Below are 115,343 nucleotides of genomic sequence, written 5' to 3'. Positions count from 1 at the left end.
GGCTCTTTCAGCTTCATGGAGCTTTAACCCAATGGCAAGATGCTGATGCACAACGTTGGGCGAAGACGATAGAGCCATTAGCGAAGATTATGGAAGAACGTTATGCAGAATATCTGCCTAAACTATTATACCCAATACGCACAGGCACACATGACAATACTGCTTTTGGGCTATCACTATCACTAGACTATGCACGTCAGATGGGGAATAAAGCATTTGAGCAATTAATAGTAAGCAACGCTAAACGTCTGTATGGTGAGGATAATGGGTGTAATATTGCCTTCGAACCTAGTGGACATGACTTTTTATCGCCATGTCTAGAAGAAGCTCGCCTGATGAGTAAAGTAATGAATCAAGATGAGTATCGCACTTGGACTAAGACGTTCTTACCACAGCTATTTGATCAGAACTTTACCATAGAAGTAGCTAAAGTATCTGATCGATCAGACGGACATTTAGTGCATTTGGATGGATTGAACTTTAGTAGAGCTACTTGTTTTAAAGAAATAGGGAAGGCATTACCAGAGTTAGCACCTAATCTGAATGCTTTGTCAGTTCAACACTTTAATAATTCGTTCGGCAATATTACAGGAGACGATTATATGGGGAGCCACTGGTTAGGTACTTTTGCCTTGTATACATTAATACACCAGTAACCCTAAATCAGGTAAATAAGAAAACACAATAGAAGTAGTATGACATTAAGAGAAATGTTTAGCATCGAGGATAAGGATAGAGACCTATCCGTAGAGGCAGTAAGGAATATATTCAGCTTATCTATTGTACAGAGTTTATATTATAATAGATGGCTTTTATTAAGAGATGATGAGAATGTAGGAGATTTTTTAGAAGCTTTTGATGTACTAGGCAAGGATAAGGAAACGAGTAATCAGTTTGCTATATATTTTCAAGAAGACGAGTTTAATACTCGCATTGTTATCTCACGAGATTATATTAATAGGGAAGGAGAGAAGGATGCAGAGATGTATCACTACTTTATTCGTAGAGTAGGGATGGATGTAAGTGATGTACTTGTATTCTATCAAGAGCACAATGCTTATAATGATCAGTTATCATTGCTCACTCCTAAAAATGAGATGCATAAGAGTAGAGCAGTAGATTGGTTTAGTAGTGTATGTGATCTATTGTATTCTGTTAATCACTTTTTTGAGTTTGATGACAAGATTGCTAATATGGTAGAGCACGCACAGATGTTTAGCATAGAGGCTATTAATCAAGAGCCAGAGATAGAATCTATATTCTACAATGGGATTATGTATCGCGTAGTCAGTATACGCAATGGACTAGATCTACTTAAAGGGCTAAAAGGAGTACATGATCAGAACGAAGAGTTATTTACATTAGACAATTTAGTGTATGACTTAAGCGATGAGAGTTCTTTCTTCTTAGTAGTAGATAATGATGCAGAAATAGAGGAACTAGAAGTGCTTAACTTTATAGAAGATTATGAGATAGATATACAGGGATATATATTCTTAGGAGATCTAAAGGTAACGGATTCTTTGTTCTGTCAGGAGCTAGACTTTTCACCGATGTTGGTAGTGATGGGGGACTTAGTTGTGAAGAATGCCTATTTCTGTGGAAACACACATTATATAGGCGGGAGTGTCTATGGAGAGGTGGTGTATGCTAAGTATAACCATGGTGAACTGCACGTGAAGGGAACCTTAGATGTGAGATGTATTGTCTCTATGGATATGCCATGTTATATTAATAAGATTCGTATTACTAGCATTATTTCAGACAACTCAGTTCACGCTCTAGATCAAGTAAAGGGCGAAGACGGACTGCCTTTCTTTATGCTTAATGTATATCCGACTACGCACCGTACACGAGATGTGTTTATAGACGAGATAAAAGAAGAATATACCTGGGGAGAATACTTCCCGGATGACGATGATATCATAGAAGCGATGCGCATGGGAAAAACGTTACTAAAAGAGACTGTGTTCTCTGTCTATAAAGACTTCAGTGATACTGTGGCAGAGCGCTTTAATAGACTGTTTATAGAATTAATAGATAGTAATGGAATGGCTTCAAAGCGTATAGATGGAGGATATGTGAGTGATTACTTCTTTAATGTATATATGTATAATGATCAGAAGTATAGAGAACTCGGTAGAAAAGATAAGACGAGTAACTATCAAGCACGTATTCTACATAATATAGATACTGGTGAATATACGGCTATAGTTGATTTTTTTAAAGAAGATGGTAAGACACAGTATAGCGCTTTTAGATCTAAGCTGACGGATAACTTTACCTCTACTCACTCAGCTATGTATGCTTTTAATCTAGCAGAAGAAGCCTTTTTAAAGAAATTAGGTAAGATATAATGAAGTTAATATTTGACGGTTTACAGTTCACAGACTGTAAACCGTTATTTTTTATTGTTATATGATTGAGGGATGCAAAACATTGATATCTCTGAAAAACCGTCAACTGTCCATATTCAATATATGATATATCATAGGTAAATATTGTCAACTACTAACTGTTAACCATAAACTGTCAACTATTCATCATCGATATACTGTAGGTAAATACTGTAAATTGTAAACCGTTAACTAAATTATCCTATTCTTAAGCCATTTTTAGTCGGCTTATCCATTGTCATTAACGTAACTTCTTTTCCTTCTACAGCTCCCATTACTAGGCATTCACTCATTAGATTAGCTATCTGTTTCGGGGGGAAGTTTACTACAGCTACTACTTGTTTACCGATCAGCTCTTCAGGTGTATATAGTTTAGTAATCTGAGCAGAAGACTTTCTCTTTCCGATCTCTTCTCCGAAGTCCACTACTAACTTATAAGCAGGGTTTCTCACTTCAGCGAATACTTCCGCTTCAACGATAGTACCTACTCTCATTTCTACTTTAGAAAACTCATCCCAAGTCAATGTATTGTTGTTATTTTCCATGTTTTAGGTTTGTGATTAATTCCAAAAATAGGGAAAATAAAATAAAAACGATGAGCTCATTTGCTTTTAAAAGGAATAGCTTTAAAACAACGACAACTGTTCTGGCTCATTAGACGGCAAGCCTAAGAAAGGGAAGGTAGCGATGATATCGTATTGTCTTCTGTCAGGATTAAATTGGCGTAAGGCGATATGATTACACAGACAAGAGATAGCAGGCTTCTGAAAATAAACCAATGCACGCTCTAATCGCTCTGGGTCTAGCTTGCGCGCGATAGACATATGAGGTTCATTACTCTTATAGATTTCGGGCAAAACGACTTTGCGCATTACCTTTTTTGCATATTCTTGAAGAATAGGTTTAGAGAACTCATCTACTGCTAAGAAGAACGCTCCGTTAGGATATTGACCATAGTCGTTAAATAGTACTTGTACAGGAGTGAATGTACTACACTGTGCTCTGACTAATTCGGCTATTTTTTTGATACCATTCAGGTCAGTTTTAAACTTAGAGATAGTGATATGTGCTAAGGAATTCTTACTGTTATACCACCCTATCTCATCGGCTAGCTGTAGCTTCATTTGCTTTACTAGTTCAAGTGTAGCATCATCAGGTTGAAAACAAAGGGAGTATTTAGAAATCATAGCATAAGTTTAAAAGAGTAAAAATAAACAATATCAAGCGTATTTATCTCTTTTTATGTTATGAATGCTGTGTTATTTCATGGCTCATATTGCCTTATTCTGCCTCTATTTGGAGATATTGATCAGATATGCTTCTTTTGATTTAATATGGAGTGTCTTTTTTGTTGTAAATAATTGTTGTCTAGTTTATTGTGTTTTTTTGATTTGATTTTGTGCGGAAGTTATTCGGAAATAACCTGTGTTTACTAGGGATTAGAGGTTGTTTTGCGAACGATATTTAGACTGTATCCGAAGGATCTATAATCAAGTAGTGTATGGAGTAAGTAGGGGGCTTTTAATGCAATAAGGAGACCTACTCTTGATAAGTCTCCTTGCTTTATAGAAGTATAAATAACATTCTAATTATCGTATAACCACTCTTCCTCTAAATGGAACATCAGTAGCTATATCTATATTATGAGCTTTAGAGATAAATATCTTACAAGGCTTCACTTGATAGACAAACTCATCTATAATCTCAGATACCTGTACAATAGGGTTCTCTATTTGATGGTCTTTAAAGTCAACAACTAGTATGTCATTGTCAAAATCTAAGGCTGAAAATTCTTTTACGTATTTCATGATTGTGTTGTTTTTGAAATTATATATTAAGTTACGGATAATAAAGTAGATAGAAAAATAGAGTTGATAAAATATTTTATATCAGTGCTTTATTTCCCTTAACATGATCTTGTTTGATGGAGCTATGATATGGGCATTATTTGATGTTAAGGACAAACCGCTTTGGGTTAATACACTCTTAGTGTTTTTTAGTTTGGTACTGACATTAGCTATTTGGAGTTATCTAAAGAATATGGGGATGAATAGAAAGGGAATAAGAAGAGTAGATAACGCTAGGTTTGGGAGTACAACGAGAAGGGGGTAGTTTATTTAATATATATGGAGAAATTTAAGCTGTTTATACCTTTACTTGCTGCTGTTGTATTTTGTATTGTTATTGGCAGATTGGTTGTCAAGAGAATGCGTAAGGAAAAACGCTCTGAGATTGATAGTTCTGGAGCTAAGATCTTTATGACAATAGCTATGATGACTTTTATGATTTTTAATGGAGGTTATCGGTTGGTACAAGATATTACAAAATATGTTGTCACAATAAGCTATGGTGAGAGATTGCAGGCTGAGGTTGTTTCACTTAAAACTTATGGTTCAAGTAGGTTTGGTTCGAAGTATTTATCAGTAGTGAAATTTACTACTAAAGAGAATGTAGAATTAGAAAGAACAGTTAACTATTCATTAGAACGTATAGGTGGATATCTTTCTAAAATGGAAATATACTATCATCCTGATTATGAATATGTGACTAGGTCAGGAGTATGGACAATAGTGTATATAGTTATGCTGATTTTATTATTAATAGTATTAGTCTTTTTGTCATTAGCAATGATAAGTTATGCGTTAGGATATTCGATAACTATATATAAGCGGATTGGGCTGTTCTCTTTGGCAGTAATAGTTTTACCATTGTTGATGCTAGTTTTAGCAGGCCTAGTGCTATTGCTCATTTTTTATGGTGATAATGTGAATTTTGTTATGCAGTTCGTTCTAGGCCTATTTTTCTTATTCTTGAGTTATATTTTCTGTCTGTATATTAAATGGGTCATTAAGATAGGGATGTTTAAAAAAAATGCTTTGATTGAGATTAAGTAGTTTTAGTAGATATTTTTATTTAAAGTAAATCATATTTGTGTTTTGTAATAATCGATTAGGTGAGATGTTTGTTCAAGTTAGTTAGATTACAACACCTTTTCAAAACACAGGCTACTCTCTACACCTTTATACTGACCGTAGTTAGGGATAATGGTATAGTTATTCTTTCTATATAATATCTCTGCTTGTGTCTGTAGCTTACCCATCTCTAAGATACAGCGTGTATAACCTAGCTCTAGACTCCACTTTTCTAATTCAGCTAGTACAATAGAGGCGACACCCTTACCTCTAGCAATAGGAGCAGTGTACATACGCTTAACCTCCATAGTATGTGAGTCATATTCTTTGATAGCTCCACAGGCTATAGCACGACTATCTTCGTAGATAACCACAACGTGGTTGATATGATCTACTTTATTGTATTGGTCAAAGAAGTCATGTTCATCACCATCAGTTGTTTTGAGGTATTTGTCTAGTTCTGTGATGAGGTTTAAAAAGTCTTTATTGTTAGAATTGGTTCTTGTGATGATTGGCATAGCTTGATATTTAGGAGTTAAAAATACTGTTTTTTAAAGAGCTATTTATTTCATTGGAGAAAAACTATTCGTTAAAGTTTACGTATCTTTATAGAACGTGATTATTAAAAGTAAGTGTAGATATGGACTTAGATTATGAGAGTAGATTTTATATCGTATGGATACTATCGAGTATTGTGATAGGTGTCTTTGGCGCTATATTGTATAAGGTGATACAGGATATTAAAAAGAAAGAAGTAACTAAAGTGCAATATATCTTTGCTTTTATCAGTAGTTTTATCACCGCTTTAGCTTTTGAGTGGGTGTTGTTTTATCTTGCTTTATAGCTAATATCTGGTTTTAATGAATAGCTTATGAAGAAAGTCTTAATGGGTATAATCTATATACACGGAGTGCTATTATGGGGTATCTATATCCTGATCTATGCAGTGGCTAAGTTCTTTTTACACACCTGTAGATTGGGTAAAAAGAAGATTAGACAATGAATCTTAGGGCAATGATCAATATATAGTTGGTGAGTATAGTGTAGTAAAAAGGCCGTCTTCGTGAGACAGCCTTTATGATGTTATTCTTTAGTGACAATCTGCATTGTCTCTCTATTTACTTGTTTTAATAGTAAGGTCTTATCGCTGAGTATTTTTTGTGCAGAGTGATCGTCGAAGTGTCTTATGGTATATAGAGACACATTCTCATTATAGCTCACCTTAAACTTATCTGTAAGTAATAGTCTTACGTCTTCGAAGTGATTAAACTTATCTTCTACACATACAGAGAAGCTAATAGCAGAGTTCTGTATTACATTCACCTTAATATTATACTCTCCGAAGAGTTTAAAAATATCACTGATATTTTGTTCCATGATAAAAGAGAAATCCTTAGAAGAAAGTGATATTAATAATTGGTTCTTCTTCACAATAAAACAAGGAACATGAGGAGTCAATGGTGCTCCTTTAGATACATTCGTTCCTGGTAATAATGGATTTAAGAATGACTTTACATATAGTGGTATTTCTTTTTGACGCAACGGTTGTAAGGTCTTTGGGTGGATGACTGACGCACCGTAGAACGCTAGTTCTATTGCTTCTTGATAAGAAATATGTTGTAGTAGAGTAGTATCTTCAAAATAACGTGGATCAGCATTCAGTACCCCTGGTACGTCTTTCCATATAGTTACACTCTCTGCGTCTAAGGCATAAGCAAAGATAGCAGCAGAGTAGTCAGACCCCTCTCGTCCTAATGTGGTAGAGAAACCGTTATAGTCAGACCCAATAAATCCTTGTACAATGAATAATTGCTTAGTACAAATCTCTTTTTTGATATTCTCTATCGTGATATCCCAGTTCACATCAGCGTCTCTATAGACTGTATCTGTTTTGATTAAGTTTCTTGAGTCTAGCCAAGCGTTGTCTATACCTGACTCTAGTAGGTAATAGTGTAAGATAGTCGTAGAGATAATCTCTCCATAGCTTACGATTTGGTCATAAACGAAGTTGTAATTAGGAGATTTATTGTTCAGTAAGAAGTAAGTAATAGAATCAAATAGCTCTTTTAGCGCTGCATAGATATCGTGATCTTCATTAGGGAATAATTCTCTAACGATCGTGTAGTGATAATCTTTAACTACATCAACAGACTCTGCTAAGTCAAATCTATTCTGAAAATAGTTGTGTACGACTACCTCTAAGGCATTTGTTGTTTTACCCATTGCAGAAGCAATGATTAGGCTATCTTCATAACCTACTGTTTTTAATACGTTACAAACGTTTTTTACATTTTCTGCGTCTCTTACTGAGGCTCCTCCAAATTTGAATACTCTCATTTACTTAGATTGACTAAATTGTTCTATTCCGTTTTGATCCATTTGTACAGTATACCAATCTTCTAATACTGTCGCTCCGGATTTTTTATAAAAGTTAATAGCCGGTTCATTCCAGTTCAGAACTACCCATTCTACTCTTCGCACACCTTCTTTCTTTGCGATATTCATAACCTCTGCATACAGTGCATATCCTGCTCCTGTACCTCTAGCTGCTTCTGTGACGATAAGATCTTCTAAGTGAATCGTCTTACCTTTCCAGGTAGAATATCTATTGTAGAATAAAGCCATGCCGATGATTTTAGTGTCTAGCTCAGCAACAATAACATGAAATAAAGGATTTGCTCCAAAACCATCTCTGATTAGGTCTTCAGCAGTAACTACGACAGCATCAGGTTCTTTTTCGAAAGTTGCTAGTTCTTGTATTAATGCTAATACATCAGGCATGTCTTGAGGGGTTGCAGGTCTAATATTCATTTTAGTTATTGATTTAATGGTTAATGTCTTCGGTTAGACAACAAAATTAACGATATTTGCACTGTAAAATACACAACTTAAGAATCATTTTTGAAAATGACAACAGAAAGATCTCAAACTTTAGGAGAGTTTATCATTGAAAAACAAGAAGACTTTAAATACTCTTCTGGTGAGTTATCAAGATTAATTAACTCTCTTAGACTAGCTGCTAAAGTAGTAAGTCACCAAGTTAACCAAGCAGGTTTAGTTGACATCGTAGGTGCTTTTGGAAAACAAAATGTACAAGGTGAGCAACAGCAGAAACTTGATGTTTTTGCAAACGAAGTATTCATTAAAACACTTATCAATAGAGAAATCGTATGTGGTATCGCTTCTGAAGAAGAGGATGATTTTATTTCTATCCACGGTAGAGATAACAGCAACGAGAATAAGTATGTAGTGCTAATGGATCCACTAGACGGTTCGTCTAATATCGATGTGAATGTATCAGTAGGTACTATCTTTTCTATCTATAGACGTGTGACTCCTATCGGAACTCCTGTAACAAAAGAAGACTTCTTACAAAAAGGAGAGAATCAAGTAGCAGCAGGATATATTGTATATGGTTCTTCTACCATGTTAGTTTACACTACAGGTAATGGAGTACACGGGTTTACATTAAATCCAGCGATCGGTACATTCTTCTTGTCTCACCCGAATATGAAGATTAATGAGGATGGACATATCTACTCTATCAATGAGGGGAACTATGTACACTTCCCACAAGGGGTAAAAGATTACTTAAAGTACTGTCAAGCAGAAGAGAATGATAGACCATATACTTCTAGATACATCGGTAGTTTAGTATCTGATATTCACCGTAATATTCTAAAAGGTGGTATCTACATCTACCCTACTAGTACGAAAGCTCCGAAAGGAAAACTAAGATTGTTATATGAGTGTAATCCTATTGCATTCATCATTGAGCAAGCTGGAGGTAAAGCATCTGATGGATATACTCGTATCATGGAGATAGAGCCAACGGAGTTACACCAACGTGTTCCTTTCTTCTGTGGTAGTAAAAACATGGTAGAAAAGGCTGAAGAGTTTATGAAGAAATAAGAAGTATTTCTATAAAATAACAAGTGAGCTAATCTTTAGGATTAGCTCACTTTTTTTATTTTTTAAGGTTGTGAATTTCTTCTATGAAGGTATCTATATCAACATTTAAGACTAGCAACGATAGAGATTTATCTACTAGATAATCGATATTATTAGTGAAACCTAATGCAACAGCAAATTTCTTTAATATCTCTTTTTGTTTTGGTCCTAATACGTGATTTACATATACCATTCTTGCCAGATCATATAATCGTTCTATACGATTGGTCTCTAAATAGGGAGGGTTGACAGGATAGCTCTCAGGGTTTTTTAATATACTTGCATAGTCCTCATCACTGATTTCTAAGCGAACAGCTAGTTCATCTAAGAAAGCTTTCTCTTCTGTGCTATAATGTCCATTCGCTAACGCCACACGTACTATCGAAGCAAAGTGGCCTTTGTTTCTCTCTCTAAATCCTAAATCAAATAATTCTGAGTATGACATTTTTGTTTGTTTTTTGGTTAGTAAATAGGTTCAGTTTATTATCTCTAATATAATGATAAATTATGGAGTCCATAGTTTTTTTATGATATTTTTATGCTTATCATAATGATGTGTGTTTTTAGTAGTGGGTTTATAATAGATTATTCGTTTAGATAGTAAATTAGATAAACGAAATAAGTTCCTATTCTAAGATTGGTGAATTAACAAAAAGGTTTGTGTATTTTTGTTAGATCAAAGGGATAGAGAACTTTGTAAATATTTCTGATATGAATGAATCAAAAATAACTAAATATGATAAGGCTTATTTGCGCATGGCACGCGAATGGGGACAACTATCGTATTGTAAACGAAAAAAGGTAGGGGCTATTATTGTAAAAGATAGGATGATTATTTCTGACGGATATAATGGTACACCCACCGGTTTTGAGAACTGTTGTGAAGACGAAAACGACACTACGCATTGGTATGTGCTACATGCTGAGGCTAACGCTATCTTGAAGGTTGCTAGCTCTACACAGAGTTGTCAAGGGGCTACACTTTATATCACGATGTCTCCATGTAGAGACTGTAGTAAGCTTATCCATCAGGCAGGTATTACTAGAGTGGTGTACAGTGAAGGTTATCGTGACACAGAAGGAGTAGACTTCTTAGAAAAAGCAGGGGTGGATGTCGTATTTCTTCCTGACCTTGATTAATATCCACTGTAGATGAAAAAGTTTTTTTGGCCTCTGATTATATCGATTTCTTTATCCTTAGGTATCTTACTAGGGGGCTTTCTTGTATCTGCTTCTTATCGTGGGAAAACTGGGTTTTATACCAATCACAATAAGCTTAAATTAAATAGGCTAATTGATTTTATAGAGAAGGAGTATGTAGATAATGTAGATACTGACTCTATCGTAGATAGAACGGTGACTACTATTCTAGAACAACTAGACCCTCACTCTATCTATATCGGCAAGAGTGAGCTACAGTCTGTGACAGAGTCTATGCAAGGTAGTTTCGTAGGAATAGGAGTGAACTACTATTACTATAAAGATAGTGTCGCTGTAATCAAAGATATCGTAGATGGACCCGCTTTTAAAGCTGGAATACAGCCAGGTGACCGTATCATAAGTGCTGATGGACAACATCTGTATGGAAAGGAGATGACCTCTGATAGTATCGCTAAATACTTAAGAGGAGAAAAAGATACTGATGTAAAGTTAGAAGTCTATCGAAAGACTATAGGTAAGAAGCTAAACATCGTAGTCAATAGACAGCCTATTCCTATCAAGAGTGTAGATGCCGCATTTAAGTTGTCAGACGGGAGAGGATATATTAAGCTCAATAGATTCTCTAGTACGACTTATGAGGAGTTTAAAAAGGCGTTAGAGGATCTGATCACACAAGATATTTCTAGCCTAGTCATTGATTTGAGAGATAATGGGGGAGGGTATATGGATCAGGCAGTAAGTATGCTAAATGATTTATTAAAGAAAGATCAGGTAATTGTAAAAACTGTAAATAAGGGCGGTCAAGAGAGAGTCACGAAGTCTAAAGGAAGTGGTCTCTTTACAGATAAGCCTCTTTATGTGCTGATTAATGAGAATTCTGCTTCTGCTAGTGAAATTATAGCTGGAGCAATACAAGATAATGACAGAGGAACTATCGTAGGGCGTAGAAGCTTCGGTAAAGGACTTGTACAACGAGAATTGATGCTTGGTGATGGTTCTGCTATTAGATTGACTACAGCGCGTTATTTCACTCCGTCTGGACGATCTATACAGAAGCCTTATACGATGGGCGTAGAAGAGTATAATAACGATTTTAGAACGAGATACGCACACGGTGAGTTATATGCTGCTGATAGTATAAAAGTAGCCGATAGCCTACAGTATAAGACCTTAAAAGGGCGTGTAGTCTATGGAGGTGGTGGTATAGTACCAGATATCTTTGTCCCGATAGGGAATAAGCATGGAGATGACACTGTGGTACTTCTGATGAAATCGGGTATTGTGAGTTTCTTTGTATTCCAAGAGATCGATAAAGAAAGAGCGAAGTTTACTAATATGTCTAAAGAAGAGGTGATAGACTATGTGATGTCTTCTGATAAAGTATTTAAAGCTTATATTAAACATCTAGAAGGTAATAAGCTATTCTTTAAACTAGATAAGCGAAAGCAGATCGTGAAACGATTCTTAGTCGGAGAGTTTTTAAGTCAATTATACACTAGTGAGGATTACTATCTATGGATGTTAGAAGTAGATCCTATGATTAAGAAGATAGATGAGAAAACCTTATAGTTAAGAAGTGCTCAATATAATAATAATAAAGCATTGTGATTACCACAATGCTTTTTTTTGTGTGATATAGCATTTCTATCGCTTATGATAGAGTAGTGAAAGGATAATAATAGGATAGTGGTCGCATACTTTTAGCCCTTTTTTATGCGAGCAGTATCCGATAACTATGCGACCACTATGCGACCAGTCAATTTAGGGTTGATATGGTGAAGTGCTTTTTGTGTATTTATCATATTGAAAATGAGGTTTTTGTTTGTGTTTTATGTAGAATTGCTCTTATCGGATGTACAAAAAAATAAAGGAGCCTCATTGAGACTCCTTTATCGTTATTTATTGTGTTCTGATTACCAGATTTTAACTCTTTCTTCAGGTTTGATGTATAATTTATCACCTTCTTTAATATCAAATGCTTGGTAGAAAGCATCTACGTTTTGAAGAGGTACATACGCTCTGTAGTGTCCAGGAGCGTGAGGGTCAGTTTTCACTTGGTTTTTAATCGCCTCATCACGAGCTTTAGTTCTCCAGATAGTTCCCCAAGAGATAAAGAAACGTTGCTCAGGTGTGAATCCGTCGATTAGACCTGGATCACCGTTTTCTTTTAAATAGATTTGTAATCCGTCATAAGCAGCATTAACACCACCTAAGTCTCCGATATTCTCACCTAAAGTGAATTTACCGTCTACGAATACACCTGGTAGAGGCTCTAATGCGCTGTACTGAGCAGCTAAAGCATCACCTAATTTAGTGAAACTAGTTAAGTCAGCGTCAGTCCACCAGTTGTTTAAGTTTCCGTTTTTATCATAACGAGCTCCTGAATCATCAAAACTGTGAGAGATCTCGTGTCCGATTACAGCTCCGATACCACCATAGTTAATCGCTTCGTCAGCTTTATAATCATAGAATGGAGGTTGTAAGATAGCAGCAGGGAATACGATTTCGTTATAGATAGGGTTGAAGTATGCGTTCACTGTCTGTGGAGCCATTCCCCAACGAGATTTATCTACAGGTTTACCGAAGTCTTCCATGTTTTTAGCAAAATCCCATTTAGTAGCATTCTTCATGTTTTCGAAGTGATTACCACCATCTTTAGGAGCTTTAATATCCATAGCAGAGTAATCTTCCCATTTGTCAGGGTAACCGATCTTCACTGTTGTAGTTGCTAATTTTTCTAAAGCACCTTTTTTAGTTTCTTCAGCCATCCATGGTAATGCTTTGATACGATCACCGAAAGCTGTAAGTACGTTTTTAATCATCGCCTGAGCTTTTGCTTTCGCTTCAGCAGGGAATTTTTTAGCAACGTATAATTGTCCTAAAGCTTCTCCTACAGTACCGTTAACTACAGCTAATGCTCTTTCATCAACAGGTCTTTGTTCTTTAGCACCTTCTAATGTTTTAGAGTAGAACTCCCAGTTTGCTTTCTCCATTTCAGTAGATAAGTAACTAGCATTTTTGTTCACTAAAGTCCATTTCATATACGCTTTGATATCTTCGATATTTTTAGCAGAAAGGATTTCGTTAAGTGCTTTCATGTATTTCGGTTGAGATACAATTAGCTTTTCAACGTTCTTTAATCCTGTAGCAGCGATATAAGCATTCCAATCAACAGCAGGTGTTAATTTTTGAAGCTCAGCTACTGTCATAGGGTTATAAGTAAGACGGCTATCTCTACGCTCTACTCTAGTAAGGCGAGGTTCAGCCATTTTAGTTTCGATCGCTAATACACGTTTAGAATCTGTAGTAGCCTCTTCTTTAGGCTCACCAGCTAATTCTAACATACGTGCTACGTGTGCTACGTATTGGTCACGTTTTTCAGTGATGTCTTTATCTTTTAATACATAATAATCACGATCAGGTAAACCTAAAGAACCTAAACTGATGTATACTGTATTCTCTTGAGAGCTTTTTGCATCTGCATATACATAGATAGAATATAATCCTAATCCTCCTTCAGCTACTAATTCGTTGATTAGTTTAGTCGCATCTTCTGGAGTTTTGATTGCATTGATTTTATCTAAGTAAGGTTTAAGAGGAGCTACTCCTAATTCATTTCTCTTAGCTTCATCTAAGTAAGTTTGGAATACAGCTACAGCTTTAGCTTGATCAGATTTAGGATCAAGTTTAGAGTCTTCAGCAGCCTCTCTAAGGATAGCAAGGGCATCCTTATCAGTGTTTTGTCTTAATTCATCAAAACTTCCCCAACGTGTTCTGTCATTTGGAATTTCTGTTTTGTCATACCAAGCACCGTTTACATAACGGAAAAAGTCATCACCAGGCTTTACATTTTTATCCATGTATTCTAGGTTGATTCCATGAGCTACTTGATCTTCTTGCTCTGTTGTATTTTTAGCATCTTTACAAGCTACTAATGATACTACAGCGAAGGCAGAGGTTAATAAAACTCTTTTGTTCATAGTATATAATTAATTTTGTTCCTATTGATATTCTAACAAAAATAGAAAATATCTTTTATAATCGTATTTTTCTATACTTTAAATAAGACATCTTGTATTTATCATGTCTTTAACCTTCAGGTTAAAAGGGATTTTGTAAGTTTGTCGAAACTCTATTTAAAATGTTACACTTTTTCAAGAAATATAAATACTTTTTTATTTTCTTCTTCCTTTTATGTGCAGGAATCATGGTGATGTTCTACAATGCACTGAAGTATAGAAAATCACTACCAGTATATACACCAGCGATGGTGAATCCTGAGATGGTAGATAGTTTAATCCAACATGAGGCCAATAAACAGAAGCACAAGATAGCTGCTTTTAAGTTCTTAAACCAGAATGGTGATACAATAACGAATAAGGATTATGAAGGACATATTTATGTCGCTGATTTCTTCTTTACGACATGTACTACTATTTGTCCTATCATGAGTGATAATATGGTTTGGCTTCAAGATAAGATTAAGACTCTGCCAGGCGTTAAATTATTATCACACTCAGTGACTCCAGATATTGATAGCGTACCTGTGCTAAAAGAATATGCACTACGCAAAGGCGCTGATGATAAGATATGGAACTTAGTAACGGGGGATAAAAGAGATATCTATTATATCGCTCGTAACTCTTACTTAGCTGTGAAGACAGGGTCTCCAGAAGAGATGTACGATATGGTACACACCGAAAACTTTATTCTAGTAGATGGCAATGGCCGTATCCGTGGGTTCTATGATGGTACTAATCTAGATACTCCTGATAAAGAAGCTAAGAATATGCAACAGCTATGGGAAGACATCCAATGGCTGTATGAACATGAGAAGAATAAGACTGAATAGTCAAGTTATTACATAGTAAAATCCCTCTACATTTGTTAGATAATGTAGAGGGATTTTTGGTATTAGCGTATTTGTATATTATTGTGAATTCGTTAAATGGACTAGTAATGAAAAGGTTGTAGTAGTATTTATACTGATATTTATTAGGAATATAGTTCTATAATCTTTTTAATTGACTAAATTTGCAATATGAATTAAATCTAAATAAGGTGAGTACAACTTTAGACTTATTAAAAAGAAATGAAAAAGGAGTGATAGCAGATTTTGATATGCACAAGGTTCCTTTAAAACTATTAGAAATGGGATGTCTACCAGGTAATGCTGTAGAACTTTTAGAGGTAGCCCCTCTAGGTGACCCCATATATCTGTGTATTAATGATACACATTTATCTATTCGAAAAGAATTAGCTAAAGAGATACAAGTAGAATTAATTGGCTAATTAGATTAAGATATTACATATAGTTGATGAAAAAAGATATAAAAGTTGCCCTAATAGGTAATCCTAATGTAGGGAAAACCTCTGTATTCAATGCCCTGACAGGCCTTAACCATAAGATAGGAAATTATCCTGGTATTACTGTAGATAAAAAGTCTGGAGTAGCGAAGTTAGATGATAAAGTAAACGCTACTATTATCGACTTACCAGGAACATATAGTATTAATGCGAGTTCTGAAGATGAGCGCATTGTATTAGACTTATTATTTGATCCTACTAATGATGACTTTCCAGATGTTACTGTTGTAGTAGCTGATATAGAAAATCTAAAGCGTAACTTATTACTATTTACTCAAGTAAAAGAACTTGGTGTTCCTGCTATATTGGCTGTTAATATGGCTGATCATATGGAGGAGAAGGGGATTAGTCTTAAGATAGCCGAATTAGAAAAGAAATTAAATACAAAGATTGTTTTAATTAGTGCGAAGAAAAAACTTGGCATTCAAGAGTTAAAACAAGCAATATTAAATTATAGAACGTATTCTATAGAACCATGTGTGAATGCTACTGCAGTAGACACAGAGTTCTTTAGTAAACTTGCTTTGACGTTCCCTAACCTTTCTGTATTCAAATTGTGGATGATCTATTCACAAGACATCAAAATCGGGAATATAGGAAAGAAAGAGATAGAGGCGAAGGGAGTTCAGTTGTCAGAAAGTGAAATCAAAAAGCTTCAACATAAAAAGACAATCAAGAGATATCAGTTTATCAACGACGTTTTAAAAGAAACGTACTCACGTGATGTCAATAAAGCTACAGATCTTCGTTCTAAAGTAGATAGAATACTTACCCATAAAGTGTATGGATATCTAATCTTCTTTGCGATTATGATGTTGGTCTTCCAGGCTATCTTTGAGTGGTCAAGTATTCCGATGGATTGGATAGATGAGCAGTTTGCTAATCTTAGTTCTTGGGTACACGATACGATGGAACCAGGTAAGCTTACAGATTTGATAGCGGATGGTATCGTACCAGGTATCGGAGGGGTAATGCCTTTCATTCCTCAGATTGCTATTCTATTTATGTTTATTTCTATCTTAGAAGAGACAGGGTATATGAGTAGAGTGGTGTTCTTAATGGATAGGTTAATGCGTCCATTCGGATTAAGTGGTAAATCAGTAGTGCCACTTATCTCTGGTAATGCATGTGCTATTCCGGCGATTATGTCTGCTCGTAATATCGAGAACCCTAAAGAAAGATTGATTACAATACTTGTAACACCGTTTACTACGTGTTCTGCTCGTATTCCAGTATATATTATCATTATTGCTTTAGTAATTCCTGATACACGCATATTTGGATTCTTAAGTATACAAGGATTGACATTGACGTTATTCTATTTAGTAGGATTCTTAGCAGCTTTGTTATCCTCTTGGGCATTGAGTAAATACATCAAGAGCGAGCGCAAGTCATACTTCGTAATCGAGATGCCGAACTACCGTACTCCGATTATTAAGAACGTAGTGGTGAATATGTATGAGAAGACTAAAGCATTCGTAGTAGGTGCGGGTAAGATTATATTCGTATTATCGATTATCATTTGGTTCTTAGGTGCTCATGGACCTGGAGAACGCTTTGAGAACGCTGAGAAACATATTACAGAAGTATATCAAGATAAAGAAGTAAGTGAAGAAGAGTTAAGCGAGCATATCGCTAGTTATAAATTAGAGAATTCTTATATCGGTATTCTAGGTAAAACAATAGAACCTGTAATCAAACCTCTAGGGTATGACTGGAAAGTAGGTATTGCCGTATTGTCTTCTTTCGTAGGACGTGAAATCTTTGTCGGAGTACTTGGAACTATTTATAATGTAGGATCTGGGGATGAGAATGATGAAGATGGACGTATTAAACAAAAAATGGCAGCTGAGATATGGCCTGATACAGGACAACCAGTCTTCACGCTAGCCAGTGGGGTGTCACTAATGTTCTTTTATGCTTTTGCGATGCAGTGTACAGCTACAGTAGCAATCGTGAAAAGAGAGACTAAGTCTTGGAAATGGACTATCTACCAATTAGTGTTTATGACTGTTCTTGCGTATGTCGCAGCTTTAATAGCATATCAACTTTTAAAATAAAGTAATTATGGGTTACCAAGAAATAATTGCCTATGCAATTGTAATTATTGCATTGGGGTACATCATTAAAAAAGGCTTTTGGAAGAATAAAACGAATAAGAAAGGTTCTTGTGGCGGAGGTAGCTGCGGATGTTCTTAATCACCATTCTTTAAAATAACAAAATAGGCAACTCATGTGAGTTGCCTATTTTGTTTAGTATATATTGTCAAAAGTATTAGGGTTATACTTACCTAATGCTCTTGACGAAGTTAAGAATGCTATCCTCACTAATACCATGTTCATTAATATGCTTCATAAAGGCTGTACCTATAATCGCCCCTGAGCTATATTGATTCGTGAGGTCATAGGTGTGTTTATCTCTTACCCCAAAGCCGATAAGAGCAGGGTTTTTAAGTTTTAAATCTTGAATGTGTTTATAGTATGCTTGTTGTTCTTCTAAAGACTTATTAGAACCTGTTGTCCCATTAGAAGAAACTAAATAGATAAAACCATCTGTCTGCTCATCTATATGGCGCACACGTTCTGTCGAAGTATCATTACTTATCAACATGATATTACTGACGTTGTGTTGATCACAGTGTGTCTTGAAATGGGATACGTAGTAGTCCATAGGTAAGTCTGGTAGGATAATACCATCTACACCTACTTCTGCACATTTACTGATGAATGCCTCTACACCATATCTTAGTACTGGATTTAGATACCCCATTAAGACAACAGGTATAGTAATGTGCTGTCTCATTTCTTTTAATTGTTCGAATAGTTTAGAGACTGTGATACCGTTTAATAGTGCCTGTTCACTGCTGTGTTGTATAACTGGCCCGTCTGCTAGTGGATCTGAGAATGGCATGCCTATTTCTACTAAATCTACACCAGCGTTATCTAGATTTTTTAAGATGGTCATGGTGTCTTCTATAGCAGGATAGCCTGCTGTGAAGTAGATCGAAAGTATATTGGATTTCTTCTTTGTGAAGAGTGTGTTGATTCTGTTATTCATGGTTGAAGTATTTAGAGTAAGTAATCATGTCTTTATCGCCTCGTCCTGATAAGTTTACCACTACGATATCGCTTTCTTTTAGCTCCATTTTATTTAGGTAAGCTAAGGCGTGTGCTGACTCTAGAGCAGGTATAATCCCATCGATACGCGTTAATTCAAAAGCAGCTTTGATAGCCTCGTCATCGGTGATACTACCTACAGTGATCTTACCAGTATCACTTAGATAAGCGTGTGCAGGCCCTATACCTGGATAATCTAATCCGGCAGAGATAGAATAAGGCTCTATAATCTGTCCATCCTCCGTCTGTATAAGGTAAGTCTTGCTACCGTGGATAATACCTTGTTTTCCTAAGGCGATAGTAGCCGCAGTCTGTCCTGTTTCTACTCCTAGACCAGCCGCTTCTACTGCGATTAACTTTGTATGTCCATTATCTATAAAGTGGTAGAAAGCTCCCATAGCATTACTTCCCCCACCTACACAGGCTACTACATAGTCTGGATTAGGAGTATTCTCTTGCTCTATTAGCTGTGCTTTTATTTCTTTACTGATGATAGATTGAAACTTCGCTACCATATCAGGATAAGGATGAGGTCCTACTACAGAACCGATCACATAATAGGTCTCTTGTGGATTATTGATCCATTCACGTATGGCTTCATTTGTAGCGTCTTTTAAAGTCTTGCTCCCACTCTCAGCAGCTACTACTTTTGCCCCTAGCATACGCATGCGTTCTACGTTTGGCTTCTGACGTTCGATATCATGTGCCCCCATAAATACAGTACACTCTAGATTTAGTAGTGCGCAAGTAGTAGCAGTAGCTACCCCGTGCTGACCTGCACCTGTCTCAGCTATAATTCTCTTTTTGCCTAGGCGTTTGGCTAAGAGTACTTGTCCTATTGTATTGTTGATTTTATGGGCTCCTGTGTGATTTAGATCTTCTCTCTTTAGATAGATCTTTGCTTTATATTTAGCAGATAAGTTAGCAGAATAGAATAGAGGAGTAGGTCTCCCCACATAATCTTTAAGTAGCTTATTTAGTTCTTGTTGAAAATCTTCTGTCTGTATGATATCTAGGTAGCTCTCTTGTAAGTCTGATACATTCTTATACAGCATCTCAGGGATAAATGAACCCCCGTACTCTCCGTAATATCCTTGTTCGTTTGGGTTAAATTCTTTCATAGTCTCTTATTTCTTTTACTAGTTTTCTCACTAGTGTTATGTCTTTATGATGTTGGTTGTTTTCTAATTTACTGTTGAGGTCAAACCCCACTAATTTATTGTCTCGTAATAGCAAAGCGGACTGTATGTTGTGTAATCCTAATCCTCCACTTAGTAGATAAGGGGTACTACCTTGATAATGCTGTAATACATCCCAGTCAAATGATAATCCGCTACCTCCATACTCTGGAGTAGGGGTGTCGAATACAAATAAGTCACAGTATGCTTCGTATTGTTCTATTTGACTGAAATCCTCTTTTACTCCTATAGAGAAAGCCTTGATTACTTTTATTCCTTGCTCTTTATGGTAAGCACAATCTTCTGGGCTTTCGTTACCGTGAAGTTGTATATAGTCTAGCTTATACTGCTTTATGCGTTGAGTTATTTCTTCTCTTGTAGCATTGACGAATACACCTACTTTCTGAATATGATGAGGTAGGTTATCAATAGCCTTGTTAGTATCTCTACTTACATATCGCTTTGACTTCGGATAAAAGATAAATCCCATCATGTCAATCTGCTCTTGCCCAACAGAATTAATATTGTCTATATCAAACATCCCACAAATCTTTATCTTCTTCATCGCTGTTTACAGTTTAATCTCTTGTTGTAATAACCTTAGTTGTTCAGCAGGATTAGCGGTCTTCATAAAGTACTCTCCCATTAAGAAGCCTGAGAATCCATTGTCCGCTAATTCTAATAGCGTATTGGCATTCTGTATACCACTTTCTGCTATCTTTACGGCTTGCTTTGGCAATAGATTAGCTAAGGCGATACTGTGCTGAATATTGACTTCAAAGGTGTTTAGATCTCTATTGTTTATCCCGATGAGGTCAAATTCAGTATGTAAATGGTCTCGTATTTCTTGTTCAGTATGCGTTTCTAGTAATATTTGTAAGCCAAGTTGATGTGCATAATCTGTCAATACTTTGACACGCTCTATAGGAAGCATTTTAGCGATCAATAGAATGGCGTCTGCACCTAGCGCTTTAGCTTCTTCTATCTGGTACTCGTCTAGGATAAAGTCTTTCTGCAATAGAGGCAAGTCTACTGAAGTACGTGCGTTAGCAAAGTCAGAGGGTAGAGCACCGAAGAATTGACTGTCGTTTAGAATTGATAAAGCCGCTGCTCCATTTGCTTCATACCCTTTTACTATCTCAGTGATATTCGCGTTGGGATGAATGATTCCTTTAGAAGGAGACTGTCTCTTAAACTCTGCGATGATCGCTCTGTTGCTCTTAGCAAGTATAGCAGATTTAAAATCAATCGGTGTTCTGTTGTATAATGGAGTATTTCTTAGGTCAGTAATACTCTTTACAGTCTTGCGTTGTGCTATTTCTATTTGTTTATGTGCTTTTATTTGTTCTAATATCTTCATCTCAATTCTTTTAGTATTTCAAACTTCTCTTTTGCTTTTCCTCCTAGTAGAGATTCTTCTGCTCTTGCTTTTGCCTCTAAGATGCTTAGTTCAGGATAGTAGGTATTAATAGCTAATGCGCTATTGGCAAGGACTACATTATTCTGCGCAGAGGTACCTTTACCTTTAAGTATTTGCCAGAAGATATACGCCGACTCTTCTACTGTTTTACCTCCTTTTATTTCTTCTTCACGGATGACAGGACTATTAAAGTAAGAAGCGTCTATTAGCTTCTCTTCTTTGTTATTGACTAGCTTAGCCGATTTAGTCAAGCTACATTCATCATAGCCGTCTAAGGCGTGTATAATGCTGTACTGTGTATTCTCTGCCTGCAAGAAGTATTTATACATTCTCAATAGCTCAAGATTAAACAGACCTACTAGCTGTGTCTTAGGCTGAGCAGGATTAGTCAACGGGCCAAGCATATTAAAGAACGTCTTCACACCAAGTGCTTTTCTCACAGGAGCGATTCTCTTCATAGCAGGGTGAAATAAAGGTGCGTGTAGGAAACAGATATTCGCTTCTGTCAATTGTTCTTTTAGCTCTGCTTCTGTGCTTTTAAAATGTATACCCAAGTTCTCCATGACACTTGATGATCCTGAGATAGAAGACACTCCGTAGTTACCATGCTTAGCTACTGGGATACCTGCTCCTGCGGTCACAAAGGATGACAGTGTAGATATATTAAAAGTGTCTTTACCATCTCCTCCTGTACCGCATAAGTCCATAGGGTTATAGTCGGATAGATCTACCTTATTAGCTAGCTGTAACATTCCTTCTCTGAACCCTCTTAACTCCTCTAATGTGATGGGTCTCATGATGAATGTAGTCAATAGAGAAGCCATCTGTGCATCTGTATACTTGTCATTAGCCATGTTGATGACTATCTCTTTGGCTTGTTCTGTAGTAAGTGTCTTATGTTGTATTAAGTGATTTAATATCTCTTTCATAGCATTAGTTTTTAATCCAATTTTTAATAATCTCTTTTCCATACGTAGTCAATATCGACTCTGGGTGAAACTGTACTCCTCTGACATTAAGTGTTCGATGCTTCACAGCCATGATATTCTGTTGTTCGTCATAGGCTGTTACTGTTAGTTCACTGTCCTTGTCTTCTATTACCCATGAGTGATAATGTGCGATAGGGGAGTGATCTGGCATAGACTGGAACAGTTCATCAGGTGCAGCTAGCTGTATAGGTGATGATATGCCGTGTAAGGGTGTTTCTAATCTCTTTAACGAATGTCCATAGTACTCACCTATAGCCTGATGCCCTAAGCAGATACCTAATATGTCTTTATGGTCAGCGGCATAGGCTATCACTTCCATTAGACTGCCAGCTTCTGATGGTATACCCGGTCCTGGCGAAAGGATAATCTTATCGTACTGATCTATTTGCTCTAGTGCTATCTTATCATTCTTAATGATATCTATTGTTTCTATCCCTAGTTCTTTTAGGATGTGTATCACATTGTAGATAAAGGAATCATAGTTGTCGATTACTAATACTTTCATAACTTATATGTTTTGGGCTTCACGGATAGCTAGTGTGATAGCACTTAGTTTGTTTTCTATTTCTTTTAATTCTGACAAGTCATCTGACTTCGTCACGATACCACATCCCGCCTGATAGTGTAACTCGTTCTGATAGCTCAGAGCAGATCTGATAAAGATGGCATGGTTAATCTCTCCATCTAGGGTGATAAAGCCTATCGTACCTCCATAGAACCCTCTGCTCTCTGGTTCGTATTGATTGATTAGTTCCATCGCTCTGTGCTTAGGTGCTCCTGATAGTGTCCCTGCAGGGAAGGTATTGGCGAATACATTAAGGCTATCTTTTTGCATATCTATGGTAGCACTGACTTTAGACACTAGATGGATGACATGAGAGTATTGTTCTACCGTTTTATACTCTTCTACGGTGACCTCTGTTCCTGTAATACTTAAGTCATTTCTAGCAAGGTCTACTAGCATGATATGTTCTGCATTCTCTTTAGGGTCATTAAGTAACTGCTGTGTTAGTATCTCGTTCTGAGCCTTGTCCTCTGTTTTTCTAAATGTGCCTGCTATTGGATTGACATAGGCTTTATTTTCTTTTACGACTACTTGTGCCTCAGGAGAAGAACCGAATATCTTAAATGCTCCGTAGTCAAAATAGAATAGGTAAGGAGAAGGGTTAATAGAACGGAGTGCTCTATATACATTAAACTCATCTCCGGTAAACTGCTGCTTATACTTGCGTGAGAGTACTAGCTGGAATACATCTCCTCTATAGCAGTGCTCTTTTCCTTTTTTGATAATCTCTAGAAACTCTTCATCTGTGTAAGGTGTCTTCGGAGAGTCTACCGTTTTGAAAGGGTAGGAAGTAATGCTATTGGTGTTTAGATAGGCATGTATTTTATTCAATTGACTTTCTTCTCCTGTAAGTGCGTATTCTACTAAGTGCATTTCATTTTTATAGTGATCATATACAATGATGTACTTAAAGAAGTGGTACTGCATTAATGGAAGGCTGTTATCACTTGGTTTAAACTGTATATCGTGTACTAGTGGTATGCTGTCATAACTCGTATATCCATAGATACCTGCCTTTAAGTAATCATATTGATTGGCATTTTCTACGTTGATTTCTTTGATGAACAGTTGTAGTTGATCTAGAACATTGATATCAGCTGTAGGATATGTCGTGGTGTTCTCTAAGGTCTGGACTGTAGTCACATCTGCAGTAACGATATAAGACATCATTGGCTCAAAGCAGATGTAAGAACAACTGTTCTCTCTCGAGTGGTTACTAGAGTTTTCTAGTAAAAAACTATTAGAGAATTTATCTCTTAGTTTGAGGTAGATTTCGATAGGAGTGTATAGGTCTCCAAGTATTTTTTTGTGATTGATGTGAAGTTTCATTTCTTGTAAATATTTGAGTTTAAAGCAAAAAAAAGCCTGCTAGGGGTTCCTAGCAGGCTTCATCTATATAAAATGTGTATATAATTCTATCTATAACTAATCACAATTTAAATACATAGTACGACCAACCGAACCCTGATAGGATTTAGCTAGCCACCACCAATTAGTATTTAAAAATTGTGTATTCATTTTTTGTCTTTGTTATGAATGCTAAATTATACTTTTTTTTAATATCAAAGCAGTTTTTTTAAAAAAAGCTCTTTTTTTCTTATTTTTCAGGTGTTTTCGGTTCTTCTAAGATGTTTTTACTCGTAATTAATTCATCTTTGAAGATCGTTTCATAGTAAAAAATGTCAAAATCTTCTCTTTCGTACTCTGGATTAGCTCCTGTATGAGAGGTAACAAAGGCCCCTAATGAAGCAGCTGTTTTTATAATCTGAATAGGATCATGCCCGTTTAACTTAGCTGATAAGAAACCTGAAAGGTAAGAGTCTCCACTACCTACTGTATCTCTAATCACGATATCTACTGCAGGATAACTATAGAGCATCTCCTTATTTAAATAAAGTCCTCCCTTATCTCCTTTAGAAATGATAATCTCATCACAGTCAAAGTGTTTTTGTACAAACTTAATGGCATTTTCTTCTGATGTATAGGGCTCTTCTAGATACTCTAGGATCTCTTTTAGTTCGAATTTATTCATCTTAAGTAAATCTGCTTTATGCATCAGTTCTACTACGAATTCTAATTCGTAATGAGGCGGTCTAAGGTTGACGTCGTAGACTTTATACTTTGCAGCATCTAGCAGTTTATGTAGCGTCTCTCTAGTATGAGGCGTTCTACTCGCTAAGGTACCGAATACAAAGGCATCTGACTTAGCTACTAAATCAAAATCTTCTTGTTTGAAATCAATAAAATCCCAAGCACTATTCTTTAAGAATTCATAACTAGCTTCGTTGTGATCATCGAAAGTAGCGAATACCGTTCCTGTTTTTTTTGTAGAGTCTGTTTGGATGTAAGATGTGCATGCACCTACTTCTTTTAGTCTTGAAACAATCTTTTGACCAGCATCATCAGTACCAACTTTGGTAATAATGTGTGAGGCTATACCCATCTTGTGTAGGTGATAAGCGACATTTAATGGTGCTCCACCAATCTTCTTATACGTTGGGAATATGTCCCAAAGTACTTCACCAAAACATACTACTCTAGGAGATTGTGTATTATCAGACATAAAGGATAGTTCTTATATTAAATTTAACTTTACTAAGGTACAAAAATCTTTGTTGATGTTAAATAACGTTAGTTATATTCTATTTGGTATATGTTTGATGAGAATGTTTTTGAGTTGAGGTAAAAAATATTGTTTTTATACGTTTTAAGCGATGAGGTTTTGGGTAGTAGATGGTTCGGGTAGTGATAGGGTATGCTTTTGAAAAATAGCCTTTAACCCGTGTAGATATTGGTTGTTTCCGAATGGCTCCCGAATGATTTGTATTGTATGTGTTTTAATAGGTTGATAAATAGTTGTTTATGTTTTTTTAGATGATGCAGTCTTGGGCAAAAAGAGCAAAGAAGATCAATAAAGGCATACTGAGGCATTATGAGTCAAATAATGGCGTAAGGGATATAAAAAAACACCTCTAGATAATACTGAGGTGTTTTAAACGCTATTGATAATACATTTTTTTTACTTTATTTTTTATGGATTGCTTTTTATAAAACCTGTATTGAAACTTGATAGTCTCTAACCAAAGTTTTATAAACACATCACGTGAACTCTTACCAACAAGCTCAGCATAATGGGTAGCCATCTTCTCGATATCTTGAATGTTTGTAGTCAAGTGTGACAAGTTTTTCATTCGATGTGAGAAACTCATTTCTTGATCAAACTTCATTCTGTTGATATCTACTAGATAAAATTCATGCGAACCATCTTCTCTTACTTTTATCAAAGTGTTACCTGGTGAATGGTCTAAGAAATTAATACCATTCTCGTGTAATTTAAAAGAGAATTCAACGAACTCCTCAAGGACTCTCTCCCTGTTAGGACAATCTAGGTTCTGTGCTAGATCTCTATAAGTAATATCTGTATCAATAAATTCTGATATGTAGTATGAGTTTCTTAATGCGCCTTTAGAGATGTATTCAAAATAAGCAATCGAATGCGGTGCATTGATTCCTAAATTGTTTAATCTTTCAGCGTTTTCAAATGATCTCAGACCTTTAGACTTACGTATATTTCGGTATACGTATCTATTGATAAGATTGGGTTTCTTAAAGGATTTAATAGCAACCTTCTGCCCCGTAGATAAGACTACAAGTTTGATACTATTTCTAGTTCCTTTAGCGATATAAGTATCTATTTCGTCATAGGCTTCAATGATTTCCGTTAGTTCCTTTTTAAGGTTTTGATATTGAGTGTGTATTATCGCATTTACTTTCAACTTCTTCATATAAAAAGTAATTACAATTAAGCACTAAAGATAAAGAATGCTTAGGAAACGAAATTATTAAGCTAATGGATTTAATTGGTTGTAATACAGTTGTTTGTGTTGTGTTTATGTTTGTTTTATGAAGGATTTAGCATTTGTTTTTTTTATGCTTTTTAACTGATTTAATGCTTATAATTAGATATTGGCATAGATAAGTTTTATTAAGTCTAGATAATTGTCACAAGTGCTGATTTAGAATAAAATAAACGTGATGAAATGCGAGTTTTTTTAGTTTTTTGAAGTTATGTGGAATTAGATAGAAATGTCTTAAAAAGATGTGCTTTTTAAAATTAAATGTCTTTTAAATGAAAATTAAGCAAAAGAATAACCACCTGTATTTTTGTAGTTTTTGGTTGTACTATTCTGATGATGATATAGGTGATAAAAAAAGGTGACGTTTTATTAATAAAACGCCACCTTTAGTGTAATCTATCGAGTTGTTATTTATTTTGTTCTAATTGAATAGGTTTAAAAGAATCGATGGACATAGACCAATAACGATATTTATAACGATCGCTGTAACTCCTACAATCTTATATGTTAATGGTACTTGGATATGTTCTGTCTCTTCTTCAGTAGAAGCATACATTCCAATGATCACTTTTAGGTAGTAATAGATACTGATAAATGAGTTAATCACCCCGAAGATAACTAATGCTATAAATCCATTACTTATCGCCTGAGAGAATAAGAAGAACTTACCAAAGAATCCAGCGAAAATAGGTATACCTCCCATAGATAATAACGCTACAGAAAGGATAATAGCAAGAAGAGGGTTCTTCTTCGCTAATCCATTAAAGTTAGATATCTGTTCGTTTTCTTTATTCTTTGTTACGATGATTAATACAGTGAATGCTGCTATACCTGCTACAGCATACGCAGATGCGTAGTAGAATAGGTTAGCCGATGCTGTACCTAATGCTGTAAGTGCCATCATCATGAATCCTGCATGCGAGATACCTGAATAGGCTAATAGACGCTTCATATTATCTTGACGAATAGCCATGATATTACCTACCGTCATCGTTAGAATAGCGATCACTACGATTACGTTGATATATTGACTTGGCATATCTACTAATAAGTACATGCTTAGTCTGTACAGCGTAGCTACAGCAGCTACTTTAACTAATGTACTCATCAATGCTGTAGTAAGACTAGGTGCTCCTTGGTACACGTCTGGTGCCCAGAAGTGGAATGGAACAGCTGCTATCTTAAATAACATACCTATGATAATCATCGTAGTCCCTAGAGAATACCATATCGGTAATGCTCCTGCTAGTGCTACTTCTTTTATTCTAACTACGTCAAATGACCCTGTAGCTCCATAGATTAAAGCAATACCGAATAATACTACTCCTGAAGCAAATGATCCTAAAAGGAAATACTTCATCGCAGCTTCGTTACTCTTAATGTTCTTGCGATCTGTACCACATAGAATGTATAATGTGATAGAAAGGATCTCAAGTCCTAGGAAGAACATAGCCATATTACCAAAGCTTACCATACATATCGCTCCCATTAAAAGGAAAAGCTTTAATGAGATATAGTCTGATATCTTTGAGAATTCTGTTTTATAAAAATCTTTACTTAATGCTACTAAGAAAATAGTTAGGGCTATAAATAAAGATGAAAATGCGGTAGAAAATTTAGTGCTTACAAACATATTGTTATAATATGCTTGTACCACATCAATATTGCATACAGTATATCCCAGGATACCTAGTAATCCTAAAAGTGTCGCAGGAATGACTACTTTGCGCAAATTGATGATTTCTAGTACAAGTACTAAAACCGCTAATACTCCAATTGCTATTAATGTATTCATTTGTTTTATTTTGGAATTAAATTCATCAGTTATGTACTGACTCCTTACTATTTATTACTTAATATAAGACATTATTTCAACCAAACTAGGTGTGATCAAGTCAGATAATGGCTGTGGGAATATACCGAAGAATATAACAGCTACTGCTAATACACCTAAGATCACCACTTCTTTAGTATCTACATCTGCAAATACTTTAGTGTTAGTCTCTCCTAACATCGACTTTTGGAACATTCTAAGCATATAGAATGCACCTAAGATAATAGAGGTACCACCGATGATAGCATACCATATATTCACTTGTGATAATCCTAAAAGCAAGTTGAATTCTCCAATGAAACTGAATGTTCCTGGTAATCCTATTGAAGCAAACATTAAGATCATGAATAATGAAGCAAATTTAGGAGCTTGTTGTCTAATACCTCCCATTTCACCAATCATTCTAGTCTGGTAACGTTTGTAAATAATCTCTGCTACGTAGAATAAACCTACGATAACGAATCCGTGTGCTATCATTTGTAAAACAGCTCCTCTTAATCCGTCTAATGTCAATGAATATGCTCCTGCTGCAATAAGACCTACGTGAGCTAATGAAGAATATGCAAAGAATCTTTTGATATTCGACTGTTTTAGTGCTACGATAGAACCATATACTACACCAATGATACACAGTACTAAGATAGTAGGCATTACTTCTTTTGCTGCTATTGGAGAGATTGGTAATTGCCAACGGATGATAGAGTATAACCCCATCTTAAGCATGATACCAGCTAATAACATTGTTCCTACTGTAGGCGCTTTCTCATAAGTAGAAGCCTGCCATGTGTGGAATGGGAATACAGGAATCTTAATCGCATAAGCAATAAAGAATGCTAAGAAGATCCAGTACTGTTCTGTAGCCGATAGTTTAGCATTATACAGGTCAATTAGCATAAAGCTACCAGCACGTTGGTATAGATAGATAAATCCAACTAACATGAATAATGAACCTGCAAATGTGTAAATAAAGAACTTAAAGATTGCTTTCTTACGTGCTTCGAAACTGTCATTACCCCATAATAAAGCAATGAAGTAAATAGGTAGTAATGATAACTCCCAGAAGATGTAATATAAGAATCCATCAGATGCTAAGAATGTACCTGTCATAGCGAATGACATAAACATTACTAATGCATAGAATGCATTAGATTTCTCTATGTGATCTCCTAATGATGATAATATAATCACAGGAGTTAATGCTGTCGTTAATAGAACTAAAGCTAATCCTAAACCATCTGCTTTAAAGGCTAAATGAATATTAGGGTTAGTCATCCATTGCGTTACATATCCTGTGTCAACGCCAGAATTATGTGAACAGATTAGAACTAAAGTTTCTACAAAAGCAACTAGTCCGAATAACAAGGCTACTTTAGCAGCTGATTGTTTACCTACTAAGTAGGTCGCTATAGCTCCGACTAATAACGTTAATAATAATATAGTTACGTTCATCTCTCTAAGTTATCTTGCAATGAATAAATAATATAAAATCAAACAGATTCCGAATACGAAGGCAAATAAGTACAATCCGATATTACCGTTTTGAGCTTTTTTACCTTGTAGAGATAATCCGTCTGCTATCTTTCCTAAACCAAATATAGTTCCTGATAAAGCTACTTCTACTACATCTCTTAGGAATGTAGCTAGTGTGTAGATAGGATTTACAATTACTTTTTGATAGATTTCATCAATGTAGTATTTGTTGTAAAGTACTTTATGGAAACCAACGATTTGTTCGTCTTCTTGAGGTACTTCATTTTTACTAATGTACTTAGAGTAAGCAAGACCTAGTCCGATTAAGAAACCAATAGTAGCAACTCCCATTAAGATATATTCTAATGTACCTAATTCATGACTGTGTTTAGTCACTGTATTTACGATAACAGGTTTAAGATATTCGTTTAACCAAGAGTTTCCATTACCAGGTAAGCTGATAAGTCCTCCAACTACAGAAAGTATAGCTAATACTACTAATGGTGTAGTCATAGCAGCAGGGCTTTCGTGTAAGTGGTTCTTTTGTTCTTGAGTTCCTCTAAAGTTCTTTTTGAATGTCAAGAAGAATAGACGGAACATATAGAAAGCTGTCATAATAGACGCTAATGAACCAATAATGTATAATACAGTATTGTGTTTAAACGCTGTTAATAAGATCTCATCTTTAGAGAAGAAACCTGAGAAGAATGGGAATCCTGAGATAGCTAATGTAGCGATTAAGAACGTTAAGTAAGTTATTTTCATGAAAGGCTGTAGACCTCCCATTTTACGCATATCTTGTTCTCCGCCCATAGCGTGTATAACAGATCCTGATCCAAGGAATAAACAAGCTTTAAAGAAAGCGTGCGTAATCACGTGGAATACTGCAATCTCATAAGCTCCAAAACCAATAGCCATAAACATTAACCCTAACTGTGATACTGTAGAGTAAGCAAGTACTTTTTTGATATCGTTTTGTACAAGACCAATAGTTGCTGCGAATAAAGCAGTGAATGCTCCAACGATAGCGATTATGTTTTGAATATGAGGTACAAGATCAAATACAAAGTTTAATCTAGTGATTAAGAATATACCTGCAGTTACCATCGTAGCCGCGTGGATTAATGCTGATACAGGAGTTGGTCCTGCCATCGCATCTGGTAACCAAGTGTACAAAGGTATCTGTGCACTCTTACCAACTGCTCCAATGAAAAGAGCTAAAGCAGCATATCCAATCCAAGTATTTACTTGGTGGTTAGTTCCGCTTAGAATAGCTTCCTTAATCGTCATATAATCTAACGACTGGAATAAGAATGCTAAAATGAATACTCCTACTAGGAAACCTAAATCTCCTATACGGTTCATGATAAATGCTTTCTTAGCTGCGTCATTATATGATTGGTTCTTATGCCAGAATCCGATAAGTAAGTATGAACAAAGTCCTACACCTTCCCAACCAATAAATGTGATTAGTAAGTTGCTTCCTGTAACTAATAAAATCATGAAGAAGATAAATAAGTTAAGGTAAGCAAAGAACTTTCCATAGTTCTCATCACCTTTCATATAGCTAGTAGAGTACCAGTGTATCAGCGTACCAATACCTGTAACAAATAATAACCATAACAATGAAAGTTGATCTAATAAGAATCCGAAAGAGATATCAAATCTCGTTGTTGACATCCAATTAAATAAGTCAACTTGTATTGGTTCACCTGTACCGTTTACTTGTACAAATGCAATTACTGTAATAATGAATGAAATTAAAACTGCAAGGGTAGCAATCATTCCAGCACTATTACCTAATTTCTTTCCGAAGAAAATATTAACTAGTGACCCTAATAAAGGAGCCAGTAATAAAAGTAAAATTACGTTCGTATCCATGCGGAATTATCCTTTTAAGTTTTTTAATTTATCAATATCAATTGATCCAATATTTCTGTATATCGTTACTAATATCGCTAGTCCTACTGCAACTTCTGCTGCTGCTACCGCCATAGTAAAGAATACGAATACCTGTCCCTGTGCATCTTGATGATAAGTAGAGAACGCTACTAATAGCATATTAGCAGAGTTCAACATAATCTCGATACACATAAACATTACAATTGCGTTACGTCTATATAAAATACCAAATACTCCGATACAGAATAAAATGATCGATAAGTAAATGTATCTGTCAATACCAATTATTTCAATTACATTCTCCATAATTATGCTTCTTTATCGGTTTTGTCCTTTTTAGAGATTAGTACTGCACCTATCATAGATAATAATAATAGAACAGCTACCATTTCGAAAGGCATTACGTATTCATTTAATAATACTTTACCTAGTACTTGTACTGATTGGAAGTCTTGTCCATGAGTTGCATATTGCAATTCATAAGTTTGAGCTCCACGCATAGTAATAGAAAGCAATAATAAACCTACTAAACAGAAAGCTATTGTAGCAACAACTTTAGTGATAAAAGGTTTAGAGATTTCATGGCTTATATTTAAGTTCATTAACATGATTGTAAATAGCATTAAAATCATGATAGCACCAGAGTAAACCATAATGTGTACCATTCCTAAAAACTGTGAGTTTAATAGAATGTAGTGTCCAGCTATTGAAAAGAAACTCACCACTAACCACAGAGCACTATGAATAGGGTTTTTGCTCAATAGGGTAAGTACTGCACTTCCGAGAGTTATAGTCGAAAGAATATAAAATAATATTTCTACCATGATTAAGCTTGATTCTGTTGTTTAGTATTTTCAATTGCTACATCTAGGGGCATAACTAATTTGTCTTTTCCAAAGATGAAGTTTTCACGTGTAACATCTGCTTTAGCGATTTGTTTAGATGTAGTCAAGTAAATTGCTTGTTTTGGACAAGCCTCTTCACATAAACCACAAAATATACAACGAAGCATATTGATCTCGTATATCTCAGCGTATTTTTCCTCGCGATAAAGATGTGCTTCTTCAGGTTTGCGTTCTGCTGCTTTCATTGAAATTGCTTCTGCAGGACATGATAATGCACATAATCCACAAGCTGTACAACGCTCTCTACCTTCGTCATCACGCATTAGCATATGTCTTCCGCGATATACATCACTGAAAGGTCTTTGTTGTTCTGGATAAGCGATAGTCACTTTTTTCTTAAACATGTGTTTTAAGGTAACCATCATTCCTTTGAAGATAGCTACTAAGTAGATCTTCTCTGTCCAAGTCAGCTTCTTATTAGAAACTTCCTTTTTTCTTCCTGATAATGAATAAGTATTTGTCGACATGCTTAACTTTTTACTAGTAAGATTACAATAGCTGTAATTACTAAATTCAACAATGCTAATGGAATTAATGACTTCCATCCTAAGTTCATCAATTGGTCATAACGGAAACGTGGTAAAGTCCAACGAACCCACATATAAACAAATATGAAGAAACATATTTTAACGAATAGAGCGAAAATACCTATTACGTTTGCAATATTTACTCCCCAGTTTTCTACAGCCCATGACATACCTGGATAGTTATACGCTCCAAAGTATAGTACAGAGATGATAGCTGATGAGATAAATAAGTTTGCATATTCAGCAAAAAGGAAGAATCCCATTTTCATAGAAGAATATTCTGTGTGGAATCCTCCAATTAATTCTTGTTCACATTCTGCTAAGTCAAAAGGTGCACGATTAGTTTCAGCAAACGAACAAATCAAGAATATTAAAAAACCAACTGGTTGGTAGAATACGTTCCAGTTCATTCCTTGTTGTTGTAATGCTATTTCTCGCATGCTTAATGACTGAGTCATTAATAGTAATGATATTAGTGAAAGTCCCATTGCGATTTCATACGAAATCATTTGTGACGCAGCACGAATACCACTCATTAAAGAGTATTTATTATTTGATGCCCAAGCTCCAATCATGATACCATATACTCCTACAGAAAGTACTGCGATGATATATAGTAAGCCAACATTTAAGTCAGCAGCTTGTAATATAATATCTCTTCCAAATAAATGAAACTTATCTCCCCAAGGAATAACAGCACTAGTCATTAATGCTAATGTCATCGCAAGGAAAGGACCAAACTTAAATAAGAACTTATTTGGTGTGTTTGGTTGTGTTTCTTCTTTAGCGAATAGTTTTAAACCATCTGCTAGTGGTTGTAATATACCTCCTTTACCAGCACGGTTAGGACCTAGACGGTCTTGTATCCAGGCAGCAATTTTACGTTCTGCTAACGTGGCATACATCGCCATAAGCATCGTAACTGCAAACACAACTACAATGATAACTGCCTTATCTATAATAATAGTTTTATCCATACTTATGCCGATTTATTCTTTAGATTCATTATCTGTAAAAGGAATCTCCTTCATACTAATTTTAACGCGGTCTTGGTCACGTCCTTCTAAGATATGTTTTTCTGTTTTCATTACTACTTTATCTAATTTCTTAGTGTAGTTGTTTTGATTGATAACAGAGAATTTCTCAAACTTACGTGGTCCTTCAATAACCCAATCTTTTGTGTCTTTATGGTCAAAACGACAACTGTTACAGATAAACTCTTCTACTTCGTGGAATTCATCTTTACGAGCTGTTACTCTTTGGATTTCTTCACCGAACATCCATAATGTTACCTTACCAGAACACGTAGGGCAGTCTCTATGAGCGTTGTAAGGTTTGTTAAACCATACACGAGATTTAAAGCGGAATGTTTTATCTGTTAATGCTCCTACAGGACATACATCTATCATATTTCCAGAGAACTCATTATCAATTGCAGCTGATATATAAGTTGATATCTGTGCGTGATCACCACGTCCACATACACCGTGTACTCGTGCATCTGTTAGTTGTTCTGCTGTCTTAACACATCTATAGCAAAGGATACAACGATTCATATGAAGTTGAATATTGTCTCCGATATTCTCAGGAGCGAATGTTCTTTTCTCTTCTTTGAAACGTTTTTGTTCTTTACCGTGATTGAAAGCTAAGTTTTGTAAATCACACTCACCTGCTTGGTCACATACTGGACAGTCAAGAGGGTGGTTGATTAATAAGAATTCAGTAACTGCTTTACGTGCTTCTAGTACTCTTGGAGAAGAAATACTTTTTACCTCCATACCGTCCATAACTCCTGTTTTACAAGAAGCCATTAGCTTAGGCATAGGACGTGGATCTGCTTCACTACCTTTAGATACTTCTACTAAACATGCTCTACATTTTCCTCCTGTACCTTCAAGTTTTGAATAATAGCACATTGCAGGAGGAACTGATTCGCCTCCTATCATTCTTGCTGCTTGTAGAATGGATGTCCCTGGTTCTACTTCTATTTCATGTCCGTCTATAGTAACTTTCATAAACTGTGCTTTGTTTAAGCTGAATATTTAGTCAGCGTATATTATTTATTGATCAAGTGTTTTACTGCAGTAAAAGGTTCATTAACAAAGTGGTCTCTGTTTTTAATCTTTTCTGGGTATAAAACGTGATATTCAAACTCTTCTCTAAAATGTCTTAAGGCAGCAGCTACAGGCCATGCAGCAGCATCCCCTAAAGGACATATTGTATTTCCTTCAATATTGCTCTGGATGCTCCATAGTAAATCGATGTCATCCATCGTTCCATTACCTGTCTCTATACGGTGCAATACTTTTTCAAGCCATCCTGTACCTTCACGACATGGAGAACATTGTCCACAGCTTTCGTGAGCATAGAAACGAGCGAAGTTCCAAGTGTTTCTAACGATACATGCTGTATCATTATAAACGATGAATCCTCCAGAACCCAACATAGATCCTGTTTCGAATCCTCCATCAGATAATGATTCATACGTCATTAGACGATCTTCACCATTAGCTGTTTTATAAATTAAATGCGCTGGTAAGATGGGTACTGAAGACCCTCCAGGAACTAATGCCTTGATAGGACGATCATCTATCATACCACCACAGTATTCCTCTGAGTTAATAAATTCATGAACAGTGATACCCATTTCGATTTCGTATACTCCAGGTTTTTTGATATGCCCAGAAGCAGAAATAAGTTTTGTACCAGCAGATCTACCTAATCCTAATTTAGAATATGCCTCTCCAGAGTTGTTTACAATCCACGGAACGTTAGCGATAGACTCTACATTATTTACCACTGTAGGATTACCCCATAGTCCACTTACAGCAGGGAATGGTGGTTTGATACGAGGATTACCTCTTTTACCTTCTAGTGATTCAATAAGAGCAGTTTCTTCTCCACAGATATATGCTCCTGCACCACAGTGTACATGTAAATCTAGTGAATAGTCTGATCCTAAGATATTTTTACCAAGCCATCCAGCAGCATAAGCTTCTTTTATAGCTCTTTCTAGTATTTTAAAAACCCACATATATTCTCCGCGAATATAGATGTAAGATAGGTTAGCTCCTAAAGCGAAACTTGATGTAATCATTCCTTCTATTAACAAGTGAGGAATATGTTCCATTAAATAACGGTCTTTAAAAGTACCTGGTTCAGATTCATCAGCATTACAAACTAAGTGTCTTGGTTTGCCTGACTTTTTATCGATGAAACTCCATTTTAATCCTACTGGGAATCCAGCACCTCCACGTCCTCTTAAACCAGAAGCTTTTACTTCTTCCGTGATTTCATCAGGAGTCATAGATTTTATAGCTTTCTCTACAGAAGCATAACCACCATTTTCACGGTATACTTCATAAGACTTAATCCCTGGGATATTGATTTTATCTAATAATATTTTTGTTGCCATATTACTATTTGTCGTGAAGAATTACTTTACCAGCTTTACAATCTTCTATGATTTGATCTATTTTTTCTTTTGTCAAGTGCTCTTTATAGAAATCTCCTAATTGCATCATTGGAGCATATCCACAAGCACCTAAACATTGAACACCTGCTATAGAGAACATTCCATCAGGAGTTGTTTCTCCTGGTTTTATGCCTAGTTTTTCACAAGCGTATTCCATCATATCATCAGCACCTCTAATTCCACAACAAGATGTTAAGCAGAATTCGAACATATACTTACCTACAGGTTTTTGGTTGTACATTGTATAGAATGTAACTACCTCGTATACTTCGATAGAAGTTATGTTTAGCATTTCAGCTACCTTATCCATTAACTCTGCACTTAACCAGTTATCATGAGCATCTTGTACTTCGTGTAAGACTGGTAATAGTGCTGACTTTCTTTTATCAGCAGGGTAGTGGCTAATCAACTCATCAATGCGTTGTTGCAACTCTGGTGTGATATTTATGTTTTGTTTGTATTTTTTAACTTCCATAATCTTAAGCGTCTAATTCTCCTGCGATAATATTTAAACTTGACAGTGTAATAATAGCATCTGATAGCATACCACCTCTTACGATGTCATTATATGCTTGATAGATGATAAAACAAGGTCTTCTAAAGTGTAAACGATAAGGAGTTCTACTACCATCAGTGATTAAGTAGAAACCTAATTCTCCATTACCACCTTCTACAGGATTGTATAGTTCTGTAACTGGTACAGGTACTTCTCCCATTATTATTTTAAAGTGGTAGATAAGCGCTTCCATATTAGTATATACATCTTCTTTAGGAGGAAGGTAATAATCTGGAACATCAGCATGGTATGGACCTTCTGGCATTTTATCTAATGCCTGTCTGATGATTTTTAAACTCTCCCATATTTCAGCGTTACGTACACAGAATCTGTCATAACAGTCACCACTTGTACCTACTGGAATATCAAAATCAAAGTCTTCATAAGAACAGTAAGGTGAAGCGATACGCACATCATAGTCAACTCCTGCAGCTCTTAGATTAGGGCCTGTGAATCCGAAGTTTATAGCTTCTTCAGCAGAAATTCCTCCAACACCAATTGTTCTGTCCATAAAGATTCTGTTACGTGTAAGTAACCCTTCAAATTCAGACCAGATAGCTGGGAATTCTTTTAAGAACTCTTCGATTAGCTGGAATACTTTTGGAGACCATTCTCTTTCGAACCCTCCGATTCTTCCCATATTAGTAGTTAAACGTGCACCACTAATTTCTTCGAATATTTCGTATATTTTTTCTCTGTATTGGAATACATATAAGAACCCTGTAAGAGCCCCTGTATCTACACCCATTACTGAGCTACAGATAATGTGGTCAGCTATACGGGCTAACTCCATTACGATAACTCTTAAATATTGAACTCTTTTAGGGATTTCAATACCTAATGCTTTTTCTACAGTTAACCACCAAGCAGTATTGTTGATTGGTGAAGAACAATAGTTTAGACGATCTGTTAATACGTTGATTTGATAAAAAGGTCTGTTCTCAGCTATTTTCTCAAATGCTCTATGTATATATCCTACTGTTCCTTCTCCATCTAGTACTTTCTCTCCATCTAGTAAGATGATGTTTTGAAAGATACCGTGCGTAGCAGGGTGTGTAGGTCCTAAGTTTAATATCTGTAATTCTGTCCCGTCTTCTTGAAATTTTTCTTCAATAAGTTTAGCATATCGTTGCTCAGGAGGTAATAATAAATCTGACATAGTCTCGTTCCTTTAAGTATTAAGAATTATGAACCGTTCTACCAAAGAATCTATCATCTTTGTCTGTTCTACCAGCATCTTCCATTGGGAATTCTTTTCTTAATGGGAAGGATTCCATTTGGTCCATATTTAGTATTCTCTTCAATTGAGGATGATTTTTAAAGATAATTCCATAAAAATCATACGTTTCTCTTTCTTGCCAGTTTGCACTTTTAAACAAATCTGTAGCAGACTCCACAATTGGATTTTTGATATCTAAGAAAGTTTTAAAACGAACTCTGATATTATCTGTCCAATTGTGCATGTGGTATACCACTGCTAATTGACGTTCCGAAGGTAAGTCAGCATAATGAACTCCACAAATATCTGTAAGGAAGTTAAAGTTCATTTCACTATCTTCTTTTAAAAACTTAAGAACATCGTGTGAAGCATTAGTTGCAACTTCAAAAGACAACATTCCATGTTGTTCATGAAATTCACTAACTGACATACCGAATGTTTCAATTAGTCTTTTTTGTAATGTAGTATTATCTAATGCCATACTATTTGTTTATGTTGTAAGAATTTAATAATTCATCATATTCTTTCGTACCTCTGCGATTAACAGATTCAGATTTTACTATCTCTTGTAGTCTTAGTACCCCATCTAGAATTTGTTCTGGTCTTGGAGGGCACCCAGGTACATAGACATCTACTGGGATTACTTTATCTATTCCCTGTAGTACAGAGTAAGTATCAAAAATCCCGCCAGAACAAGCACAAGCTCCAACAGCAATAACCCATTTAGGTTCAGCCATCTGTTCATATACTTGTCTTAAGATAGGAGCCATTTTTTTAGAAATAGTTCCCATAACCATAAGCATATCTGCTTGTCTAGGAGAAAAACTCATACGCTCAGAACCAAAACGAGCTACGTCATACGTAGCTGCCATTGTTGCCATGAATTCAATTCCACAACAAGAAGTTGCAAAAGGTAGAGGCCACATCGAATTAGCACGTGCTAATCCAACTACTGAACTTAATTTAGTAGCGAAGAATCCTTCTCCTACATATCCTTCCGGAGCTTCTACTGTATTATATTTTTTATCGCTCATCTCTATCTATTTTATTAATCCCACTCTAGTCCTTTTTTCTTGAATTCATATAGCAATCCGATAATGATTAGGAATAAGAAAATTCCCATTTTCATTAAACCGTCCCAACCGAACTCTTGGAAGTTAACCGCCCAAGGGTATAAGAAGATTACTTCTACATCAAATAATACGAATAATATTGCTACAAGGAAGTACTTTACATTGAATGGAATACGTGCACTACCTAGTGATTCTAATCCACATTCCCATGTACTGTCTTTAATTTTAGAAGATTTTTTGGGACCTAATTTACTAGAGACCCAAATTGTCATAGACACAAAACCAGCAGCTAGTGCTATTTGCATTAAGATTGGGATGAAATCAAGTTGACTTGCCTGCATATCTAAAGTATTTATATTAATACAACATACAAATATACATTCGAGTTCTCGTTTTACAAAGCTTTGGTACTCTAGGTGTTGCCTAGTTTGTCTCTAATGGCTTAATATGTATTTAGATTAAGTATAAATAGAATATGAGGTAATAAAAAAAGCTATCCATTTTTGAAATGAATAGCTTCTTCGTAATTGAAAATTTATATTGTAAAAAATTAATTTCCTATCACTTCTACATCTACAGCGATTAAACCTTTTTTACCTTTTTCTTCAGTATAAGAAACGCGGTCACCTTGGTTAATGCTTTTAGTTTTTAAACCTGTGATGTGAACAAAAATGTCTTGTTTAGTAGCTTCATTTGTGATAAAGCCAAATCCTTTGTCTTCATTGAAGAACTTAATTACGCCTGTATGCATTGTATTGAAATAAATAAAATTATGTTCAAATATAATGTTTGTTTCGAACTAAGTTTAGTTTTTTTTGATTTTTTTTTAAAAATTAATGTTTATTTAATTGAAGAGGAGATTTTTATTTTCAATTCTATAATAGATTTCGAATAGTTTGTGTTACTTCCGGCTCTATTTGCTTTTTGTAGTAGTAGTGGGAGAGTGCTATTAAAAACAAAAAGGGCTATTCGATTAAGAATAGCCCTTTGAGATATCTGATATAGATTAATCCTCTAAAGGTTTCATTGTGAAACTTTCCATAAATGCTGTTGTATAGTTACCAGCGATATAGTTTGGATCATCCATTAATTGTCTATGGAATGGAATAGTCGTTTTGATTCCTTCGATGACGAATTCGTCTAATGCTCTTCTCATCTTGTTAATTGCCTCTTCTCTTGTTTGAGCAGTTGTGATTAACTTAGCGATCATAGAGTCATAGTTCGGAGGAATAGAGTATCCAGAATACACGTGAGTGTCTAGACGTACACCGTGTCCTCCAGGAGTGTGAAGAGTTGTAATCTTCCCTGGAGATGGGCGGAAGTCATTGAATGGATCTTCTGCATTGATACGACATTCTATTGAGTGCATTTTAGGTAAGTAGTTTTTACCAGAAATTGGTGTACCTGCTGCAACTAAAATTTGCTCTCTGATTAAGTCATAATCGATTACTTGTTCAGTGATAGGGTGTTCTACTTGGATACGAGTATTCATTTCCATGAAGTAGAAGTTTCTGTCTCTGTCTACTAAGAATTCGATAGTACCAGCACCTTCATATTTAATGAATTCAGCAGCTTTTACAGCGGCTTCACCCATTTTTTGTCTCAATTCATCTGTCATGAATGGAGAAGGTGTTTCTTCTGTTAACTTTTGGTGACGTCTTTGGATAGAACAGTCACGCTCAGAAAGGTGACATGCTTTACCATAAGAGTCTCCTACTACTTGAATCTCGATGTGACGTGGGTCAAGGATTAGTTTCTCCATGTACATACCATCGTTACCGAAAGCTGCAGAAGCTTCTTGACGTGCACTTTCCCATGCTCTGTCTAGCTCTTCTTCTTTGAAGATTTCTCGCATACCTTTACCACCACCACCAGCAGTAGCTTTCATCATTACTGGGTAACCGATAGCTTTAGCTGTTTTTTTAGCGTGTTCTAAAGATTCTAGTAATCCGTCAGAACCTGGAACAGTAGGTACTCCAGCTAATTTCATTGTTTCTTTAGCTGTAGCTTTATCTCCCATTTTTTCAATCATCTCTGGGCCAGCACCGATGAACTTCACACCGTGCTCTTGACAGATTTTAGAAAATTTAGCGTTTTCTGATAAGAAACCGTAACCAGGGTGTATAGCATCTGCGTTTGTAATCTCAGCAGCAGCTATTATGTTTGAAATCTTTAAATACGATAAGTTACTTGGAGCAGGTCCAATACAAACAGCTTCATCCGCAAAACGAACGTGTAAACTATCTGCATCCGCAGTAGAGTAAACTGCTACAGTTTTAATGCCCATTTCTTTACATGTTCTGATAACACGTAAGGCAATTTCACCTCTATTAGCGATTAATATTTTTTTAAACATCTCTTGAAACTTTAATTTAACTTTAGTGAGTTTACTTCGTTAGAAAGTAAAAATTGGTGTGTTATAAATTTCTTAAGATGGATCAACTAAGAATAATGGTTGATCAAATTCTACTGGAGAAGCATCGTCAACTAATACTTTAACGATTTTTCCTGAAATTTCAGATTCGATTTCGTTGAATAATTTCATTGCCTCAATTACACATACCACATCTCCTGCTTTTATAGTTTTTCCTACTTCAGCAAATGGTTCTTTGTCTGGAGCTGGTTTTCTGTAGAATGTACCGATGATTGGAGATTTTACAGTGATGTATTTAGAATCTTCGCTTGTTGCAGTTTCAGTTGCAGCAGCTGGTGCAGCTGGAGTTGCAGCTTGTTGAGCAACTGGCGTTTGAGATAAAGCAGAAGCTACTGGTACTTGTTGGATGTAAGTAGTTTCAGTATTACCTGTTTCAGTTGTTTTAATGGTGATTTTAAAATCATCCATTTCTAATTTTACTTCTGTAGCTCCTGATTTTGCTACGAATTTAATTAAGTTTTGAATCTCTTTAATGTCCATACCTAATGTATTGGTTAGTTGTTTTTATTTCGCTGTGTACGCCCACTTTAGATACATTGCACCCCACGTGAAACCGCCTCCAAAAGTAGCAAAAATTATATTATCACCCTTTTTAAGTTGTTTTTCATAATCGCAAAGTAGTAATGGTAAAGTGGCAGACGTTGTATTTCCGTATCTTTCGATATTCATTAATACCTTAGAATCATCTAAGCCCATTCTGTGAGCTGTAGCATCAATGATTCGTTTATTCGCTTGGTGTGCAGCTAACCAAGTCACATCTTCATGAGAAAGATTGTTGCGTTGCATAACTTTTTCACTCACATCAGCCATGTTCGATACAGCATATTTAAATACTGTTTTTCCATCTTGGAATACATAATGTTGTTTGTTTGCAACAGTTTCTGCACTTGCAGGTAATATAGATCCACCTGCTTCGATTTTTAAGAACTCACGGCCTACACCGTCACTTCTTAAGTATTCATCTTGTACTCCATAACCTTCTGTGTTAGGTTCGAATAATACTGCTCCAGCAGCATCTCCGAAGATAATACAAGTTGCACGATCTGTATAATCGATTATTGAAGACATCTTATCTGATCCGATCAACAATACTTTTTTATATCTACCTGATTCTATATATGCAGAAGCTACTGACATACCATATAAAAAGCTAGAACAAGCTGCTTGTAAATCAAATGAAAATGCATTCGTTGCTCCAATTTTTGTTGCAACATAAACTCCTGTAGAAGCTACAGGCATATCAGGTGTAGCTGTTGATAAGATTATACAATCAATATCTTTAGGATCTGTACCTGATTTGCTTAATAGATCTTCTGCGGCTTTGATAGCCATGTAAGAAGCTCCTTCACCAGGTTCTTTAAGAATTCTTCTTTCTTTAATTCCTGTACGGCTAGTTATCCATTCGTCGTTTGTGTCTACCATTGTTTCTAAGTCCGTATTGGTTAACTTAGTCTCTGGTAGGTAGCATCCGATTGCTGTAATGGCTGCGTGTATTTTTGTCATATGGTGTTGCTTTACTTTATAAAAACATTCCAAAAAGAAGCGAAAATTACAAAAAAAAAACGAATTAACGGTTCTTTGGAGGCGTAAAGTACATCTTTTGGGTTATATACCAAAAAAAAACTCTCACACATTGTGAGAGTTGATTTGTACTTTGTCTAAAGTTATGCCTCTACTTCAGCTGTTTTGTCGATTACAACTTGCCCTCTGTAGTACATTTTTCCTTCATGCCAGTAAGCTCTGTGATATAAGTGAGCTTCTCCTGTTACAGGACATGTAGCGATTGTTGGAGCTACAGCTTTGTAATGAGTTCTTCTCTTATCTCTTCTTGTTTTCGAGGTTTTTCTCTTAGGATGTGCCATTTTACTATATTATTTATCCGTTAATAGTTTCTTTAATTCTGCCCATCTAGGGTCAATATCTTTATTCGTATTTTCTTCTTCCTCTTCTACATCATCGTCTTCTAGGTCGTCTATTAAATCAAAGATTTCGTCGTCTTCATCATCGAATAGATTGTCGAATTCGTCTTCATCTTCTTCATTGACATAGCCTAAATAGTCTAATGCTGCAGAATCTAATGTTCCATCTTTTACCCCAGGGTGTACCCTTTTTTGAGGTATAGCTAGAACAATCATTTCGTATATGTATTGAGCTACATTTATTTGATGTTCAGTATATGGGATAATTAATATCTCATCGTGATCATCGTTAAAAGAGTCCCCAAATTTAACTACCAAATCAATTTCACTTTCTACTGGCATGTCAAAGTCTTGGTTCGTCACATCACATGGTACATTTGCTATACCTTTTGCAGTGAAGTGTAACTCAAATAGATTAATTTTCTTGTCTAAAAGAACGTTTATGTCAGCATTAATATGATTGAAATCACTGTAGTTATAGTTCTCGAAAAAACTGTCATCTACCTTAAAATCAAACGAATGCTTCCCGTTTTTTAATCCTGTGAAAGGAATTAAAAAGTCTTTTTCAATATTCATGGAATACATGATTTGAGCGTGCAAAGATAAAAAATTATTATAATTACAAGCTAGTTATCAAATTTTTTTGTGCTAAAATCTTTTTCTTGAGGCTGTAAAGGGTTTGCTGCAGCTTCGATATTTCTACTTCTGTTGTTATAAATATCAATGGCTAGATACAATGCTTCTTTAAAAGATGTTTCATCTGCAATGCCTTTTCCAGCTATTTCATAAGCAGTTCCGTGATCTGGAGAAGTTCTAATTTTATCTAGACCAGCGGTATAGTTCACACCATGACCAAATGAAATTGCTTTGAAAGGGGCTAAACCTTGATCGTGGTAGCATGCTACTACAGCATCAAAGTGTTTATATGTTCCTGATCCGAAAAAACCATCAGCAGGAAACGGACCTGAGATTAGAATGCCTTTATCATTAAGTTTTTCTACTGTCGGTTTTATGATTGTTAATTCTTCATTGCCTATGACACCGCCGTCACCAGCGTGTGGATTTAATCCTAGGATAGCAATACGTGGTTTAAAGATATTGAAATCTTGAATTAAAGTATCGTTTATGGTCTTTACCTTTTGTTCTATTAATTCTGGAGTAATCGCCTTTGCTACATCTTGTATAGGCAAGTGGTCTGTGAGTAGTCCTATTTTTAGATCCTCGCTTACTAGTAGCATCAGTGCTTGTCCTTCTAACTGATTATTTAGGTAATCAGTATGTCCAGGATATTTAAATTCTTCGTCTACACTATTGTATTTATTGATAGGAGCAGTTACCAGTACATCTATTTCTCCGTTTTTCAAAGCTTCTGTTGCTGCAACAAATGATTTTATAGCATATTTACCAATGATCGGGTCATTTTTACCAAAAGAAATATTGACATTTTCTTTCCATAGATTTAGTACGTTTAGTCTATTAGGTACTATTTGACTTAGATTATCTATTCCTTGTATTGCGGTATTATTATCAATCGTTTTTTTTATATATGATAGAGGCTTTGAATTTCCGAATATAACAGGAGTGCAGATTTCTAGCATTCTACTGTCTTCGAAACATTTGAGTATAACTTCACTGCCTATCCCATTTAGGTCCCCTATGGAGATACCTACTTTTATAATTTCTTCTTTCTGGCTCATAGTTTCGTCTAAATTATTCCTACTTTTGAAAGCAAATTTAATAAAATAAATGGAGTTATGTTTACAGGTATAGTTGAAAACATCGGAAATATCAAAAGAATAGAGAAAGAGCAAGAAAACTTACATATCACAGTAGAATCTGCATTCGCTAGTGAATTGCAGATTGATCAGAGTGTTCTACATAACGGTATCTGTCTGACGGTAGTAGCGCTAGCTGATGGTGAGTATACAGTAACTGCTATTAAGGAAACAATAGATGTGACGAGTATAGCACAGTGGCAAGTAGGTCAAGAACTGAATCTAGAAAGAGCTATGCTGATGAATGGTCGTTTAGATGGGCATATCGTGCAGGGACATGTAGATCATATTGCCACTTGTGTAAGTATAGAAGAAGTGGGGGGTAGTACATATTTTGGATTTGAGTACAAGACTACATCACAGCATGTGACGATAGAGAAAGGATCTATTACTATAGATGGGACGAGTCTAACAGTTGTAGATTCGGGTATTAATACTTTTAAAGTTGCGATTATTCCATATACTTTAGAGCATACTATTTTTAAACATTATCAAGTAGGGACAGTGGTTAATCTAGAGTTTGATGTAGTAGGTAAGTACGTTGCTAAGTTGGTGCAATTGAGAAGTTTGTAGTAAATATTTAGTATTTTTATAAAACTATTGGTGTAAAAGACTTTACTTTGCACCTGAAAAAAAAGTATATGAAGTTTAATTCGCAAAATAGTAATTTTGCTGCAATGACGGATGAAGAGTTAGTACAATTCATCGTTCAAAGTAGTAATACTAACTTGTTTGGGATACTTTATGATCGGTACGCACAGAAAGTTTATGCGAAGTGTATTGGTTTTGCAGAGTCTAGAGATGTAGCAGAAGACCTTACACAAGATATTTTTGTGAAGTTGTATTTAAACCTAAAGAACTTTAGAGGTGATTCTAAATTTTCTACTTGGTTGTATTCTTTTGCGTATAATCATTGTGTCAATTATTCTAGGTTAGTTCTTAAGAAGAAGAGAAATGAAGAAACATTGGATGATGAGAATCAATACGCATTATCTGTAGAAGACGAGATTTCGGATGAGGAGATATTCTCATTGAGTGTCGATAAGTTACAAGAGTCATTAGTTAGGTTAGATCCAGAGGATAAGATTGTTTTGTTGATGAAGTATCAGGATGACAAGTCTATTAAGGAGATTTCCTCCCTGTTGGATTTAGGAGAGAGTGCGGTGAAAATGCGACTCCATAGGGCTAAGAAAAAAATTGTTGAAATTTATAACTCGTTGTAATTATGGATAATCCGTTTAAAAAAATACTTCAAGACGAAAAATTACCAGATTACTTAAAAGATAGGGTAATAGATAATCTCAACTTTATTAAGTTATCACTAGATGTGTCAGAACTTTATACAGTTAAGGTTCCTCAGGCATTAGGTAGTCTGCTAGGAGAAAAAGATGTGAAAAAAGAAAATGAAATAATCAATAAAATTAAAAATAGTAAGGATGATGGAACGTTATAACTTTGAGTATCCTAGCCAAATGATAAACTCTGTAATGAGCTCGTTATTACAAGGATTGATAGGATTTGTTTTTTTAGTAGGCTATATTTTAATTTCTTGGTTAATAATTAAGGTATGTTCTTATGTGTTAAAGAAGCTGTTTAAGGTTATTCGCTTAGAGAAAATACAAAATCTATTAAGTGAAAATGACTTTTTGAATAAGGTGAATATTAAGATCAGTGTGTCTGATATTCTAATCTTCTTTGTAAAAGTGTTTTTAATCTTCTTAATGGTAGTAGTAGGAGCTGAGTTATTTGGTCTAGCTATTGTCTCTCGTGAGATTGGAAACCTGATGTCGTATATTCCTAAAGTGTTTGTAGCACTACTGATCTTCGTAGGAGGATTGTATTTTGCTACATGGGTAAAGAAAGCTATTGTAGAAGTGCTAAAGGCTGTTGACTTTAGTGGAGCACGTATGATAGGGAATATATTATTCTATCTAATCTTAGTTTTTGTGTTCATCACTACATTAAATCAGATGGGTATAAACACAGATATTATTACTAACAATATCTCTATTATCGTAGGAGCTATCCTATTGACTGTAGCATTATCATTAGGATTAGGAGCTAAAGATGTGGTGACTAGATTATTGTTCTCTTTTTACGCTCGTAAGAATCTAGAATTAGGACAGCTAGTACGTATCGACGGACTAGAAGGATATGTGATTTCTATAGATAATATCTACTTGTGTCTATTAGTAGAAGGGAAGAAACACTACTTGCCAATAGCTAAAGTATCAGAGAGTCATATCGAGATAATAAAATAAACTATAAGTAGCAGTAGAGCTATGTAGTTGTAAGAAAAGGCGAATGTTCTATAGAGCATTCGCCTTTTTTATACCCTTTAGTTGAAGAGTGTTATTGTATATAAATTATCGTATAATATTATTATCTGTTTAGTTTGTCTGTCATACGTTGTATAGCTTCGTCATACACAGGTTTATCTACATTTGACTTCGACATTCTATACTGTTCTCTAGCTTTTTCATATTCTCCCTGATCTTCATAAATTCTACCAATATTATAGTATGCACCTGCGCGTACAGTAGGACCATTAGCAAGAGATATTGCTTTACGATTTGCCCAAAGTGCCTCAGCGTATTGGCCATTCTTTTTATATGATAATCCTAAGTTTCCATAAGCTTGGCTAAAGTTAGGATAATTAGATATAGCAGCGGTGTACAATTCTATTGCTTTTGTATAGTTCTGTTTGTTGTACTCTTTAGTAGCAAGATTATTAAGTCTTAGTGCTTCTTCTTTATTGATGTTGTCTAAAGAACCTAGTTCTCCACTTCTCGTATATCTAAGATCACCTCTGTCGCCATAAGAAACAGTTGTATAACTATTGATATCTTCTATTTCTCCCTCTTTGGTTACTTTAAACACGGTCCATAAATTACCGAATTTATTTTGAGGTACATAATACGTTCTTACTAGTGACTGACCTACATAGACGAATACAGTGGCTCTGCTTTTAGACATTTGAGAGCTACTAGTTGATGATTTATTTGTATAGTCATGTACAGCATAATAATACTCAGAACCAAACTTTTTCTCCTCGATAGTGATAGTTTCAGGGCCATAACCATCAGTGTCATCTACATCTAAGTTAGCTTTAGTACCTGATTTATTGTTAAAGTATACGTGGTTATTAGGGAACCATAAGTGAGAATCTAGGTCTGCAGGTGTAGAGCCCCAAGTGAGCACTATACGCATACCGTCTAGGTTTTTCATTGCTGGGCTGATTGCATAAGTCATTCCTGCACAAGCACATTTAGCAACTAGTGTAGAATAGCCATCTTTCTTTATAATCACTTTCGTATCGGCGTCATCAGCATAAGGTACATTTAGGTTGACCATTCCGTTTCTGTCTGTGTATCCAGAGATGGTCTGTTCTCCATTGCGCTGAATAAGTACCTGAGCACCTTCTATTTTTTTATCCTTTATTACGGCACTTAAGACTTGTATTTTGTTTTGAGCCATAAGATTTCCTATTAATATAAAGAACATTAATAGGCTACTCAGTAAAGTGAGTTTGTTTTTCATATATCATCATTTATTTATGTTAAAAATAAGAATAAAATAAGATGTGTGAGGGTTGTTGTTATGTGATTCGGTTTATTTATTTGTAGTTTGTGTTGGTTTGAACTTTGTGATGAGTGCATTTTTTCTTTATTTCAGTAGCTGTTTTAATAAAATGTATAGTAGCTTATTTGTTATTTAAATAATATGTTGGTATTGATGTGGTTTTTGTTGTTTATAATGTAATAATTGTATCGGGTGTGTTATATGTTGTGTTTGTTAATTAATTTTAACATAAAATTATTGCTATGAAAAAGTTTTTATTGTTTGCAGGTATTCTTGCATTTATGGGTTGTTCATCAGATGATTCTAATAGTGGAAATACTGATGGAGGACAGGCTGTGTTGCCTCCTACTACTAAAAATGTACTTTTAGTGGGACATGATTACATGTCGCAGATAGATATTCGTAGTGGAGAGGTTCGTGATATAGATGTTAAAGGAGCTCACTTTGAATTCCCTTACTATGACGAGGGTAGTAAGAAGCTTTATGATTTGACACAAAATGAAATTTTGACATTGGACTTTAGTTCTAATTCCAATTCTAAGAATGTATTCAAGAGAGAGTTTACTCCTGGTTTTGTAGAGTATATGGAAGGGAATACATTATTAGACAACAGTGGTAACTTATGGACTTATTTTTATAGAGGGTATGAACATGGTGAATATAGTAGTTTTTATAAGATTAATCTGACTGAGGCGACTAATAGAATAGAGAATGGTAGTCAGCAGTTAAATAAACTACTAAGTACAGATAAGAAGAGCATTTTCTCATACACATTTAACAATAAGAAAGATAAACTGTATGCTTTGTTAAGAGAAATGACAGGGAAAAACACTGCTAAATATTCTCTGCTAGTCTTAAATCCGAATGATTTAGAGGATTATGATGAGAATACAGCGCAAAAGACAATTGCATTACCAACTTCATTTGGAAGTGATAAGAATGGGTATGGCTTTTTTGTAGATAAGAATGAGAATGTCGTATTTATTACTTCAAGTAATAAATTAGTTCAATTCGATCTTATGACTAGAAAAGAAACACCATTGTATCAGTTCTCAGATGCATTTATTGGAGATATTGTTTATGAGAAGAAAACTCATAATATCTATTATTTAGTGTTAGATAAGGAAAGAAAGAAATATGTTAGATTAGTGATTGTGAACTTGGATAATAAGGCATCTGTCGTAAAAGAATTGAAGTTTAAGAATCAAGAAGAAATAGAGCTTACTTCATTGTTAATGGTTGATCCATTTTAATATAAAGTAGTATTGTTATGATAGGTAAAGTAAGGAATAGTTAGGTGATTAATCGCCTAACTATTTTTTTTATTGGTTATTGTAATCTAAATTATTTTATATGTCATGAGTGAGATATGATATAAATAATGCATAATAGATAAGTAAAATGAATTATTAATATATAGGATAAAGGGATTCTATTATTAGAATTTAAGTGTGGTAGTGGATACTTGATAATATGATAATATACTGTGTGGGTTATTTTTAATAGTGATATTTTTATAATTTTAACAAAAATATATTGCTATGAAAAAGTTTTTATTGTTTGCAGGTATTCTTGCATTTATGAGTTGTTCAACAGATAATAGTACAGATACTCCTGAAACTCCAAAACCACCTATTAAGGAAAATGAGTCTGGAAGAGTTTTGTTTTTAGAGGATGATATAAAAGATCGTGCTATGAATTTATCGTTATTCGATCCAAAAGATGATAAGATAACATTGCTGAGCAAATTCGATACAGATAAGTATCCACATGTATATGATTTCGCAGTAAATGATGCGAATAAAGAGATGTATGCTATGACATTAGGAAACGAAAAGATACTTACTTATAATTATGATAAAAAGGAAGAAGTATCTTACGTAGATTTATCACCAAAGAATTTACTGTTTGATCCTTATGTGAGTGTAGTAGTGGCAGATGATAGAGTGGTTTATTTTGATTCTGGTAAAGGAGGGGATAATGATGAACGTTTTGTGTCAGTTAATCCGAAAACAGGACAGATTAAAGTAGAAAATGAGAGTAAAGAATTAGTGAAGTATTATAAGGGAGGTAGCTGTCTGTATGCTTCTATAGATAAGAAGAATAAAAATGAGATCGTAGCTTTGTTATATAACCATGACTTTGATACTTTCGAGGAGTCGCAGATGACTATTGTACGATTGAATGCTTATAACTTTAAAGAATTTGATAGTAATACTAAAGAAAAGATAATTACATTGAAACCATATTCTGAAGGAGAAGGAAAAGAAGGTGGCTTTGTACAAGATAAAAATGGAGTGTTTTACTACGCGTTTAATAAAGCGAGTAATCCTGCTAAGAGTATTGTTACAGTAGTAAACCCTAAAGACGGTTCTTTAAGCAAGGTTTTTGAGACAGGTGCTATTTATGATATAATGTATGATGAACTGTCTCATTCATTATTCCTAATAGCAGAAGGAGAAAGCGATCATCAGACTATGTTTGTGCAGTATGATTTAGCAAAAAAGGCAATAATTAAGCAAACTCCTTTTGAGAGAAAAGGAAAGATAAGTGAGCTACGTGTTATTAAATAATAATACTATAGGAAGAACAGTTAGACATTGTGTTTAGCTGTTTTTTATTTTCTTTCAGCTCTTTTTGCCTAGATATGGAGTTTGTGACCTCGGTTGCTCTTTTTGTTTTATTATGAAGGGGTGAAGTTATTATAGTGTATTGATTTTTAATGATGTATTGTATCTGAGCTTGGGGTTCTTCGGGTATTCTAGGGGTTTTCTCCGAGTTTACTTGCCCAGAGAGGGGTTTTCTCGAAGGAAACTGCAAGGATACTCGAGGGAATCTGCAAGGAACTAAAACCAAAGGCAGAGATAAATAACTAAAAGAGTAGAAATAAAAAAGCTGATTGCGAATAGCAATCAGCTTTTTGTATTATATAAGGATAGTGCTTAGTCTATCTTGATAGTCAGTACCGAAATCGGTGAGTGATTTACTAGATCTTCACTGATACTTCCGTTGAAGAAATGAGCTAATCCTGTACGTCCATGTGTAGCGATCGTGATTAGGTCTGCATTTGTTTTCTTAGAGAAGTTAAGAATTCCTTTTTCTACTGTTAGATCATTATAGATAGATAAGTCGTATTCTGTATCTGTGATGTCTTCTAAGAAGTCTTCTAATACTTGTTCTGCTACATGAGTAGGTTTAAAACTATTAGGAGTGTTTACCATCAGCAGGTGTAACTTCGTGTCGAACATCTGGTGTAGGCGTAGAATCTTCTTAAAAGGCTCTTTCATATTATCAGTAAAGTCAGACGCGAAGACAAGATCATTTACATTGAAGTTATCACCTTCTCCTTTAATTACTAATACTGGCGCGTCAGATGTTCTTACTACTTTCTGGGTGTTAGAACCTACGAAGTACTCTTTCGCTCCACTCACTCCATGAGATCCCATTACGATAAGGTCTACTTTATTAGTCTCTGCAGTTTTGGTTACTCCATAGGCAGTTCTTTCTAGGATAAGACTAGTAGATACTTTTACGCCTTCGAATAGGTTAGATAGAGCTAACTCTCTAAGTTTTTCTTCAGCAGCGTTCTTAAAGAACATTACTTCGGGTGCAGGAGTACCTTTGTTGATACTATCATTTCCTTGTTGTGGCAAGTCCAAGATGTGTAATAGTAGTATTTCTGCATCTCCTTTTTTAGCTATACAAGCAGCTACCTTGATAGCGTTATAAGCTTGTGTAGAAAAATCTGTTGGGACTAGTATTTTTTTCATAGTGATATTTGTTGTTTTATTTCGATTTAATTACATGATTTAAAGTTAAGAATATAATTATCAATAGGCAAAAGTTTTATTTGTAATAAAAAAATTAATATCTTTGCACAGTTATTTATTAAAAAAGTTAAATAATGAGGGGACAAAGTAGTCCCCTCTTTTTATAGCATATGACATTAAAAAGTAAAGTACAAGAATTAATAGATAAGGCTTTAGAAGAGCATACATCTATATTTATTATAGATTTTACGGTGTCTGCTGACAATAAAATCACTCTAACTATAGATGGTGATGAAGGTGTGACATTACAAGATTGTATAAATTTTAGTAGAGCTATAGAGCATAATTTAGATAGAGAAGAGCAAGATTTCTCACTAGAGGTAGCATCAGCAGGTGCAACAGCACCTTTAAAATTACTTCGTCAATACCATAAGAACATTGGTAGAAAACTGAAAGTAGTGACGCTAGATCAAGAGAAATACGAGGCTACTCTAGATAATGTGATCGATAATCAGATTGTCCTAAAGTGGAAGGCTAGAGAGCCTAAAGCTGTAGGAAAAGGGAAGGTAACAGTAGAGAAAGAAGCTGTGATTCCTTTTGAGAATATTAAAGAAGCGAATGTTATAATTTCATTTTAAAATAAAAAAAGCACATGGAGAATAGAGATTTAGTAGATTCATTCTCAGAATTTAAAGACGAAAAAGATATTGAGCGTGTAACGCTGATGGCCATCTTAGAAGATGTATTTAGAAATGCATTGAAAAAAAGATTTGGTAACGATGATAACTTTGATATCATTGTTAATCCAGATAAAGGAGATTGCCAGATATTCAGAAACCGTGTAGTAGTAAATGATGGAGAAGTAGAGAATGATAACTATGAAATTTCATTATCTCAAGCACGCAAGATCGAACCAGATTTTGAAGTAGGAGAAGAAGTTTCAGAAGAGGTTAAATTAGAGGAGTTAGGAAGACGTGCTATTTTAGCATTGCGCCAAAACTTAAATTCTAAAGTGACTGAGCACGATAATACTACTTTATACAAACAGTTCAAAGATATTATTGGAGAAGTTTATTCAGCAGAAGTGCACCACATCCGCCCAAAAGTTGTAATTTTGATGGATGAGGAAGGAAATGAAATCGTTTTACCAAAAGATAAACAGATTCCATCTGACTTCTTTAGAAAAGGTGATACTGTAAAAGGAATCATCGAAGCAGTAGAATTAAAAGGGTCTAAACCTCAAATCATCATGTCTAGAACTGCTACTGAGTTCTTAGAAAGATTATTCGAGCAAGAGATTCCTGAGATCGCTGATGGACATATCACGATTAAGAAAGTGGTACGTATCCCTGGAGAAAAAGCAAAAGTGGCAGTAGATACTTTTGATGATCGTATCGATCCAGTAGGAGCGTGTGTAGGTATGAAAGGATCTCGTATCCATGGTATCGTTCGCGAATTAGGAAATGAGAATATAGATGTAATTAATTTTACTAATAATACAGAATTATTCGTTAAGCGTGCTTTAGCACCTGCTAACGTAAATAAAGTAGTTCTGAATGAAGAGACTAAAAAAGCAAATGTTTATTTAGCTCTAGAAGAGGTATCACGTGCGATAGGACGTGGTGGACAAAACATCAAATTAGCTGGTATGTTAACTGGATATGATATTGATGTTATGCGTGAATTAAACCCAGAAGACGATGACGTAGAATTAAAAGAATTCAAAGACGAAATCGATGAGTGGGTAATTGAAGAATTTGCAAGAATCGGTTTAGATACGGCTAAGAGCGTTTTAAGCCTAAGTGTTGAAGAGTTAATGAAACGTACTGATCTTGAAGATGAAACAATTGAGAATGTACTTAGAATCTTGAAAGAAGAATTCGAGGATTAATTACAAGTTAACAACACAACACATTTAATACACTAAAAGGATAATATGTCTGAAGAAAGAGCAATAAGAATTAATAAAGTTTTAAGGGAATTGAATATTTCTCTCGATAGAGCCGTTGACTTTTTAAAAGGAAAAGGTTTCGATATCGACGCAACACCTAATGCTAAAATTTCTGATCAAGAATATAGTGTTTTGTGTAAACAATTTTCTGCTGATAAAGGTAAGAAAGAGGCATCTATTGAAGTAAGTGAAGAGAAAAAGAAAGAGAAAGAGGCCTTGAAAATTGAGCGTGATAAAGAATTAGAGGAGAAGAAAAAACAAGAGGAAGCACGTATTAAACGTGAACAAGAAATTATCCGAGCTAAAGCTGAAGAAATTGCAGCTATTAAAACTGTGGGTAAAATCGACCTTGAGCCTAAAAAAACTAAAGCTTCTTCAGACGATTCTAATAAAGAAAATAAATCTTTTGAAAAAGATGCCAAAGCTCCTGCTAAAGTGAGTAAGCAAAAACAAGCTAATGAGGTTATAGAGGATAAGAAAGAGACTGTCGCTAAACCTGTAGTTGATAAGGAAGCATCTAAAGTAACGAACTCAAATAAACAAGTGGAAGCTAAAAAAGAGGTGGAAAAACCAAAACAGAAAGAATCTGTAGCAGGAAGTAAGGATGCTTCATCTAACAAAGTGGATTCTAAAAAAGTAGAGTCTAACAATGCAGAAGAGGCTGCTAAAACAGAAGACAATGCAGGAGAGGAGATAATTAAAACTAATTATCAAAAACTGTCAGGAACTACTTTTACTGGACAGACTATCGATTTATCTCAATTCGATAAGCCTAAAAAGAAAAAAGAAGAGCCTAAAAAAGGTGGTAACAACGCTGGTAACAATGCGAAACCAGGTGCCGGTAATGCCGCTAATAAGAATAAGAGAAAACGTATAGCTAAACCAGGTACTGCTGAAGGTGGTAATACTACTAATAACAATAGCAATAATGCTAATGGTGGTAATAACAACAACAATAACAGAAACCAAGGTGGCGGGCAAAGAAATAACAACAATAATAACAATGCTGGTGGAAACAAATTTGGTAATAGAAACCAAAGACGTAACCAACAAGCTCCTGTAGTTAAGGCTGAGCCAACAGAAGAAGAAGTTAAAAACCAAATCAAGGAGACTCTAGAACGTCTTCAAGGTAAAGGTAATAAGTCTAAATCTGCTAAATACCGTCGTGATAAACGTGATGTACACCGTAAGAAAACGGATGACGAACAAAAAGCATTAGAAGCTGGAAGTAAAATATTAAAAGTTACTGAGTTCGTTACTGTAGGTGAGATCGCTACTATGATGGATGTGCCTATTACTAAAGTTATCGGTACATGTATGTCATTAGGTATCATGGTAACAATGAATCAACGTCTAGATGCTGAGACATTGACTATCGTGGCAGACGAGTTCGGATATGAAGTAGACTTTACTACTGCAGCTATTGAAGAGGCTATCGAAGAAACTCCAGATAGACCAGAAGATTTACAATCTCGTGCTCCTATCGTTACTGTAATGGGACACGTTGACCACGGTAAGACATCGTTACTTGACTACGTTCGTAAAGCTAACGTTATCGCTGGTGAGTCTGGAGGTATTACTCAGCACATCGGTGCTTATGGGGTAACTTTAGAAAATGGTCAAAAGATTACTTTCTTAGATACACCAGGTCACGAGGCGTTTACTGCGATGCGTGCACGTGGTGCGCAAGTAACGGATATCGTTATTATCGTAATCGCTGCGGATGATGACATCATGCCACAAACGAAAGAGGCTATTAGCCACGCTCAAGCAGCAGGTGTACCTATTATCTTCGCGATCAATAAGGTAGATAAGCCAACGGCTAACCCTGATAAAATTAAAGAAAAGTTAGCATCTATGAACTTGCTAGTAGAAGAGTGGGGTGGTACTTACCAATCTCAAGATATCTCTGCTAAACAAGGTATTGGTATGACTGAATTACTTGAGAAAGTATTATTAGAAGCTGAAATGTTAGAGCTGAAAGCTAACCCAGATAAGTTAGCAGTAGGTACTGTAGTAGAGGCTTTCTTAGATAAAGGTAGAGGATATGTATCTACTGTATTAGTACAAGCTGGTACTCTTCGCGTAGGAGATTATTTATTAGCAGGATGTAACCATGGTAAAGTACGTGCTATGCACGATGAGCGTGGTAAGTCTATTAAAGTAGCTGGTCCTTCAACTCCAATCTCTGTATTAGGTCTTGATGGTGCACCAACTGCGGGTGATAAATTCAACGTATTCGAAGAAGAAAAAGAAGCAAAACAAATTGCATCTAAACGTACTCAGCTGATCCGTGAACAATCTGTACGTGCTCAACGTCATATTACGTTAGCAGAGATTGGACGTCGTATCGCATTAGGAGATTTCAAAGAGTTGAACATTATCTTAAAAGGGGACGTGGATGGTTCTGTTGAGGCATTATCTGATTCATTCTCTAAATTATCTACAGAAGAAATTCAAATCAACATTATCCACAAAGGAGTTGGTGCGATTACAGAATCTGACGTATTGTTAGCATCTGCTTCTGACGCGATCATTATCGGATTTAACGTTCGTCCTATGGCATCTGCTAAAGTATTAGCTGATAAAGAAGAGATCGATATCCGTAACTACTCAATCATCTATGCTGCTATCGATGACCTTAAAGATGCGATGGAAGGTATGTTATCTCCAGAACTTAAAGAAGAGGTTACTGGTACTGCTGAGATCCGTGAGTTGTTCAAAATCTCTAAAGTGGGAACTATCGCTGGATGTATGGTTACAGATGGTAAGATATTCCGTAGCTCTAGAATCCGCTTAATCCGTGAAGGTGTAGTAATCTACACTGGAGAGTTAACTGCTCTTAAACGTTTCAAAGATGATGTTAAAGAAGTTTCTAAAGGATATGATTGTGGTATTCAGATTAAAAACTACAACGACATTAAGGAGTATGACGTAATCGAAGCTTTCCAAGAAGTAGAGGTTAAAAAGAAACTTAAATAGTATAAAATATAGTTAATAAGAGAGGGTTACGGTTATGTAACCCTTTTTTTATGTCAAAATGTCTTATTTTTAGTTTGGCTTATAATTTGTAGATTTAATTAAAAAAAGAAAAACGTCTAAGTATGATTTGGATTTTTATGATTGCGATAATGGGTGCTAGTTGGTTAGTAGGTTATCGCTTAAAAAGTAAATTTGAGAAATATTCTAAAGTACAACTTCAGAATGGGATGAGTGGTGCTGAGATAGCACAGAAGATGTTGTTTGATCATGGGATCAGAGACGTAAGAGTTATTTCTACTCCTGGTAGACTTACCGATCACTATAATCCAATGGATAAAACAGTCAACTTAAGTGAGGCTGTGTATAACGAACGCAATGCTGCGGCTGCGGCTGTTGCTGCCCATGAGGTGGGACACGCAGTACAACACGCTGAGGCATATCACTGGCTGACTATGCGTTCTAAGTTAGTTCCTATTGTTAGCTTTTCGTCTAATATTGTGACATGGGTATTGTTAGGAGGGGTGTTAATGATTAATACATTTCCGCAGTTGTTATTAATAGGGATTATTTTGTTTGCGATGACTACTATATTCTCTTTTGTAACGTTGCCTGTAGAATACGATGCTAGTAATCGAGCATTAAAATGGTTACAAGCAAAGAATATAGTGACTCAAGGTGAATTCGCTGGAGCTAAGGACTCGCTGAAATGGGCTGCACGTACGTATGTAGTGGCTGCAATAAGTTCGCTAGGTACGTTACTGTATTATGTAATGATTTATATGAATAGAAGATAATAAAAAAGACCTCTGCTAAAGAGGTCTTTTTGGTTATAATATTTTCAATGTGATAATTAAAGGGATGTGATCTGACACTTTTCTAGCCATACTTATTTCTTCAAAGTCTTCAAAGAAGTAGATGGGTTTAGCACTGATTAGCTCATTCTTATCAGGGTGATAAAATATGTTATCATACTCTGAAGCTAGACAGTCACCTTTAAGACATTTCTGTCTAAGGCTTGTCTTCTGTGTAGAGAAGCTAGGTAGATATCCTTGTTTCTTTAAAGGATTAAATACACTATGAGTTTCACTTAAATTAAAGTCTCCTAAGAAGATAAGGTTGTGCTCAGGATAGAGTTCTGGAAAGAATTTTAGGTACTTGATTTCTTTCTCAGGCTGATGTTTAGTGGGTAGTGCATGTAGGCTACTTATCGTTATTTCTTTTCCTTTATAAATAAATGTTGCCATATAAGGTTCTCTTTCTATTTCTTCTTGATAAGTTGGCTCTAGGAACGGTTTGCCTTTTAGCTTGACTTTACTAGTTCTCCATAGGTAAGCATAGCGTTCTGATCGGTATGGAGAGCTAACAGTAGGTTCGCTTATCGCATAGTCCCATTTGGCTCCTGAAGATCTGTTTAATTCTTCATGTATTTTTGCGATAGTTTGTGCTCCTGTAGGATTAGTAACTATCTCTTGTATGGCTACGATGTCAGTTTGTTTAATCGTTTTAGCGATGTATTCTATATTTTCTTGAGACTTACTCTTTCCTACGTTAAGTAAATTCCAAGTCATTATTTTGACTTGGGCATTCATTGAGAAAGGTATAAAAAGAATGATTATACATAAAGTTAAGGCTTTTAAAAATCTAGTGTTAGGCATATTGAATTTTGTTAAAAGGCGTTAGATTATAGTCATTTTATAAAGAGGCATTTATAAAAATGACGTATTTTTACGCAGTTTTATTATCTACCCATCCATTGACGGATAAAGGGGGACAAAAATAGTAATGTAACTGATATAAACTTTAAAAATTGAAAACATTTTCTTCTATAGCTGATTTTAATTGCGATAAAAAAGTAGTTGCTACATTAGGTACTTTTGATGGCGTACACGTAGGGCATCAGATGATTATCAAAAAGCTTGTTGATTCTGCTAAAGCTAATGGTGGCGAGAGTTTGGTGTTGACCTTCTTTCCTCATCCTCGCATGGTTTTAAAGCAGGATAACAGTATTCGATTACTGAATACCATAGAAGAGAAGAAAGAGCTTTTAAAAGGCTTAGGATTAGATAATCTAGTCATTCAAAAGTTTGATTTAGAGTTTGCTCAGTTATCAGCAGAAGAGTTTGTGAAACAGGTATTAGTAGATAAATTTAATATCTTTAAAATTATCATTGGTTATGACCATCGCTTCGGAAAGAATAGAACGGCTGATATTCATGATTTAAAAGCATTCGGTGAGAAATATGGCTTTGAAGTAGAAGAAATCTCTGCTCAAGAGATAGATCACGTGTCTATTAGTTCTACTAAGATACGCGTGGCTCTAGAAGAAGAAGGCAATATGATGCTGGCGAATGAGTTCTTAGGGTATGAGTATTATTTCTCTGGTACAGTAGTACACGGTAAGAAATTAGGTCGTAAGTTAGGTTTCCCAACAGCGAATATCGTTGTGGACGAAGATTATAAATTGATTCCTGAGAACGGCGTTTATGTGGTAGAATCTGAGTTAAATGGAGTGAAAGTAATGGGAATGATGAGTGTAGGTATTAATCCTACCTTTGCAGACCACCCTTATACGATAGAAGTAAATTATTTAGATTGGGATGGTGATTTATACGACCAAAAGTTAAAAGTTCGTATCTTAGACAGAATAAGAGATGAATTAAAATTTAGTGGACTTGATGAGTTAGTCGCAAAGTTAAAAGATGACGAACGCATGACTCGAGAGTTCTTCAGTCGTTATGAAGGAAAAACTGTACCGTCAGATAGATAATTCTCCGTTAATTATCTTTCGTATATTCTTTGGTTTCTTATTTGCTTGTGAGTCATTCGGTGCGATTGCTACAGGTTGGGTAAGAGATAATCTAGTAGATGTAAAGATTACATTCTCTCATATCTATATGGACTTTCTGCAGGTGCTAGTAGGGCCTCAGATGTACTTCTATTTTTTTGTGATGGGTTGTGTGTCAGTGGCTGTTATGCTGGGATACCGATATAAGTGGACTATGCCACTATTAACGATATTATGGGCAGGTGCTTATTTTATACAGAAGACATCTTATAATAATCACTACTATATGCTATTAGTGATCTGTGTGTATATGTGCTTTGTACCTGCTAATCGATATGCCTCTCTTGATGTAAAAAGTAATAGAGTAGCAGAAGAATACTCCATGCCTTATTACATCTCTTGGCTATTTATCTTTCAGGTATTCATGCTTTATATCTATGGTACTGTGGCTAAGTTCTATCCAGATTGGTTAGATGGGACATTTACAAAGTTGATGTATCAAGGAGCTAATATTCCTGAGGTATTTAAACAGGTCTTTACACAAGATTGGTTCTATGTCTCTATTGCTTATTTAGGAATTATATTTGATGGGTTAGTAGTGTTCTTATTGTTGTATAAACGCACACGTACTTTAGCCGTTATAGCCTCATTGGTATTTCACTTGTTTAATTCTATAACCTTACATATCGGTATATTTCCTTATTTTGCTTTGAGTTTTGCTGTGTTCTTCTATGAACCAGAGCAAGTGAGAAGTTGGTTCTTTAAGAAGAAAACTCCTTTAGATGAGGATACTTTAAAAGAGGAACAAGTAGTAGCAAGACATTTCTCTCCTCAAGTGAAATATTTCTTATTGGTATTTATGTTTGTACAATTAGTACTTCCTTTGAGACATTATTTTATTAAGGGTGATGTATTGTGGACAGATGAAGGACATCGTCTTAGCTGGCGTATGATGCTTAGATCGAGGGGTGGTTATACGAATTATATCGTAGAGAATAAAAAGACAGGGGATAGAAAGTATTACGATATAGAGGATGTATTAACAAATAAACAGATGGCTCGCCTATCTTCTCCAGATATGATCTGGCAGATGGCACAATACATCAAAAAAGAATATGAAGCAAAAGGAGAGGACGTAGCAGTATATGCTGAAAGTTACGTGTCCATCAATCAACGTGACTTAAGTCAATTCGTAGATCCTAAAGTGGACTTAGGAGCTGTAGGTTGGAATTATTTTACGCACTGTGAGTGGATATTAGAAAAGCCTTTCTAGAATAAGAAATAGAAAAACGCATACTGATCAGTATGCGTTTTTTGTTATTGTTTTGCTTCTGCAAGCTCTTTTTTATATTCTATTAAATGTAGACTAGTATCGTACTTTCCATAGGTGAAGTAGTTAATCCAATCCCCTAAGTTAATATACTTAGACTGATCATTTAAATCAATAATCATGGGTAAATGACGGTGCCCAAAAACGAAGTAGTCGTAATGAGTGGTTTCTAATTTGCGTTTAGCATATAGGATTAACCATTCATTATCTTCTCCTAAGAATTTAATGTCTTCATCTCCTGATATCAGTTTATTCTTAACTGATAGGTAAGAGCCAAGTCTAACTCCGATGTCTGGATGTAACCATCTAAATAACCATTTAGAGAAAGGATTGGTAAAGACTTTCTTCATTCTCTTATAGCCCATATCTCCTGGTCCTAGTCCATCTCCATGTCCGATAAAGAACTTCTTACCGTTAATGTCAAAGACTTTAGGCTCGTGATATACTGGTATTCCTAGTTCTGTCTGGAAGTAATCATCCATCCATAAGTCGTGGTTTCCTACAAAGAAGAAAACAGGAATACCTCTATCTTTGATTTCAGCCAACTTACCAAGTATTCTTACAAAACCTTTAGGTACTACAGTCTTGTACTCAAACCAGAAGTCAAATAAATCTCCTAGTATGAATAAGGCGCCCATATCATCTTCTTTCTCGCGTAGCCACTGTAAGAATAATTCTTCCCTAGGAAGGCTTTTCTCTCGAGTGGGTGCTCCGAAGTGTTGATCAGAAGCAAAGTATATACTCTTATCTGTATTAATTGTAAAACTCAAGTCCTATAAATTATCTGATTGATGCCATTCAGCGTATGATGATTCTGTCTCTTGTAATCTTAATGAGTATAGTTCTATCCCTTTAGGTAATTTGCTTTTTATCTTCTGAGCGAAGTCAATAACCATGTTTTCGCTAGTTGGTTGATAATCGACAAGAATAACGTGGTGTCCGCGCTCTTCTAGTTCTTTTGCTAATTCTATATGAGGGGTATTTTTATTGAAAACAGTAGCGTGATCGAATACATCTACGATATCTCCTTTCACTATTTTTTTTAAGTCTCCAAAATCTATAACCATACCATACTTCACATTACTAGTATCCTCTATCGGAGTACCAATAACTGTAACAGCTAGCTTATAACTATGACCGTGTACGTTACGACATTTACCATCATAACCATATAAGGCATGTCCTGTTTCAAATGTGAATTGTTTTGTAATTCTAATCTTAGGCATAACTAAAAATTTTGGCAAAGGTACACAAAAATATAGTTGACCCCCTATATTTAGCGTAGCCTTTTCTCTTTATCCTTAAAGAGATGACCTTGTTTAGAACAATCGATATCTAACTTGGAAGGATACTTTAGGCCACCATTTAATTCGATTTAACCATTTCTCTCCTTTTTCGTTGTATTCAAAGTCGTTATCAAGATCGAAGAGTACTTTGCTTCCATCCTGTTTTAGTTCATAGTCACCTTGGTACATCATCCCTAGTTCAAATGAGAAACCTAGTTTTTTATTCGTTACCACTCTTCCTATTCCTATCCCTAGATAAGGTTTGATAATACTACCAAGTGTAACATCAGCTTCCATATTTCCTTCATTTAACTTGATTTGGTTCCCTTGAAAGTCTAATGATTCAGGCCATTCTCCTAGTAGAGGAGTTGCTCTATCTCCTTGATGATTGATTAAATATCCATCTAAGGCTGTTTTGTTTTGACCGAAGTAAAAACCACCAGTAAGAAAGAATAGACCATCAGGTACAGGGTAGAAGTCAACTAAGGTATGAGCATGTATCATGTGATTTTTACCTTTAATCGTAAGATTAGGTTTATAACCAAAAACACTAGCTAATTCTCCTTTAGGATCATCAATACCAACATCATAGTGCTTAGAATTAAAGAAGAATAGGTTTATACCTCCTCTAAGTTTTAGATAACTGTTGATAGGAGTTAATGCTTCTAGTGTTAGCCCCATAGTAGATACTCCTGCGCTTAACGTCCATTCATAGAAGCGTTGGTCAGAGTAGTGTTTCGCTATATTATCTCTCACGAATTCGTCTTCACCTATATGTAATAAGTAAGCAGTCGAATTGTTGGGAGGTAAGGTAGGAGGTCCTGACTTCTTTTTCTTCTTTTTGTCTTCCTTCGGTTGTTGCTCATCTGTTGTTTTCTCTTGACTTACTTCTTCTACAGTATTCACTGCTGTACTCTCCATAGTTGGTTCTTCTTGTGCGTAAGAGTTTGTAGAGTAGATGAATAAGCACGATATAAGGATGGTTGATATATACTTTAATTTCATAATGTTTTAGAATATGCGGTAATTAAGTTGAAAGTTTACCATAGGCCATAGTTTTAGCCATTTGGTTACTTTATCTGCATCCTCTACTGAGGCATTTAGGTCACTCGTAGAAGCAACTGTTCTACCATTTTGTTTTAATGTATAATCTCCTTGATATAATACACCTAGTTCAAACTTAACACCTATACGTCTTTTAGAAACAGCTCTTCCTAATCCGATACCAACGTATGGCTTGATCACCTGACCTAATGTTAGTTCTGCGTCTATCTTACCATCTATTACTGCTAGTTCGTTACCATCGAAGTCTATTGTAGGCCATTCATAACCTGGTTTAAGTTCAGCAGGGGTACCATTACCATCTGTTAATAGTCCATTCGCTTTCAGTTTAGTACTACCTAAGTAGAAACCTGCTGTAAGATGAAATATTCCTTTTTTGAAAGGATAATAATCTACTAGTGCGTGTCCGTGAATAGCTTTAAGGCTACCATGCATCTCATAAGTAGGGGTGTAACCAAAGGCCTCATACAAGTATCCATCTTGATCATCAAAATCTACATCATACTTTTTAGAATTGAATTTAAAGTAATCTAATCCAGCTCTTAGTTTTAAACTTGAATTAATCGGAGTAGATGCCTCTAGGGTGAATCCTAATGTAGAAACTCCTGCCGAAATATTTAAATGACTTAGAAAGCCACCTTCATAATGTGAGGTGCTATACCTACCACTATCTCTATAGTCTGATACCTTTAGTGGCTCTGATGCAAGGGCTTTAAAGGAGATTAAAAGTATTGGTAGTAAGTACTTTAGTGATTTCATAGTTTTATATTTTTTAGCAAATATACCACAATGAGTTAATTTAAGTTAACATTAATATTAAATAGATGTTTATTCTGTGTAAATATTTTTTATACTGTTTAGTTTGACTAAATATGTCTTTATTGTTTTATGTTTTTTAATAATAGTTGTAAGATATGTGTAATAAAATACCCCTTCTGAGTATGCGTGCTTAGAAGGGGTATATATTATTTTGCTTTAAATTGGTTAAGCGCATTTATTGTAAATTCAGAAAGGACAAGTCTACCTGATATTTCAGCACGTTGATGTAATAGTTCTGTCCAATGGTCTGTTCCTTCCCAGAATATTTTCTTCATTTCGCATAGAGCTTCTGGGTTATATGAACTTATCTTCGTAGCAAAGGTCTCTACTTCTAAGTCGAGTCTGTCTACAGTATCATATACCTCGCTATACAATCCGTGATTCTGTGCCCAAGTAGCCGTTTTCCATTCGTGAGCTGCAAGAGACATTTCTGTGAAGGCCGTTTTACCTATTTTACGAGATACAGCTGGTTCTATTACAAAAGGTCCAATACCTATAGCTAGTTCTGATAATTTAATAGATGCATTCGTTGTAGCAAAACAATAATCACATGCAGCAGCTAGTCCTACTCCTCCTCCTACAGTTTTGCCGTGGATACGACCAATAAATATCTTCGGACTTTTGCGCATTGCATTAATGACATTTGCAAAGCCAGAGAAAAAGGCTTGACCTGTAGCAGTATCTTTAATAGAAAGTAGTTCGTCAAAAGAAGCTCCTGCACAGAATGCGCCTGTTCCTTCACTTTTTAGAATTATTGTATTAATATGTGGGTGATCACTAAGTTTAGTAATTATACTAGTTAATTTTTCTAATTGCGAACTAGGAAAAGAGTTACTAGCTGGGCTATAGAATGATATAGTAGCTACTTTGTCTTGAATAGATTCAGTTATAAAAGGTTTATTATGGTCTTGATTCATGGTTAATAATTTTATTTTAAAAATAGTAAATAAAGATTAGAAAGCCTTGATTTTATAACTTTCCTTTCTTTGATATAACTTTAACAGTCACATTATGTGAAGATTAGGTGTTGTAATTTTGTATCAAAAACCGCTTATGGATAATGATACCTTGTTCACTTTCTTATTATTTAGTTATAAAATCATATTTTATCAAAAAATAGTATTTTTTCACTTCATTTTAAGGAATTATATTCTTCATTGTGTTGTAGTATGTGTTAGGATGATGAATTGTTTTGAGTAAATTTGCACAAAAATAGTTGGTTTTTTCACAGTATGTAATAAGCATTAATACAATTAGTTAGCGTGTTCTTGAGAAATTAATATATCACAATAGGTGATTTTTTTTAGTAAAAAAACAAACATGGCCTAATATTTGTTTTTAGTTATAATGAAGAGTTAATCATTACTTGTTTAGATGTCTTAGGTCTTCGAATTGAATAATGATTTTGAGTGTATGTTCTCAAATAAAAAGAGTAATAAAGGAAAAAGAGTAAAAGTATCATAAAAGTAGCAACTGTTTCTTAGTTGTAGATCACTAAAAAGTTTAATGGGATTTTAAACACCTTGTATTTGGTGTAGACTTCTATTTTCTAAATGTCTGATATCTCACATGATATGAGCAGAGGGATCTTTGTCTAAAATAAGTTAGAGGTTGTTTTTTTATAGTGTTGTAAATGTGTTTGTTATGAAAGTTTTGATGAGTAAATATAGATATGTTTTAGCGTTTGTACTATGTGTTTTAGTAGGACAGTTATCTCCTTTATATGCACAGTTTACTATACAAGAAAGTTTTACTCATAGATCAGTGAATAGTAAAGTAGTATTAGGGGATAATGCTATACTAACGGCTTCACAAGGGCTAGATGATTATGGTACTGGGTGGTTAAGACTTACTTCTGATGGAATGAATCAAAAGGGGTATGCTATTATAGAAGAGAGTTTTCCTTCAGATAGAGGAGTATTGATCGACTTTGAATATAAAGCATGGCGTAAGAAAGATGGAAAGATTAGTGGTGGAGCTGATGGTATCTCTGTATTTCTATACGATGGAAGTATACCTAAAGGGAAGTTTAGACTAGGTAGTTATGGCGGGTCATTAGGATATGGACCAGGTGATAATACTTATGGTGTTACAGGTGGTTATATTGCCGTTGGACTTGATGAATATGGAAACTTTACTAGTGGAGCTGTAGGAAGACCTAATACAAGAGGTTCTTTTGCTCAGAGTGTTGTCTTAAGAGGAAAGGTTATAAATGACCTAAATAAGACTGCTAGATATCTAACACATGTAAAAGAACCAGGAGGTAAAACGATAGATTATGGATTTACGTATTCTAGGCCAGATGACTATAGTTTTTATAGGAGAGTGCAGATCGAGATGAAACCTATCTTAGAAGAAGATAGAAGTAAGAAGAAACCTGATGGGACTTACGCTCTTAAAAAGAAGTTTCATATCAAAGTACGTATACAGCCTGTGTATAGTGGTCGATTCGTAGAAATATTAGACTATAAATACGATGAGTTACCTTACGAAACATTGAAGATTGGTTTTGCAGCTTCAACAGGGATGGCGGTCAATATTCACGAGATTAAAGATTTAAATGTCACAACTCCAGAAGGGTTAATGATTAATAAATCTGTCAACTTACTAGAAGCAAAAAAAGGAGATAAGTTAAGCTACACATTAGAGATGTCTAACCACTCATCTGATTTGTATAAAGACTTCAAACTAAACGATTATTTATCAACGATAAAAGAATTCTTTAGAGTAGACGAGATCTTCTTTGATAATAGAGGTAATAATAAAAACACATTGACACCTCCTTCTAATATTCCTAGTATATATAGTGCGAAGAGTATTGAGAATTGGAAAGTGAGTTTAGATGCTCACTCTTCTTCTAGAGTCATTATTAACGGAACAGTGATTGGCTACCCAGGTTTAGGAGTGTTATCTAATGAAGCTTATCTAGATGTAAGTAACCTAAAACTGCCGTATGTAGATCCTACGAAGATTCGTTCTATAGCACATACTAGCATTGTAGGTAAGCCACATCCTCAGCCTTCTGTTTCATCAGATGTGAGTGTAATATGTGAAGGAGATGAGGCAATATTGACTGCTAAAAAGCCATTGACTACTATAGGTACTGTAGAATCTTACCGCTGGTTTAAAGACGGTAATTTATTTAAGGTACGCGAAGTAGGAGGTGATCTAGAAGATAGAGTAATCGAAGAGCTATTACCTACAGAGAGTATTAGAGTAACAGAGCCAGGAGAATATAGTGTTGTTTATGTTATTAACGGTGTTAGTTCAGAAGAGTCCGCTAAGGTAAAGATTAATGTTAATCCTATTCCTAAGTTAAAATTGAAGAATACCTCTGATGCTTTAAGCTATACATTGAATGTAGGAGATTCTTTTGTACTGCCAGTTATGATAACAGATCGTGCTAGTGATATGATCACTTGGTATGGAGTGAATGGAGAAGAAATTATTGATAGGACGAGTCCTAAGGTCTTTAACCAAGCAGGGGTTTATAACTATACTGTAGTTGCTGAGAATGCTAATGGATGTTCGGATATCAAGAATATTCAAGTCAATGTATTTAATAATGAAGACTGTCCACCGACTTACGAGAGATACTGGGCAACGGACTATACAGCGTGGTATTCTGCTCTGACAGGAGGAGTATCTAATAAAGGTAATGCTATTGATGGACGACCAGACACATATTCTACTATAACAGTAGGATTAGGACTATTAGGATTAGGGACTACATGGCAGAATATTTACTTCAAAGAAGATCAAGCAGCAGGAACACCTGTGACAGTGAAACTCGGTAAAGAATATAGTGGCTTAGTTGCATTGGGTGGTGTTACAGTAGTAGGCCTTGATGCTAATGGAAAGAAAATAGGAGCGTTACAAGGTGTAGATGGAGGATTAGTAGATCTGTTAGCAGCAGATAATGTGTTGGAGTATACATTCGTACCATCGAATAAGAAAGGACCACAGAAATATAGAGGAGTACAAGTAGTCTTAGGATCTACAGTAGGTGTAGCTCAGAATGCTAAGGTTTATGGGGCTTATGTGACTAAGCAAGTGGAGAATCCAAGTTGTGCAGCTGTACTACCTAATATTAATCCAAATGTGTTGGATGTACTCCATGGAGTAGAAGATGTGGGACTAGGAGCATTAAGTGCCACAGCATCTGTTAGTCTCCCTTGGAATGCTGTTGATGATGATCCTAATAGTTATGCAGTAATAGCAAGAGGGTTAGCAGTAGCGAATATGGCAAGCCTAACTGTAGTGTTTAAACAAACTGCCCTACCAGGGGATGAGTTGCATATTACAGCAGAGAATAAGAACCCTGGAGTATTGAGTTTAGAATTAGTCAAAGGCTTTAAGATTCAACGCTATTTAGGTGATAAGAAAGTAGGAGAACCGCTTACAGAATCTAATGGAGCACTTCGCTTGAGATTATTAGGGATAGGAGGTAGAGATAGATACAGAATCATAGTAGCGCCTTCTACAGAACCTTTTGATAGAGTGAAGATATCGTATGGTTCAGTTGTAGGAGTATTAGGAGATTTTACTCATATCTATAACGTTGATCTAGTTCCTAGAGTAGAAGTCGGTATGGAGATAGAGACAGATCAGTACGGTTATGAACTAGAACAGGTTCTTCAGTTATGTGAAGGAGAACCGTTGAGGATACAACCACAGAATAGCCATTGTACTAGTTATGAAGTGTACACTTCAGAGAAAGGAATGACTAGACTACCTGCTTTGGATGATATGTTTACGATAGACTTGTCTAAGCATTATAAGGTAGGAGATGAGTTTACAGTATATGTACAGGCTGTTAGAAATGGATGTACGATAGGCTCTAGAACGCCAATTAAGATTAAAATAAATAGTCTGCCTTCTGTAGAACGTGTAATCGCTCAGGATAGCAAAGGAAAGCAGACTACGGTAGTAGATCAAGTAAATATTAAAGGGGGACAGCCATTACAGCTTAGCCCTGTAGTGATAGGAGATATACAGCGATATGACTGGGAATATTTATTAGATACAGAGAATGAGTGGAAGGCGTTTCCTTTCGCTACTGTAGATAATCCAGAAGTAGAGATAAGAAAAACTATTGTAGAACGAGATAGCAAAGGCAATGTATTGTTTGATGCTAACGACAAACCGATTATTAGACAGCAGGGAGGAGTATTTATCATCAAGCCAGGAACAGGAGCGCTGACGATAACCTTTCCTAAAGATGCCAAAGTCAATGGAGAGAACTGGCATAATAGAAAAGGTAAAGTGAGATTGACCATAACTAATTTGACAGGATGTAGTACATCTGTGATCTATGATCTGGCTTTTCTTAGAGGATTTAGAGAAGGAATATTCTCTAACCCTATGTTACCAAGTAAAAAGACAAAATAACAAAACAATACAGATATTAAATAGAGTTTATAATCATGAAGAAAATTATCATTTTAGCCGCTTTCTTAGGAACTTTTTATACAGCATCAGCACAGGTAGGTATTGGTACTCCAGAACCTGAAACATCAGCTGAACTTGAAATTCTTTCTAATCACAGAGGGGTATTGATTCCACGTGTAAGTTTGTCAGACTTAAAAGTTTTTGCACCGATAGATGGAACGAAAGTAGAGAGTTTATTGATTTATAACCTTAATGAGGATATTTCTAAAGAGATATTAAAAGGATTCTATTACTGGACATTAGAGAATGGAGGACAGTGGAATAGAATAGTAAGCAAAACGGAGTTAACTACAGTTATCAATGGATTAGATAATAATGTAACTAAATTAGAAGGAGACGTAAAGAATATTCAGAATGTAATTAACTATATCGTACCGACTAATCCTGACAATAAAGATGCTGATAAAGAAGGGCATTCTACTATTGTGTTTGACCCAGTGAAGAATGAGTTTAAGTATGTGGTTTATAACACAGTTGATAATAAATATGAGACAGCGAATGTAGACTTCGAAGATCTAGTATTAAAAGAAGAGACTAAGACCTTCTTCCGCATATTAGAAGCTTCTGGTGATAACAAAACAAAGAAATTCCTTTTCTTCTCAGAGACAACTATTCAGAATTGGTTAGCTAAGAAAGGAAATGAAGGGAAGACTGAGAACGATGTACCTAATGATGCAGAAGGAGTAGTAGTAATAGATGTAGTAGGAGAAATCGCTGCTAATGTATCTAACTTCTTTAATAGTAAAACGACTGTGCTAAAAGAAGGAAGTACTAGCGAGTATTATACCATAGAAGAGTTAATCAAGAATATCTCTACGAAGGTAGATGGTAACGTAATCTATAAGAATACTGGGGATGGTACGAACGCTAATTGGGAGTTCCAATTCTATAATAATGGCAAGTATGAGACTATTAACCTTAAAGATTTAGTAGCAGATACAGAGACGACTACAGTAGTAGTACCAGTAGTAAAAAATGGTAAGACTGTAGGATATAAATATTTCAATGAAGAAGCTGTAAAAGCATTCTTGGCAAGCAATGCAGGTAAGACTGTTGCTGATATTACAGGAGATATTACAGGAGGTACAGAAGTAAATGTAGTAGGTGATATTGTAAACAATTTTAGTGATATTCTAAACCAAGAAGTAAAAGAAGGTGATGTTACTTATAAAGTAGGGGATCTAATCTCTAAGTTTATTAATAAAGGAGGTAATGTGTATTACGGAAAGGTAGCAGACGATAAAGAAGAAGTATTCTATACGATAGAAGATAATGGAACGAAGAAAGAAATCAGCTTTGACTTTATCACGAATTATATTACTAATAATGTGGATAAGATCAAGAATATCTTAGGAGATCATGTTAGTGTTGAAAATAGCAATACAGTAATTTTTACAGGGAATACGATTAATAATAAGAAGGTTTATAAGTTCATAGGGACTACTAATATCGCTAAAGCTAACTCAGCTAAAACATCAGGAGTAAGTATTCCTTCAGGCGCTACAGTAGGGTCAGTAGTAAGTATCCAAGTATTACAAGGAGAGATGCTGAAGACTACAGCTACTACTGACATTGAGGTAAAAGGAGGCAAACTTAACTTCAATATCGGATCAGGTAACCAGTACATCATGATTGGAGAAGGTGACTATAATGTAATCGTAGAGTTTACAGAATAGTTATATAAAATATAGACAAGCAAACAAACAATAATCAAACAACTCACACCACACTGTGCGAGTCTTGTATTGAGACTCGCACTTTTTTTTCAATTACTTAAAGATAAATGATGAAGCAATTATATTTCGCAATGCTTGCTGTGCTATTCAGCGCTCTAAGTTTTGCACAAACTAAGATTGGTACATCACCTGATATAAATGCAGATGCAATGTTTGAGGTAGAATCTACAAACAAGGGGCTATTGTTGCCACGTGTAGAGCTTACATCAACTGACAAGTCTGCTCCAATGAGTGCCCACGTAGCTGGAATGACTGTGTACAACACTAAAGCGCAAAATGACGTGCTTGTAGGGTTTTATTACAATGACGGAAATAAGTGGCAACAGATGGTAACCAAAGATTATAAGGCAGTAAAGTTTTTCTATATGCCTTCTATTTTATTCGATACCTCAGAAGACCGCACAGGTGTAAAAATCAATTTATTTGAAGAATACAAAAAGCAATTCTCTTTGCAGAATAGTAATCACTTTGTCAGCGAAGGAGCTCCTACTACAGGTATTCCTTATTTTGAGAAGCCGACAGACTTATACTATTATGTGACGAGTTATGATAAAGATGTCTTTACGATAAAGTCAATATCTAAAGAAGGAGTGATGACTTATGATGTAAAGGCTGCAGCAACAGACTGTACGATTATGAATATCATATTCGTAGTGAAAGACTAATACTAACTATAGAAGGGATGAAGATATATTTGAGATTACTACTGTGTACAGTGATGCTGCCGACTATAATTTACAGTCAAGCAGTGAATAAGGGTATGTTTTATATCAAACCGGGTTCTATGGTCTCTGTGTATTATACGCTAGAGAATCAAGGAGAAGGTGATTTTAGAAATAACGGGGAGCTTTACTTACATCATGACCTTGTTAATAATGGTAAAATGTTTGACTATAAAGGCAATACTCCTCAAGGCAGTACATTTCTTATCGGAACCGCTAAACAAACCATAGAAGGACAGACAGAAACTCATTTCAATAATTTGATTTTAAATAATCCTGTACGCGATAGAGCTTTTGATATCAAGACTTCTGTGAGTATTGCAGGTGCAGTAGAATTTACTCAGGGTATCGCAAAGGTGGATTCTCTTCAGGGTGCTTTTACGTTCTTAAATAAATCTAATGTTCTTCACGTCAGTGATATCTCTCATATCGAAGGAGAAGTAGAAAAAGAAGGAAATGAAGATTTTACCTATCCAAAAGGGGATAAAGGATTCTATAGACAAGCTACTATCTCGGCTCCTAAGCATCAGAAAGATATTTTTGTAGGCAGGTATAGTTTAGACGATAAACAATTCTTTAAAGTCAGACAAGCAGGTTCTGGTGTTGTAGATAAGATTAATACAAGAGAATATTGGCTAATAGAGCGTGCACAGACTACAGCGAGTCCCATCGTTCTTACCTTGACTTGGGATGAGCGTACTACACCTAAAGAGATTTATGAGCACGCCTTAGATAATCTGCATATCCTCAGATGGGATGCTGTAGAACAGCTATGGGTAGATGAAGGGGGTATAGTAGACATTGAGAATAAGACTGTGACTACGCCTACTACATTAGAAAAGTACGGTTTCTTTACACTAGGGACAGTGAGAACAGATAAAATGCTGAAGGGAGATGTAGTGATCTATAACTTCGTTAGCGCGAATGGTGATGGAGACAATGACTTCTTCAGAATAGACAATATCCAACGATACCCAAATAACCGTGTCGAAATATTTAATAGATGGGGTGTCAAGGTATACGAGACTGCTAATTATAACAGTAGTAGTAATGCATTTAGAGGTTACTCAGATGGTAGGGTAACAGTAAGGAAGAATGAACTATTACCGACAGGTACCTATTTCTATATTGTCTCTTATGAGTATAAAGATGATAGAGGATCTAGTATGATTAAGAAAACAGGATATCTACATTTAGAAACAAACTAGCTCAATGAAGAAGACTTTTCTTGTTGAGATTTTTATATACTTTACCGTAGTTAAAGAGAGCTAAGACAGTGTTTTGGCTCTTTTTTTTTGTAGTATCAATAAGAGGATAGATATGTAACAAAACAAATAATATCAGAAAGGATACTATATGTTAAATATTTGAATATTGTACTAAATCATTAAGAAAAAGTATCTTTTTAATCTATTTATACAGGTCTATCTTTGTATAGTATATGATAGTGTAGTAAGCTAGATATAAGAATAAAGAACACTATACTATAGGAGGGGGATCTACTAAGGGTATATATGGTGTTGAATGGATGACATGTTTATAATAAAAAGGACTGTAATTATAAGTAACTTTTTGTTTCGTATAGATTGCTGATTCTATTTGATTGATAAAGAAAGTTTCACAAGCTATCGTAGTTACTTTATGCGTATCAGTATCCTTTGTATCAGGATTAGACGAACGCGAAGTGTTTTTATACACAGTATACACATACATATTAGCAGTAGGGCAATACATTAACTTTTTGTCACAGGTCTGTTCCACAGAGAAGTTAATCTTCTCTGCGCCAAATAAGGCAAAAATGATAATGAGTAGCCAGGCTATATGTCTGTTGTAATGATTCATCTAGTCACAAATATATTTGTTTCTATAGAACTTTATAGCGCAGTTGTTAAATAAGAAAGGTTTTTTAACATATTTTGAATAATGAAAGAGAAAGTTTTATTTTTTGAAGTCCTAACACAAGAGGAGGCCATAGAAATAGCTTATAATTGGAAGTATGAAGGAATATTAAGCTTTTATAATATGACTTCAGATTTAGAGGATTTACATGATTTTTTAGATGAGAACGTGAGAGGCCAGAATACCTTCAGTGTACGTACACAAAGAGAGAAGGATATTATAGCTTATTTTTATTACGATTTAGTAGACAATAATACAGCAGAAATCGTATTAGGAATTAACCCTATCCATCTTAATAAAGGGTATGGTAAGGAAATCATACAATATGCAGAAGAAGCTCTACACGAGCGAAAAGCTGTGGAGAAAATAACTGTAGCTGTAGCGAAGTTTAATACCTTAGGAGTTGACTTCTATCAAAATCTTGGGTATTCTAGTGTAGGTGAATTTGAGAACCATACTAATGGTGGACTGTACACATTCTTAAAAATGGAGAAGAAACTATAACGTTTATTCCTCAGCCATTTTTTTGACTGAGTAGTTCAGACCTAGTGCCGCTATGATGACTAAGGCAGCTGTGCCTAGCCATAAGATATCATACCCTAGAGTAGAAGCTACTTTTGTCCCCAGGATAGGTGAGATAATAAATCCGATAGCGAAGGTTAGCCCATTCACTCCCATATATGCACCTTTATTCTTACTACCAGCGCGCATAGCCGTCACTGTAGAGGTAAATGGCATCGCTAGCATCTCAGATACACATAAGATAGTCATCGATATATAGATAGCGATATAACTATAGTCAAAGGCAAGCATACCATACCCTAAAGCACTTATCATTACCCCGTAGAAGATAGTCTGTCTGATCGTAAAGTATTTCTCTGCTACATGCACTAATAGCATCTCTGTTAAGAAGATTAATAGACCACTGTATCCTAAGATAAGCCCTATCTCTACTTCATCTAGCCCTACAGCTTTCTCATAGAATATAGGTAGTGTACTTAATAGCTGTAAGAATGCGATAGAGTATAACGTACAGAATACACTGTATATTAAGAACATCTTATCCTTATATGGAGACTTATTAGACACATCCTCTACCTCGTTTAACTCAGTGATATCTTCTTGTTCTAATAATAATTCTTTGTTTGTCTTTCTATTTCTAAAGAAGTAGATGAACACGACAGCGGCTAGAAACGCAGCAGTAGCATTCACGTAGAATAATAACGCATACGAGATCGCAGCTAGAATACCTCCCATAGCTGGACCAATAGAGAATCCTAAGTTCACTGCCATTCTATTTAGAGAGAAGGCACGTGTGATATTCTCTGGTTTTGCATACATGGTGATGGCTACAGAGTTTGCCGGTCTAAACATTTCGCTGACAGCACTCTGTAATAACATCATCAGTGCTAGACTGACTACAGACGTGAAGTGTGGTAACATGATGAATACAGGTATGCTACCAAGTAAGCTTAAGTACTGTACTTTATAGTTACCTATCTTATCGGTCACCCATCCACCTACGGTAGTCCCTATAATAGAACCAACCCCAAAACAAGCTAATACATATCCTGTCTGTTCTTGACTAAAGTGAAGTTCTTTCGTCATATACACACCTAAGAATGGCAATACCATAGACCCCGATCTATTGATTAACATTACAATTGCTAGCATCCATGATGCTGATGATAAACCTTTGTAAGAGTCGATATAGATTTGAGCTATTTTTTTCATAAGTGTGGTGGTCGTTAAGGTATTATTCTATTTGTTCTGGTGGTATTGTATTTTGTTTTTCTGATTTTGATATATCTATACCTCTTAGCGCATTGTAATAAGCTGCTCTACTCAGCGGCTCATATTCTTGTGTTTCTCCTAGCATGACGATATCCTCACTAGCAGCCTTTCTGAAGCTATAATTAGCTAGATTTCCTGATCTAGTACAGATAGCATGTACTTTAGTTACATACTCTGCAGTAGCCATTAAATAAGGCATTGGGCCAAAAGGATTTCCTTTAAAGTCCATATCTAATCCAGCTACGATCACTCTGATGCCTGAGTTGGCAAGGTCATTACACACCCTGACAATTTCTTCATCGAAGAATTGAGCTTCATCTATTCCTACCACATCACATCCATCAGCTAATAATCTGATATGTGCTGCAGAAGGCACAGGTGTAGACCTAATCTCATTAGAATCATGAGATACGACGAATTCATCGTGATATCTTGTATCGATAGCAGGTTTAAAAATTTCGACTTTTTGTTTGGCAAATTTGGCTCTTTTCAGTCTGCGAATCAGTTCTTCAGTCTTACCAGAGAACATAGAACCACAGATAACTTCGATCCAACCAAATTGTTCTTTGTTATTAACGGGATTTTCGAGAAACATTTTGTAAATTTCAAGCTGAAACCAGCGGTTTTTTCTGTTATTTTTGTATTGAGCAAATTTATCAAAAAAAGCTCGTCAATTTACTAATGCAAAATAAAAGTTATGAAGAAAGTCTTAGAAGGAGAGTTGTTAAGTCTGGCTCATCGTGTATTACAATTGAAAGACAAGGAAGTAGATAGTTTATATAGAGAAGCTAAAGAATTATATGAGAAGCTTACCATTTTAAAATTCTATCAAGATCATTTTGAAGCAGGATTAATGAAAGATGTTTCTCCTGAACAATTGGACAATGCTTTAAAAGCGATGGCTATTAACAATTCGAATTCAAATACTGTGGATGAGGTAGTTCGTCACCAGATGCCTATAGATCTAGTGGAAGAAGAATATCCTATCGTTGCAGAAACTGAAAAAGAAGCTATCAATACTATAGACGAAAGCCTTCTTGCAGATAAAGTGAGTAAAATAGTACCAGAAGTAGTAGAGGAAGCTCCTGTCGCTCAGAAAAAAGTCATGTATGACGAACCTTTTATTACAGAGGTTTATATAGATGATAGTGCAAATGAAGCTGATGATGCACAGCTTCACCATTATCTGGATCAGCATGAGGCTATGCTAAAGCAGCTAGACGAACGTGAGGTAATAGCTAATACAGCAGTAGAAAATCCTGTGGTAGAACAAGAAGTAGTAGCGCATACCACATCAGAAATACCAGTAGTAGAGGAAGAGGAAGAAGAGGATAACGATGATGTCGAGGTAACTACTTTCTACGAAGAAGAAGTTGTGGTAAAAGAGGAGGTGATAGAGACTCCTATACCTTCTACTGTAGAAGCTGCTAAAGAGGAGAGCATTGAGGAAGCATTAGTAAATATAAACGAACAATTCGCTCCTGCTAAAATAGAAGATACATTAGAAGAAACTACCATTACTGCTAACTATAAAGTAGAAGAGGAAGTAAAAACAGTAACAGAGAACAAACCGAATACAGATGATCCTTTCTTTGGATTCGACTTCAGTGATGTAGAATTTGTCAGAGTAGAGGATGTTGATAAACAAGAGGTACAGAAGTTTGACACAGAGTTTGTGCCTAAGGAACCTGTTGTAGAAGCTAGCTTTACACAGCCAGAACCTATCGCTCCTGTAGAACAACACATAGAGTCAACTGTAGAAACTCCTGTGCCACAGAGTACACTATTTAATGTAGAGCATACTTCTGTACGCGAACCAAAGATCAATAAGCCTAAGTCTATTAATGATATTTATAGTTCTACTATCGTAGTAGGCTTGAATGACCGTATAGCTTTCGAGAGACATTTGTTTAACGGAAGTGCAGAAGACTTTAATAGAGTATTGTCACAGTTAAATACCGTGAGCTCTTTTGATGAGGCAAATAGCTTAATAGACCATTTAGTAAAACCAGAATACAATAACTGGGAAGGAAAAGAAGAATACGAAGAACGCTTTATGACGTTAGTAGAAAAACGTTTTATATAATTATGGGGAAACTTTACTTGGTACCTACACCAATTGGAAATTTAGAAGATATGACGTATCGCGCAATAAAAGTATTGCAAGAAGTAGATTATATCTTAGCAGAAGACACACGTAATAGTGGAAAACTATTAAAGCATTTTGAAATCTCTACACCGATGTTTAGTCATCACATGCATAATGAGCATAAGACTGTAGAAGGATTAGTAAAGAGAATGCAAGCAGGAGAGACCTTCGCACTGATATCAGATGCAGGTACACCGGCTATCTCTGATCCAGGATTTTTATTGACACGTGCGTGTGTAGAGCAGGGTGTAGAAGTAGAGTGTCTACCAGGAGCAACAGCATTCGTCCCTGCATTAGTGAATAGTGGTTTGCCAAATGATAAGTTTGTCTTTGAAGGGTTTTTACCTGATAAGAAAGGAAGACAGACGAGATATTTAATTCTAGCAGAAGAGACCAGAACGATGATCCTTTATGTATCTCCTCATAAGTTAGTAAAGACTTTAGGAGAGTTTAAAGAATACTTCGGAGAAGATAGACAAGTATCTGTCTCTAGAGAATTGTCTAAACTACATGAAGAGACCGTAAGAGGTACAGTGGTAGAAGTGTTAGCTCACTTCGAAGCGAAGCCTCCTAAAGGAGAGATCGTAGTGATCGTAGCTGGAAAAAATAAATAAGAAATAAATAGTTATCTTAGCCAGATAGGCTAGTACAGTATAGAGAGAAGCCCATAGCAGATTGTTATGGGCATTTTTTTATTTAAAATTGAGCGATCTGTTCTGTTGGACATTTAGTCTATTAGTACGTTTTTTGATTAGAAGGAGCGACTTCTTCAATACCTCTACAAGAGTACTTCAACAGTTCTTCAAGAAAGAGGCTTCTAAGTAGAGAAATCTTGGGGAAATGTTGAAGAAGTGTTGAAGAGAATGCTAATAACCCCCATGTTCAGTGGCTTAGCAGATAATAGGCTCTAGATGATCTTATGATTTAGTTTTGTAATAATATACTGATTATTAGTGTGATAATTCTTTTTATTCACAATATGAGGTGTAAAAAAAGTGAGGTTTTTTTTACGACTTTTAACCTAAATACAGCTTTACAGTAAGTATTTTGATTAAAAATAGCGCATAAAAGGTATTGTATTAAACGAAAAAGCTTCTTTCGAGATTGTAAAAGAGGATATTTAGTCAAATAAAGTGTTTTAGACTAAAAAAAGGAATGTACATATAAAGGACTGTTTATAGACTTATGTTTGATGTAGTTGTGTATATATCGTCCTGTTTTTAGAGAAGTGATGTATAGAGATTGTATGTTTAGCGAATATTTTTGTGATAAGGATAATAGTTAGGCTGTACAAGATGGTAAGAATAGGGTTGAGCATTAGATTCTCTTTTTGCATCTTCTTTAAATAGTGAACATTGATTTTTTTTTGATACATTTGATAAAAACAGAACATTATGTCACATAAAGTAACTACAAGTTGGATAGAAAACATGCAATTCGAATCAACTAATCCAAGTGGAGGAACGATTAGAATAGATGCAGGCCCTGAAAATGGAGGAGATAATAAAGGTCTAAGACCTAAAGCATTAATGTTGTCTGCTTTAGCAGGATGTTCAGGATTAGATGTAGCATCACTGATTAAGAAAATGAGATTAGATGTTGCTGATTTTAAAATAGAGACAGAAGGATTACTTACAGATACAGATCCGGCGACCTATCATACTGTGATAGTAGAATATCACTTCTACGGTGCTAATCTAGATGAAGCGAAGCTAAAAAAAGCAGTAGATTTATCTATAGAGAAGTATTGCGGTGTAATGGATATGTTTAAAGAATTTGCTGAAGTTAAAACTAGTATTCATTATCATAAAGAGTAATTAATGCGCTGGTATTTAAAACAAGATCCAGATGAAAAAATAGTTGCTCATTTACAAGAAGTTTTAGGTGTAGATCCTATAGTAGGGAGATTATTAGCACAGCGTGGGATAGATACCTTCGATGCTGCTAAGAAATTCTTTAGACCTTCTTTAGAAGATTTGCACGATCCCTTTCTGATGGCAGATATGACAGAGGCTGTCCATCGCATTCTAAACGCGATAAAGAATCGAGAATCTATCTTGGTTTTCGGAGATTATGATGTGGATGGAACTACTTCTGTTGCCTTAATGTATTCATATTTAAAGAGCTTAGGTGCTCAGGTAGATACTTATATACCAGATAGATATAATGAGGGGTATGGTATCTCTTATCAAGGGATAGACTATGCTATAACACAAGGTATTCACCTAATCATAGCTCTAGACTGTGGTATTAAATCTATTGAACATATTCAGTATGCTAAAGAGAAAGGTGTTGATTTTATAATATGTGATCATCACTTACCTGGGGAGACTATTCCTGATGCAGTAGCAGTATTAGACCCTAAACGAGTAGACTGCCTATATCCTTATAAAGAGTTATGTGGATGTGGTGTGGGGTTTAAGTTAATTCAGGCATTAAACACAGTTCAGGAACATCCTTTCTCTTCTATAGAACCTTATCTAGATCTAGTAGCTACTGCTATAGCTGCAGATGTAGTACCTATTACAGGAGAGAACAGAGTGCTAGCGTACTACGGACTTAAGGTGATTAATAAGACTCCTCGTCCAGGTATTAAGGCATTAATGAAATTATATGACTTAGAGACGTATACGATGAGTGATATTGTATTTAAGTTGGCTCCTAAAATCAATGCTGCAGGGAGAATAGAACATGGCAACTTTACCGTGCATTTATTGACAGAAGCAACAGAGGAAGGGGCAAATAAAACAGTCGAAAAAATCGTAAACATCAATGAAGAGCGAAAATCTCTAGATCAAGGAATTACGGAAGAAGCGCTTAAACAGATAATCGATCATAAATTAATAAACTCGAAGAGTACGGTGGTGTACAGTCCATCATGGCATAAGGGGGTGATCGGTATCGTGGCGTCTCGTCTTATAGATACCTATTACAGACCTACTATCGTATTTACAGATAGTGGAGATTACCTAGCTGCTTCTGCACGCTCTGTTAAGAACTTTGATATCTATCAGGCTCTAGAGGCGTGTTCTGAATATCTTATTCAGTTCGGTGGGCATATGTATGCTGCGGGACTGACGATAAAAAGAGAAAATCTAGATGCCTTTCGACAGAAGTTTGAAGAAGTAGTGTCTAATACGATTCAAGAGACAGACCTTATACCTGAGATCGAGATCGATGCTAAGATCCAGTTTTCAGAGATAACAGATAAGTTTCTACGAATTTTAAAACAGTTTGAACCATTTGGTCCTGGTAATCCTAGTCCTTGTTTTTTGACGAAAGAAGTTTTTGATACAGGATATGCAAAATTAGCAGGAGCAAAAGGAGAACATTTAAAAGTGAGTTTTAAACAGAGAAGAAACCCAGGATATAAGTTCAGTGCTATAGGTTTTAACCTAGGTGCTCAGTATGAGTATGTAAAAGATAAGCAACACGTAGACATCATTTATTCTATCGAAGAGAACAACTGGAGAAATAAAACTACTATTCAATTGCAAATAAAAGACCTACAGTTGTCTTGGTAATTGAATAAAGTGTTATTTTTATCCTTGATTAAAACTATTTATTAATCCTAATTTTATAAAAGATGAAAATCGCAGTAGTAGGCGCTACCGGTATGGTAGGTGAAATCATGCTAAAAGTATTAGCGGAGAGAAATTTTCCTGTAACAGAATTAATTCCTGTGGCTTCTGAGAAGTCTGTAGGTAAGGAAGTGGAATTTAAGGGTAAGAAGTACACCATAAAGTCCATGGAAGAGGCTGTTATGATGAAGCCGGATATTGCTTTATTTTCAGCAGGAGGAAGTATTTCCCTAGAGTGTGCACCGAAGTTCGCTGAGGTAGGTACTACAGTAATAGATAATTCTTCGGCATGGAGAATGGATCCCACTAAGAAATTAATCGTACCTGAGATTAATGCTGATTCTTTGACTAAAGAAGATAAAATTATTGCTAACCCTAACTGTTCTACTATTCAGTTAGTAATGGCATTATCTCCTTTACACAAACAATACGGGATTAAGAGGGTGGTAGTTTCTACGTATCAGTCTATTACTGGTACAGGAGTGAAAGCTGTAAGACAGTTAGAGAATGAGTATAAAGATGTGAAAGGGGATATGGCTTATAACTATCCTATACACCGCAATGCTATTCCTCACTGTGATGTGTTCGAAGATAATGGATACACGAAAGAGGAAATGAAATTAGTGAAAGAGACGAAGAAGATACTTAGAGATGATACTGTGCTAGTGACAGCTACTGCTGTGCGTATCCCTGTAGTGGGAGGACATAGTGAAACTGTGAATATAGAGTTCGAAAAGGATTTTGACTTAGGAGATGTTAGACAGATTCTTCACCAAACTCCAGGTATCACTGTACAAGATAATACAGATACGAATACTTATCCAATGCCGTTATACGCAGAAGGGAAAGATGATGTATTTGTAGGGCGTATCAGAAGAGACGAGAGTCAGAAGAATACAGTGAATATGTGGATCGTAGCTGATAACCTTAGAAAAGGAGCTGCTACTAATACGGTACAAATTGCGGAGTATTTAGTTGCGAATAAGCTGGTGTAGTCCATTAAAACATAGATATAGAAAGCACTGAGTAGTATACTTGGTGCTTTTTTTGTTTGTAAAGGCTTATTGTATTGTATTTTTATGTAAATTGTTGATAATTTGTGTATAAAAAGTTTTAACTTATCATAAATAAGTCTTTTTATACTAGTTTAATGTTTAAATTTGTAGTATGATTCCCAAAATTCGATTATTATGCGCAGAATACTGTTAGTAGATGACCATCCTCTTATAGTAGAAGGATACGTATTGGCTCTTTCTAAGGATAAATTAGAACTTGGAGAGGTTGTCTTTGAAAAAGCATTTGACTGTTTGACTGCTAAAGAAACAATAGATGCTGCTGTTGAACGCGCGGATTTATTTGACCTTGCTATTGTTGATTTTTCCTTACCGAGTAAGGAAGGGGCACTATTGCGAGATGGCGGGGATATAGTTGCTTATATAAAGAAAGTAATGCCTTACTGTAAGACTATCATTCTGACTGGTCATACAGAAGTGATTACAATATATAATATCGTTAAAAACATTAGACCAGATGGTCTAGTAAGTAAACATGAGATTACACCTGATAACTTATTAGATATTGTAAAACGGGTATTGATAGGAGATCGCTATCAAAGTGATATCGTGAAGCATTGCCTAAATGAGATAGTAAGAAAGGAAGTAATGTATGATGACTATAATAGAGAGATTCTAGTGTTGTTATCTAAAGGATATAAATTACAAGAATTAGAAAATCATATTCCTCTTTCTAATCCTGCAATTAAAAAAAGATTGGCAAAGATGAAGCATGTCTTCGAAGTATCAGATACCGCTAATCTAATACAGCTGGTATTAAAAGAAGGTTTCGTATAAGAAATAAAAAAGCACTCTATGGAGTGCTTTTTGTTTACTAAAGGATGTTGTTCTGTTATTTTTATTTGTAATTGTTTGTAACTATGATATTTGTCATTTTTTTACTAAGTGATCAATAGTACTTTTAATCTCGAAAAAAAGTTTAGATATGAAAATAGAACAGATATATACAGGCTGTATTGCACATGCTGCTTATTATGTAGAGAGTAATGGTGAGGCGGCAATATTCGATCCTCTCCGAGATGTAGAACCTTATCTAGAAAGAGCTAAAAGTGATGATGCAGTCATTAAGTATGTATTCGAGACACACTTTCATGCAGATTTTGTGAGTGGGCATTTAGATATTATGGAGAAGACAGGAGCTAAGATAGTCTTCGGGCCTACTGCTGCGCCTAGTTATGAAGCTATTATAGCAGAAGATAATCAAGTGTTTAAGCTGGGGAACATTCAGATAAAAGTATTGCATACTCCTGGGCATACTATGGAGAGTAGTACTTATCTTATTATAGATGAAGAAGGAAAAGAGCATGCGATCATTAGTGGTGATACACTATTCATCGGAGATGTAGGTCGTCCAGATTTAGTACAATTAGTAAAATCTGAGATTACAGAAGAAATTTTGGCTAGGCATTTATTCCAATCTCTTCGTAGCAAAATCATGGTATTACCTGATGAGGTAATCGTGTATCCTAATCATGGTGCAGGATCTGCATGTGGTAAAAATATGAGTAAGGAGACTGTGGATACCTTAGGTAATCAGAAGAAGACTAACTATGCACTACGCGCTGATATGACAGAAGATGAGTTCGTAGTAGAACTATTGACAGGATTAGCAACACCACCTCAGTATTTTCCTAAGAATGTGCTGATGAACATTACAGGATATGAGCAACTAGATAGTATCTTAGATAGAGGTAAAAAACCGATGAGTGTAGATGATGTGAAGAAACAAATGATGAATAAGGAAGTTATTCTATTAGATACACGTATGCCACAGGCGTTCTCAGAAGGCTTTGTACCTAGTAGTATTAATATCGGGCTAAATGGACAATTTGCTGTTTGGGTTGGCGAATTGATAAAAGATATAAAGGCACCTATTGTTCTAATCACTGAACCAGGCAAAGAAGAGGAGAGTATAATCCGTCTATCACGTGTGGGGTATGATAATGCTATAGGATACCTAGAAGGAGGAATCGAGGCATGGAAAAGAGCAAATGAACCTATTCAAACTATTACTCGTATAACGCCTCAAGAGATGGATAGACTCTATCTAGAGGATAAAGGAGTACTGTTAGATGTGCGTAAAATAAATGAGTTTAAGTCAGAACATCTAGAGGATTCATTAAGTATTCCTCTGAATGTATTAGAAGAAAAAATAGATGCGATATCAAGAGAAAAGAAGTATATCATCTACTGTGCTGGAGGATATAGAAGTATGATGGCAGCATCGATATTATATAAGTATGGAATTACTAATCTGGTGGATGTATTAGGGGGATATAATGCAATAAGCAAAGAAAGTACTTTAGATCATACAGATTTTGTGTGTCCTACATCTATGTTATAACGATAGTGATATTGTTCTCAGTGTTGGTTATAAAGATTAGTTAGTTTAGATGTTGATTAAACACAGATGAGAACAAAGGAACGAAAAGTTTAAAAAAAAGAGAAGAAATTATGCTGAAACAGAGTAGGTATTTATAGCTTTGTTTATCATAATAGACGTAATATGGCAAAAATAGTAGGGTTAGTAGGTGTAGGACTAATTGGAGGGTCTATCGTTTTAGATCTTAAAGAAAAAGGATTTGTGACTAAAGTATTGGCTTCAGATTTATCTGAGCGCAATGCTAGTAAGGCATTAGAACTGCGTATCGCAGATGAGATTGTAGAACTAGATGTATTAATAGAACAATCAGATATTATCATTATAGCAACGCCAGTGAACGCCAGTGTAAAACTGGTGTCGTATGTGTTAGACAGAGTAGGAGATGGACAGTATGTAATGGACGTAGGATCTACAAAGTCTTTGTTAGAAAAAGAGATAGAAGGGCATAGCAGAAGAGGACAATTTGTAGCAACTCATCCGATGGCTGGTACAGAGTTTAGTGGGCCTGAAGCTGCATTTAAAGGATTGTTTAAAGATAGGGTAGCGATCATCTGCAACCCTGAAAAGTCTAATCCTAAAGCATTAAATGCAATCTCTGAATTATATTATCACTTAGAGATGCGTATGATCTTAATGGATGCTGACTCGCATGATGAACATGTGGGATATGTCTCTCATCTGTCTCATGCTATATCTTACGCACTTGCAGTAGCGGTCTTAGACAAAGAGAAAGACGATACAGCTATCTTTAATTTAGCGGCAGGAGGATTTGCCTCTACAGTTCGATTGGCAAAGAGTTCTGTGGATATGTGGTTGCCTATTTTTGAACAGAATGCGGAGCATGTATTGCCTATTTTAGATACGTATTTAGAAAAGCTAACTCAGTTCAAAACATATTTAGAAGCAGGAGATACTAAGGGATTGGCTGGTTTTATAGCAGAGGCTAATCGCATCAAAGATAAATTGAAAAAATAAGTAGATCGTGCTTGAAATAAAGCAGTTTTGATTAACTTGTTAGTGCAATAAAAAATAGACATTATGATTACACATATAGTGATGTGGAGGCTGAAAGATGAAAATAAAGAAGCCAATAAATTAGAAATAAAACGACTATTAGAAGATTTAAAAGGAAAGATAGAGGTGCTAGAATCTATAGCTGTATCATTTAATGATCCTCAAGCAGATCCTAAAAACTTCGAAGTGATTTTACATACGACATTTAAGAACCTTCAAGATTTAGATGTTTATGCAAAACATCCTGAGCATCTAAAAGTAGTAGATTTTATTAAATCAGTAGTAACAGAGAGAGTAGCAATAGACTACTAGTAATGTATAATAGTACAACTTTTTTGTGTAAAAAGTTAGTTATTTAGTTATCGATTTTAGTTTAAAAGCAGTTTGTCCAATGTGATAAGCTGCTTTTTTTATTGGTGCAAATAATTCGGTTGAAGACTTAATGACGTAAAATAAAAAAGCTCTTAGAGTAGTTCCAAGAGCTTTTAGTATTGTTATTCTTCCATCTCTCCACAGATAGGAGTCTCGAAAGCAGTTTTAAAGTCTGTTAAGCCTTTTTGTTTGAGTAAGAACATCAGCTTAGTGATGGCAGCCTCTGTGGTGATATCTTTACCAGATATAACACCTATTTCTTTTAGCTCTGTACTTGTCTCATATTTCCCCATATGTACACTACCACTAGAACACTGAGTAACGTTAATCACTTTAAGTCCCTTTTTAATAGCTTGTCCTAATGTTGTTAAGAACCATGCTTCAGTAGGAGCATTACCAGCACCATAAGTCTCAAGTACGATTCCTTCTAGGTCTTTAATGTTTAGAATAGCCTCTAAGACATTCTGCTGTATACCAGGGAATATCTTTAGAATCATCACATTGCTAGACATCTCTTTGTGTACGAGTAATGGTTCTTGGGTATGTGTATAGTTGAGTAGAGGTTTGTTGATACGCAGGTTCACTCCTGATTCTGCTAAATGAGCAATATTAGGAGAGGTAAACGCATTAAATAACTCAGCACTTACTTTAGAAGTCCTATTTCCTCTGTATAGTTTGTATTCAAAGTATAAACATACCTCTTGAATAACAGGGGTATTGTTTTCTTGTACAGCAGCTACCTGAATAGCCGTTATAAGGTTTTCTTTTGCATCTGTACGCAAGTCTCCAATAGGAAGCTGAGAACCTGTTAGAACAACAGGTTTGCGCAAGTTCTGCAGCATAAAGCTTAGTGCAGATGCTGAGTATGACATCGTATCAGAACCGTGTAGAATAACGAATCCGTCAAACTTATCATAGTTCTCTTCTACTACACTTGCCATCTTCACCCATAAGGCAGGGCTCATATCAGAAGAGTCTATCGGTGTTTCGAATGAATAGGTCTCTATCGAACACTCAAGCATGTGTAACTCAGGTATACGCTCTACTAACTGATCAAAATTGAAAGCACGTAAAGCACCTGTTTTGAAGTCTTTTACCATACCGATAGTTCCACCAGTATAGATTAAAAGAATAGCAGGACTATTGTTCATTACTCAATTTTAATTTGTTAATAACAGGATTAGCATACATAGCTAAGAAGCCATCTACGATTATTTTGTTTTCTTTATCTACGCGTAGTTCAAGACGTCTTTCGAATAGTTGCCTCTCTTTTTCTGTATATTTATCAGCGAACTTATTGCTGTTATGCATGATGTCATAAGCAATATAGTTAGTTGGCCATAAGAAGTAGTTAGCGATAATCGACTTATCTATTTCTGTAGCTACAGCTTGCATCTGTTTATTAGTTTTCTCTACAGTGTTTTTAATATTATCTAATTCTTGGTCTAGAACATCTCCTACATGGATATGAATACCACGTTTTTGACCGATGATACCACTGTATAAGTTGATAAAGTCTTCATTCTTATCTTTGATATATACTTCATCATTCGCTTTAGCTAATAGCTGAGGCATCTTCAGTGCATCCGTAGGATCATACTCATACGAGATAGATACAGGTACTATCTTCACTTTTTTGAAGTAGTCCATTAAGTTAGCCTCATCAGAAGCCATTCCGATCATCTTTAGAACTCCCTGATGAGTTGCGTCATTACCATCCTTAGTACGTCCTTCCCTCTGTGCTATCCATACAGATCTGTTCTCCTCGAATAAAAGATGTTGTATATATTCAGACATTAGTTTAGAACTTTCTAATAGCTCTCTAGGTGGTAATCCACGTTTAACTAAGAAGTTTCTATTTACTTTAGCGAGTGCTAGTAAAAAAGACTTTTGTACTAGGTTATCCCCTATAGCAGAGGCTGTCATAACTAATTTGTTGTCTTTAAGGGCAACGTTGAGAAGAGAAGTATCCATAAGGATATCTCGATGGTTAGATACGTATAGATAAGCTGTGTCTTTATCTAATTTGTCAAACCCCGAAGTGGTCAAACCATTAGAGCTTTTCTCTAGGATTCGCTGAATAGAGTGGTAGGCAAAATCATCTTGAAATTGTTGAATAGATTTCACTTCCTTTAAGGCATTCATCCATTCCTCTTCCGTTTTATTAGGAAAAGTATATCCCATTAACGCTTTTATCATTGGGTGTTTAGAAATCTGTTGTAAGACTTCGTGTACCTCGTGATCGTGGTAGTGGCGTATAGAATCAAACTTAGACATTAGTGTAATGTATTATTATAAACAAGTTATGTTGTTTTCGTGTTTTAAACTCCAAATACAGCTACTGAATTCGCTGTAGTTTGTTTTGCTATCTCTTCTAGAGGCAGCGCGTAAATATCGGCTAATTTTTCTGCAATATTTACGATATATGCACTTTCATTTCTTTTTCCTCTAAATGGGACAGGTGCAAGGTACGGAGAATCAGTTTCTAATACGATATGCTCCAGCGGTATTTTGTTTAAAAATTGGTCTATTTTACCATTTTTAAACGTAGCTACCCCACCTATACCTAGCCTTAGGTTATAGGAAATAGCTTTTAGCGCTTGCTCTTCAGTACCTGTGAAGCAGTGAAATATTCCTCTTAGATCATCCCCTTTTTCTCGCTCTAGTACTTCAAACACCTCGTCAAAAGCATCTCGACAGTGAATATTAATAGGCAATTTATATTTTTTTGCCAATTGTATTTGGTATTGAAAGGCTTCTTGTTGTATGGCTAAAGTACTTTTATCCCAATACAAGTCAATGCCTATTTCTCCTACTGCGTAATAAGTACGACGTTCTAGTTCACGCTCTACATAAGCCAATTCCTCTTTATACGTCTCTGGTTTTACATCAGTAGGATGCAGTCCCATCATAAGAAATACATTATTAGGGAACTCTTGCTCTAGTTCAAACATTGCATTGCTATAGCTTGAATCTATCGCTGGTATAAAAAAACGCGTAACCCCACTAGATATTGCACGATTTATTGTTTCTTTACGATCATCTGCAAAAGCATCTGAGTATAAATGTGTATGCGTATCAGTAAATATCATTCTAATATTGTATTTTTCTATAATGTTAGATTAATGTTACAAAAGTACCTTTTAAAAAGAATTTAAACTACATTTGATTGATGGAAAACATGAAAGATATATTAAAAAAGGGAAGATATAAGAAAGTTAAGTTTAAAATATCTAAAACGAACCACCTTTTTGTCAAAGCTAAAATCAATGGAATACTAGGTGACTTTATCCTAGATACAGGTGCCTCTAATAGCTGTATTGATTTTAGTCATATAGATCATTTTAATATTATTCCTGAGAACTCGTCTACTAAAGCATCAGGAGCAGGAGCTAATGGAATGCATACCCAAGTAGCTTATCATAATCATTTACAAATGAGCCGTTGGCAGAACAAGAGTTTTAACCTAGTAATTATAGATCTAACTCATGTCAATGTTGCCTTAATAGAGTATAAAGTTAAGACTGTACACGGGATTATAGGCTCAGATGTATTACTACAAGGGAATGCAATTATTGACTATAAAGAACAAGTGCTCTATATTCAATAAATCTATTTTCTTGACTTACTCCATTCTTCTGCTACTAGCTCTAATTCTTTATACCAGTCTTCCCCATATTTTCTGATAAGAGGAGCTTTTAAGAACTTGTATACAGGTACGCTTAACTCTTGTCCTAGAGTACAAGCATCGCTACAGATATGCCATTTGTGATAGTTCACAGCAGAGAAAGAAGAGAACTCTTTAATACGTATAGGATATAAATGACATGAGATCGGCTTTTTCCAGTCGATTAGACCTTCGTTATACGCCTTTTCTATTCCACATAGTGCCATTTCATTCTCGTAGATAACATAAGCACATTCTCCACCTTCTATTAGAGGGGTTTCGTACTCATCATCATCACCATATACAGATGTACCTTGTTCTTCTATTGCCTTAATACCTTCAGGACGTAAGAAAGGTTTTACTTTATCATATACAGCTTTAAGTATCTCTACTTCATCATCTTCTACAGGTGCTCCTGCATCTCCGTCTATACAGCACTCTCCCTTACAAGCCGAAAGGTTACATACGAATTCTTTCTCTAGAACTTCTTCTGATACGATTGTTTTTCCTATTTGAAACATCTGAATATTATAATTAATTGGCTGCAAAATTACAAATCTTTATGTAATAAAGAGACTTACCCTTTAGATTAACCTTTTTCACTAAGTAATTTAGGATGAATATAAAGTTCATAATATAAGATAGTTGTACCAGATTAGTAGAATTGTGTTAATTACGCTATTATTTTATCTGTTAATATTTTTTACATTATTTCATTGTAGCGCTTATATCTATGAGGTGAGATTCAACAATAGTGATGACTTCTTGATAAAAATAGTAAAAAAACACGACTTATGACTTTAATATCTCGTTGTTAAAATATATAGTGGTAATGTTAAAGGATTGTCCTAGTGGTGGTTTTTTTGTACTTTCGGATGGTAAAATCAAATTCTTTATCATTCGAAATGAAAATTTTTAGTTACATAGCTATAGTATTTGTAGTTGCATTGATTGTATTAAATATCACAATGTTAGACTTTAATAACCTATTCCAAGGGGATAGTCTAATCGCATTAATTGGTATCGTAGCCCTGCTTTGTGCTGTATGCATTTTATTGATTTACCGTACATCTAAAATGATAAACGATAAAACAAAATAAGACCTATGGAAGTATTCGATGTACTAATCATAGGGGGAGGTGTATCAGGAGTTTCTTGTGCACAAGTTATTGGTAGTGCCGTAAAGAAACCTTTTGTAGCAGATAAGAAAGTAGGTATTATTATGCATCAGAAGAGTTCAATGCTTCAAGATGCTATATTCTATAATGCTTACGGGATAAAACAAGGGACTTTAGGAAAAGATCTATTAGAACAGTCTATCGAAGACTTGAAGTACTACAAGCACATTGACCAAATCATTGGCGAGAAAGTTATTTCAGTACAGCAGAGAGATGGAGTATTTGAAGTTAAGACGAATAAGGAAGTATACTATACTTCACTTGTAGTAGTAGCTATTAATTCTAGTCCTACCTTTGAAGTAGAAGGACTAATGGAATATGTGATACCACATAAGAAATCATTAGCTGCTAAGAATAGAATACAGTTGAAAAACGAAGATCACTTAGTAACAGAAGGTGTTTATGTGGCAGGTACATTAGCAGGACATAGAAGTCAGCTAGCGATAGCTGCTGGTAGTGGAGCTGCTGTAGCTACAGACATTCTGACGTTGTGGAACGGAGGAATAGAAACGCATAGCCACGATAGTACTAGAGTGAAGTAATAAGATAAAAAAGAGAGGTAGTTTAATCTGAATTAAACTACCTCTCTTTTTGTATTGATATATTTTAATAAACCAACCCTACGTTATCTATCCATAAACGGCTATCCGTATTACCGATATACGCACCACCATTACTAGAAGAGAATTGTACGATTAGGTGAGTTACCTCGTCATCTGCAGTACCCCAACCTTCTTCTATGATCGGCACCATTTTACCTTTGCTATTTCTAGTGTAGTATGCATTGCTACCTGTTCTAAGTGCCATGTGAGCACCATAGTAACTCTGCTTTGTGATATCGCCATAGTTTACAGTCAGACGGTGTTTATTTTGCCATGATTTTACGGATTTATCCATCAGTTCCCATCCCGTACCTATACGTTTAGCATATACATTACCATCTTTGTCTTCCCATCTCTTTTGTAGCAGAATCTGTATCTCAGCCTTGTCATTTCGCTTAGCATCAGTTCCGCTTCCCATACCATTCACACGTTTAGAAGGCCCACCAGTAGTCACTTTATAGTCGAACTGTAGTGCTTTAGGTTTTTTAGTAAATGGGATACCTGTTACTAGTTTACTTTGAGGGTTTTTAGTATCTGTGATAGGTTCTATCATTTCTCCTAAGAAGATTGTCCCACTGGCTAGTACATTGATATTAATTACCCCTAGTACTTTCACTTTCTCTATACGTGTCTCTAGACGAGCAGCGTACCCATTATCTCTTTTTTCAGGAAATACAGTTACGCTCCCTTTTGTTATACCACTTACAGTAGCTAGTACAGATGAGGTAGCCCATGGAGACTTTTTATTCTTGTAAGGCGTATTGTCCTTTAGTGTATCTTTTGTTTCAGTGATCTCGTATAGGTATTGTGTATTACCCCCGATGATAAACGATTCTTTAATCTCTCGTACCATCCAGTGATCCATATTACCTAGTTTTATAGATTCTACTTTTTCACTCTGTGCAGTAGCTAGTAGTGGCATAGCACACATGGCTAGGGCTAGTATCTTTAGTTTAGTTTTTTGTATCATTGTTTTGTTGTTTATTCTTTAATATTATTCTTTTTCAGCATTTCGAAATCTTCTTTCTTCAAGTTCATTTTAGTATAAGGAACAGCGATATCATGGTCATTTAAGTACATACGTGCTTCTGCATTAAAAGCTCTATTGACTAATGACAAGTCTTTTTCTAGATAAGAAGTACGGATATGTGCTGCATTAATCATCGTATGGAATACTGCATTCGTAGAGATAGGTTTGTTTTTATTCTCCTGCACTGCCGTCATTCTCTTTTCATTATTGGCGATATACTCATCTGAGAACCACATTAAGAATGGTATTCTTAGCTGATAGTAGGTAGGGCTTGGCGATGCGTGTAAGAACCTATTTCTATCATCGTCGAATAAGTCCTCTCCGTGATCAGAAGTATATAACATAGCTACTTCCTCATTAGTCTCTTTCAGGGCTTCTATCGTTTTAGCTAAGAAGTGATCTGTGTATAAGATAGAGTTGTCATACGCATTGACTAGATGTTCTTTCTCCGATTTCTTTACACCACCTATCTCATCAGGAGTGAACTGTCTGAAGTCCTTAGGGTAGCGCTCCATATACTTAAAGTGTGACCCATAGGTGTGTAATAAGATGAATAGATCTCCTGTAGTCTCCTGTATGTGTTTTTGCATTAAATCTACTAATTCTTCATCATAGTGATTCTCTGTCATACGTGTATGGCTATCAGTAGTGCGTATCGTCTTATAGATATCTGCTTCTTTAGTGAAGTATTCTATAAACGAAGAGTTCTCTGCCTGATTAGACAGTGATATAGTGGTAAAGCCAGCTTCTTTAAACGCGTGTACAATACCTTTTTTGACATAGATAGAATTATAGTTCTCTGCCTCTGCCTCTGATAAGATGATTGAGACACTCTTATGTGTCGTATTCGATTGTGTTAACGCATCTTTGAACACGACCAAGTTCTTCTCAGTCTTTAATTTCGGATTAGTTTCTCTATCATATCCATACAGAGACCAGTTGTCAGCTCTACTTGTCTCACCTATGATCAGTACGTATATCTGTCTTTTATCAGTAGAGATGCTGTCTCTAGTAGCTTTAAAGGTAAAGTCTTTAGAGGTCTCCGGGTATCGATTGACCTTATCCCATTTATTCACAGCGAATCCTAGGTTGTGTAACGCATTGATAGGATACACATCTTGGTTAAAAGCAAATGTACCTGTATTCTTATTCGCACTGAAGAATGATAATACTAGTGAGGCTATTAATAATAGCACAGCAGGTAATAGAGTCTGTCTTCTAAAGCTCCAGCCTAAGAAGTTTTTTCTCTTCCACTGAAGTATAGCGAATACCATAGGTGGAATGTATAAGAAACACACAAAGGCAATAGAAGGCAATAGACTACCGAGTAGTTCATTTATTTCAGAAGTATTCGTGGTTGCTACGTTTAGAAACATATCTGCTGCTATCACATCTTCTCCGAATAGATAGAATAATACAATCTGGAAAGCGTGTAAAAACAGGAATGGAAAACATAATAGTAACCATGCTCCCGAATTTTTAAAAGCAGAGAATATCGTCATGAATAGCCCTAATGGGAACAGTATGACTACGATCTTACCTAGTATATCGACTGGTTGTGTAAAGACAAAGTAAATACTCGGAACCATATTGACAGCAATATAGAACCAAAACAAGGCGATCGGGTTATTTATGATTCTACTAAAGAATCCTTTTTTGTTTAATTGTTCAGTCATTTTATCCTTTAAAACGATTCATAGATATTAAAGTAGAAACCACTCTGACCTTTACCAAAACCATAGTCAAGACGTACGTTTACTCTATTTTTAAACTCCCATCTATATCCTATACCATAAGTAGGTAGTGTATGGCTCCAGTCAAACTTTTCCATATTCTTGAACACATTACCTGCACCACCCCATACTGCTACACCGTGTCGATTATGTATTTTTTGTCTTAGCTCTACCTGTGTATTGATCTGTTTTCTATCTCGATATTGCCCACTGTAGTACCCTCTCATCTGTCTAGCCCCACCTAGTTTAGAAAGCATTGTCCATGGCACTTCACCATTGTTAAACTCTCCGTTTAAGTCGAAGGCTAGTAGACCACCCTTCCACACTTGTTGATATGCACGTGCTGTAAAGTTAATCTTTCCGAAGTGCTTATTACTTCCCAGTGTTTTTGGGAAAAAAGTCTGCTCATATTGGATAAAGATTCCTTTACTCGGGTTAGGGATAAAGTCTCTACTATCGTATGACGCGATAAATCCTCCTCCGATAGCTGTATCTTTAGAGTCTGTATCAGGTCTCACTTCTGTATCTTTAAAGTTTCTACTCTGAATATTCTGAGCAGAAAAGACTAGTCCTACATACGTATTAGGCAACACTTTTCGCAATACATCAAATTTCAAGCCTAAGTGATATTCATCGTATTTCACATAATCACCTTGATTACCTGCTTCATATCCTATGCCATAGTATTTACTAGGCATATATTTAAACGCCATATCGTAGTGAAATCGATAGTCATCATTAGGAAATATCGTAGTATTCTCTACTCCGATAGCAAAGAATCCACTTGTAGTGAAGTTAGTATAAATTGCGACATCAGAAGGGGGTAAATCAAGATTTTCTTTATCTACTCTATACAGTCCAGAAGCGACTATACCTAGTCCTAGTTTAGTATCTACAGAGTAGCTTGGCCCACCTATGAATGAGAGGTCAAATTTGCTCTGTGATTTATCTTTTTTAGCTTCTTCAAAATAAGAAACTACGCGTTCAAAAAATTTCTTTTTAGCAGCCGTGCTATCCCGTTGTTCTTCATTAGAGATTACATCTGCACTTTGTTGTGCAAAAGATACGGTGGTCGTTATCAGTGTGATAGCGAATATTGTTGTTAGTAAGTATTTGTTTATCATATAATAATATAAGCTTGCAAATTTACGCAATTTCTAGGTCTTTGAATCTGGTAAATTCCTAAATTAAAATGATACAAAACGTTTCTTAACTAACTTTTAGAAAGTTTATAAAACATTTAGGTTTTAGCTTTTGCTAACGACTAATAGTTGTGCAAATACTATTACTAAAGAAAGTATTAATATAAAACCAATAATGAGATATTGTAACAACGAAATTTTGATTTTGTGAAATCTCATTGCCTTTAAATATAATATCACGGGAATGACTAATGCAAGTATAACACCTGCTATCGCTGCATACCCTAATGCCAAAATAAAACCCTCTGGGTAGAAGAGTGCAAATAGTAATGGGGGTATGAATGTACAGATAGCAGCCAAAGGTTTGATTAATTTTTTAGACTTATTTTTAAACAGGTCTTTATAGTAATCTAATAGCCCGATACTTACTCCTAAGAATGAAGTACCTAATGCTGCTGCTGCGAAGAAACTAAATAAAGTCTCTATATACGTAGAGTGCGACAGCTCTCTTATGCTAAGTAATAACCCTTTTACCTCAGAGTGCTCTTGTAATATCTGCATAAAGACGGTCTGATCTAAAGTTCCTAATATAACGATCTGCCAAACTAAATAAATCACTAAGGGTAGTAAGCTGCCTAGTATAAAGGCTCTTTTTAATAGCCTCTTATTCCCCTCTAGATAATCAACGATACTCGGGATGCTTCCATGAAAACCAAAAGAGGTGAATATCGCTGGGATAGACATAATCACCAGACCTTGAGACATGGGCATGTGAAGTAGATTTGCCCCTTCTATCAGAGGAGTCATAACGATCACTAATAGCGCTAAGAAGATAAGCTTCCCCGTAAAAAGAATACGAGTGAACCAATCTACCCATCTCGTCCCAATAATAACAATAGCGCTGAATATAGCAGAGAAGATAAGTACAGCTAAGCGATCGTCTAGATTAGTATCTAGTAGCAGGTCTATATTTGTCTTTAGGATTGTCCCTCCACCAGACATATAAGCAGCTGTCAGCCCATAGATTAAGAACATCAGACTTAGCCCGGCTATTCGGTTCACAGTGAATCCTGCATACTTTCTAGTCAAGGTATCAAAGCCATCTTTAGGACTGTTAAAATCATAGATGCGAACCATCAACAATGCTGTGTAACACATCGCAAACCAAATGATAAATAGCAGCAAAGTAGCTCCTATAAAGCCTACGCCTGCTGATGTGATAGGCATAGCTAACATGCCTCCACCGATAGAAGAACCCGCTATGATTAATATACTACCTAATAGTCTGCTATTCATTATTAATGATTTTTTATGAAAAACAAAGGTAACAAAACACAAACGATAATTTTTGGTTTAACCTGAACACATTTGTACAGCTAAGAGTAAGATTATAATGAATAACTGTATAGCTATAGTAGGACGAGGCATTCAAAAATAGCAGTGGTCGCATAGTGATCGGATAATGATCGGATAGTGGTCGCATAGTTTTGGCTAATTTTTATGCGATCACTATGGGATCATTATATCAGCATTGCGCTATCATACTATTAAAGGACTGAAATAATTTAATATTGCTTACAGTGTTTCATAGTGGAGGATGTTTTACTGTTGTTAGAAGATTTTATGTTAGTTTATGATTTTGAATTAAACTATGTTATGTATAGAGAATGCTAGGTTTGCGAGAAGTATTGATTTAGAGTATGAAAATGAATTTACACCTTGCTAAGAGGGGATATTAGTGAAATAAAAATTAGAAGTGAAATGAGGTTCAATATGAAGTAATTATTAAATATTATCATTCATATTGTCTATTTCTAGCATTCTTGTCTATATTTGCAGTATGCAAGCAAAGAAAAACATAGCAAGAATATTGTTGGTGGTAGCCATTATGTTTACCATCGTTTTTCAATTTGTGCATAGTTTTGAGCATATTGTTTCTTCAGTAGAGTACGAAAGAGAACACAGTACACATGCTCATTTTAATGAAAGTAGAGGAGACTTATCAGATCAACTTACTTTTAAAGAAGCACATGGTCAGCTAGACAAGTGTTTTGTCTGTGATACTATACTTAATCCTGCTATCACTTCAGATATATTATCTGTAGAGTTTATCACTTATGATGTAGCGAGATCTGTTCAGGATATTGTATCGCTATCTATTGTACCTCTTTCGCAGGTATTCTTTTCCCTTAGGGCACCCCCTGTATTAGCATAAATTATTGATTAGGTCTCTTGTAATCTTTGCAAAGGGATAGATTATTTATGTACAATTAAATTATTAGCGATTAAATGAGAATATTTATTCTTATGCTTTCACTAGTGGCTTCTGTTGGAACTTACGCACAACAATATGTTGTAAAGGGTAAGGTATCAGACATATATGGAGAAGCATTAGTAGGGAGCAATATAACTTTTTCGGGATTGCAGTCTGGAACTGACCTGAAAGGACAATTTATATCTACACCTGTATCTGCAGGTCAGCACCGTTTATTAGTAGAATACCTTGGTTATAAGACCGTTGATACCTTGCTTACAGTGAAATCTGATATGTATTTAGATTTGCACCTTAAGGAGGACAATACACTGCTAGACCAAGTTGTAGTATCTACACATGGGCTAAAGACGATTGCGAATACTGAGGTAGTTAGTAATAAGAAGTTAGTAGAGAGTTTTTCGGGCTCATTTGCAAAAACCTTGACATCAGTACCAGGGGTTAATGCTATGGAGATTGGGGCAGGAGCTTCTAAACCTATCATCCGTGGACTTGGTTTTAATCGTGTAGCTGTAGCTGAGAATGGGGCCAAACAAGAAGGTCAACAGTGGGGAGCAGACCATGGATTAGAGATAGATGCTTTCAGCACTGAAGAAGTAGAAGTAATTAAGGGCGTAGGTACTATTGAGTATGGTAGTGATGCGATCGGAGGTGTGATTAAGATCAATAATGAGAAGGTGCCGGAGGTTCACTCATTTAGTGGAAGTGCTACTATGTTTGGCAAGACAGTTAACGATTCGTATGGGGCTTCTGTACAGGTAAAGGGAAGAGATGAAAAGTTCTTCTATAAGTTTAAAGCAACAGGTCAAGATGCAGGGGACTATCGTGTACCCACGTCTGAGATAGACTATTTAAACACTGTGATCCCTATCTATGGCAATAGAATGAAGAATACCGCTTCTAAGAACTTTGCGCTATATGGACAGATAGGTTATGTGGATAATAACTTTAAAAATATCTTAAGCATTAGTAATGTTTATGACAAGAGTGGATTCTTTCCAGGATCTCACGGATTGCCTAATGTGGCAGCTGTAGCAGATGATGGGAATCACCGCAATATAGAATACCCACGTCAGAACGTCAATCACTTTAAGGTGGTGAATACGACTACATGGGATAGTTCATTACAAGACAAGTGGACTTTTATGGTCGCTTATCAAAATAATAGAAGACAAGAGCACAGCTTGTTTCACTCTCACTTTGATGACCAAACGCCACCAAGTTCTAACCCTAATCTAGAGTTACAGTTTGTACTAAATACAGTAGATGCATCTGTGAAGTATGAGCACTTATTTAATAACAATCATAAGTTGACATTAGGGGTACAACAGAATTTTCAGAACAATACCATTGACGGATACGGATTCTTATTGCCTAAGTTTAATAGACAGAGTACAGGCGTATTTGGGATGTATGAGTATTTCGTGAATGATAAATTGACTTTAGAAGGAGGAGCGCGCTTTGACTATGCAAGTGTACATGTTAAGCCGTTTTATGATCAATTCTTATTTGACTATTTAAAAGAACAGGGCTATGCAGATCAGCTAGCTAATAAATATGCACAGAGAAGTACGACTACAGATAGAGACTTTAATAGTGTGAATGGAATGGTAGGTGCAAAGTATACGCTAAACGACAACTTTAATTTTGGAGCTACCGTGGGTACTAACTTTAGATTCCCCACTGCTATAGAGTTAGCATCTAATGGTGTGCACCACGGAGCTTTTAGACATGAGAAAGGGAATCCTGATCTAGACCCAGAGAAGGGGATTGCATTAGACTTTAGAGCAGAGTTTAAGACTTCTACGTTTAATACGACATTTAGCCCTTATTTATATTATTTTTCTAATTACATCTACCTAAAGCCATCAGGTAAGTTCTCTATACTACCAGATAGTGGGCAGATTTATGAATATACCCAATCAGAAGCTATCATTAGTGGTTTTGAATGGAAAGTAGAGAAACGCTTTTTTGATCGTCTAAATATATCAGCAGTACTTGAGTATATCTATAATCAGCAAGTGTCTAATGGACAGAACGGAGCTTATCCATTGCCATTCACTCCTCCGATGAATGTATTCGGAGAGGTTAGATATAGCTTTAGAGATACGGATTTGTTTAAAGAATCAGAAGTGTACTTTAACGGGAAGTGGTATGCTAAGCAAGAGCGTATAGCACAGGGAGAAGAAGTGACACCTAGTAGTCAGAGCTTCGGTGCTGGGGTATCTTCTACAGTACAGTTCGGTAAGTTTAAGGCGCGCACTACGCTGTCTATCTCAAATATGTTTGATACGAAGATATTAAATCATACGAGCTTCTACAGACCATTAGGTATACCAGAGTTAGGACGTTCAATACAATTGATGATACAAGTACCATTCTGATATGACTGATAAGAACATACGTGCTATAGTATGTTCTCTATGGTGTACTTTATTCTTAGTACCCATACTGAACAATACTCTTCACTATGTCATCATTGATCATCACTTTGGGCAGAAGTCAACTCAACTAGAATATGTAGATAGTAATACGATTCACTACTGTGAGCAGTATATATGTAAGCTCTCACCTGCTATAGAACATATAGTAGCGCCTATAGAATTTTGGGAAGAGAGAGTACACGATGAATTAGTAATCGAGGTAGTAGCCAGCTATAAAGAGTGTCTGTTTCCTTTTTATTGGTTAAGAGGGCCTCCTGCAAATGGGTTAACTCATTTTGCACTAGGTAAAAACAAAGACATTTAACTCATCTTCCAGATTGTGATAGATTAAATAAAAGGACACAATCTGGATTTTTAAACATTAAAAAAATGAAACAATTAAAATATATAGCAAGCGTAACTTTATTAAGTAGTATATTATTTACATCATGTCTGAAGAGTGATTCTGATATTGATACTCAAAAACCTGTGATCGTGTTAAACGCACCAGAAGAGGGAGCTAATTTAGAAGCAGGAGAGACTATCCACTTTGATATGGATGTATCAGATAATATAGCTTTAGGATCTTATGATATTGACATTCACTCAGCAGAGGGACATACACATACGCACAGCGTATCTGTAAGACATGATGACCATGATCATGACCATGATCACGACGATGAAGAGGACGCACACCGCAAATCGTTTAAATATAAAAATAGCTGGGATGATATCTATGGGCAGCGAAATGCACATATACATCACCACGAAATCCTAATAGATAAAGAAGCAAAGAGAGGTGAATACCACTTTGTAGTAAAAGTATTAGATAAGGCAGGTAACCAAGCTATGGAATTTAGAACTGTGAATATTGTAAACCCAGGAGAGGGAGACCATGATCACGACCATGAACACAAGCATTAATAATAGGAAATAATGTTAATATATAGAGAGTAAGGGGGATTCCTCCTTGCTCTTTATTAATTTATGGATATATTTACTAACTTATTATTTAAGAAAACAATAACTAACTTAAACATTTATGAGAAAAACACTTATGACTTTACTAGTTGCTACAATCATAGTTTCTTGTAAGCAAGGAGCTACGGAAGAAGCAAATGTAGAACTAAAGTACCCAGACACTAAAAAAGGTGAAGTAGTAGATACTTACTTCGGTGTAGAAGTAGCTGACCCATATAGATGGTTAGAAGATGATAGATCAGAAGAAACTGCTGCTTGGGTAAAAGCAGAGAACCAAGTTACTTTTGATTATTTAGCTCAGATTCCATTTAGAGATGACCTAAAGAAACAAATGGAAGAGGCATGGAACTATGAGAAGATCGGTGCTCCATTTAAAGAAGGTAAATACACTTATTTCTTTAAAAATGACGGGTTGCAGAATCAGTCTATCTTATACCGCAAAGATGAAGCAGGTAAAGAAGAGGTATTCTTAGATCCTAATACATTCTCTAAAGATGGTACTACATCATTAGGAAGTATTGATTTCTCTGAGGATGGTTCTAAAGTAGCTTACGCTATCTCTGAAGGAGGAAGTGACTGGAGAAAGATTATCGTGCTAGATGCAGAAACAAAACAAGTGATAGGGGATACATTAGTAGACGTGAAGTTTAGTGGGGTTTCTTGGTTTGGTAATGAAGGGTTCTATTACTCTAGTTATGATAAGCCAACAGGAAGTGAATTATCTGCAAAGACAGATCAACATAAATTATATTACCACAAATTAGGTACGGCTCAGAAAGAGGATGCTCTAATCTTCGGTAAAGATCAGAAGAGACGTTATGTAGGTGGAGGAGTGACTAGTGATAATAAATATTTAGTTATTACGGCTGCTAACTCTACTTATGGAAACGAGCTTTATGTGAAAGATCTTACTGTAGCGAATAGCCCTATTGTTACTGTAGTAAATAACTTCGACAGCAGTAATGGAGTATTAGATAGTAAAGATGGTAAATTATATATCGTAACAGATTATAAAGCACCTAACACAAGAGTAGTAACTGTAGATGCTAAGAACCCAGGACAAGCGAATTGGGTTGACTTTATCGCAGAAACGAAGAATGTATTGACACCTTCAACAGGAGCTGGATATATCTTTGCTAACTACTTAAAAGATGCTGTAGCATATGTAGAGCAGTATGACTATACAGGTAAGAAAGTGAGAGTAGTAGAATTACCAGGAGTTGGAACTGTTGGTGGTTTTGGTGGTAAAAAATCTGATACTACATTATACTATTCTTTCACGAACTATATCACTGCAGGAAGTATCTATGCTTTCAATCCAGTAGATGGTACGTCTAAAGTATATGAGCAACCTAAAGTGAAGTTTGACTCTTCTCAATATGAGTCTAAACAAGTATTCTATACTTCTAAAGATGGAACTAAAGTACCGATGATCATTACGCATAAAAAAGGTCTTAAGTTAGATGGTAAGAATCCTACTATGCTATATGCTTACGGAGGGTTTAATATTAGCTTGACTCCTTCATTTAGCATTGCTAATGCTATTTGGTTAGAGAATGGTGGTGTATATGCTGTACCAAACCTTAGAGGTGGTGGAGAGTATGGTAAAGAATGGCACGTAGCAGGTACTCAATTACAAAAACAAAATGTATTTGATGACTTTATCGCTGCAGGTCAGTACTTAATTGACAATAAATATACTTCATCTGATTTCTTAGCTATTAAAGGTGGATCTAATGGAGGGTTATTAGTAGGTGCTACTATGACTCAACGTCCTGACCTTATGAAAGTAGCTTTACCAGCAGTAGGAGTATTAGATATGTTGCGTTACCACACTTTCACAGCAGGTGCAGGATGGGCGTATGACTATGGTACTTCAGAAGATAGCAAAGAGATGTTCGAGTACTTAAAAGGATATTCTCCTCTACACAATGTGAAAGCTGTAGCATACCCAGCTACAATGGTAACAACTGGTGATCATGATGATAGAGTAGTACCAGCACACAGCTTTAAGTTTGCAGCTGAGTTACAAGCTAAAAATACAGGTAATAACCCTATGTTAATTCGCATTGAAACGAATGCAGGACATGGTGCAGGTAAATCTATTGCTCAACAAATACAAGAGCACGTAGACTTACAAGCATTTACATTATACAATATGGGTATCAAGAAACTGAAATAGGAAACAACAGTTTTTAAATCCAATAAAGGCGAGTCAATATTTTGACTCGCCTTTTTAATTTATATTATTTTATGCTTTAGGACTTCATCCAGTATGTTATTGATTTAGTTTCTCTATTAGGATGAGGTACTAGTTTAGTGCCATCCCAGAAGATATAGATATCACAGTATCACAATATCAGGTGTATACCTATAATTTATATTGTTCTCACTTTACCAATTTTGCTTTCTTAAGATTAAAAGTGAAATAGAAATTCTCAATTTGTAATAAACAAGACATATCTTGACACATATTTTAGACTTTTAAAATGTATGTTTGTGGAAATTATAAACAAAAACATGAAAAAATTATTAGCTATATTTATAGTATTAATGTGTGTTATGAGTTTTAATTCTTGTTCAAAAGACGAAGAGTTAAACCCTATTAGTACTTACAGATTAAAAGTAACAACAAACCCTAAAGAGACCTATTTAATATTAACTTATGAAGGTGTGGGAGGTAATAATAGATATGAAATAAAAGGTAATAGTGAAATAGAAATTAAACAAAGAAAACATCACTCTACACAAATAAATGTTTTAGTTTCCAATAATCCTGATAACAAAGTTAAATCACCATATATAAAATTAGAGTTATTTAAAGGAAAGAAATTAATAGCTTCGAAAGAAGGTTCTTCTTTTGTTCAATTATCTCATTAATTTTTTTCTTGTTTTTTACAAAGTCTACATCAGTACTTTCATATTAAAGAAATAAAAGTGCAAAAAAGTCTTTGGACTGACTTTAAAAAGTTGGACAAATTGATGCAACTTTTTCAATACAAGAGAATGAGACTTACAAGAAGTTACATTATACAATATGGGTATCAAGAAACTGAAATAAGAAACAACAGTTTTTAAATCCAATAAAGGCGAGTCAACATTTTGACTCGCCTTTTTAATTTATATCCTTTTTCTTTATGATGTTTTTATCTTTGGAAAGCCTCCGTCTACACTTAGCTCTGTACCTACGATGAATGAAGCGGCATCAGAAGCTAAGAACATAACTGCCTCTGCTACTTCAGATGCTAGACCGAAGCGCTGTATAGGCACCTGTGGTGCGAAGGAAGTAGTGAATGATTCTACTTGCTCTTTAGATAAGTTAGATCGGTCGAAGTAGTTCGTTTGGATAGGACCAGGAGATACAGCATTGACGCGTATTCCTCTACTGATTAATTCTGATGCAAAGGTCTTAGTGAACGATTGCACAGCTGCTTTAGCAGCAGAATAGACACTAGAGTTTTGCATCCCTACTTCAGTGACGATAGAAGTGTTTAGCACGATAGCGCTATCACTAGACATAAGGGGTAAGACCTGCTGTACAGTGAATAGAGTTCCCTTGACAATAGTATTGAACATCTCTTCATAGTGTGTCTCGTCTATTAGCTCTAGAGGAGCATATTTACCAAAACCAGCATTGACAAACACAATGTCTAAACGAGAAGTGTAGTGGCGTAACTCTTCACCTAGACGCATTAGGTCTACCATATTACCAGCATCAGAGACGATACCTATAGCCTGATGACCTAGTTCTGCCACTGTACTGTCGATAGTATGTTTGTTCCTACCTGTGATGATGACCTGTGCACCGTGTTGGATAAATAAGAGTGCCGTTGCTTTACCGATACCACTAGTTCCACCAGTGATAAGCGCTATTTTACCTTTTAGTTTCATTTTACTGTATTTAGAATCCCAAAAGTATATTGACTCTTACTCACTCACAATCCGTTTCTTGCTACTCTGCTTATTCGTATTTATAATTTTTTACACCAGCATTTATTTCTACTTCTATGAAGTTTTGTTCAGGTGGTATAGGGCATGAGTATTTAGGGTTATAAACACAGAAGGGATTATAGGCCTGATTAAAGTTTAGCGTGATAAGGTCTCCTTCAGGTATCTCTAAATCTATATATCTACCTCCACCATAAGTAGTCACTCCAGAAGTAAGATCTGTAAAGGGTAAGAATAGATGATTAGCATAGTCTTCTTTCTTTAGGATATCTAGATCCTGAAAGACATCTACTTTATGTTCTTTTTTGTCTAATGTAAAGTGTAGTTCACCGTATTTGACATAATTCAGCTTATTCGAAGTTGTTGTAGGCATCGTAAAAGGCTTTTCGTCTGGTGTACGAACTAGTTTAGCTTCTACAACATAATCTTCTGTTATAGGGAAGAAATCAAGTCCTTTAAACTTCTTTAGCGCATCCTTAGGTAATGGAGATGTTTTAGAGTTGCTAAACTCCTTGTTGAGTTCTTTTTGGAATACCTCTGCTCTTTCTATATCTGTTTTAGGCTGAGAACACGATACTAGTAGGGATAATACTGCTCCCAACATAAATAGCTTTTTCATATTGGTTATTGTTGTTTGAGGTAAAAGTAACAAAAAAGGTTTGCCCAAAAAAGGCAAACCTTGATATAATGTTGTTTCACTGATTATCCTAAGTGAGAACGTAGCATCCAAGCTGTTTTCTCATGTGCTTCCATTAAGCCGATTAAGAAGTCAGCAGTACTCTTATCATTAGACTCTTCGATAGCATCTATATTCTGTCTGATGAAGGATACGATCACCTCATAGTCTATTAATAACTCTGCAATCCAAGACTTACTATCTGTATCTGTAGTTTTTCTCTCTTCTGTTAAGTGAGTTAGTTTTAAGTAATCTTTTAAAGAAGAAGGAGCGTAGTGTCCTAGTGTTTTAATACGTTCTGCCACAGCATCTACATTCACTGCTAGTTCTGTATACAGTTCTTCGAAGTATACGTGTTTAGAATGGAAGTCTACCCCCGTTACGTTATAATGAGCATTTCTTGCTTTAGTGTAAAGGATAAACTCATCTGCTAATAATTTAGATAGTACTTCTGCATTGAATTGACGTGCGTTGTCTGTAAGACCGATATTTGTTTTCATAGTATTTCTGATTTTTTATTACTATGTAAATGTACAAAATAATATAGGTAATACCATTGATACGTAATTGTTTATATTTATGAAGATATTAAAAATATCTATAAAATTTATAGTGTCCTTATAAGAGTAAACAAAAAAAGGAGCTCATCATGAGCTCCTTTCCGTATTCTATAAATACTATTTTTTTAGTTTGTCAGCTGCATCTTTTAGTGCACCTTTTGCTTCGTCTACTTTTTTCTCAGTAGCTTCTTTTGCTTCGTCTACTTTTTTCTCAGTAGCTTCTTTCACTTCTTCTACTTTTTTCTCAGTAGCGTCTTTTACTTCTTCTACTTTTTCTTCAGTAGCATCTTTAGCGTTTTCTACTGCATCACCAGCTTTTTTGCTTACTTCTTCGAATTTAGCTTTAGCGTCATCCCAAGTTTTTTGTGCAGCTTCTAAAGCTTTGTTAGCTTCTTCTTGAGCTTTTTTGTCTCCTTTTTTAATAGCTTCTTCTACAGCTTTCTTTGCATCAGCTAGTTTAGTCTCAGCTTCTGCTTTAGCAGCTTCGAATTTAGTTAACTCAGGAGTTTCCTCAGTTGTAGCTTCTGTGTTTTCTACAGCTGGAGTTGTTTCTTCAGCCTTTGTGTCTTTACATGAAGTAGCGAATAATAATCCAACTACTGCGAATGATAACAATACTTTTTTCATAGTAATTTATTTTAGTTCCTAACAAAGTTATAAAAAAACAATGTTAATTCGGTAATTTAAATAGTTAAAATGGCATTACTTCTTCTTATTCTCTTTTTTATTAGCTTCTTTCTTATTAAAATCGAGAGGACCGAAGTTGTTCACATAACGCGTGATTGTGTTCTTTCTTTTCGCGATATATGGTCCAGAGTTATTGGCTTTATATCTTCTCGGACTCGGTAGGATCACGGCGATACCTGCTGCTTGATTAGCAGTTAAGTTCTTTGCATCTTTATTATACCAATGTTTTGCCGCAGCCTGTGCTCCATAGACACCATCTCCCATCTCTATACTATTTAGATAGACTTCTAGGATTCTCTCTTTAGGCCATAGGAATTCTATCAGTACTGTAAAGTAAGCTTCAAAGCCTTTGCGGATATAGCTACGCCCCGGCCATAAGAACACGTTCTTAGCAGTCTGCTGTGAGATGGTACTACCACCTTTGATCTTTTTGCCTTTTTCATTGTTCTTCATTGCTTTCTCGATGGCTTTAAAATCAAAGCCATTATGCGTCAAGAAGTGTCCATCCTCACTAGCGATCACGGCTTTCTGTAGATTGACATTGATATCTTCTAGTGGTACCCATTTGTGCTGTAGTGTCATTGGCTTGCCATCTTTTACCTGTTCGTACAGTCTGATAAACATCAGTGGGGTATAAGGCACAGGGACAAAACGAAAGACTAGTACTGAGAAAATACTCAGTCCAAAAAAGAGAAGTGCTAGCTTTAAAAAGAAGCGTGTTATTTTTCGTATCATGACGAAAGAATGAATATAAAACGGCGCAAAAGTAAATAAAAAAACGGTTGCTAAATAAAAAAATAATACAATAAAAAACTCGCCAAAATAGCGAGTTTAGGTTGTAATCATAATAAGTAATAAGAAAGAATAGGAGTCAAACCTCTCCTTCTATTTTATTGAGGATTAGTTGTCCACAGCGATGCTGTTTTAACCATGGCTCTTCTTGGTAATCTCAATGTAGCTACGATAAGCTCTGCGAAGTCCTCTGGCTGTAAGATATGATCAGGGTTACCATCTGTAAGCCCTAATTCTATAGACATATCTGATGCGATAGTACTTGGCGTTAGCGTACATACTCTAATGTTGTTTTTGCGCACTTCCTTCATTAGTGATTCAGACATCCCGATCACTGCAAATTTAGACGCAGAGTATGCAGACGTAGTTGCATTTCCGTTAAGACCAGCTGTAGAAGCTACGTTAAAGATATCTCCTTCATTCTGATCTATTAAGTGAGGTAGTACTTCTCTAGTCACATTATACACTCCCATCACGTTAGTAAGCAAGATCTCTTCCCAACGCTCAGCAGACATATCTGTGAATTTTCCGAATTCTGATATACCAGCATTGTTCACTAATATATCTACACCTCCTAATGTTTCTATTAATTTAGCTATTTCAGCTTTTACTTTTGCTTTATCCGTTACATCGAATACGGCATAAGTAGCTTTCACTCCTAATGCTTCTAACTCTGTAACAGTTGCTTGTAATGTTTTCTCGTTTCTACCAGTAATAGCAACGTTTATCCCTTCTTGAGCGAAAGCAATAGCGGTAGCTTTACCTAATCCTCTTCCACCTCCGGTGATAATTGCGTTTTTACCTTTCAATTTCATGTTTTTAATGCTTTTGTGTAAATATATGTAAATTAATGAGATATTAGTGTTTTGTAAACGTTAAACTTACTTGATATCTATAAATTTTTCGATAGAATTCCACAAGTTATAACGTTTTATAAGTGCTTGTTTAGAGATTGTGATGACGTCTTGCCACTTCTGTTGATCATCTCCACATAGCTCAGAGATCATCTTCATGGCCATCGGACCATGCTCATCTCCATCTAGTTCGATATGACGTTCGAAGTAATACACTAGCTTTGTCAAGTCTGTCTCAGGGAAGTTTTGTTGAAACCCTTTTAAGATCTCAGTAAACATATCTGGTATCAAATCTTCGCGACCAAATGTGAAGGCTGCTGCGATCTCATGTGCTTTACCCCCTTCGATAGTCTTGAAGGTGAAGTTTAAAAATTCTTTTACCCCTTCATCTAAGTCTGTCTGTGCTATCGCTTCGAAGATAGGTGTACCAGACTTAAGAGTGCGGATAAGTGCTTCGATAGCAGTAGTATCTGCTTTAGCCGTTATCATGGCATCTAAGTACATCTCGAAGTGGCTCAGACGCTGTCCATCATAGGCTAAGTCTGACTCTTCTGCTAATACAATCTCATTGATCAAATAGCGTGTCTGTGGAAACTCTGAGGCAAACCAAGGAGTCGTGGTACAAGTCAATTGTTGTTGTAAGGCTTTAAGCAATGACATAAAATCCCATACCGCATATACATGCCCTTCCATAAATGTACATAAGTGAGGGATAGTCTTTATTTTATTATAAAGAGGGTGTTGAAGTAACGCATTTCTTTCTTCAGCTATCTGTGCATTGATTTCTTGAATAGTCATATCTTCTAAAATTTAGTACAAAAGTAAAAAAGCTTCACCGAAAGGCGAAGCTCTTTGTATAAAGTTTATCTATAAAGATATTTATTACTTAAATGCAGGGAATCCTGTCACATCCATACCTGTTATTAGCAAGTGGATATCATGTGTCCCTTCATAGGTCACTACAGATTCTAAGTTCATCATGTGGCGCATGATAGAGTATTCTCCTGTGATACCCATACCTCCCAACATCTGACGCGCATCACGTGCGATGTCTAATGCCATAGCCACATTGTTTCGTTTGGCCATAGAGATCTGTGCAGAAGTAGCTCTTCCTTCGTCTCTCAGTACGCCTAATCTCCAGGTTAATAGCTGTGCTTTAGTGATCTCTGTGATCATCTCTGCTAATTTCTTTTGTTGTAACTGAGTCGCACCGATAGGTTTGTCGAACTGTATGCGCTCTTTCGAGTAGCGAAGTGCTGTGTCATAGCAGTCCATAGCGGCTCCGATAGCTCCCCATGCGATGCCATATCTAGCAGAATCTAAACACCCTAGAGGTGCTCCTAATCCTGATTTGTTTGGCAATAAGTTAGCTTTAGGTACTTTGACATTATCGAATATTAACTCCCCTGTAGCCGAAGCTCTCAGTGACCACTTATTATGTGTCTCCGGAGTAGTGAAGCCTTCCATACCACGCTCTACGATCAGCCCGTGTATACGCCCTTCTTCATTCTTAGCCCATACTACAGCGATGTCTGCGAATGGAGCATTAGAGATCCACATTTTAGCCCCATTTAGCAGGTAGTGGTCTCCCATATCTTTAAAGTTAGTCAGCATCCCACCTGGGTTAGAACCGTGATCTGGCTCTGTCAATCCGAAGCATCCGATATACTCTCCTGTCGCTAGCTTAGGTAGGTACTTCATGCGTTGCTCCTCATTACCGTACTTCCAGATAGGGTACATCACTAGTGAAGACTGTACTGATGAGGTAGAACGTATACCAGAATCTCCTCTCTCGATCTCCTGCATGATTAGTCCATACGAAATTTGGTCTAATCCTGCTCCTCCGTATTCGGTAGGGATATAAGGACCGAATCCACCTATCTCGGCTAATCCTGGTATTAATTGTTTTGGAAATTCTGCACGTTGAGCGAAGTCTTCTATAATAGGAGAAACTTCTTTCTTCACCCATGCTCTCGCTGTATCTCTAATTAACTTGTGTTCATCACTTAACAAGTCGTCTAATAAGTAATAATCAGGTGCCTGAAATAAATCTGGTCTCATATATCAATATCGTTTTTTGTGGTTGTATAACAAAAATAGACATTATTTCGAATTGACCAATTTTTACCTCTAAAAGAGAATATAAAAATTCAAATACACGTCATTTTTATACAAATAATGCTTTATTTCTATCTTTATCTATAGTAGATAGTTCGGGTACAACCTGAATACAGTTCGGTAAACTACCTCTTATCCCAAGTAAATACTGGGTATTACCGAATAGCTTCCGAATAAAAATAAATGAAATAAGCTTAAGGTTATGAATTATAGGTAACTATGTGTGATAAGAAAGCGCATATCTGTGCAAAAAGAGCTAATGAGGTCATTATCTCCATGAGGGGGCAGGGTTATTTGAAATCATAAAGAGGGAGAAGTTTATTCTTTGAATAATATTGTTCTGTATAAGTTGAATTACCTATCTTGTAGAGATTAAATAGTAAGCTATAATGAATAAATTAATGATGTTAATCGCATTATTCTTTTCTGTAGGAATAATGGCTCAAGATAAATTACATGTAACAGGTAAGATTACGGGGATACCTAATGGAGCTAAGCTAATGCTCTCTTATGATAAGAAAGAGATAGAGCTTAAAGCTATAGATGGGGTATTCGTAGTAGAAGCAGAGATTGTTAAAGCGCCTACGCCTGTGTATTTGTCTATCATGAAAGGGGATGATTATGAGTATACTTCTTTTTTCTTAGGAAATGAGACAGTGACTATAGATGGTCGCTTTGACGATTTAAAGAGTCTACAAGCTAAAGGTTCTAGGTATGATACTTTAAGATATGAGAGCGAGATACTAACTAGAGAATTAAGAACTGAACGCCAAATTATCGAAAGTAAGGTGTCTAAAGAAGTAGATAGTGGAATGTCTTATGATAATGCGATGGCACCATACAAGGAGGAATACTTACGTATAGAGCAAAAGATAAAAGACTTAGATTACGAGTTTTTAAAGAAAAATATCAATACGGATTATGGACGTTATTTGGTCGGATTTATAATGCATGATACTAATACCAATCATTATCAAGAATTGTATGACTTAGTAGATAGTCAATATCAAAATACTGATCCAATAGTATTTTTAAAAGCTCTAATAGATAATAAAGTGTTAGTGGAGGGAGATAGTTATTATGACTTTACGGCTTTAGATATGAATGAAAAGAAAGTAACGTTTAGTGATTATTTTAAAGGAAAGTATGTGTTACTTGATTTCTCTTCACCCTATTGCTATTTTTGTCAACAGGCTGTTCCAATAACTTCAAAGTTAGCAAAAGCGTTAGAGGATAAGTTAGTATATGTGACTTATTGTATAGAGAATGATTTACATAGTGTTGAAAAGTATAGAGGTCTAAAAGGAGATCACGGTGTAATAGTTTGGGATAAAAGAGGAATGCAAAGCCCGACAATTGCTAAATACAGAATGAGTGGTACTCCATATTATGCACTATTTAATTCGGAGGGGAGATTATTAAAGATTTTTGATCAAGGGTTAGAAGAGGATTTTGAAGAGCAGTTGAGAGCGTTGATGAAATAGGAGCTTAGTTATATTTATTTGAATGTTTATATTTAGTTGTTATTTAATTATTTATATTGCTGTTACTTAGCTTTAATCAATTTGTGAACTATGAAATATAAGATATTCTATACGCTTTTAATGCTGTGTTCTATAGGAGTATTAGGACAGGAGAAGTTACATATAACAGGAAAACTGGAAGGAATAAGCGATGAGGTAAAGATGATGTTATCGAGTGGTGGAAAAGAACAAGAATTTCGTCTAAAGAATGGTGAGGTAGATGTGTCTATGGTACTAGAAGATGTTCCTAATTATGTGAGATTAGATGCTTATGTAGGAAAAGAGACAAAGAGTACCTTCTTCTTTTTAGGCAATGAGTCTGTAACTATTAATGGTTCTATAAATGATTTTTCAGGTAATCTTAGAGCGATGAATTCTGTGAATGACAGCCTGAGATATGAAAATATGTTAGTTAATAAGCACTTAGTAGAAGAACGAAGTGTTTATATCAAAGAGTATTACCGTCTTTTAGAAGAAGGGAAAGATAAGGATAGTGTAGCGAAGGTGTATCTAAGTGATGAAGAACCTCTAGGTAAGATTAAGAAGTTGTCGAATCTTATTAACAAACAAAATAACGCTTTTATAAAAAAGAATATTAATACAGCTTATGCTCGATACCTACTGCAATATCAGGCTATAGATTATTCATCAGATTATTTAGACGAACTATATGCTCTTATAGATCCTAAGTATTATGATACTAAAGAAGTACAGATGCTTAAGATATTTATAGATCATAAGCTTCTGGAAGTAGGAGATAATTATTATGATTTTTATGCTGAAGATCTACAAACTAAGCAAGTAAAGCTTAGTGATTACTTTAAGGGGAAATATGTATTGTTAGATTTTTCGACTTACCACTGTGGCTATTGTGAAATGGCAGCTCCTAAGACAACTCAGATAGCTGATAACTTGAAGGATAAGCTTGTACATATCACATATTATGCAGGACATGATCAGAAAGATAAGTTTAAGTATTACTCTGAATTTAAAGGGAATAAGGGTATTTTATTAGGTAATAAAGAGGGAAGACTAAGTCCTGTTCTAGCAATGTATAGAAATAAGAGTACACCTGATTATTGGTTGTTTGATCAAGATGGAAAACTAGTGAGGAGATTCGAAGGAATGCAAGGAGAGAATTTTGAAGAGCAGTTGAGAGCGATGATGAAATAGGAGTAAACGATATTACATATAGTAGTCTAGGACAAAAGTCTTATACCATCAAGAAGATTACGTATATTTTCGCTGTGAATAAAACAACACAACAAAATGAGAACTAAAGTAGATTTATCTCAATGGAATAGAAAAGAGCAGTATGCGTTCTTTTCACAGTTTACCTTTAGATTTGTTGAATAAGAAAATGATAATTTTATAGAAGTATAATAAAGCAACCAAATCAACAGAGTGAACC

Annotated in this window: 115 protein-coding genes (1 of these 115 running past the window's edge); 50 read left to right on the top strand and 65 right to left on the bottom strand. The window is 35.5% G+C overall.

Features of this window, described 5'->3' with window-relative positions; translation table 11 throughout:
* Positions 1-656, top strand: the 3' portion of a protein-coding gene (locus HX049_RS06025) for a DUF2891 domain-containing protein (RefSeq protein ID WP_286414786.1). It extends 448 nt beyond the left edge of the window; 656 of the gene's 1,104 nt are visible here — the last part of the coding sequence; its start codon lies beyond the left edge, outside the window; it ends in the stop codon at positions 654-656.
* Between the two features lie 39 nt (positions 657-695).
* Positions 696-2,357 (top strand): hypothetical protein, encoded by a 1,662-nt coding sequence (locus HX049_RS06020; protein ID WP_286414784.1) that lies wholly within the window; start codon positions 696-698, stop codon positions 2,355-2,357.
* A 236-nt stretch (positions 2,358-2,593) separates the two neighbouring features.
* On the opposite strand, the gene HX049_RS06015 is transcribed toward HX049_RS06020, so the two are convergent.
* The 3 genes from HX049_RS06015 to HX049_RS06005 all read right to left on the bottom strand — a co-directional run bounded on the left by HX049_RS06015 (position 2,594) and on the right by HX049_RS06005 (position 4,204).
* The gene (locus HX049_RS06015; protein WP_006262569.1) at positions 2,594-2,941 is read right to left on the bottom strand and encodes a tRNA-binding protein; all 348 of its coding nucleotides are present in this window, start codon (positions 2,939-2,941) and stop codon (positions 2,594-2,596) included.
* Between the two features lie 81 nt (positions 2,942-3,022).
* Complete coding sequence (locus HX049_RS06010) at positions 3,023-3,583, bottom strand: 2'-5' RNA ligase family protein (RefSeq protein ID WP_286414782.1); 561 nt, start codon at positions 3,581-3,583, stop codon at positions 3,023-3,025.
* 402 nt (positions 3,584-3,985) lie between these two features.
* Positions 3,986-4,204: a hypothetical protein gene (locus tag HX049_RS06005; protein ID WP_006257734.1), complete on the bottom strand. Its 219-nt coding sequence runs from the start codon at positions 4,202-4,204 to the stop codon at positions 3,986-3,988.
* 103 nt (positions 4,205-4,307) lie between these two features.
* On the opposite strand from HX049_RS06005, the gene HX049_RS06000 reads away from it, so the two are divergent.
* Both HX049_RS06000 and HX049_RS05995 read left to right on the top strand, forming a co-directional pair.
* Entirely contained in the window at positions 4,308-4,508 is a 201-nt protein-coding gene (locus tag HX049_RS06000) for a hypothetical protein (RefSeq protein WP_286414780.1), read from the top strand.
* A gap of 95 nt (positions 4,509-4,603) precedes the next feature.
* A complete protein-coding gene (locus HX049_RS05995) occupies positions 4,604-5,290 on the top strand; it encodes a hypothetical protein (RefSeq protein WP_286414777.1) in 687 nt (228 codons plus the stop codon).
* An 86-nt stretch (positions 5,291-5,376) separates the two neighbouring features.
* Here the strand turns inward: HX049_RS05995 and HX049_RS05990 are convergent, their stop codons facing one another.
* Positions 5,377-5,826 (bottom strand): GNAT family N-acetyltransferase, encoded by a 450-nt coding sequence (locus HX049_RS05990; protein WP_286414776.1) that lies wholly within the window; start codon positions 5,824-5,826, stop codon positions 5,377-5,379.
* Positions 5,827-5,948: 122 nt separating this feature from the next.
* On the opposite strand from HX049_RS05990, the gene HX049_RS05985 reads away from it, so the two are divergent.
* Together HX049_RS05985 and HX049_RS05980 are read left to right on the top strand one after the other, a co-directional pair.
* The gene (locus HX049_RS05985) at positions 5,949-6,152 is read left to right on the top strand and encodes a hypothetical protein (protein WP_286414775.1); all 204 of its coding nucleotides are present in this window, start codon (positions 5,949-5,951) and stop codon (positions 6,150-6,152) included.
* Between the two features lie 27 nt (positions 6,153-6,179).
* The gene (locus HX049_RS05980) at positions 6,180-6,311 is read left to right on the top strand and encodes a hypothetical protein (protein ID WP_286414774.1); all 132 of its coding nucleotides are present in this window, start codon (positions 6,180-6,182) and stop codon (positions 6,309-6,311) included.
* Between the two features lie 80 nt (positions 6,312-6,391).
* Here the strand turns inward: HX049_RS05980 and HX049_RS05975 are convergent, their stop codons facing one another.
* Positions 6,392-7,645: an aspartate kinase gene (locus tag HX049_RS05975; RefSeq protein WP_286414772.1), complete on the bottom strand. Its 1,254-nt coding sequence runs from the start codon at positions 7,643-7,645 to the stop codon at positions 6,392-6,394.
* Positions 7,646-8,119 (bottom strand): GNAT family N-acetyltransferase, encoded by a 474-nt coding sequence (locus tag HX049_RS05970; RefSeq protein WP_286414769.1) that lies wholly within the window; start codon positions 8,117-8,119, stop codon positions 7,646-7,648.
* Positions 8,120-8,215: 96 nt separating this feature from the next.
* Between HX049_RS05970 and fbp the strand changes: the two genes are divergently transcribed.
* Positions 8,216-9,220 carry a class 1 fructose-bisphosphatase gene (gene fbp / locus HX049_RS05965; RefSeq protein ID WP_286414766.1) on the top strand — a complete coding sequence of 335 codons (1,005 nt, stop codon included), beginning with the start codon at positions 8,216-8,218 and terminating at the stop codon, positions 9,218-9,220.
* Positions 9,221-9,275: 55 nt separating this feature from the next.
* On the opposite strand, the gene HX049_RS05960 is transcribed toward fbp, so the two are convergent.
* Complete coding sequence (locus HX049_RS05960; RefSeq protein WP_286414763.1) at positions 9,276-9,704, bottom strand: TerB family tellurite resistance protein; 429 nt, start codon at positions 9,702-9,704, stop codon at positions 9,276-9,278.
* Positions 9,705-9,970: 266 nt separating this feature from the next.
* Between HX049_RS05960 and HX049_RS05955 the strand changes: the two genes are divergently transcribed.
* Together HX049_RS05955 and HX049_RS05950 are read left to right on the top strand one after the other, a co-directional pair.
* On the top strand, positions 9,971-10,399 hold the full coding sequence (locus HX049_RS05955; protein WP_006257722.1) for a deoxycytidylate deaminase: 429 nt from the start codon (positions 9,971-9,973) through the stop codon (positions 10,397-10,399).
* A gap of 12 nt (positions 10,400-10,411) precedes the next feature.
* The gene (locus tag HX049_RS05950) at positions 10,412-11,989 is read left to right on the top strand and encodes a S41 family peptidase (protein WP_286414760.1); all 1,578 of its coding nucleotides are present in this window, start codon (positions 10,412-10,414) and stop codon (positions 11,987-11,989) included.
* Positions 11,990-12,333: 344 nt separating this feature from the next.
* On the opposite strand, the gene HX049_RS05945 is transcribed toward HX049_RS05950, so the two are convergent.
* Positions 12,334-14,400: a M13 family metallopeptidase gene (locus tag HX049_RS05945; RefSeq protein WP_286414758.1), complete on the bottom strand. Its 2,067-nt coding sequence runs from the start codon at positions 14,398-14,400 to the stop codon at positions 12,334-12,336.
* A 161-nt stretch (positions 14,401-14,561) separates the two neighbouring features.
* On the opposite strand from HX049_RS05945, the gene HX049_RS05940 reads away from it, so the two are divergent.
* The 4 genes from HX049_RS05940 (at position 14,562) to HX049_RS05925 (ending at position 17,986) form a co-directional block, all read left to right on the top strand.
* Positions 14,562-15,272: an SCO family protein gene (locus tag HX049_RS05940; RefSeq protein WP_286414756.1), complete on the top strand. Its 711-nt coding sequence runs from the start codon at positions 14,562-14,564 to the stop codon at positions 15,270-15,272.
* A 209-nt stretch (positions 15,273-15,481) separates the two neighbouring features.
* The gene (locus tag HX049_RS05935) at positions 15,482-15,712 is read left to right on the top strand and encodes a FeoA family protein (protein ID WP_006260493.1); all 231 of its coding nucleotides are present in this window, start codon (positions 15,482-15,484) and stop codon (positions 15,710-15,712) included.
* 26 nt (positions 15,713-15,738) lie between these two features.
* Positions 15,739-17,847: a ferrous iron transport protein B gene (gene feoB, locus HX049_RS05930; protein ID WP_286414753.1), complete on the top strand. Its 2,109-nt coding sequence runs from the start codon at positions 15,739-15,741 to the stop codon at positions 17,845-17,847.
* Between the two features lie 7 nt (positions 17,848-17,854).
* Positions 17,855-17,986: a FeoB-associated Cys-rich membrane protein gene (locus HX049_RS05925; protein ID WP_006257716.1), complete on the top strand. Its 132-nt coding sequence runs from the start codon at positions 17,855-17,857 to the stop codon at positions 17,984-17,986.
* 88 nt (positions 17,987-18,074) lie between these two features.
* Here the strand turns inward: HX049_RS05925 and trpA are convergent, their stop codons facing one another.
* The 30 genes from trpA to pdxA form a co-directional block, all read right to left on the bottom strand.
* Positions 18,075-18,845 carry a tryptophan synthase subunit alpha gene (gene trpA / locus HX049_RS05920; protein WP_286414751.1) on the bottom strand — a complete coding sequence of 257 codons (771 nt, stop codon included), beginning with the start codon at positions 18,843-18,845 and terminating at the stop codon, positions 18,075-18,077.
* The gene (gene trpB, locus HX049_RS05915; protein WP_016650011.1) at positions 18,838-20,025 is read right to left on the bottom strand and encodes a tryptophan synthase subunit beta; all 1,188 of its coding nucleotides are present in this window, start codon (positions 20,023-20,025) and stop codon (positions 18,838-18,840) included. Before trpB ends, trpA begins: the two co-directional genes overlap by 8 nt.
* A complete protein-coding gene (locus HX049_RS05910; protein ID WP_286414747.1) occupies positions 20,012-20,647 on the bottom strand; it encodes a phosphoribosylanthranilate isomerase in 636 nt (211 codons plus the stop codon). The genes trpB and HX049_RS05910 overlap by 14 nt, the downstream gene beginning before the upstream one ends.
* A gap of 6 nt (positions 20,648-20,653) precedes the next feature.
* Positions 20,654-21,442, bottom strand: coding sequence for an indole-3-glycerol phosphate synthase TrpC (gene trpC / locus HX049_RS05905; protein WP_286414742.1), 789 nt, complete (start codon positions 21,440-21,442; stop codon positions 20,654-20,656).
* On the bottom strand, positions 21,439-22,431 hold the full coding sequence (gene trpD / locus HX049_RS05900; RefSeq protein ID WP_286414740.1) for an anthranilate phosphoribosyltransferase: 993 nt from the start codon (positions 22,429-22,431) through the stop codon (positions 21,439-21,441). Before trpD ends, trpC begins: the two co-directional genes overlap by 4 nt.
* A gap of 4 nt (positions 22,432-22,435) precedes the next feature.
* Positions 22,436-22,996: an anthranilate synthase component II gene (locus HX049_RS05895; RefSeq protein ID WP_286414738.1), complete on the bottom strand. Its 561-nt coding sequence runs from the start codon at positions 22,994-22,996 to the stop codon at positions 22,436-22,438.
* Positions 22,997-22,999: 3 nt separating this feature from the next.
* Positions 23,000-24,385: an anthranilate synthase component I family protein gene (locus tag HX049_RS05890; RefSeq protein ID WP_286414736.1), complete on the bottom strand. Its 1,386-nt coding sequence runs from the start codon at positions 24,383-24,385 to the stop codon at positions 23,000-23,002.
* A 268-nt stretch (positions 24,386-24,653) separates the two neighbouring features.
* On the bottom strand, positions 24,654-25,619 hold the full coding sequence (locus HX049_RS05885) for a carbohydrate kinase family protein (RefSeq protein WP_286414735.1): 966 nt from the start codon (positions 25,617-25,619) through the stop codon (positions 24,654-24,656).
* A 436-nt stretch (positions 25,620-26,055) separates the two neighbouring features.
* Positions 26,056-26,841 (bottom strand): lipopolysaccharide kinase InaA family protein, encoded by a 786-nt coding sequence (locus HX049_RS05880; protein WP_286414733.1) that lies wholly within the window; start codon positions 26,839-26,841, stop codon positions 26,056-26,058.
* 493 nt (positions 26,842-27,334) lie between these two features.
* Positions 27,335-28,708, bottom strand: coding sequence for an NADH-quinone oxidoreductase subunit N (locus HX049_RS05875; protein WP_286414731.1), 1,374 nt, complete (start codon positions 28,706-28,708; stop codon positions 27,335-27,337).
* A gap of 54 nt (positions 28,709-28,762) precedes the next feature.
* Entirely contained in the window at positions 28,763-30,196 is a 1,434-nt protein-coding gene (locus tag HX049_RS05870) for a complex I subunit 4 family protein (RefSeq protein WP_041888474.1), read from the bottom strand.
* 9 nt (positions 30,197-30,205) lie between these two features.
* Complete coding sequence (gene nuoL / locus HX049_RS05865) at positions 30,206-32,098, bottom strand: NADH-quinone oxidoreductase subunit L (protein ID WP_286414730.1); 1,893 nt, start codon at positions 32,096-32,098, stop codon at positions 30,206-30,208.
* A gap of 6 nt (positions 32,099-32,104) precedes the next feature.
* Positions 32,105-32,425, bottom strand: coding sequence for an NADH-quinone oxidoreductase subunit NuoK (gene nuoK, locus HX049_RS05860; protein ID WP_006257701.1), 321 nt, complete (start codon positions 32,423-32,425; stop codon positions 32,105-32,107).
* 2 nt (positions 32,426-32,427) lie between these two features.
* A complete protein-coding gene (locus tag HX049_RS05855) occupies positions 32,428-32,943 on the bottom strand; it encodes an NADH-quinone oxidoreductase subunit J family protein (protein ID WP_286414728.1) in 516 nt (171 codons plus the stop codon).
* A 2-nt stretch (positions 32,944-32,945) separates the two neighbouring features.
* Positions 32,946-33,491 (bottom strand): NuoI/complex I 23 kDa subunit family protein, encoded by a 546-nt coding sequence (locus tag HX049_RS05850; protein WP_006257699.1) that lies wholly within the window; start codon positions 33,489-33,491, stop codon positions 32,946-32,948.
* Between the two features lie 2 nt (positions 33,492-33,493).
* Positions 33,494-34,528: an NADH-quinone oxidoreductase subunit NuoH gene (gene nuoH, locus HX049_RS05845; RefSeq protein ID WP_006257697.1), complete on the bottom strand. Its 1,035-nt coding sequence runs from the start codon at positions 34,526-34,528 to the stop codon at positions 33,494-33,496.
* Between the two features lie 12 nt (positions 34,529-34,540).
* Positions 34,541-35,566 carry a 2Fe-2S iron-sulfur cluster-binding protein gene (locus HX049_RS05840; RefSeq protein ID WP_286414727.1) on the bottom strand — a complete coding sequence of 342 codons (1,026 nt, stop codon included), beginning with the start codon at positions 35,564-35,566 and terminating at the stop codon, positions 34,541-34,543.
* A gap of 41 nt (positions 35,567-35,607) precedes the next feature.
* Entirely contained in the window at positions 35,608-36,966 is a 1,359-nt protein-coding gene (gene nuoF, locus HX049_RS05835; protein WP_041888480.1) for an NADH-quinone oxidoreductase subunit NuoF, read from the bottom strand.
* Between the two features lie 4 nt (positions 36,967-36,970).
* A complete protein-coding gene (gene nuoE, locus HX049_RS05830) occupies positions 36,971-37,501 on the bottom strand; it encodes an NADH-quinone oxidoreductase subunit NuoE family protein (protein WP_016650023.1) in 531 nt (176 codons plus the stop codon).
* A gap of 4 nt (positions 37,502-37,505) precedes the next feature.
* The gene (locus HX049_RS05825) at positions 37,506-38,741 is read right to left on the bottom strand and encodes an NADH-quinone oxidoreductase subunit D (RefSeq protein WP_041888482.1); all 1,236 of its coding nucleotides are present in this window, start codon (positions 38,739-38,741) and stop codon (positions 37,506-37,508) included.
* Between the two features lie 19 nt (positions 38,742-38,760).
* Complete coding sequence (locus HX049_RS05820) at positions 38,761-39,282, bottom strand: NADH-quinone oxidoreductase subunit C (protein WP_286414721.1); 522 nt, start codon at positions 39,280-39,282, stop codon at positions 38,761-38,763.
* Between the two features lies 1 nt (position 39,283).
* On the bottom strand, positions 39,284-39,835 hold the full coding sequence (locus tag HX049_RS05815; protein ID WP_006257691.1) for an NADH-quinone oxidoreductase subunit B: 552 nt from the start codon (positions 39,833-39,835) through the stop codon (positions 39,284-39,286).
* 14 nt (positions 39,836-39,849) lie between these two features.
* On the bottom strand, positions 39,850-40,215 hold the full coding sequence (locus HX049_RS05810) for an NADH-quinone oxidoreductase subunit A (protein WP_006257690.1): 366 nt from the start codon (positions 40,213-40,215) through the stop codon (positions 39,850-39,852).
* 209 nt (positions 40,216-40,424) lie between these two features.
* Positions 40,425-40,625, bottom strand: coding sequence for a cold-shock protein (locus HX049_RS05805; protein WP_006257689.1), 201 nt, complete (start codon positions 40,623-40,625; stop codon positions 40,425-40,427).
* A 255-nt stretch (positions 40,626-40,880) separates the two neighbouring features.
* Positions 40,881-42,230, bottom strand: a complete 1,350-nt coding sequence (gene accC, locus HX049_RS05800; RefSeq protein ID WP_286414719.1) for an acetyl-CoA carboxylase biotin carboxylase subunit — start codon at positions 42,228-42,230, stop codon at positions 40,881-40,883.
* Positions 42,231-42,302: 72 nt separating this feature from the next.
* On the bottom strand, positions 42,303-42,788 hold the full coding sequence (gene accB / locus HX049_RS05795) for an acetyl-CoA carboxylase biotin carboxyl carrier protein (RefSeq protein WP_286414718.1): 486 nt from the start codon (positions 42,786-42,788) through the stop codon (positions 42,303-42,305).
* 24 nt (positions 42,789-42,812) lie between these two features.
* Positions 42,813-43,811 carry a beta-ketoacyl-ACP synthase III gene (locus tag HX049_RS05790; protein WP_073143997.1) on the bottom strand — a complete coding sequence of 333 codons (999 nt, stop codon included), beginning with the start codon at positions 43,809-43,811 and terminating at the stop codon, positions 42,813-42,815.
* A gap of 161 nt (positions 43,812-43,972) precedes the next feature.
* Positions 43,973-44,170 carry a 50S ribosomal protein L32 gene (rpmF, locus tag HX049_RS05785; RefSeq protein ID WP_006257684.1) on the bottom strand — a complete coding sequence of 66 codons (198 nt, stop codon included), beginning with the start codon at positions 44,168-44,170 and terminating at the stop codon, positions 43,973-43,975.
* 9 nt (positions 44,171-44,179) lie between these two features.
* Positions 44,180-44,803, bottom strand: coding sequence for a YceD family protein (locus HX049_RS05780; protein ID WP_286414717.1), 624 nt, complete (start codon positions 44,801-44,803; stop codon positions 44,180-44,182).
* A gap of 50 nt (positions 44,804-44,853) precedes the next feature.
* Positions 44,854-45,924, bottom strand: a complete 1,071-nt coding sequence (gene pdxA / locus HX049_RS05775) for a 4-hydroxythreonine-4-phosphate dehydrogenase PdxA (protein WP_286414715.1) — start codon at positions 45,922-45,924, stop codon at positions 44,854-44,856.
* 57 nt (positions 45,925-45,981) lie between these two features.
* Between pdxA and HX049_RS05770 the strand changes: the two genes are divergently transcribed.
* From HX049_RS05770 to HX049_RS05755, 4 genes are all read left to right on the top strand, one after another.
* A complete protein-coding gene (locus HX049_RS05770; RefSeq protein ID WP_286414713.1) occupies positions 45,982-46,575 on the top strand; it encodes a riboflavin synthase in 594 nt (197 codons plus the stop codon).
* A 68-nt stretch (positions 46,576-46,643) separates the two neighbouring features.
* Complete coding sequence (locus HX049_RS05765) at positions 46,644-47,225, top strand: RNA polymerase sigma factor (protein WP_286414711.1); 582 nt, start codon at positions 46,644-46,646, stop codon at positions 47,223-47,225.
* A 2-nt stretch (positions 47,226-47,227) separates the two neighbouring features.
* Complete coding sequence (locus tag HX049_RS05760; protein ID WP_286414708.1) at positions 47,228-47,455, top strand: hypothetical protein; 228 nt, start codon at positions 47,228-47,230, stop codon at positions 47,453-47,455.
* Complete coding sequence (locus HX049_RS05755; RefSeq protein ID WP_286414705.1) at positions 47,439-48,263, top strand: mechanosensitive ion channel family protein; 825 nt, start codon at positions 47,439-47,441, stop codon at positions 48,261-48,263. The genes HX049_RS05760 and HX049_RS05755 overlap by 17 nt, the downstream gene beginning before the upstream one ends.
* A gap of 121 nt (positions 48,264-48,384) precedes the next feature.
* Here the strand turns inward: HX049_RS05755 and HX049_RS05750 are convergent, their stop codons facing one another.
* A complete protein-coding gene (locus HX049_RS05750) occupies positions 48,385-49,542 on the bottom strand; it encodes a tetratricopeptide repeat protein (RefSeq protein WP_286414703.1) in 1,158 nt (385 codons plus the stop codon).
* Positions 49,543-49,826: 284 nt separating this feature from the next.
* Here HX049_RS05750 and HX049_RS05745 point away from each other — a divergent pair, with 284 nt between their 5' ends.
* Both HX049_RS05745 and HX049_RS05740 read left to right on the top strand, forming a co-directional pair.
* The gene (locus HX049_RS05745) at positions 49,827-50,837 is read left to right on the top strand and encodes a hypothetical protein (protein ID WP_286414701.1); all 1,011 of its coding nucleotides are present in this window, start codon (positions 49,827-49,829) and stop codon (positions 50,835-50,837) included.
* A 288-nt stretch (positions 50,838-51,125) separates the two neighbouring features.
* Positions 51,126-52,157 carry a hypothetical protein gene (locus HX049_RS05740; RefSeq protein WP_286414698.1) on the top strand — a complete coding sequence of 344 codons (1,032 nt, stop codon included), beginning with the start codon at positions 51,126-51,128 and terminating at the stop codon, positions 52,155-52,157.
* Positions 52,158-52,526: 369 nt separating this feature from the next.
* Here the strand turns inward: HX049_RS05740 and HX049_RS05735 are convergent, their stop codons facing one another.
* Positions 52,527-53,354, bottom strand: a complete 828-nt coding sequence (locus HX049_RS05735) for a universal stress protein (RefSeq protein ID WP_286414696.1) — start codon at positions 53,352-53,354, stop codon at positions 52,527-52,529.
* A 170-nt stretch (positions 53,355-53,524) separates the two neighbouring features.
* On the opposite strand from HX049_RS05735, the gene rimP reads away from it, so the two are divergent.
* The 4 genes from rimP to HX049_RS05715 all read left to right on the top strand — a co-directional run bounded on the left by rimP (position 53,525) and on the right by HX049_RS05715 (position 59,081).
* On the top strand, positions 53,525-53,992 hold the full coding sequence (gene rimP, locus HX049_RS05730) for a ribosome assembly cofactor RimP (protein WP_286414694.1): 468 nt from the start codon (positions 53,525-53,527) through the stop codon (positions 53,990-53,992).
* Positions 53,993-54,006: 14 nt separating this feature from the next.
* Positions 54,007-55,245, top strand: coding sequence for a transcription termination factor NusA (gene nusA / locus HX049_RS05725; protein WP_006257671.1), 1,239 nt, complete (start codon positions 54,007-54,009; stop codon positions 55,243-55,245).
* A gap of 45 nt (positions 55,246-55,290) precedes the next feature.
* Positions 55,291-58,287 carry a translation initiation factor IF-2 gene (gene infB / locus HX049_RS05720; protein ID WP_286414693.1) on the top strand — a complete coding sequence of 999 codons (2,997 nt, stop codon included), beginning with the start codon at positions 55,291-55,293 and terminating at the stop codon, positions 58,285-58,287.
* 122 nt (positions 58,288-58,409) lie between these two features.
* Positions 58,410-59,081 carry a zinc metallopeptidase gene (locus HX049_RS05715; RefSeq protein ID WP_286414692.1) on the top strand — a complete coding sequence of 224 codons (672 nt, stop codon included), beginning with the start codon at positions 58,410-58,412 and terminating at the stop codon, positions 59,079-59,081.
* 33 nt (positions 59,082-59,114) lie between these two features.
* Here HX049_RS05715 and HX049_RS05710 read toward each other — a convergent pair whose 3' ends face one another.
* Entirely contained in the window at positions 59,115-59,942 is an 828-nt protein-coding gene (locus HX049_RS05710) for an endonuclease/exonuclease/phosphatase family protein (protein ID WP_286414689.1), read from the bottom strand.
* A gap of 152 nt (positions 59,943-60,094) precedes the next feature.
* Between HX049_RS05710 and HX049_RS05705 the strand changes: the two genes are divergently transcribed.
* On the top strand, positions 60,095-61,054 hold the full coding sequence (locus HX049_RS05705) for a bifunctional riboflavin kinase/FAD synthetase (RefSeq protein WP_286414688.1): 960 nt from the start codon (positions 60,095-60,097) through the stop codon (positions 61,052-61,054).
* Positions 61,023-62,345, top strand: coding sequence for an HTTM domain-containing protein (locus HX049_RS05700; RefSeq protein ID WP_286414686.1), 1,323 nt, complete (start codon positions 61,023-61,025; stop codon positions 62,343-62,345). The genes HX049_RS05705 and HX049_RS05700 overlap by 32 nt, the downstream gene beginning before the upstream one ends.
* Before the next feature lie 44 nt (positions 62,346-62,389).
* Here the strand turns inward: HX049_RS05700 and HX049_RS05695 are convergent, their stop codons facing one another.
* From HX049_RS05695 to HX049_RS05675, 5 genes are all read right to left on the bottom strand, one after another.
* The gene (locus tag HX049_RS05695; RefSeq protein ID WP_041888502.1) at positions 62,390-63,172 is read right to left on the bottom strand and encodes a UDP-2,3-diacylglucosamine diphosphatase; all 783 of its coding nucleotides are present in this window, start codon (positions 63,170-63,172) and stop codon (positions 62,390-62,392) included.
* 3 nt (positions 63,173-63,175) lie between these two features.
* Entirely contained in the window at positions 63,176-63,628 is a 453-nt protein-coding gene (locus HX049_RS05690) for a 6-pyruvoyl trahydropterin synthase family protein (RefSeq protein WP_286414685.1), read from the bottom strand.
* Positions 63,629-63,721: 93 nt separating this feature from the next.
* Positions 63,722-64,693 carry a hypothetical protein gene (locus HX049_RS05685; protein WP_286414683.1) on the bottom strand — a complete coding sequence of 324 codons (972 nt, stop codon included), beginning with the start codon at positions 64,691-64,693 and terminating at the stop codon, positions 63,722-63,724.
* Positions 64,694-64,699: 6 nt separating this feature from the next.
* Entirely contained in the window at positions 64,700-65,509 is an 810-nt protein-coding gene (locus HX049_RS05680) for a hypothetical protein (protein ID WP_286414681.1), read from the bottom strand.
* A gap of 206 nt (positions 65,510-65,715) precedes the next feature.
* On the bottom strand, positions 65,716-66,486 hold the full coding sequence (locus HX049_RS05675) for an enoyl-CoA hydratase/isomerase family protein (protein ID WP_286414680.1): 771 nt from the start codon (positions 66,484-66,486) through the stop codon (positions 65,716-65,718).
* A gap of 727 nt (positions 66,487-67,213) precedes the next feature.
* Between HX049_RS05675 and HX049_RS05670 the strand changes: the two genes are divergently transcribed.
* From HX049_RS05670 to HX049_RS05655, 4 genes are all read left to right on the top strand, one after another.
* A complete protein-coding gene (locus tag HX049_RS05670) occupies positions 67,214-70,960 on the top strand; it encodes a lectin-like domain-containing protein (RefSeq protein ID WP_286414679.1) in 3,747 nt (1,248 codons plus the stop codon).
* Positions 70,961-70,995: 35 nt separating this feature from the next.
* The gene (locus tag HX049_RS05665; protein ID WP_286414677.1) at positions 70,996-72,696 is read left to right on the top strand and encodes a hypothetical protein; all 1,701 of its coding nucleotides are present in this window, start codon (positions 70,996-70,998) and stop codon (positions 72,694-72,696) included.
* Positions 72,697-72,803: 107 nt separating this feature from the next.
* Positions 72,804-73,421 (top strand): hypothetical protein, encoded by a 618-nt coding sequence (locus HX049_RS05660; protein ID WP_286414676.1) that lies wholly within the window; start codon positions 72,804-72,806, stop codon positions 73,419-73,421.
* 17 nt (positions 73,422-73,438) lie between these two features.
* A complete protein-coding gene (locus HX049_RS05655) occupies positions 73,439-74,686 on the top strand; it encodes a gliding motility-associated C-terminal domain-containing protein (protein ID WP_286414674.1) in 1,248 nt (415 codons plus the stop codon).
* Between the two features lie 271 nt (positions 74,687-74,957).
* Here the strand turns inward: HX049_RS05655 and HX049_RS05650 are convergent, their stop codons facing one another.
* Positions 74,958-75,320 carry a hypothetical protein gene (locus HX049_RS05650; RefSeq protein ID WP_286414672.1) on the bottom strand — a complete coding sequence of 121 codons (363 nt, stop codon included), beginning with the start codon at positions 75,318-75,320 and terminating at the stop codon, positions 74,958-74,960.
* An 81-nt stretch (positions 75,321-75,401) separates the two neighbouring features.
* Between HX049_RS05650 and HX049_RS05645 the strand changes: the two genes are divergently transcribed.
* Positions 75,402-75,881: a GNAT family N-acetyltransferase gene (locus HX049_RS05645; RefSeq protein ID WP_286414670.1), complete on the top strand. Its 480-nt coding sequence runs from the start codon at positions 75,402-75,404 to the stop codon at positions 75,879-75,881.
* A 3-nt stretch (positions 75,882-75,884) separates the two neighbouring features.
* Here the strand turns inward: HX049_RS05645 and HX049_RS05640 are convergent, their stop codons facing one another.
* On the bottom strand, positions 75,885-77,111 hold the full coding sequence (locus tag HX049_RS05640; protein WP_286414668.1) for an MDR family MFS transporter: 1,227 nt from the start codon (positions 77,109-77,111) through the stop codon (positions 75,885-75,887).
* 22 nt (positions 77,112-77,133) lie between these two features.
* A complete protein-coding gene (locus HX049_RS05635; protein WP_286414667.1) occupies positions 77,134-77,766 on the bottom strand; it encodes a thymidine kinase in 633 nt (210 codons plus the stop codon).
* 102 nt (positions 77,767-77,868) lie between these two features.
* Between HX049_RS05635 and HX049_RS05630 the strand changes: the two genes are divergently transcribed.
* The 9 genes from HX049_RS05630 to HX049_RS05590 all read left to right on the top strand — a co-directional run bounded on the left by HX049_RS05630 (position 77,869) and on the right by HX049_RS05590 (position 87,683).
* Entirely contained in the window at positions 77,869-79,257 is a 1,389-nt protein-coding gene (locus HX049_RS05630; protein ID WP_286414665.1) for a hypothetical protein, read from the top strand.
* A 2-nt stretch (positions 79,258-79,259) separates the two neighbouring features.
* Positions 79,260-79,934 carry a 16S rRNA (cytidine(1402)-2'-O)-methyltransferase gene (gene rsmI, locus HX049_RS05625; RefSeq protein WP_286414664.1) on the top strand — a complete coding sequence of 225 codons (675 nt, stop codon included), beginning with the start codon at positions 79,260-79,262 and terminating at the stop codon, positions 79,932-79,934.
* Between the two features lie 780 nt (positions 79,935-80,714).
* Positions 80,715-81,137, top strand: coding sequence for an OsmC family protein (locus HX049_RS05620; RefSeq protein WP_286414662.1), 423 nt, complete (start codon positions 80,715-80,717; stop codon positions 81,135-81,137).
* 3 nt (positions 81,138-81,140) lie between these two features.
* Positions 81,141-82,844, top strand: a complete 1,704-nt coding sequence (gene recJ, locus HX049_RS05615) for a single-stranded-DNA-specific exonuclease RecJ (RefSeq protein ID WP_286414660.1) — start codon at positions 81,141-81,143, stop codon at positions 82,842-82,844.
* 62 nt (positions 82,845-82,906) lie between these two features.
* Positions 82,907-83,896 (top strand): aspartate-semialdehyde dehydrogenase, encoded by a 990-nt coding sequence (locus HX049_RS05610; protein ID WP_286414658.1) that lies wholly within the window; start codon positions 82,907-82,909, stop codon positions 83,894-83,896.
* Positions 83,897-84,091: 195 nt separating this feature from the next.
* Complete coding sequence (locus HX049_RS05605; protein ID WP_286414656.1) at positions 84,092-84,751, top strand: response regulator; 660 nt, start codon at positions 84,092-84,094, stop codon at positions 84,749-84,751.
* A gap of 148 nt (positions 84,752-84,899) precedes the next feature.
* Positions 84,900-86,318: an MBL fold metallo-hydrolase gene (locus HX049_RS05600; RefSeq protein WP_286414655.1), complete on the top strand. Its 1,419-nt coding sequence runs from the start codon at positions 84,900-84,902 to the stop codon at positions 86,316-86,318.
* A gap of 162 nt (positions 86,319-86,480) precedes the next feature.
* On the top strand, positions 86,481-87,332 hold the full coding sequence (locus tag HX049_RS05595) for a prephenate dehydrogenase (protein ID WP_286414653.1): 852 nt from the start codon (positions 86,481-86,483) through the stop codon (positions 87,330-87,332).
* A 63-nt stretch (positions 87,333-87,395) separates the two neighbouring features.
* Complete coding sequence (locus tag HX049_RS05590) at positions 87,396-87,683, top strand: Dabb family protein (protein ID WP_286414652.1); 288 nt, start codon at positions 87,396-87,398, stop codon at positions 87,681-87,683.
* A 182-nt stretch (positions 87,684-87,865) separates the two neighbouring features.
* Here the strand turns inward: HX049_RS05590 and HX049_RS05585 are convergent, their stop codons facing one another.
* Genes HX049_RS05585 through HX049_RS05575 form a run of 3 tightly spaced genes read right to left on the bottom strand, consistent with a single transcriptional unit; the run spans position 87,866 to position 90,835 of the window.
* Positions 87,866-88,894 carry an asparaginase gene (locus HX049_RS05585; protein ID WP_286414650.1) on the bottom strand — a complete coding sequence of 343 codons (1,029 nt, stop codon included), beginning with the start codon at positions 88,892-88,894 and terminating at the stop codon, positions 87,866-87,868.
* On the bottom strand, positions 88,884-90,020 hold the full coding sequence (locus HX049_RS05580) for a 1-acyl-sn-glycerol-3-phosphate acyltransferase (protein WP_286414649.1): 1,137 nt from the start codon (positions 90,018-90,020) through the stop codon (positions 88,884-88,886). The genes HX049_RS05585 and HX049_RS05580 overlap by 11 nt, the downstream gene beginning before the upstream one ends.
* Positions 90,021-90,064: 44 nt before the next feature.
* Positions 90,065-90,835 carry a TatD family hydrolase gene (locus HX049_RS05575; RefSeq protein WP_286414648.1) on the bottom strand — a complete coding sequence of 257 codons (771 nt, stop codon included), beginning with the start codon at positions 90,833-90,835 and terminating at the stop codon, positions 90,065-90,067.
* Between the two features lie 80 nt (positions 90,836-90,915).
* Here HX049_RS05575 and HX049_RS05570 point away from each other — a divergent pair, with 80 nt between their 5' ends.
* The gene (locus HX049_RS05570) at positions 90,916-91,353 is read left to right on the top strand and encodes a retropepsin-like aspartic protease (protein ID WP_286414646.1); all 438 of its coding nucleotides are present in this window, start codon (positions 90,916-90,918) and stop codon (positions 91,351-91,353) included.
* Positions 91,354-91,355: 2 nt separating this feature from the next.
* Here the strand turns inward: HX049_RS05570 and HX049_RS05565 are convergent, their stop codons facing one another.
* Positions 91,356-91,931 carry a DUF3109 family protein gene (locus tag HX049_RS05565; protein WP_286414645.1) on the bottom strand — a complete coding sequence of 192 codons (576 nt, stop codon included), beginning with the start codon at positions 91,929-91,931 and terminating at the stop codon, positions 91,356-91,358.
* A gap of 384 nt (positions 91,932-92,315) precedes the next feature.
* Between HX049_RS05565 and HX049_RS05560 the strand changes: the two genes are divergently transcribed.
* The gene (locus HX049_RS05560) at positions 92,316-92,510 is read left to right on the top strand and encodes a hypothetical protein (RefSeq protein ID WP_286414644.1); all 195 of its coding nucleotides are present in this window, start codon (positions 92,316-92,318) and stop codon (positions 92,508-92,510) included.
* A gap of 5 nt (positions 92,511-92,515) precedes the next feature.
* Entirely contained in the window at positions 92,516-93,130 is a 615-nt protein-coding gene (locus HX049_RS05555) for an FAD-dependent oxidoreductase (protein ID WP_286414642.1), read from the top strand.
* A 64-nt stretch (positions 93,131-93,194) separates the two neighbouring features.
* On the opposite strand, the gene HX049_RS05550 is transcribed toward HX049_RS05555, so the two are convergent.
* The 4 genes from HX049_RS05550 to HX049_RS05535 all read right to left on the bottom strand — a co-directional run bounded on the left by HX049_RS05550 (position 93,195) and on the right by HX049_RS05535 (position 98,391).
* Entirely contained in the window at positions 93,195-94,160 is a 966-nt protein-coding gene (locus HX049_RS05550; protein ID WP_286414640.1) for a PCMD domain-containing protein, read from the bottom strand.
* Positions 94,161-94,171: 11 nt separating this feature from the next.
* A complete protein-coding gene (locus tag HX049_RS05545) occupies positions 94,172-95,896 on the bottom strand; it encodes a phosphoethanolamine transferase (RefSeq protein ID WP_286414638.1) in 1,725 nt (574 codons plus the stop codon).
* An 8-nt stretch (positions 95,897-95,904) separates the two neighbouring features.
* Positions 95,905-97,077 carry a BamA/TamA family outer membrane protein gene (locus HX049_RS05540; protein ID WP_286414636.1) on the bottom strand — a complete coding sequence of 391 codons (1,173 nt, stop codon included), beginning with the start codon at positions 97,075-97,077 and terminating at the stop codon, positions 95,905-95,907.
* Between the two features lie 123 nt (positions 97,078-97,200).
* Positions 97,201-98,391: an aromatic amino acid transporter gene (locus HX049_RS05535; protein ID WP_286414634.1), complete on the bottom strand. Its 1,191-nt coding sequence runs from the start codon at positions 98,389-98,391 to the stop codon at positions 97,201-97,203.
* 544 nt (positions 98,392-98,935) lie between these two features.
* Between HX049_RS05535 and HX049_RS05530 the strand changes: the two genes are divergently transcribed.
* From HX049_RS05530 to HX049_RS05505, 6 genes are all read left to right on the top strand, one after another.
* Complete coding sequence (locus HX049_RS05530) at positions 98,936-99,310, top strand: hypothetical protein (protein WP_286414632.1); 375 nt, start codon at positions 98,936-98,938, stop codon at positions 99,308-99,310.
* A gap of 74 nt (positions 99,311-99,384) precedes the next feature.
* Positions 99,385-101,751, top strand: coding sequence for a TonB-dependent receptor (locus tag HX049_RS05525; protein ID WP_286414630.1), 2,367 nt, complete (start codon positions 99,385-99,387; stop codon positions 101,749-101,751).
* A gap of 1 nt (position 101,752) precedes the next feature.
* Positions 101,753-102,115, top strand: coding sequence for a hypothetical protein (locus tag HX049_RS05520; RefSeq protein WP_286414628.1), 363 nt, complete (start codon positions 101,753-101,755; stop codon positions 102,113-102,115).
* A 65-nt stretch (positions 102,116-102,180) separates the two neighbouring features.
* Positions 102,181-102,717, top strand: coding sequence for a DUF4625 domain-containing protein (locus tag HX049_RS05515; protein WP_286414626.1), 537 nt, complete (start codon positions 102,181-102,183; stop codon positions 102,715-102,717).
* 133 nt (positions 102,718-102,850) lie between these two features.
* Positions 102,851-104,956 (top strand): prolyl oligopeptidase family serine peptidase, encoded by a 2,106-nt coding sequence (locus HX049_RS05510; protein ID WP_286414904.1) that lies wholly within the window; start codon positions 102,851-102,853, stop codon positions 104,954-104,956.
* Between the two features lie 338 nt (positions 104,957-105,294).
* On the top strand, positions 105,295-105,654 hold the full coding sequence (locus HX049_RS05505; RefSeq protein ID WP_286414624.1) for a hypothetical protein: 360 nt from the start codon (positions 105,295-105,297) through the stop codon (positions 105,652-105,654).
* A 255-nt stretch (positions 105,655-105,909) separates the two neighbouring features.
* Here the strand turns inward: HX049_RS05505 and HX049_RS05500 are convergent, their stop codons facing one another.
* The 8 genes from HX049_RS05500 to HX049_RS05465 form a co-directional block, all read right to left on the bottom strand.
* The gene (locus HX049_RS05500; RefSeq protein WP_286414623.1) at positions 105,910-106,665 is read right to left on the bottom strand and encodes an SDR family oxidoreductase; all 756 of its coding nucleotides are present in this window, start codon (positions 106,663-106,665) and stop codon (positions 105,910-105,912) included.
* 70 nt (positions 106,666-106,735) lie between these two features.
* A complete protein-coding gene (locus HX049_RS05495; RefSeq protein ID WP_025125828.1) occupies positions 106,736-107,326 on the bottom strand; it encodes a DUF1684 domain-containing protein in 591 nt (196 codons plus the stop codon).
* A 98-nt stretch (positions 107,327-107,424) separates the two neighbouring features.
* A complete protein-coding gene (locus HX049_RS05490; protein ID WP_006257622.1) occupies positions 107,425-107,898 on the bottom strand; it encodes a Dps family protein in 474 nt (157 codons plus the stop codon).
* A gap of 177 nt (positions 107,899-108,075) precedes the next feature.
* A complete protein-coding gene (locus tag HX049_RS05485; RefSeq protein ID WP_286414621.1) occupies positions 108,076-108,585 on the bottom strand; it encodes a hypothetical protein in 510 nt (169 codons plus the stop codon).
* Between the two features lie 75 nt (positions 108,586-108,660).
* On the bottom strand, positions 108,661-109,380 hold the full coding sequence (gene mtgA / locus HX049_RS05480) for a monofunctional biosynthetic peptidoglycan transglycosylase (RefSeq protein WP_286414619.1): 720 nt from the start codon (positions 109,378-109,380) through the stop codon (positions 108,661-108,663).
* A 155-nt stretch (positions 109,381-109,535) separates the two neighbouring features.
* Positions 109,536-110,252 carry a 3-ketoacyl-ACP reductase gene (locus HX049_RS05475; RefSeq protein ID WP_006257619.1) on the bottom strand — a complete coding sequence of 239 codons (717 nt, stop codon included), beginning with the start codon at positions 110,250-110,252 and terminating at the stop codon, positions 109,536-109,538.
* A 66-nt stretch (positions 110,253-110,318) separates the two neighbouring features.
* Positions 110,319-111,089, bottom strand: a complete 771-nt coding sequence (locus tag HX049_RS05470) for a DUF3050 domain-containing protein (protein ID WP_286414618.1) — start codon at positions 111,087-111,089, stop codon at positions 110,319-110,321.
* A gap of 84 nt (positions 111,090-111,173) precedes the next feature.
* Positions 111,174-112,352, bottom strand: coding sequence for an acyl-CoA dehydrogenase family protein (locus tag HX049_RS05465; protein WP_006262638.1), 1,179 nt, complete (start codon positions 112,350-112,352; stop codon positions 111,174-111,176).
* 446 nt (positions 112,353-112,798) lie between these two features.
* Here HX049_RS05465 and HX049_RS05460 point away from each other — a divergent pair, with 446 nt between their 5' ends.
* Together HX049_RS05460 and HX049_RS05455 are read left to right on the top strand one after the other, a co-directional pair.
* The gene (locus HX049_RS05460) at positions 112,799-113,893 is read left to right on the top strand and encodes a redoxin family protein (RefSeq protein WP_286414616.1); all 1,095 of its coding nucleotides are present in this window, start codon (positions 112,799-112,801) and stop codon (positions 113,891-113,893) included.
* A gap of 90 nt (positions 113,894-113,983) precedes the next feature.
* Positions 113,984-115,105 (top strand): TlpA family protein disulfide reductase, encoded by a 1,122-nt coding sequence (locus HX049_RS05455; RefSeq protein ID WP_286414614.1) that lies wholly within the window; start codon positions 113,984-113,986, stop codon positions 115,103-115,105.
* Positions 115,106-115,343: the final 238 nt, after the last annotated feature.

Origin of the sequence: Myroides odoratimimus (assembly GCF_030326305.1) — a bacterium.
In the GTDB taxonomy this organism is placed as follows: Bacteria; Bacteroidota; Bacteroidia; order Flavobacteriales; family Flavobacteriaceae; genus Flavobacterium; species Flavobacterium odoratimimum_A.
The sequence above is the reverse complement of the archived record's forward strand: the minus strand, read 5'-3'. Positions and strand labels throughout refer to the sequence as shown.

What these genes read in the sequence shown, in the direction of transcription:
- HX049_RS05640 (WP_286414668.1), bottom strand. Translation starts at nt 77,111, where the DNA reads ATGAAAAAAATAGCTCAAATCTATATCGACTCTTACAAAGGTTTATCA.
- HX049_RS05595 (WP_286414653.1), top strand. Translation starts at nt 86,481, where the DNA reads ATGGCAAAAATAGTAGGGTTAGTAGGTGTAGGACTAATTGGAGGGTCT.
- HX049_RS05490 (WP_006257622.1), bottom strand. Translation starts at nt 107,898, where the DNA reads ATGAAAACAAATATCGGTCTTACAGACAACGCACGTCAATTCAATGCA.
- HX049_RS05505 (WP_286414624.1), top strand. Translation starts at nt 105,295, where the DNA reads ATGAAAAAATTATTAGCTATATTTATAGTATTAATGTGTGTTATGAGT.
- accC (WP_286414719.1), bottom strand. Translation starts at nt 42,230, where the DNA reads ATGTTTAAAAAAATATTAATCGCTAATAGAGGTGAAATTGCCTTACGT.
- HX049_RS05960 (WP_286414763.1), bottom strand. Translation starts at nt 9,704, where the DNA reads ATGTCATACTCAGAATTATTTGATTTAGGATTTAGAGAGAGAAACAAA.
- HX049_RS05570 (WP_286414646.1), top strand. Translation starts at nt 90,916, where the DNA reads ATGGAAAACATGAAAGATATATTAAAAAAGGGAAGATATAAGAAAGTT.
- HX049_RS05630 (WP_286414665.1), top strand. Translation starts at nt 77,869, where the DNA reads ATGAAGAAAGTCTTAGAAGGAGAGTTGTTAAGTCTGGCTCATCGTGTA.
- HX049_RS05680 (WP_286414681.1), bottom strand. Translation starts at nt 65,509, where the DNA reads ATGAAATCACTAAAGTACTTACTACCAATACTTTTAATCTCCTTTAAA.
- HX049_RS05870 (WP_041888474.1), bottom strand. Translation starts at nt 30,196, where the DNA reads ATGAACGTAACTATATTATTATTAACGTTATTAGTCGGAGCTATAGCG.
- HX049_RS05985 (WP_286414775.1), top strand. Translation starts at nt 5,949, where the DNA reads ATGGACTTAGATTATGAGAGTAGATTTTATATCGTATGGATACTATCG.
- HX049_RS05580 (WP_286414649.1), bottom strand. Translation starts at nt 90,020, where the DNA reads ATGTCTAAGTTTGATTCTATACGCCACTACCACGATCACGAGGTACAC.
- HX049_RS05780 (WP_286414717.1), bottom strand. Translation starts at nt 44,803, where the DNA reads ATGAATATTGAAAAAGACTTTTTAATTCCTTTCACAGGATTAAAAAAC.
- fbp (WP_286414766.1), top strand. Translation starts at nt 8,216, where the DNA reads ATGACAACAGAAAGATCTCAAACTTTAGGAGAGTTTATCATTGAAAAA.
- HX049_RS05670 (WP_286414679.1), top strand. Translation starts at nt 67,214, where the DNA reads ATGAAAGTTTTGATGAGTAAATATAGATATGTTTTAGCGTTTGTACTA.
- HX049_RS05560 (WP_286414644.1), top strand. Translation starts at nt 92,316, where the DNA reads ATGAAAATTTTTAGTTACATAGCTATAGTATTTGTAGTTGCATTGATT.
- nuoK (WP_006257701.1), bottom strand. Translation starts at nt 32,425, where the DNA reads ATGGAGAATGTAATTGAAATAATTGGTATTGACAGATACATTTACTTA.
- HX049_RS05585 (WP_286414650.1), bottom strand. Translation starts at nt 88,894, where the DNA reads ATGAACAATAGTCCTGCTATTCTTTTAATCTATACTGGTGGAACTATC.
- HX049_RS05485 (WP_286414621.1), bottom strand. Translation starts at nt 108,585, where the DNA reads ATGAAAAAAGTATTGTTATCATTCGCAGTAGTTGGATTATTATTCGCT.
- accB (WP_286414718.1), bottom strand. Translation starts at nt 42,788, where the DNA reads ATGGACATTAAAGAGATTCAAAACTTAATTAAATTCGTAGCAAAATCA.
- HX049_RS05510 (WP_286414904.1), top strand. Translation starts at nt 102,851, where the DNA reads ATGACTTTACTAGTTGCTACAATCATAGTTTCTTGTAAGCAAGGAGCT.
- HX049_RS05990 (WP_286414776.1), bottom strand. Translation starts at nt 5,826, where the DNA reads ATGCCAATCATCACAAGAACCAATTCTAACAATAAAGACTTTTTAAAC.
- rsmI (WP_286414664.1), top strand. Translation starts at nt 79,260, where the DNA reads ATGGGGAAACTTTACTTGGTACCTACACCAATTGGAAATTTAGAAGAT.
- HX049_RS06010 (WP_286414782.1), bottom strand. Translation starts at nt 3,583, where the DNA reads ATGATTTCTAAATACTCCCTTTGTTTTCAACCTGATGATGCTACACTT.
- HX049_RS05470 (WP_286414618.1), bottom strand. Translation starts at nt 111,089, where the DNA reads ATGACTATTCAAGAAATCAATGCACAGATAGCTGAAGAAAGAAATGCG.
- HX049_RS05475 (WP_006257619.1), bottom strand. Translation starts at nt 110,252, where the DNA reads ATGAAATTGAAAGGTAAAAACGCAATTATCACCGGAGGTGGAAGAGGA.
- HX049_RS05515 (WP_286414626.1), top strand. Translation starts at nt 102,181, where the DNA reads ATGAAACAATTAAAATATATAGCAAGCGTAACTTTATTAAGTAGTATA.
- nuoH (WP_006257697.1), bottom strand. Translation starts at nt 34,528, where the DNA reads ATGGATAAAACTATTATTATAGATAAGGCAGTTATCATTGTAGTTGTG.
- HX049_RS05885 (WP_286414735.1), bottom strand. Translation starts at nt 25,619, where the DNA reads ATGTCTGATAATACACAATCTCCTAGAGTAGTATGTTTTGGTGAAGTA.
- nuoF (WP_041888480.1), bottom strand. Translation starts at nt 36,966, where the DNA reads ATGGCAACAAAAATATTATTAGATAAAATCAATATCCCAGGGATTAAG.
- HX049_RS05650 (WP_286414672.1), bottom strand. Translation starts at nt 75,320, where the DNA reads ATGAATCATTACAACAGACATATAGCCTGGCTACTCATTATCATTTTT.
- HX049_RS05660 (WP_286414676.1), top strand. Translation starts at nt 72,804, where the DNA reads ATGATGAAGCAATTATATTTCGCAATGCTTGCTGTGCTATTCAGCGCT.
- HX049_RS06020 (WP_286414784.1), top strand. Translation starts at nt 696, where the DNA reads ATGACATTAAGAGAAATGTTTAGCATCGAGGATAAGGATAGAGACCTA.
- HX049_RS05790 (WP_073143997.1), bottom strand. Translation starts at nt 43,811, where the DNA reads ATGACAAAAATACACGCAGCCATTACAGCAATCGGATGCTACCTACCA.
- HX049_RS05945 (WP_286414758.1), bottom strand. Translation starts at nt 14,400, where the DNA reads ATGAACAAAAGAGTTTTATTAACCTCTGCCTTCGCTGTAGTATCATTA.
- HX049_RS05540 (WP_286414636.1), bottom strand. Translation starts at nt 97,077, where the DNA reads ATGATAAACAAATACTTACTAACAACAATATTCGCTATCACACTGATA.
- HX049_RS05880 (WP_286414733.1), bottom strand. Translation starts at nt 26,841, where the DNA reads ATGAAGAAGTTGAAAGTAAATGCGATAATACACACTCAATATCAAAAC.
- mtgA (WP_286414619.1), bottom strand. Translation starts at nt 109,380, where the DNA reads ATGATACGAAAAATAACACGCTTCTTTTTAAAGCTAGCACTTCTCTTT.
- HX049_RS05875 (WP_286414731.1), bottom strand. Translation starts at nt 28,708, where the DNA reads ATGAATACATTAATAGCAATTGGAGTATTAGCGGTTTTAGTACTTGTA.
- HX049_RS05950 (WP_286414760.1), top strand. Translation starts at nt 10,412, where the DNA reads ATGAAAAAGTTTTTTTGGCCTCTGATTATATCGATTTCTTTATCCTTA.
- HX049_RS05520 (WP_286414628.1), top strand. Translation starts at nt 101,753, where the DNA reads ATGACTGATAAGAACATACGTGCTATAGTATGTTCTCTATGGTGTACT.
- HX049_RS05565 (WP_286414645.1), bottom strand. Translation starts at nt 91,931, where the DNA reads ATGTTTCAAATAGGAAAAACAATCGTATCAGAAGAAGTTCTAGAGAAA.
- HX049_RS05500 (WP_286414623.1), bottom strand. Translation starts at nt 106,665, where the DNA reads ATGAAACTAAAAGGTAAAATAGCGCTTATCACTGGTGGAACTAGTGGT.
- HX049_RS05970 (WP_286414769.1), bottom strand. Translation starts at nt 8,119, where the DNA reads ATGAATATTAGACCTGCAACCCCTCAAGACATGCCTGATGTATTAGCA.
- HX049_RS05700 (WP_286414686.1), top strand. Translation starts at nt 61,023, where the DNA reads ATGAAGGAAAAACTGTACCGTCAGATAGATAATTCTCCGTTAATTATC.
- HX049_RS05715 (WP_286414692.1), top strand. Translation starts at nt 58,410, where the DNA reads ATGATTTGGATTTTTATGATTGCGATAATGGGTGCTAGTTGGTTAGTA.
- HX049_RS05635 (WP_286414667.1), bottom strand. Translation starts at nt 77,766, where the DNA reads ATGTTTCTCGAAAATCCCGTTAATAACAAAGAACAATTTGGTTGGATC.
- HX049_RS05460 (WP_286414616.1), top strand. Translation starts at nt 112,799, where the DNA reads ATGAATAAATTAATGATGTTAATCGCATTATTCTTTTCTGTAGGAATA.
- HX049_RS05690 (WP_286414685.1), bottom strand. Translation starts at nt 63,628, where the DNA reads ATGCCTAAGATTAGAATTACAAAACAATTCACATTTGAAACAGGACAT.
- HX049_RS05910 (WP_286414747.1), bottom strand. Translation starts at nt 20,647, where the DNA reads ATGAAGAAGATAAAGATTTGTGGGATGTTTGATATAGACAATATTAAT.
- HX049_RS05815 (WP_006257691.1), bottom strand. Translation starts at nt 39,835, where the DNA reads ATGAGCGATAAAAAATATAATACAGTAGAAGCTCCGGAAGGATATGTA.
- HX049_RS05545 (WP_286414638.1), bottom strand. Translation starts at nt 95,896, where the DNA reads ATGACTGAACAATTAAACAAAAAAGGATTCTTTAGTAGAATCATAAAT.
- HX049_RS05590 (WP_286414652.1), top strand. Translation starts at nt 87,396, where the DNA reads ATGATTACACATATAGTGATGTGGAGGCTGAAAGATGAAAATAAAGAA.
- HX049_RS05840 (WP_286414727.1), bottom strand. Translation starts at nt 35,566, where the DNA reads ATGAAAGTTACTATAGACGGACATGAAATAGAAGTAGAACCAGGGACA.
- nuoE (WP_016650023.1), bottom strand. Translation starts at nt 37,501, where the DNA reads ATGGAAGTTAAAAAATACAAACAAAACATAAATATCACACCAGAGTTG.
- HX049_RS05980 (WP_286414774.1), top strand. Translation starts at nt 6,180, where the DNA reads ATGAAGAAAGTCTTAATGGGTATAATCTATATACACGGAGTGCTATTA.
- HX049_RS05495 (WP_025125828.1), bottom strand. Translation starts at nt 107,326, where the DNA reads ATGTTGGGAGCAGTATTATCCCTACTAGTATCGTGTTCTCAGCCTAAA.
- HX049_RS05655 (WP_286414674.1), top strand. Translation starts at nt 73,439, where the DNA reads ATGAAGATATATTTGAGATTACTACTGTGTACAGTGATGCTGCCGACT.
- HX049_RS05820 (WP_286414721.1), bottom strand. Translation starts at nt 39,282, where the DNA reads ATGGCATTAGATAATACTACATTACAAAAAAGACTAATTGAAACATTC.
- HX049_RS05575 (WP_286414648.1), bottom strand. Translation starts at nt 90,835, where the DNA reads ATGATATTTACTGATACGCATACACATTTATACTCAGATGCTTTTGCA.
- HX049_RS05750 (WP_286414703.1), bottom strand. Translation starts at nt 49,542, where the DNA reads ATGAAAAACAAACTCACTTTACTGAGTAGCCTATTAATGTTCTTTATA.
- recJ (WP_286414660.1), top strand. Translation starts at nt 81,141, where the DNA reads ATGCGCTGGTATTTAAAACAAGATCCAGATGAAAAAATAGTTGCTCAT.
- nuoL (WP_286414730.1), bottom strand. Translation starts at nt 32,098, where the DNA reads ATGGATACGAACGTAATTTTACTTTTATTACTGGCTCCTTTATTAGGG.
- HX049_RS05665 (WP_286414677.1), top strand. Translation starts at nt 70,996, where the DNA reads ATGAAGAAAATTATCATTTTAGCCGCTTTCTTAGGAACTTTTTATACA.
- rpmF (WP_006257684.1), bottom strand. Translation starts at nt 44,170, where the DNA reads ATGGCACATCCTAAGAGAAAAACCTCGAAAACAAGAAGAGATAAGAGA.
- HX049_RS05610 (WP_286414658.1), top strand. Translation starts at nt 82,907, where the DNA reads ATGAAAATCGCAGTAGTAGGCGCTACCGGTATGGTAGGTGAAATCATG.
- HX049_RS06000 (WP_286414780.1), top strand. Translation starts at nt 4,308, where the DNA reads ATGATCTTGTTTGATGGAGCTATGATATGGGCATTATTTGATGTTAAG.
- HX049_RS05685 (WP_286414683.1), bottom strand. Translation starts at nt 64,693, where the DNA reads ATGAAATTAAAGTATATATCAACCATCCTTATATCGTGCTTATTCATC.
- HX049_RS05940 (WP_286414756.1), top strand. Translation starts at nt 14,562, where the DNA reads ATGTTACACTTTTTCAAGAAATATAAATACTTTTTTATTTTCTTCTTC.
- HX049_RS05525 (WP_286414630.1), top strand. Translation starts at nt 99,385, where the DNA reads ATGAGAATATTTATTCTTATGCTTTCACTAGTGGCTTCTGTTGGAACT.
- HX049_RS05555 (WP_286414642.1), top strand. Translation starts at nt 92,516, where the DNA reads ATGGAAGTATTCGATGTACTAATCATAGGGGGAGGTGTATCAGGAGTT.
- HX049_RS05890 (WP_286414736.1), bottom strand. Translation starts at nt 24,385, where the DNA reads ATGAAACTTCACATCAATCACAAAAAAATACTTGGAGACCTATACACT.
- nusA (WP_006257671.1), top strand. Translation starts at nt 54,007, where the DNA reads ATGGAGAATAGAGATTTAGTAGATTCATTCTCAGAATTTAAAGACGAA.
- HX049_RS05600 (WP_286414655.1), top strand. Translation starts at nt 84,900, where the DNA reads ATGAAAATAGAACAGATATATACAGGCTGTATTGCACATGCTGCTTAT.
- infB (WP_286414693.1), top strand. Translation starts at nt 55,291, where the DNA reads ATGTCTGAAGAAAGAGCAATAAGAATTAATAAAGTTTTAAGGGAATTG.
- HX049_RS05805 (WP_006257689.1), bottom strand. Translation starts at nt 40,625, where the DNA reads ATGCATACAGGCGTAATTAAGTTCTTCAATGAAGACAAAGGATTTGGC.
- HX049_RS05855 (WP_286414728.1), bottom strand. Translation starts at nt 32,943, where the DNA reads ATGGTAGAAATATTATTTTATATTCTTTCGACTATAACTCTCGGAAGT.
- HX049_RS05530 (WP_286414632.1), top strand. Translation starts at nt 98,936, where the DNA reads ATGCAAGCAAAGAAAAACATAGCAAGAATATTGTTGGTGGTAGCCATT.
- HX049_RS05620 (WP_286414662.1), top strand. Translation starts at nt 80,715, where the DNA reads ATGTCACATAAAGTAACTACAAGTTGGATAGAAAACATGCAATTCGAA.
- HX049_RS05995 (WP_286414777.1), top strand. Translation starts at nt 4,604, where the DNA reads ATGCGTAAGGAAAAACGCTCTGAGATTGATAGTTCTGGAGCTAAGATC.
- HX049_RS05810 (WP_006257690.1), bottom strand. Translation starts at nt 40,215, where the DNA reads ATGCAGGCAAGTCAACTTGATTTCATCCCAATCTTAATGCAAATAGCA.
- HX049_RS05770 (WP_286414713.1), top strand. Translation starts at nt 45,982, where the DNA reads ATGTTTACAGGTATAGTTGAAAACATCGGAAATATCAAAAGAATAGAG.
- trpC (WP_286414742.1), bottom strand. Translation starts at nt 21,442, where the DNA reads ATGAAGATATTAGAACAAATAAAAGCACATAAACAAATAGAAATAGCA.
- HX049_RS05825 (WP_041888482.1), bottom strand. Translation starts at nt 38,741, where the DNA reads ATGTCAGATTTATTATTACCTCCTGAGCAACGATATGCTAAACTTATT.
- HX049_RS05760 (WP_286414708.1), top strand. Translation starts at nt 47,228, where the DNA reads ATGGATAATCCGTTTAAAAAAATACTTCAAGACGAAAAATTACCAGAT.
- rimP (WP_286414694.1), top strand. Translation starts at nt 53,525, where the DNA reads ATGACATTAAAAAGTAAAGTACAAGAATTAATAGATAAGGCTTTAGAA.
- HX049_RS05850 (WP_006257699.1), bottom strand. Translation starts at nt 33,491, where the DNA reads ATGTCGACAAATACTTATTCATTATCAGGAAGAAAAAAGGAAGTTTCT.
- HX049_RS05740 (WP_286414698.1), top strand. Translation starts at nt 51,126, where the DNA reads ATGAAAAAGTTTTTATTGTTTGCAGGTATTCTTGCATTTATGAGTTGT.
- feoB (WP_286414753.1), top strand. Translation starts at nt 15,739, where the DNA reads ATGAAAAAAGATATAAAAGTTGCCCTAATAGGTAATCCTAATGTAGGG.
- HX049_RS05955 (WP_006257722.1), top strand. Translation starts at nt 9,971, where the DNA reads ATGAATGAATCAAAAATAACTAAATATGATAAGGCTTATTTGCGCATG.
- HX049_RS06005 (WP_006257734.1), bottom strand. Translation starts at nt 4,204, where the DNA reads ATGAAATACGTAAAAGAATTTTCAGCCTTAGATTTTGACAATGACATA.
- HX049_RS05735 (WP_286414696.1), bottom strand. Translation starts at nt 53,354, where the DNA reads ATGAAAAAAATACTAGTCCCAACAGATTTTTCTACACAAGCTTATAAC.
- HX049_RS05895 (WP_286414738.1), bottom strand. Translation starts at nt 22,996, where the DNA reads ATGAAAGTATTAGTAATCGACAACTATGATTCCTTTATCTACAATGTG.
- HX049_RS05605 (WP_286414656.1), top strand. Translation starts at nt 84,092, where the DNA reads ATGCGCAGAATACTGTTAGTAGATGACCATCCTCTTATAGTAGAAGGA.
- trpD (WP_286414740.1), bottom strand. Translation starts at nt 22,431, where the DNA reads ATGAAAGAGATATTAAATCACTTAATACAACATAAGACACTTACTACA.
- HX049_RS05710 (WP_286414689.1), bottom strand. Translation starts at nt 59,942, where the DNA reads ATGCCTAACACTAGATTTTTAAAAGCCTTAACTTTATGTATAATCATT.
- HX049_RS05675 (WP_286414680.1), bottom strand. Translation starts at nt 66,486, where the DNA reads ATGAATCAAGACCATAATAAACCTTTTATAACTGAATCTATTCAAGAC.
- HX049_RS05645 (WP_286414670.1), top strand. Translation starts at nt 75,402, where the DNA reads ATGAAAGAGAAAGTTTTATTTTTTGAAGTCCTAACACAAGAGGAGGCC.
- HX049_RS05465 (WP_006262638.1), bottom strand. Translation starts at nt 112,352, where the DNA reads ATGAGACCAGATTTATTTCAGGCACCTGATTATTACTTATTAGACGAC.
- HX049_RS05745 (WP_286414701.1), top strand. Translation starts at nt 49,827, where the DNA reads ATGAAAAAGTTTTTATTGTTTGCAGGTATTCTTGCATTTATGGGTTGT.
- trpB (WP_016650011.1), bottom strand. Translation starts at nt 20,025, where the DNA reads ATGAAAGAATTTAACCCAAACGAACAAGGATATTACGGAGAGTACGGG.
- HX049_RS06015 (WP_006262569.1), bottom strand. Translation starts at nt 2,941, where the DNA reads ATGGAAAATAACAACAATACATTGACTTGGGATGAGTTTTCTAAAGTA.
- HX049_RS05535 (WP_286414634.1), bottom strand. Translation starts at nt 98,391, where the DNA reads ATGAATAGCAGACTATTAGGTAGTATATTAATCATAGCGGGTTCTTCT.
- HX049_RS05755 (WP_286414705.1), top strand. Translation starts at nt 47,439, where the DNA reads ATGATGGAACGTTATAACTTTGAGTATCCTAGCCAAATGATAAACTCT.
- pdxA (WP_286414715.1), bottom strand. Translation starts at nt 45,924, where the DNA reads ATGAGCCAGAAAGAAGAAATTATAAAAGTAGGTATCTCCATAGGGGAC.
- HX049_RS05925 (WP_006257716.1), top strand. Translation starts at nt 17,855, where the DNA reads ATGGGTTACCAAGAAATAATTGCCTATGCAATTGTAATTATTGCATTG.
- HX049_RS05455 (WP_286414614.1), top strand. Translation starts at nt 113,984, where the DNA reads ATGAAATATAAGATATTCTATACGCTTTTAATGCTGTGTTCTATAGGA.
- HX049_RS05765 (WP_286414711.1), top strand. Translation starts at nt 46,644, where the DNA reads ATGAAGTTTAATTCGCAAAATAGTAATTTTGCTGCAATGACGGATGAA.
- HX049_RS05550 (WP_286414640.1), bottom strand. Translation starts at nt 94,160, where the DNA reads ATGATACAAAAAACTAAACTAAAGATACTAGCCCTAGCCATGTGTGCT.
- HX049_RS05975 (WP_286414772.1), bottom strand. Translation starts at nt 7,645, where the DNA reads ATGAGAGTATTCAAATTTGGAGGAGCCTCAGTAAGAGACGCAGAAAAT.
- trpA (WP_286414751.1), bottom strand. Translation starts at nt 18,845, where the DNA reads ATGAATAACAGAATCAACACACTCTTCACAAAGAAGAAATCCAATATA.